Annotated in this window: 87 protein-coding genes, 2 tRNA genes and 1 other annotated feature (1 of these 90 running past the window's edge); of the genes, 29 read left to right on the top strand and 60 right to left on the bottom strand. The window is 47.8% G+C overall.

Annotation, left to right across the window (positions count from 1 at the left end; all coding sequences use genetic code 11):
* From Q365_RS25730 to Q365_RS0113350, 6 genes are all read left to right on the top strand, one after another.
* A partial coding sequence (locus Q365_RS25730) for a calcium-binding protein (RefSeq protein ID WP_035025009.1) occupies positions 1 to 2,785 on the top strand: 2,785 nt, incomplete at its 5' end.
* Between the two features lie 73 nt (positions 2,786 to 2,858).
* On the top strand, positions 2,859 to 5,039 hold the full coding sequence (locus Q365_RS0113330) for a type I secretion system permease/ATPase (protein WP_028023807.1): 2,181 nt from the start codon (positions 2,859 to 2,861) through the stop codon (positions 5,037 to 5,039).
* Positions 5,032 to 6,414, top strand: a complete 1,383-nt coding sequence (locus Q365_RS0113335) for an HlyD family type I secretion periplasmic adaptor subunit (RefSeq protein WP_028023808.1) — start codon at positions 5,032 to 5,034, stop codon at positions 6,412 to 6,414. The genes Q365_RS0113330 and Q365_RS0113335 overlap by 8 nt, the downstream gene beginning before the upstream one ends.
* Before the next feature lie 20 nt (positions 6,415 to 6,434).
* Positions 6,435 to 7,838 carry a TolC family outer membrane protein gene (locus Q365_RS0113340; protein ID WP_028023809.1) on the top strand — a complete coding sequence of 468 codons (1,404 nt, stop codon included), beginning with the start codon at positions 6,435 to 6,437 and terminating at the stop codon, positions 7,836 to 7,838.
* Positions 7,838 to 8,431, top strand: coding sequence for an OmpA family protein (locus Q365_RS0113345; RefSeq protein WP_028023810.1), 594 nt, complete (start codon positions 7,838 to 7,840; stop codon positions 8,429 to 8,431). Before Q365_RS0113340 ends, Q365_RS0113345 begins: the two co-directional genes overlap by 1 nt.
* Positions 8,432 to 8,555: 124 nt before the next feature.
* Positions 8,556 to 10,523 carry an EAL domain-containing protein gene (locus Q365_RS0113350; RefSeq protein WP_028023811.1) on the top strand — a complete coding sequence of 656 codons (1,968 nt, stop codon included), beginning with the start codon at positions 8,556 to 8,558 and terminating at the stop codon, positions 10,521 to 10,523.
* Between the two features lie 36 nt (positions 10,524 to 10,559).
* On the opposite strand, the gene rimI is transcribed toward Q365_RS0113350, so the two are convergent.
* From rimI to ubiT, 4 genes are all read right to left on the bottom strand, one after another.
* On the bottom strand, positions 10,560 to 11,006 hold the full coding sequence (rimI, locus tag Q365_RS0113355) for a ribosomal protein S18-alanine N-acetyltransferase (protein WP_028023812.1): 447 nt from the start codon (positions 11,004 to 11,006) through the stop codon (positions 10,560 to 10,562).
* Positions 10,996 to 11,391: a DNA polymerase III subunit psi gene (locus Q365_RS0113360; RefSeq protein WP_028023813.1), complete on the bottom strand. Its 396-nt coding sequence runs from the start codon at positions 11,389 to 11,391 to the stop codon at positions 10,996 to 10,998. Before Q365_RS0113360 ends, rimI begins: the two co-directional genes overlap by 11 nt.
* Positions 11,392 to 11,576: 185 nt before the next feature.
* Positions 11,577 to 12,080: a GNAT family N-acetyltransferase gene (locus tag Q365_RS0113365; protein ID WP_028023814.1), complete on the bottom strand. Its 504-nt coding sequence runs from the start codon at positions 12,078 to 12,080 to the stop codon at positions 11,577 to 11,579.
* Positions 12,064 to 12,591 (bottom strand): ubiquinone anaerobic biosynthesis accessory factor UbiT, encoded by a 528-nt coding sequence (gene ubiT, locus Q365_RS0113370; RefSeq protein WP_028023815.1) that lies wholly within the window; start codon positions 12,589 to 12,591, stop codon positions 12,064 to 12,066. Before ubiT ends, Q365_RS0113365 begins: the two co-directional genes overlap by 17 nt.
* A gap of 351 nt (positions 12,592 to 12,942) precedes the next feature.
* Here ubiT and Q365_RS0113375 point away from each other — a divergent pair, with 351 nt between their 5' ends.
* The 3 genes from Q365_RS0113375 (at position 12,943) to Q365_RS0113385 (ending at position 17,111) form a co-directional block, all read left to right on the top strand.
* Positions 12,943 to 14,991 carry a sensor domain-containing protein gene (locus tag Q365_RS0113375; RefSeq protein WP_028023816.1) on the top strand — a complete coding sequence of 683 codons (2,049 nt, stop codon included), beginning with the start codon at positions 12,943 to 12,945 and terminating at the stop codon, positions 14,989 to 14,991.
* Between the two features lie 243 nt (positions 14,992 to 15,234).
* Positions 15,235 to 16,230, top strand: coding sequence for a ubiquinone anaerobic biosynthesis protein UbiU (gene ubiU, locus Q365_RS0113380; RefSeq protein WP_028023817.1), 996 nt, complete (start codon positions 15,235 to 15,237; stop codon positions 16,228 to 16,230).
* 11 nt (positions 16,231 to 16,241) lie between these two features.
* A complete protein-coding gene (locus tag Q365_RS0113385; protein WP_028023818.1) occupies positions 16,242 to 17,111 on the top strand; it encodes a U32 family peptidase in 870 nt (289 codons plus the stop codon).
* A 99-nt stretch (positions 17,112 to 17,210) separates the two neighbouring features.
* Here the strand turns inward: Q365_RS0113385 and nlpI are convergent, their stop codons facing one another.
* From nlpI to rlmE, 15 genes are all read right to left on the bottom strand, one after another.
* On the bottom strand, positions 17,211 to 18,116 hold the full coding sequence (gene nlpI / locus Q365_RS0113390) for a lipoprotein NlpI (protein WP_028023819.1): 906 nt from the start codon (positions 18,114 to 18,116) through the stop codon (positions 17,211 to 17,213).
* 74 nt (positions 18,117 to 18,190) lie between these two features.
* Positions 18,191 to 20,320 (bottom strand): polyribonucleotide nucleotidyltransferase, encoded by a 2,130-nt coding sequence (gene pnp / locus Q365_RS0113395; RefSeq protein WP_028023820.1) that lies wholly within the window; start codon positions 20,318 to 20,320, stop codon positions 18,191 to 18,193.
* 421 nt (positions 20,321 to 20,741) lie between these two features.
* Entirely contained in the window at positions 20,742 to 21,011 is a 270-nt protein-coding gene (gene rpsO, locus Q365_RS0113405; RefSeq protein ID WP_017008791.1) for a 30S ribosomal protein S15, read from the bottom strand.
* 143 nt (positions 21,012 to 21,154) lie between these two features.
* A complete protein-coding gene (gene truB / locus Q365_RS0113410; protein WP_028023821.1) occupies positions 21,155 to 22,102 on the bottom strand; it encodes a tRNA pseudouridine(55) synthase TruB in 948 nt (315 codons plus the stop codon).
* Positions 22,102 to 22,500 carry a 30S ribosome-binding factor RbfA gene (rbfA, locus tag Q365_RS0113415; RefSeq protein WP_028023822.1) on the bottom strand — a complete coding sequence of 133 codons (399 nt, stop codon included), beginning with the start codon at positions 22,498 to 22,500 and terminating at the stop codon, positions 22,102 to 22,104. Before rbfA ends, truB begins: the two co-directional genes overlap by 1 nt.
* Positions 22,501 to 22,585: 85 nt before the next feature.
* Positions 22,586 to 25,282 (bottom strand): translation initiation factor IF-2, encoded by a 2,697-nt coding sequence (gene infB, locus Q365_RS0113420; protein WP_028023823.1) that lies wholly within the window; start codon positions 25,280 to 25,282, stop codon positions 22,586 to 22,588.
* A gap of 21 nt (positions 25,283 to 25,303) precedes the next feature.
* Positions 25,304 to 26,791 (bottom strand): transcription termination factor NusA, encoded by a 1,488-nt coding sequence (gene nusA / locus Q365_RS0113425; RefSeq protein ID WP_028023824.1) that lies wholly within the window; start codon positions 26,789 to 26,791, stop codon positions 25,304 to 25,306.
* A gap of 21 nt (positions 26,792 to 26,812) precedes the next feature.
* A complete protein-coding gene (rimP, locus tag Q365_RS0113430; RefSeq protein ID WP_028023825.1) occupies positions 26,813 to 27,268 on the bottom strand; it encodes a ribosome maturation factor RimP in 456 nt (151 codons plus the stop codon).
* A 169-nt stretch (positions 27,269 to 27,437) separates the two neighbouring features.
* Positions 27,438 to 27,514 (bottom strand) — tRNA-Met (locus tag Q365_RS0113435).
* Positions 27,515 to 27,589: 75 nt separating this feature from the next.
* Positions 27,590 to 27,676, bottom strand: a tRNA-Leu gene (locus Q365_RS0113440).
* A gap of 11 nt (positions 27,677 to 27,687) precedes the next feature.
* Positions 27,688 to 28,026: a preprotein translocase subunit SecG gene (gene secG / locus Q365_RS0113445; RefSeq protein WP_028023826.1), complete on the bottom strand. Its 339-nt coding sequence runs from the start codon at positions 28,024 to 28,026 to the stop codon at positions 27,688 to 27,690.
* Between the two features lie 210 nt (positions 28,027 to 28,236).
* On the bottom strand, positions 28,237 to 29,574 hold the full coding sequence (gene glmM, locus Q365_RS0113450; protein WP_028023827.1) for a phosphoglucosamine mutase: 1,338 nt from the start codon (positions 29,572 to 29,574) through the stop codon (positions 28,237 to 28,239).
* Positions 29,571 to 30,422 (bottom strand): dihydropteroate synthase, encoded by an 852-nt coding sequence (gene folP / locus Q365_RS0113455; protein WP_028023828.1) that lies wholly within the window; start codon positions 30,420 to 30,422, stop codon positions 29,571 to 29,573. The genes glmM and folP overlap by 4 nt, the downstream gene beginning before the upstream one ends.
* A gap of 86 nt (positions 30,423 to 30,508) precedes the next feature.
* Complete coding sequence (ftsH, locus tag Q365_RS0113460) at positions 30,509 to 32,455, bottom strand: ATP-dependent zinc metalloprotease FtsH (protein ID WP_211254260.1); 1,947 nt, start codon at positions 32,453 to 32,455, stop codon at positions 30,509 to 30,511.
* A gap of 41 nt (positions 32,456 to 32,496) precedes the next feature.
* Positions 32,497 to 33,126, bottom strand: a complete 630-nt coding sequence (rlmE, locus tag Q365_RS0113465) for a 23S rRNA (uridine(2552)-2'-O)-methyltransferase RlmE (protein ID WP_028023830.1) — start codon at positions 33,124 to 33,126, stop codon at positions 32,497 to 32,499.
* Between the two features lie 131 nt (positions 33,127 to 33,257).
* Between rlmE and yhbY the strand changes: the two genes are divergently transcribed.
* Positions 33,258 to 33,554: a ribosome assembly RNA-binding protein YhbY gene (yhbY, locus tag Q365_RS0113470; protein WP_028023831.1), complete on the top strand. Its 297-nt coding sequence runs from the start codon at positions 33,258 to 33,260 to the stop codon at positions 33,552 to 33,554.
* A gap of 64 nt (positions 33,555 to 33,618) precedes the next feature.
* On the opposite strand, the gene greA is transcribed toward yhbY, so the two are convergent.
* Positions 33,619 to 34,092, bottom strand: a complete 474-nt coding sequence (gene greA / locus Q365_RS0113475; protein ID WP_028023832.1) for a transcription elongation factor GreA — start codon at positions 34,090 to 34,092, stop codon at positions 33,619 to 33,621.
* A gap of 509 nt (positions 34,093 to 34,601) precedes the next feature.
* On the opposite strand from greA, the gene Q365_RS0113480 reads away from it, so the two are divergent.
* Both Q365_RS0113480 and dacB read left to right on the top strand, forming a co-directional pair.
* Complete coding sequence (locus Q365_RS0113480; RefSeq protein ID WP_028023833.1) at positions 34,602 to 35,588, top strand: porin; 987 nt, start codon at positions 34,602 to 34,604, stop codon at positions 35,586 to 35,588.
* Positions 35,589 to 35,689: 101 nt separating this feature from the next.
* Positions 35,690 to 37,105, top strand: a complete 1,416-nt coding sequence (dacB, locus tag Q365_RS0113485; RefSeq protein ID WP_028023834.1) for a serine-type D-Ala-D-Ala carboxypeptidase — start codon at positions 35,690 to 35,692, stop codon at positions 37,103 to 37,105.
* Here dacB and Q365_RS0113490 read toward each other — a convergent pair.
* The 10 genes from Q365_RS0113490 to murJ all read right to left on the bottom strand — a co-directional run bounded on the left by Q365_RS0113490 (position 37,080) and on the right by murJ (position 51,973).
* Positions 37,080 to 37,931: a magnesium transporter gene (locus tag Q365_RS0113490; protein WP_028023835.1), complete on the bottom strand. Its 852-nt coding sequence runs from the start codon at positions 37,929 to 37,931 to the stop codon at positions 37,080 to 37,082. The two genes, dacB and Q365_RS0113490, sit on opposite strands and share 26 nt — an antisense overlap.
* Positions 37,932 to 38,504: 573 nt before the next feature.
* A complete protein-coding gene (gene carB, locus Q365_RS0113495; RefSeq protein WP_028023836.1) occupies positions 38,505 to 41,741 on the bottom strand; it encodes a carbamoyl-phosphate synthase large subunit in 3,237 nt (1,078 codons plus the stop codon).
* Between the two features lie 16 nt (positions 41,742 to 41,757).
* Positions 41,758 to 42,897: a glutamine-hydrolyzing carbamoyl-phosphate synthase small subunit gene (gene carA / locus Q365_RS0113500; RefSeq protein ID WP_028023837.1), complete on the bottom strand. Its 1,140-nt coding sequence runs from the start codon at positions 42,895 to 42,897 to the stop codon at positions 41,758 to 41,760.
* Between the two features lie 491 nt (positions 42,898 to 43,388).
* Positions 43,389 to 44,198, bottom strand: coding sequence for a 4-hydroxy-tetrahydrodipicolinate reductase (gene dapB, locus Q365_RS0113505; protein WP_028023838.1), 810 nt, complete (start codon positions 44,196 to 44,198; stop codon positions 43,389 to 43,391).
* A gap of 222 nt (positions 44,199 to 44,420) precedes the next feature.
* Complete coding sequence (gene ispH / locus Q365_RS0113510; protein WP_028023839.1) at positions 44,421 to 45,365, bottom strand: 4-hydroxy-3-methylbut-2-enyl diphosphate reductase; 945 nt, start codon at positions 45,363 to 45,365, stop codon at positions 44,421 to 44,423.
* 26 nt (positions 45,366 to 45,391) lie between these two features.
* Positions 45,392 to 45,823 carry an FKBP-type peptidyl-prolyl cis-trans isomerase gene (gene fkpB / locus Q365_RS0113515; protein WP_028023840.1) on the bottom strand — a complete coding sequence of 144 codons (432 nt, stop codon included), beginning with the start codon at positions 45,821 to 45,823 and terminating at the stop codon, positions 45,392 to 45,394.
* Between the two features lie 156 nt (positions 45,824 to 45,979).
* Positions 45,980 to 46,492, bottom strand: a complete 513-nt coding sequence (gene lspA, locus Q365_RS0113520) for a signal peptidase II (RefSeq protein ID WP_028023841.1) — start codon at positions 46,490 to 46,492, stop codon at positions 45,980 to 45,982.
* A 64-nt stretch (positions 46,493 to 46,556) separates the two neighbouring features.
* Positions 46,557 to 49,385, bottom strand: coding sequence for an isoleucine--tRNA ligase (gene ileS / locus Q365_RS0113525; RefSeq protein WP_028023842.1), 2,829 nt, complete (start codon positions 49,383 to 49,385; stop codon positions 46,557 to 46,559).
* A 7-nt stretch (positions 49,386 to 49,392) separates the two neighbouring features.
* The gene (gene ribF, locus Q365_RS0113530; protein WP_028023843.1) at positions 49,393 to 50,352 is read right to left on the bottom strand and encodes a bifunctional riboflavin kinase/FAD synthetase; all 960 of its coding nucleotides are present in this window, start codon (positions 50,350 to 50,352) and stop codon (positions 49,393 to 49,395) included.
* 61 nt (positions 50,353 to 50,413) lie between these two features.
* A complete protein-coding gene (gene murJ / locus Q365_RS0113535; protein WP_028023844.1) occupies positions 50,414 to 51,973 on the bottom strand; it encodes a murein biosynthesis integral membrane protein MurJ in 1,560 nt (519 codons plus the stop codon).
* A 294-nt stretch (positions 51,974 to 52,267) separates the two neighbouring features.
* On the opposite strand from murJ, the gene rpsT reads away from it, so the two are divergent.
* Positions 52,268 to 52,528, top strand: a complete 261-nt coding sequence (rpsT, locus tag Q365_RS0113540) for a 30S ribosomal protein S20 (RefSeq protein ID WP_028023845.1) — start codon at positions 52,268 to 52,270, stop codon at positions 52,526 to 52,528.
* 99 nt (positions 52,529 to 52,627) lie between these two features.
* Here the strand turns inward: rpsT and Q365_RS0113545 are convergent, their stop codons facing one another.
* The 3 genes from Q365_RS0113545 to nhaA form a co-directional block, all read right to left on the bottom strand.
* Positions 52,628 to 52,930: an ArsR/SmtB family transcription factor gene (locus tag Q365_RS0113545; RefSeq protein WP_028023846.1), complete on the bottom strand. Its 303-nt coding sequence runs from the start codon at positions 52,928 to 52,930 to the stop codon at positions 52,628 to 52,630.
* 114 nt (positions 52,931 to 53,044) lie between these two features.
* Positions 53,045 to 53,932 (bottom strand): transcriptional activator NhaR, encoded by an 888-nt coding sequence (gene nhaR, locus Q365_RS0113550; RefSeq protein ID WP_028023847.1) that lies wholly within the window; start codon positions 53,930 to 53,932, stop codon positions 53,045 to 53,047.
* A 114-nt stretch (positions 53,933 to 54,046) separates the two neighbouring features.
* Positions 54,047 to 55,237 carry a Na+/H+ antiporter NhaA gene (gene nhaA / locus Q365_RS0113555; RefSeq protein WP_028023848.1) on the bottom strand — a complete coding sequence of 397 codons (1,191 nt, stop codon included), beginning with the start codon at positions 55,235 to 55,237 and terminating at the stop codon, positions 54,047 to 54,049.
* Between the two features lie 422 nt (positions 55,238 to 55,659).
* Between nhaA and Q365_RS0113560 the strand changes: the two genes are divergently transcribed.
* Positions 55,660 to 56,805, top strand: coding sequence for a Na/Pi symporter (locus tag Q365_RS0113560; RefSeq protein WP_028023849.1), 1,146 nt, complete (start codon positions 55,660 to 55,662; stop codon positions 56,803 to 56,805).
* Positions 56,806 to 57,276: 471 nt separating this feature from the next.
* Here Q365_RS0113560 and Q365_RS0113570 read toward each other — a convergent pair whose 3' ends face one another.
* The 5 genes from Q365_RS0113570 to rppH all read right to left on the bottom strand — a co-directional run bounded on the left by Q365_RS0113570 (position 57,277) and on the right by rppH (position 62,649).
* Positions 57,277 to 58,116, bottom strand: a complete 840-nt coding sequence (locus tag Q365_RS0113570) for a thymidylate synthase (RefSeq protein WP_028023850.1) — start codon at positions 58,114 to 58,116, stop codon at positions 57,277 to 57,279.
* A gap of 94 nt (positions 58,117 to 58,210) precedes the next feature.
* On the bottom strand, positions 58,211 to 59,011 hold the full coding sequence (gene lgt, locus Q365_RS0113575; protein ID WP_028023851.1) for a prolipoprotein diacylglyceryl transferase: 801 nt from the start codon (positions 59,009 to 59,011) through the stop codon (positions 58,211 to 58,213).
* A 13-nt stretch (positions 59,012 to 59,024) separates the two neighbouring features.
* On the bottom strand, positions 59,025 to 59,831 hold the full coding sequence (locus Q365_RS0113580; RefSeq protein ID WP_028023852.1) for a sulfite exporter TauE/SafE family protein: 807 nt from the start codon (positions 59,829 to 59,831) through the stop codon (positions 59,025 to 59,027).
* A 10-nt stretch (positions 59,832 to 59,841) separates the two neighbouring features.
* On the bottom strand, positions 59,842 to 62,100 hold the full coding sequence (gene ptsP, locus Q365_RS0113585; RefSeq protein WP_028023853.1) for a phosphoenolpyruvate--protein phosphotransferase: 2,259 nt from the start codon (positions 62,098 to 62,100) through the stop codon (positions 59,842 to 59,844).
* A gap of 21 nt (positions 62,101 to 62,121) precedes the next feature.
* Entirely contained in the window at positions 62,122 to 62,649 is a 528-nt protein-coding gene (gene rppH, locus Q365_RS0113590) for an RNA pyrophosphohydrolase (RefSeq protein WP_028023854.1), read from the bottom strand.
* Positions 62,650 to 63,279: 630 nt separating this feature from the next.
* On the opposite strand from rppH, the gene mutH reads away from it, so the two are divergent.
* Positions 63,280 to 63,960 carry a DNA mismatch repair endonuclease MutH gene (mutH, locus tag Q365_RS0113595; protein ID WP_028023855.1) on the top strand — a complete coding sequence of 227 codons (681 nt, stop codon included), beginning with the start codon at positions 63,280 to 63,282 and terminating at the stop codon, positions 63,958 to 63,960.
* A gap of 51 nt (positions 63,961 to 64,011) precedes the next feature.
* On the opposite strand, the gene Q365_RS0113600 is transcribed toward mutH, so the two are convergent.
* Entirely contained in the window at positions 64,012 to 64,311 is a 300-nt protein-coding gene (locus Q365_RS0113600) for a DUF6482 family protein (protein WP_028023856.1), read from the bottom strand.
* A gap of 264 nt (positions 64,312 to 64,575) precedes the next feature.
* On the opposite strand from Q365_RS0113600, the gene Q365_RS0113605 reads away from it, so the two are divergent.
* Positions 64,576 to 65,610 carry an NADP(H)-dependent aldo-keto reductase gene (locus Q365_RS0113605; RefSeq protein WP_028023857.1) on the top strand — a complete coding sequence of 345 codons (1,035 nt, stop codon included), beginning with the start codon at positions 64,576 to 64,578 and terminating at the stop codon, positions 65,608 to 65,610.
* A gap of 137 nt (positions 65,611 to 65,747) precedes the next feature.
* Here Q365_RS0113605 and Q365_RS0113610 read toward each other — a convergent pair whose 3' ends face one another.
* The gene (locus Q365_RS0113610) at positions 65,748 to 65,999 is read right to left on the bottom strand and encodes a hypothetical protein (protein ID WP_028023858.1); all 252 of its coding nucleotides are present in this window, start codon (positions 65,997 to 65,999) and stop codon (positions 65,748 to 65,750) included.
* Between the two features lie 582 nt (positions 66,000 to 66,581).
* On the opposite strand from Q365_RS0113610, the gene Q365_RS0113615 reads away from it, so the two are divergent.
* Positions 66,582 to 67,010, top strand: a complete 429-nt coding sequence (locus Q365_RS0113615; RefSeq protein ID WP_028023859.1) for a PACE efflux transporter — start codon at positions 66,582 to 66,584, stop codon at positions 67,008 to 67,010.
* A 90-nt stretch (positions 67,011 to 67,100) separates the two neighbouring features.
* On the opposite strand, the gene Q365_RS0113620 is transcribed toward Q365_RS0113615, so the two are convergent.
* From Q365_RS0113620 to xerD, 7 genes are all read right to left on the bottom strand, one after another.
* Positions 67,101 to 68,435, bottom strand: a complete 1,335-nt coding sequence (locus Q365_RS0113620; protein WP_028023860.1) for a sigma-54-dependent transcriptional regulator — start codon at positions 68,433 to 68,435, stop codon at positions 67,101 to 67,103.
* A 420-nt stretch (positions 68,436 to 68,855) separates the two neighbouring features.
* On the bottom strand, positions 68,856 to 70,262 hold the full coding sequence (locus Q365_RS0113625; protein WP_028023861.1) for an amidohydrolase: 1,407 nt from the start codon (positions 70,260 to 70,262) through the stop codon (positions 68,856 to 68,858).
* A 208-nt stretch (positions 70,263 to 70,470) separates the two neighbouring features.
* Positions 70,471 to 71,985, bottom strand: a complete 1,515-nt coding sequence (gene lysS / locus Q365_RS0113630) for a lysine--tRNA ligase (protein WP_028023862.1) — start codon at positions 71,983 to 71,985, stop codon at positions 70,471 to 70,473.
* Between the two features lie 28 nt (positions 71,986 to 72,013).
* A protein-coding gene (gene prfB / locus Q365_RS0113635; RefSeq protein WP_155859010.1) for a peptide chain release factor 2 occupies positions 72,014 to 73,112 on the bottom strand; the annotation gives its coding sequence in 2 pieces (ribosomal slippage) (positions 72,014 to 73,036 and positions 73,038 to 73,112; 1,098 coding nt in all).
* A gap of 184 nt (positions 73,113 to 73,296) precedes the next feature.
* Positions 73,297 to 75,024: a single-stranded-DNA-specific exonuclease RecJ gene (recJ, locus tag Q365_RS0113645; protein ID WP_028023864.1), complete on the bottom strand. Its 1,728-nt coding sequence runs from the start codon at positions 75,022 to 75,024 to the stop codon at positions 73,297 to 73,299.
* Positions 75,025 to 75,195: 171 nt separating this feature from the next.
* Positions 75,196 to 75,945 (bottom strand): bifunctional protein-disulfide isomerase/oxidoreductase DsbC, encoded by a 750-nt coding sequence (dsbC, locus tag Q365_RS0113650; protein ID WP_028023865.1) that lies wholly within the window; start codon positions 75,943 to 75,945, stop codon positions 75,196 to 75,198.
* A gap of 147 nt (positions 75,946 to 76,092) precedes the next feature.
* A complete protein-coding gene (gene xerD / locus Q365_RS0113655; protein ID WP_028023866.1) occupies positions 76,093 to 76,989 on the bottom strand; it encodes a site-specific tyrosine recombinase XerD in 897 nt (298 codons plus the stop codon).
* A 194-nt stretch (positions 76,990 to 77,183) separates the two neighbouring features.
* Between xerD and fldB the strand changes: the two genes are divergently transcribed.
* A complete protein-coding gene (gene fldB, locus Q365_RS0113660) occupies positions 77,184 to 77,702 on the top strand; it encodes a flavodoxin FldB (protein ID WP_028023867.1) in 519 nt (172 codons plus the stop codon).
* A gap of 122 nt (positions 77,703 to 77,824) precedes the next feature.
* Here the strand turns inward: fldB and brnQ are convergent, their stop codons facing one another.
* Positions 77,825 to 79,150, bottom strand: coding sequence for a branched-chain amino acid transport system II carrier protein (brnQ, locus tag Q365_RS0113665; protein ID WP_028023868.1), 1,326 nt, complete (start codon positions 79,148 to 79,150; stop codon positions 77,825 to 77,827).
* Positions 79,151 to 79,459: 309 nt separating this feature from the next.
* Here brnQ and Q365_RS0113670 point away from each other — a divergent pair, with 309 nt between their 5' ends.
* The 3 genes from Q365_RS0113670 (at position 79,460) to Q365_RS0113680 (ending at position 83,328) form a co-directional block, all read left to right on the top strand.
* Positions 79,460 to 80,164, top strand: a complete 705-nt coding sequence (locus tag Q365_RS0113670) for a tRNA1(Val) (adenine(37)-N6)-methyltransferase (protein WP_028023869.1) — start codon at positions 79,460 to 79,462, stop codon at positions 80,162 to 80,164.
* A 114-nt stretch (positions 80,165 to 80,278) separates the two neighbouring features.
* The gene (gene srmB, locus Q365_RS0113675; RefSeq protein WP_028023870.1) at positions 80,279 to 81,550 is read left to right on the top strand and encodes an ATP-dependent RNA helicase SrmB; all 1,272 of its coding nucleotides are present in this window, start codon (positions 80,279 to 80,281) and stop codon (positions 81,548 to 81,550) included.
* A 239-nt stretch (positions 81,551 to 81,789) separates the two neighbouring features.
* Complete coding sequence (locus Q365_RS0113680) at positions 81,790 to 83,328, top strand: alanine/glycine:cation symporter family protein (protein WP_028023871.1); 1,539 nt, start codon at positions 81,790 to 81,792, stop codon at positions 83,326 to 83,328.
* A gap of 75 nt (positions 83,329 to 83,403) precedes the next feature.
* Here the strand turns inward: Q365_RS0113680 and yaaA are convergent, their stop codons facing one another.
* Positions 83,404 to 84,177 carry a peroxide stress protein YaaA gene (gene yaaA, locus Q365_RS0113685; protein WP_028023872.1) on the bottom strand — a complete coding sequence of 258 codons (774 nt, stop codon included), beginning with the start codon at positions 84,175 to 84,177 and terminating at the stop codon, positions 83,404 to 83,406.
* 138 nt (positions 84,178 to 84,315) lie between these two features.
* Positions 84,316 to 85,764, bottom strand: coding sequence for an alanine/glycine:cation symporter family protein (locus Q365_RS0113690; RefSeq protein ID WP_028023873.1), 1,449 nt, complete (start codon positions 85,762 to 85,764; stop codon positions 84,316 to 84,318).
* 627 nt (positions 85,765 to 86,391) lie between these two features.
* On the opposite strand from Q365_RS0113690, the gene Q365_RS0113695 reads away from it, so the two are divergent.
* The gene (locus tag Q365_RS0113695) at positions 86,392 to 86,574 is read left to right on the top strand and encodes a DUF3545 family protein (RefSeq protein WP_028023874.1); all 183 of its coding nucleotides are present in this window, start codon (positions 86,392 to 86,394) and stop codon (positions 86,572 to 86,574) included.
* Between the two features lie 134 nt (positions 86,575 to 86,708).
* Here the strand turns inward: Q365_RS0113695 and Q365_RS0113700 are convergent, their stop codons facing one another.
* The 3 genes from Q365_RS0113700 to nfo form a co-directional block, all read right to left on the bottom strand.
* Positions 86,709 to 87,233 carry a hemerythrin domain-containing protein gene (locus Q365_RS0113700; RefSeq protein ID WP_028023875.1) on the bottom strand — a complete coding sequence of 175 codons (525 nt, stop codon included), beginning with the start codon at positions 87,231 to 87,233 and terminating at the stop codon, positions 86,709 to 86,711.
* Between the two features lie 223 nt (positions 87,234 to 87,456).
* On the bottom strand, positions 87,457 to 88,137 hold the full coding sequence (gene ung, locus Q365_RS0113705; RefSeq protein WP_028023876.1) for a uracil-DNA glycosylase: 681 nt from the start codon (positions 88,135 to 88,137) through the stop codon (positions 87,457 to 87,459).
* Between the two features lie 26 nt (positions 88,138 to 88,163).
* Positions 88,164 to 89,039, bottom strand: coding sequence for a deoxyribonuclease IV (gene nfo, locus Q365_RS0113710; protein ID WP_028023877.1), 876 nt, complete (start codon positions 89,037 to 89,039; stop codon positions 88,164 to 88,166).
* A gap of 402 nt (positions 89,040 to 89,441) precedes the next feature.
* Between nfo and grcA the strand changes: the two genes are divergently transcribed.
* The gene (gene grcA, locus Q365_RS0113715; RefSeq protein ID WP_028023878.1) at positions 89,442 to 89,819 is read left to right on the top strand and encodes an autonomous glycyl radical cofactor GrcA; all 378 of its coding nucleotides are present in this window, start codon (positions 89,442 to 89,444) and stop codon (positions 89,817 to 89,819) included.
* Positions 89,820 to 89,914: 95 nt separating this feature from the next.
* Here grcA and thrC read toward each other — a convergent pair whose 3' ends face one another.
* From thrC to thrA, 3 genes are read right to left on the bottom strand one after another with little or no spacing between them, the layout of a single operon-like run.
* Entirely contained in the window at positions 89,915 to 91,198 is a 1,284-nt protein-coding gene (gene thrC / locus Q365_RS0113720) for a threonine synthase (RefSeq protein WP_028023879.1), read from the bottom strand.
* Positions 91,195 to 92,154: a homoserine kinase gene (gene thrB, locus Q365_RS0113725; protein WP_028023880.1), complete on the bottom strand. Its 960-nt coding sequence runs from the start codon at positions 92,152 to 92,154 to the stop codon at positions 91,195 to 91,197. The genes thrC and thrB overlap by 4 nt, the downstream gene beginning before the upstream one ends.
* Before the next feature lie 2 nt (positions 92,155 to 92,156).
* Positions 92,157 to 94,616, bottom strand: a complete 2,460-nt coding sequence (thrA, locus tag Q365_RS0113730) for a bifunctional aspartate kinase/homoserine dehydrogenase I (RefSeq protein WP_028023881.1) — start codon at positions 94,614 to 94,616, stop codon at positions 92,157 to 92,159.
* 49 nt (positions 94,617 to 94,665) lie between these two features.
* Positions 94,666 to 94,784 (bottom strand) — a sequence feature (Thr leader region).
* 242 nt (positions 94,785 to 95,026) lie between these two features.
* On the opposite strand from thrA, the gene aceK reads away from it, so the two are divergent.
* Both aceK and Q365_RS0113740 read left to right on the top strand, forming a co-directional pair.
* Positions 95,027 to 96,742 carry a bifunctional isocitrate dehydrogenase kinase/phosphatase gene (gene aceK / locus Q365_RS0113735; protein WP_028023882.1) on the top strand — a complete coding sequence of 572 codons (1,716 nt, stop codon included), beginning with the start codon at positions 95,027 to 95,029 and terminating at the stop codon, positions 96,740 to 96,742.
* 222 nt (positions 96,743 to 96,964) lie between these two features.
* The gene (locus tag Q365_RS0113740) at positions 96,965 to 97,441 is read left to right on the top strand and encodes a hypothetical protein (RefSeq protein WP_028023883.1); all 477 of its coding nucleotides are present in this window, start codon (positions 96,965 to 96,967) and stop codon (positions 97,439 to 97,441) included.
* 31 nt (positions 97,442 to 97,472) lie between these two features.
* Here the strand turns inward: Q365_RS0113740 and Q365_RS0113745 are convergent, their stop codons facing one another.
* Positions 97,473 to 97,967: a putative 4-hydroxy-4-methyl-2-oxoglutarate aldolase gene (locus Q365_RS0113745; RefSeq protein WP_028023884.1), complete on the bottom strand. Its 495-nt coding sequence runs from the start codon at positions 97,965 to 97,967 to the stop codon at positions 97,473 to 97,475.
* Positions 97,968 to 98,702: 735 nt separating this feature from the next.
* On the opposite strand from Q365_RS0113745, the gene arcA reads away from it, so the two are divergent.
* On the top strand, positions 98,703 to 99,422 hold the full coding sequence (gene arcA, locus Q365_RS0113750; protein WP_028023885.1) for a two-component system response regulator ArcA: 720 nt from the start codon (positions 98,703 to 98,705) through the stop codon (positions 99,420 to 99,422).
* Positions 99,423 to 99,679: 257 nt separating this feature from the next.
* Here the strand turns inward: arcA and arcB are convergent, their stop codons facing one another.
* From arcB to Q365_RS0113765, 3 genes are all read right to left on the bottom strand, one after another.
* Positions 99,680 to 102,025 (bottom strand): aerobic respiration two-component sensor histidine kinase ArcB, encoded by a 2,346-nt coding sequence (gene arcB / locus Q365_RS0113755; protein ID WP_028023886.1) that lies wholly within the window; start codon positions 102,023 to 102,025, stop codon positions 99,680 to 99,682.
* Between the two features lie 113 nt (positions 102,026 to 102,138).
* Positions 102,139 to 103,887, bottom strand: a complete 1,749-nt coding sequence (locus tag Q365_RS0113760; protein ID WP_028023887.1) for a sensor domain-containing diguanylate cyclase — start codon at positions 103,885 to 103,887, stop codon at positions 102,139 to 102,141.
* A gap of 135 nt (positions 103,888 to 104,022) precedes the next feature.
* Positions 104,023 to 104,949, bottom strand: a complete 927-nt coding sequence (locus tag Q365_RS0113765; RefSeq protein ID WP_028023888.1) for a TIGR01212 family radical SAM protein — start codon at positions 104,947 to 104,949, stop codon at positions 104,023 to 104,025.
* A 586-nt stretch (positions 104,950 to 105,535) separates the two neighbouring features.
* Between Q365_RS0113765 and gltB (Q365_RS0113770) the strand changes: the two genes are divergently transcribed.
* The 3 genes from gltB (Q365_RS0113770) to gltB (Q365_RS0113780) form a co-directional block, all read left to right on the top strand.
* Positions 105,536 to 110,083: a glutamate synthase large subunit gene (gene gltB / locus Q365_RS0113770; protein WP_028023889.1), complete on the top strand. Its 4,548-nt coding sequence runs from the start codon at positions 105,536 to 105,538 to the stop codon at positions 110,081 to 110,083.
* Complete coding sequence (locus Q365_RS0113775; protein WP_028023890.1) at positions 110,076 to 111,545, top strand: glutamate synthase subunit beta; 1,470 nt, start codon at positions 110,076 to 110,078, stop codon at positions 111,543 to 111,545. The genes gltB (Q365_RS0113770) and Q365_RS0113775 overlap by 8 nt, the downstream gene beginning before the upstream one ends.
* A gap of 394 nt (positions 111,546 to 111,939) precedes the next feature.
* On the top strand, positions 111,940 to 115,343 hold the 5' portion of the coding sequence (gene gltB, locus Q365_RS0113780; RefSeq protein ID WP_028023891.1) for a glutamate synthase large subunit. Its footprint extends 1,063 nt past the window's final position; only the first 3,404 of its 4,467 coding nucleotides appear in the window; its start codon is at positions 111,940 to 111,942; the stop codon falls past the right edge of the window.

The raw sequence follows: 115,343 nt of genomic DNA on the forward strand, positions 1-115,343 counted from the left end.
CCCGGCAGCAGAAGATGTCCTCACCTCCCTGGCACTGGGCAGCAACACCGCCAACGAAGCCACCGCAGACAGTGACTACATCAACACCATCTGGGTACAGACCGGTAACGTCAACGCCCCCGGCAATGGCTGGGTGCAATACACTGGCAGCCTCACCCTGCCGAAGGACGGCTCGGCCATCAATGTCCGCGTGGAAGTCAAAGACGACATTGAAACTGAAAGCAATGAAGTGGTCACCCTGACCGCCACCACCACGAGCAACCAGGTCAACGGTAAGACCGACAGCGACACCGCCACCATCACCGACGACCAGGTCGGCGGCCCGCCAGGCGTGGATGAGGAGGCCCCGAACCTGTTGGTGCTAAATGGCAACACCGTGGAAGAAGCGGATGACGTCTACCTCACCTATCAGGTCAAACTCAGTGGCCCGGCAGCAGAAGATGTCCTGACCAAACTCTCACTCGGCAGCGATGCCGCCAATGAAGCCACCGCCGACAGCGACTACATCAACACCATCTGGGTGAAGCTGGGCAGCGACAGTGACGTAAACCAAGGCTGGGTCAAATACACTGATGCCGGTATCACCCTGCCGAAAGACGGCTCGGCCATCAATGTCCGCGTGGAAGTCAAAGACGACTTTGCTGTTGAGAATGACGAAATCGTAACGTTAAAAGCGACCACAACAAGCAAACAAATTAACAGCAAAACAGATTCTGATACGGCAACCATCCAAGATGAAACAGAGAAAGGTCCTGAAGACCAGGTTTATGCTGTTCTAGTGCCGGGGTCTACAGCAGAAGAAGGTAGTGGTAAAAAGCTAATCTTTACAGTCAAGCTGGTCGATCACTTGGGCAATGCTGTCATTGTTCCATCAGGCAAAGAAGTGACCGTTAACTTGAAGTGGGGAGCCGGTGAAGCAACAGATGATGATTTTGTTTCTACTCGCCCTGACACGATTAAAATCTCTGGTGGGGAATCGGAGTACCCAATTGAGCTCGAGATTAAGGATGACTTCTGGCATGAGAACGATGATGCAGTAGTTGTTGAAATTGAGAACATTTCACAAACAGAAGACACCTTTGAGTTACCAATCTTGGAAGCTCGTTTGGAAAATGATAAACCAAGAGCCGGAGACAGCACGACTACGGGTTACATAGCTGACGACAAAGACACCATCAACACTTCAATTAGCTTCGTCTCAAAAGATGATGAGGCTGGCGGTGACGACGAAAGTAACGGCTCAAATGGTCAAGGTCATGACAAAAACAACGGTCAAGGTCATGAGAATCATCAGGGTGAAGGCAAAGGCCATGATAAGAAACACGACCACGATGATGATTCTGCAGGTAGCTTCGTCATCAGCCTGACTTACCCTTCTTGGGATGATCCTGATGTCCAACTACCACTAACTCACATAGATAAGCGTTATGTGGAAGTATCCGTTACAGCTACAGATCTCACTGGCTCGTATGAAATATATGATGCTAAGTCTGAGACCTGGATTGCGCTTCCAACGACAAGCAAGATCTATGTCGCAATTGGCTCAGGCGAGCACACTGGAGAGCTTGAGGTTAGAAATGCTTCCGGTGAGGGAAGTTCAAGTGGCGTTTCAATAACCGCTACAGTAGTAAATGTTTGGGGTGTTAAGGAAACTGAAGCTGGCGAGGAACTGTTCAAACTTTATGAAGATATCAAACCTAGCTCTGCCGACGTAGATGTTTCAAGTGGGCCAACTTTCGAACCAATCAACTCAGGCGTGGATGCTCTATATGGCTTAGACCCTAGCGGCTATCCTGGCACTGTTGGCGACGGCCATTTAGCATCAGGAATTCTCATCGACGGGAAAATCTTTGGCCGAGGTTTTGTAACTGTAGAAGAACTAGTGCATAAATTATCAGAAGGTAATGTTATCAACTCAGGGGCAGGAAACGATCACATCGAGGCAGGTAAAGGCAATGATACTATTTATCTGGGTGAATCTGCTTATGCTGATAAAGACTCCGATGGTGTATTTGACCCATATAGATACGATTCAACGGATACTGGTCAAACCTCTGTTACACGTGAATTTGTATTCAGTGAAATAGGAACTATTCACAACGACAACTCCGGTACTTATCTTGAAGGTGACGGTTTCATGAATAACTATACGTCATACAGTTGGCTTGACGCAGGATCAGGCCAAGAAGGTAACGATACTATTCATGGACAAGCTGGCACAGATCTAATTTCAGGGGGCTCTGGCACCGACATCCTTTATGGTGGAACCGAAGATGACTTTATTCGAGGAGGTATTGGTGACGATAAAATCTTTGGCGGAACCGGTGACGATTATCTAAGAGGTGAAAAAGGTGATGATGATCTAACCGGTGGAGAAGGCAATGATGTATTTGTATTCAGCGTTTCAGATACTGAGGCTACATTCAACTTAAAGAATGAAATTGTTGACGAAAATTACAAAGATACAATCACCGATTTCAACACCTCTGAAGATAAAATTCATCTTTCTGATTTGGTGTCGAGTGAATCAAGTATTGAGTCAATGATCTCTGTTACGGAAGGTGATGACGGAACCCTTATTCTAAATCTAGATATCGATGGTGACGGTGATATAGAACAACACATTGTACTTAACAATATCGACTTTGAGGGCAGCAACACCTTAGTAATTAACACCTTGTACACCCAAGGTGGTAGCGATGTGTCTGGTACTTTGACCTTAACAAAATCTTCAGATATTGGTCCTGCTCCACAAATCACTGTTGATTTTGAAGAAACAAATTAAAGTGTCCTTTAGGCCTCTACCTATAGTTGAGGCCTGTTTTATTTTTGATTTTTACTTTTTAAGAGAGATCTAGGTGACAGAAGCAGCTATCGCTGAACGCAAACCGTCGCAGTGGCGCATTTCAGCGTCTACGCAGGCGGTTGACGACCCGTTGTTAGATTGCTTGGTCTTATTGACCGAGCACTATGGTTCACCGTGCTCTGGCGATGCCTTAACGGCAGGTTTACCCATGACAGATGCGTTGCTGACGGCGGATTTATTTCCGCAGGCGGCGGCGCGTGCGGGGTTAACCGCTAAGCTTTCGCGGCGCCAGTTAAAAGCGCTACCGAAACTTTTGTTACCCTGCATACTTCTTTTGACTGACAAAAGATCGTGTATCCTTCGAGAGATTAACGAAGATACAGGCATGGCTCTCATCCAAACCTCCGAGAACGGAGGCGAAGATGAAATCTCTTTAGCAGAGCTTGAGTCCATGTATGTGGGCTATGCCTTTTTGGTTAAGCGCCAATACCGCGGTGATTCCAGTGTCGATCTGCACCTGCACGACTCTAAAATCCATTGGTTCTGGCAAACCGTCAAAGACGCCTCGCCGATTTATCGGGATGCCATAATTGCTTCCGTTTTAGTCAATCTATTTGCTTTGGTGTCACCACTGTTTGTCATGAACGTTTATGACAAGGTTGTGCCTAATCTCGCCTTCGAATCACTGTGGGTGTTAGCGTCAGGTGCGCTTATCGCCTTCGCCTTTGACTTCCTCATGAAGAAAATGCGCTCTTACCTCATTGATATTGCTGGTAAGAAAATTGACATTATTGTGTCATCGCGCTTGTTCGCACGATTAATGGGTATCCCGTTAGAAAAGCGCGCCAAAAGTGTTGGCGGCATGGCGAAGCAATTGGGAGAGTTCGACGGTATCCGAGACATGCTAACGTCCGCGACCATTACTACCTTGGTCGATTTACCGTTTGCTGTGTTCTTCTTGTTTGTGATTTACCTGTTCGCAGGTGATTTAGCCGTCGTACCTGTTGTCGCAGGCATACTTATTTTGGGCTATGCCTTATTCGTACAACCTCGCCTTAAAGCCGCCATTGAAGAATCTAACAAGTACGCCAGCCAAAAACATGGCCATTTGATTGAAAGCCTCTCCGCCTTGGAAGGGATCAAAGCCAATGTCGCAGAAGGTATCGTACAAAAAAGCTGGCAACAGATGACGGCACATACCGCCAACTGGAACCTCAAGGTTAAACAAATCACCAACTCGGTGTCTTACTTTGCTTCCTTTGTAGTTCAAGTTACTTCCGTCGCAGTGGTCGTGCTGGGTGTTTACCGCGTTGCGGATGCCGCCATCAGTATGGGTGGCATCATCGCCGCCGTCATGCTGTCTAGTCGTGCTGTATCGCCGATGGCGCAGCTTGCAGGCTTAATGAGTCGCTGGAATCAAACCCAGTCGGGCATGCGTCAGCTGAATGCCATGATGGATCAAGAGGATGAATTTGCTGACAAAGGTCACCTGATAAGCCGCAAGCGCCTAAAAGGTGATATCTATGCCGACAACATTGGTTTCAGCTACCCAGAATCAGAGAAGCCGGCACTTCATCCCACCAACTTTACGATAAAAGCCGGTGAGAAAATTGCCATTTTGGGCAAGAACGGAACCGGAAAAAGCACACTGATCCGAATGCTCGCCGGGCTTTACCAGCCTAGCGCTGGCAGTCTGCGTTTTGACGGGATCGAGGCTAAACAAATACACCCAGCAGATCTACGCCGCAATGTGGGTTATTTGGCGCAAGATGTCACACTTTTCCACGGTACTATTCGTGAAAATATTATGTTTGGGACACGTCAAGTTACCGAGCATCAATTGATCCGCTCTACACAGCTTTCTGGTGTGGGGATTTTCACTTCTCAAGATAGCGAAGGTTTAGATAAGCAAGTCGGCGAACGAGGAGAGACACTGTCTCGTGGTCAACGACAATCGGTCGCTCTCGCACGCGCCTTATTGAATGATCCACCTTTGTTGATCATGGATGAGCCAACGGCCAGTTTAGATGCTCACGCAGAAAACCAATTTATTCATTCCATGAAGTTCGCTGCCAAAGATCGCACCTTGGTAATGATCACACACAAAATGGCACTACTCCAACTCGTTGACCGCGTCATTGTGATGGACAAAGGCCGTATCGTCATGGATGGACCAAGAGACAAAGTTCTAGAGCGTTTAAACAGTGGTAGCGCCGGAGGACAGAATGACTAACACGTTAAAGCGCCACGATCTTGAAATGACGGACGATGTGTATGGCGCCATGCTTACTGACGCCCCGCTGCGCTATCGCATCGTTATCTGGGGAGTGTTTGCATTTTTTTCTGTGATGCTGGTTTGGTCCAATTTCGCCTCGTTAGATCGCATGACCCGAGGGGAAGGAAAGGTTATTCCATCTTCTCAAGTTCAGCTCATCCAAAGCCTTGATGGCGGTATTCTTCAAGCCATGTACGTGCAAGAAGGCCAGCTTGTTCAGCAAGGTGAACCACTTGCGCGCATTGATGACACTCGCTTTCGCTCCGACTTGGCGCAACAAGAAGAGGAAGTGTCTAGTCTTCGCGCCAATATCATTCGTATGCAAGCAGAGCTTGGCAGCATCACGCTAAAACCGACCGCGCCTAACTGGAGGGAACAGATTCAGATCGTCATATCTCCTCTGGAATTTCCGGTCGCATTAGCAAGCGAAGAGCCCGACTTGATTGCAGGACAGCGTCAGGAGTATGAGGGTCGCTTACTCGACTTGAAAAACCGACTAGAAATACTGGCTCGTCAAATTCAGCAAAAACAGCAAGAACGACAAGAAATCGATTCAAAACTTCGAACGCTGTCAGACAGCTATGGACTGATCAGCCGCGAGTTGAAAATAACCGTCCCTCTGGCCAAAAAAGGCATCGTGTCAGCTATCGATTTGCTCAAGCTTGAGCGTCAAGTTAATGACCTAAAAGGCGAGCTCGAGTCATTGCGTTTGATGCAACCAAAAATTAAATCCACCGTCGATGAAGCGATTTTAAAACGTCGAGAGGCCGTGCTGTCTTTTAACAACGAGACTCGCTCAAAAATGGGTGAACTGGAATCACGCCTATCTCGATTAACGCAGGCGCAAGTAGGTTCACAAGACAAAGTCGACAAGGCGGTCATTACCGCCCCGGTGACTGGCACTATTAAAACGATTCATATCAATACATTAGGCGGCGTGGTTCAGCCTGGTATTGATTTGATCGAAATCGTTCCCGCGGAAGATAAATTGCTTATCGAGGCAAAGATTGCCCCCAAAGATATTGCCTTCCTGCATTCGGGACTTCCCGCTGTTGTCAAAGTCACAGCATATGATTTCACCCGATATGGCGGGCTGAACGGCACGCTTGAACATATCAGTGCTGATACGACTCAGGACGAAGAAGGAAACAGTTTCTATTTGGTTAGGATCCGAACAGAAAAATCCAGTTTAGAAAAAAAGGATGGCGGTGAATTGCCCATTATCCCAGGAATGTTGACATCCGTGGACATCATCACAGGGAAACGGACAGTTCTGGAGTACTTGCTCAATCCGATTTTAAGGGCAAAAGAATCGGCGCTAAGAGAGCGCTAATAATAATCAAGGAGAGAGACATGAAAAACAGTGTTAGCCGAACGCTTAAAAAAAGCGTGGCAGCATTGGCAGTGGCTGCCGTATTGCTACCAACGTCAGTTGCTGCTCAATCACTCGAACAGGCAGTGGCTACAGCATTGGACACCCATCCTCAAATTCGTCAAGCATTCAACCGCTTCAAGGTGCGTGAAGAGCAGGTGAACCAAGCTTTTGCTGGCTACTACCCAACGATTGATTTCGATGCAGGGATAGGACGTGAATGGACTGAAAGTCCCTCAACCCGTCGAGATGCACAGACCTACAATGTAGACGACACGAAAGAGCTGACACGTCGCGAGATTGGTGTTTCACTTCGCCAGGTTTTATTTAGTGGTTTTCAAACCACCAACGAAGTAGAACGCAGCGAATATGAAGCCAGTGCCGAACAGTGGGCGCTATTTGCTTCTGCAGAAAATGTAGCACTTGAAGTCTCGCGTGCCTACTTAGAGTTTTTGCGCGCAAAACAAATCGTAGTACTTGCCGAACGTAACCTAGAAAGCCATCAGATTATTTTTGATCAGGTAAAACAAAAGACCGACTCTGGTTTGGGTTCTACTGCGGATCTCTCTCAGGTAACAGGCCGTCTTGCTCGTGCCCATTCCAACCTGATTTCATCAAAAAATAACCTTTCTGATGCCACGATCACTTACAAAAAGCTGGTCAGCATTGCACCGTCAGATACTCGTCTTCCCGTTCCCGATGCAGTCATGTTGCCGACGAGCCTGGAGCAAGCAATTGATATGTCTACGGTCGAGCATCCAACGTTGAAATCAGCGGGTAGCGATATCAATGCTGCCAGCGCACAGCGCGAATCAGCCAAAGGTAATTACTACCCACAGGTAACGTTTGATTTGTCTGCCGGTTGGGACGACAACCTCGATGGCACTGACGGTACAAGCCCGATTGGCGCAGATGTCGGCGGCAACAGTGATGAAGTTTTAGCCATGGTTCGTGTCAGCTATAACTTGTTCTCAGGTGGCGCAGATAGGGCAAGAGAGCGTGAAGCCGCCTACAGCATTAACGAATCCAAAGCGATTCAGCAAGAAGCGTATCGTGATGTCGTAGAAGGCACGACACTGGCTTGGAATGCTCGCGATTTCCTTAGCCAACAAATGACCTATCTTCGCCAGCATGTGGAATCAGCCATTGAAACGCGCAACGCCTATGAAGATCAGTTCAAACTTGGTCAACGTACGTTGATCGACGTACTTGATTCTGAAAATGAGCTTTTCCAAGCCCGCCGTGAATACCTCACTGCAGAATATGATGACTTAATTGCTCAATACCGATTACTAAACGCAACAGGTCAACTGCTCGACTCACTACGTATAACAACGCCAGAGGTATGGCTAGGTGAAGACGCTTACAAAGGAGGCGTTCAATAATGAATAAGCTCATTCTCTTAATTCCAGCCCTATTCTTGGCCGGCTGTGCCAACCAAGAGATTGTCACAATGCAAGACGCTTCTCCACAAGTGAGTGATTTGCGTGATCTTGACTATGATGGCGTTATCAAAGCACGTGAACTGTGCGATGAAACCCTCAGCGGTGCATCAGTCAATAACGACGGCTGTCCAAAAGACAAAACCGTCAAGCAAAGCTTTCGCCTAGACGTGAAGTTTGCCAATGACTCATCAAAACTCTTGCCGAGTAACTATGCGAAGCTCGAGCAGCTCGCTGCGTTTTTGGAAGAGCAAGACGGTGCAGTTGTAACCATTGAAGGCCACGCTAGTAAGGTCGGTAACCCTGCGTATAACTTAGCATTATCACAACGCCGTGCTGATGCGGTTGCCAATGCCTTGGTTGAAGATTTCGACATTCCCGCGTCACGTGTTGAAGCCATTGGTTATGGCGATACCGTGCCACTCATCGATGAAGAGTCTGAACTTGCTCACGAGACGAACCGTCGAGTGATGGCATCGCTTTCTGGCGAATACAGCACCACAGACATGAGATGGACCATCTTTACGTCTGAATAACTTTATTTCGCATGACCTTATGCGGCATAACTTTAGGGCGACCTAACGTTATATACACATAAGAGAATGGGCCAGCGCACAAGCGTGCTGGCCCATTTAATTCTGCGCTATCACGAGTTTTACTATGATAACGAAACGCCTTTCTCTACTTCAGGTTTACGTGTCAGCTGCATTGTTACTCGCGCTATTTATAGCGGGTCAGTTGTTCACCAATACCCATGAACAGCAGGCTAAGCTAGCGCAGCGCGCCGATGATGCCACACATCAACTCGTGCAAACGCTGCCAAAATTTATTGCATACTACGACACCGATTCGATCAGGCTTATCGTGAAAGCGATGCTGTCTGCCGAGCTGACATCGATAACACTGACCGATCAGATCACCTCAGAAGCCGCCACGTGGTCGTATGAAACACTTTCTGCGAACACCCGATCTGCGGATGAGATATCTACCCCCTTTTACTGGTTCTCTGCTCTGACACAGGTAACACCAATAGAGCGAACGGTTGAGCTAAAAAATGACGATACTGTTGTCGCCTCTCTCGTATTGGCCTTGTCACCCGCTAAAGCGAATCAACATGTCGCCGAGCACGTTTCCTCTTTGATAGCGAGCGCGAGCCTACTGACATTGGGGTTGTTATTCGTATTCACTCTTGTCAGTGAAAAGCACCGTCGCGCGATCCGCAGAGCCACATCAACAATCCATCAGTTGGCAGTACAAGACTTTTCCTCTCAAGAATCCTCGGCACAACGATCGGGATTGCCTCTCCTAGATAGCGCCATTGATAGTCTAGCTAAACAAGTGCAACGCCTGATTCAGTCGCTGAACAACGAGCTCAAAACACTGCACAACAGTATGATGTACGACGCAGTGTCCAGTCTTCCTAACCGCAAGTACTTCTCACACCAACTCAACAGTTGGATGGGTGAAGGTCATGACTCTCAGGGAGCGGTGTTTATCGCTAACATGGCATGGATGGATACAATTTATCGTCGCTACGGTTTCGCTGCGCGCGATGAAACTTGGTGCTTGTTGTCAAACTCACTGCAATCGGCACTCGGTAATCAAACCAATATTTGTATCGCCCGTATTAGCGAAACGGAAGTGGCGCTGCTGTTACCTGAACACAGCGAAGAGCAAAGCAGGCATTGCCTTCATACGTTGATCAGCACACTGAACAATGAAGTGACAATGGCAGGCTTTGATGCCAACGAAGGGTTCCACATTGGTGTGGTTCATGGCCATGGCGTCCCGAGTTCTCAGTTGATGTCTCTGGCAGATAACGCGATGCAGCGAGCCATTCAAATCAACGATGTGTTTGTCTTCAACCGTGGTTCAGAAGAACAAGTCATTGACCGCGAAACTTGGCGATTATTACTTACTGACACCTTGCGCGAAAAAACGATTCGTCTGCAATGGCAGCCGGTAAATACGTTGGATAACGCCAGCAGCGAGCCGTTTCATTATGAAGTATTCACGCAGGCATTGATCGAAAAACAGTGGCAATCGGCCGGTCGCATCATGCCGTATATTCAACTGTTCGCTAAAGGTATCGAGTTTGACAAAATCGTCATAGAGTCACTTATCGCTTTGCACAAATCGCAGCCGCTTGATACGCATATTGCACTCAACCTAACCGATGAAAGCTTGTCCAGTGAAGCGTTTACTCAATGGTTGATGCAGAAACTCAAAACCGCGCTACCTAGCGATAAAATATTTTTTGAAATCAGTGAAGCAAGTGCACGTAATAACTTAAAAGCCTGCATCACGTTTAGTGACAAAGTGCGGCATGTGGGGGCATTTGTCGGTGTGGACCACTTCGGTCGCTACTTGCAGGGCGTGGAATATCTAGCAAAACTTAAGCCTAGCTACGTCAAACTCGATCAAGCACTTAGCCAAGAGCAAAGTAGTCAAAACCGTCTGTTTACTGAAACTTTAGCCAACATTGCGGATTCACTGGATATCACAGTGATTGCGACGGGGGTGAAAGACGAAGAAAGCAAACTGACGTTAAATCGAGAGTTTATCGACGCTTACCAAGGCTTTATTCACCCACCAACGGTGATTGCCTCACGAGAACAGGCTGTATAAATGGCATAAAAAAACCCGCTCAATGCGGGTTTTCTTTTACTCAAACCAGTAGCTCATGATCAGCGCGTCTTCCTTGCCACCATCTTTCGGGTAATACCCATAACGACGGTCGAACTCATTAAACTCCAGTGATTCATAAAGCTTAATTGCCGATTGGTTACTTTCTCGAACTTCTAACCACGCTTCTTGTGCATCAGCGCTACGCATACAAACAAGAAACTCATTTAACAACTGCTTACCGAAGCCTTTACCTTGATGCTGCGGCGCAACCGCAATGTTGAGCAGTGATGCCTCTCCCGCTACACATTGTGCAAAAAAGTACCCTACCACCTCATTATCCATAACCAGAACGCGGTTACATCCAAATTTGGTCGGTGGCTTCCTCAATAGGCTTTCAGCCCAAGGATGGCTATGAGCCGCTCGTTCAATGGCGACGACCGAGTCTAACCACGCATCATCCATCGAGAGAAATTCAGTTTTCATAACGTTTGATTTGTTTCCATAACGCCTTTTTGGCGTCTTGATCATCATTAAGTATCGAGAGTGCTGGCGAGGAAAGTGAATTAACGCCTGATAATGTCTGTACTGACACACCCGCAAACCAACACCAATTCAATGAATGCTCGCCGAGGTTGGCCACGGCTCTTGAGGGCAAACTCAGCGCCTGTTCAGGGGACAGCTTCATACTGGCTAGGATTTTCCCAAACAACCAAGCATCTTGCACACTCAACTCGGCATCACTCACAAACAAGAGTTTACACGACGAAGGTAACGCTATGGCCTTGTCCGCATTGTTTGGAAACAAGTCAGGACGCTTAACGTCCCATACCGTGATCCCCATTTCTTTGAGTCGCTGTAAATCGTTCATGGCACCACGAATATCAAAATATGAACCAAGAGAATATGCGATGCATCCTAACAAACTTCTGCGGGTATCGGAATGAACTCACTAACGTAACTCTACTCTTCCCCTAACGGTCCACTCTCGAAGCGAGTCTGGAAAACGAAAAGAGCAGCCTCTGGCTGCTCTTTATAACCACATAACGCTGAAAATTATAGCTCGTCGAACTCTGGGCAGTAATCCACTAGCCCTTGCAATGAATCAAATGCGCCATCAATCAATTCGATCGCCATAAATGCTTCGGCAGGCACATCCCACTTACAGTGGAAACCAAAGCTATCGGCCGCCATGAAGCCCAATCGAGAATAGTACGCTGAATCACCTAACACCACACACGCGGGGTAGCCAAACTCACAAAGTATTTCAAAACCTTCTTTGATGAGCGCCGCCGCGATTCCCTGCTTACGATAATCGGGGTGAACACAAACGGGGGCTAATCCTTGCACGCCAGTGTCTTGTCCACCAATGGTGACAGGGCTAAACATCGCATGAGCCACAACTTTGCCTTCGTCGGTGCAAGCCACCAATGACAAGGTGTTGTGCCCATTTTCGCGCAATGACATCACCAACTTCGCCTCTGCGGGGGTTGGGAACGCTTTTTTTACCAACCGGTCGATAGGAAGAAGATCGGCGGGTGCTTCAGATCTTATGAGCATAGTGCGCCTCATCAGCAGTGGCAGGTGTTTGCAGGCCTTTTTGAACGAACGCTGCTAACGAAAACAAACCTTGGCGAAGTAGAGCTGGCAATGAATCCAGATCCACACTGTCCATCAAGTTTTTGACTTCCAAACCAAGTTCAGTGTCACCTTCAATTAACAAACGACGCTGAAAAAATAACGTGTCTGGGTCTTCTTTACGCGCTGCGATTAAAATCATGTCATTGAGATCGCCGCTAAATCGCACATCAGGCGTTTCGATATCTTGCCTGACAACGAGTTTTTCATTATCAAAGCTGATGTAACTTTTAAACCCGATGTCACGAACATGCACTTCCAACCAGCGATTCTCAAGGAACTCAAATTCGCCATCATCCAATGCTTCACGAAACACGCGTTTTAGTGTCTCTAACATTAGCGCCTGCTGCGCTGCTGCTGGGACAAGTTTAACGGGCAGTCTAAAAAATGAAGGTGCCTGTTGCACCAAGGTTGTATGGAGTTTGTTGAGCAAGGTAGTGTTCCAACGCTAAGGGTGCCGAAAGTATGCGTCATTGTATGCCATTGTGCCCCCCATAGATCATGCCTTGAATCAAAAAACTCGAAGCGCAACACTACGCCTTCGCAATTCCCATTGTTAGCCGCAGTAAACACCCCACCCAAATCATTCATCATCGCCGGCGTTACACCCCAATACATAATTGGTTTGAATGCGCAAAAGGCGGCATGGGTTCAATTAAGAGGTAAGCATGAGTAATTTGGTGACATATGTGTTTATAACGAAACACTCGCGTTATATAGTATTGGCTCAAATTTGGAGTTGAAGTAGGAAATAGCTTCGCTAGCTTGGATGTATGGAGCCTAAATGCCAATTGAGCAACTAACCTATTGGTTTTCGCGCCTAACTCATAACAGCCCTTTCCTTTTTGCCGTGCTTGATAAAAATCATCATTATCTTTGGGTCAGCCAGCGGTATTGTGAAATTAGCGGATTAGATCAAAATGAATTGGTCGGCAAACAGGATTCAGACATTCTCGGTCTTGGCTTTTATGAGGCGCTGTCACCTCACTATCAACGTGCTTTCAGTGGAGAACACTCGGAAGGCGAAATAGTGCTCAACGACGGTATCCATGACTCCAGTTTTCACTTCAGTGTATCTCCTCTCGCCAGCAATGAGTGGCCGGAAGGCGCGATCATTTTCCATGCTGCAGATACCTCAGAAAGACAAGTTTTAACCAGTGCGTTGGAATCGTCAGAAGACCGCTTTAGCAACCTTTGCCAATTGGTCGGAGAAGGGTGCTGCGTCCTAGATGACGGTATCGTGCTCAGCGCCAACCATCATGCTGTCAGCATGCTAGGTTTTGACAACCCAAATGAAATTTTAGGTGAGGACATCGAAAACCTGCTGGCAAGCCCAGTTAAGGGCCAATCAGTGGTCGCCTCTCTCACCAATCTGGGGGCTGGACAGCAACTGGTGTGTCATGCCAGTAAAGCAAATGCCAACAACAAGCCCTTAAACGTCTCTTATGGGTCCGTCAATATATTGGGTGGCAGTGGTGCACTGATTACGCTATCGCACACGGTTGCCGTTTCTGACCATCAGCAAACCATTGAAAAATTGGCGCAGTTTGACGCATTAACAAGCCTGTATAATCGACATGGATTTTCACGCCGTCTCGAACAGCTCATCGCCAGTGATACACCTCTATTGATGTTGTATCTCGACGTCGATAACTTTAAAAACATTAACGATTCGCTCGGGCATCACATTGGTGATCGCGTGCTGCAAGAGATAGCCCAACGTCTTCGTCGCCATTTACCTTCAGAAACCATATTGGGTCATCTGGGTGGTGATGAGTTTGCGGTTCTCTTGCCAGAGCAAAATAGTGATGAAACAGCGACTGAGCTCGCCAATAAGATCGTTGAAGTCATCAGTCAGCCATTTGATCTCTACCATTTCAGTAAATACCTTGCCTGTTCAATCGGCTCCGTTAAATTCCCTGGAGACGGTAAGGACGCACGAAGTCTTTTGCAGAATGCGGATACGGCGATGTACGAAGCCAAAGAGCAAGGCCGTAACCGCGTTGTCACATACAATCAGCACATGAACAAAGAAGCGCGCATGCGCCTTTGGTTAGAAATAGAACTTCAGAAAGCGCTGCAAAATAATGGGCTAGAAGTTTGGTATCAACCCAAAGTCAACGCAAAGGACTACACCATTAATGGTGCGGAAGCCTTGGTGCGCTGGAAACACCCCGTCGAAGGTTATATCAGTCCTGCACGCTTCATTCCTGTTGCGGAGCGTTCAGGTATGATTGAACTACTTGGTCGAAACGTCATGCGTGAAGTCTTTCAAGCGGTACGTCGTTGGCAGGGTCTCAAAGTACTACCTGGGCGCGTAGCCATTAACTTGTCACCACAGCAATTTCGTAACCCGAACCTAACAGGACACATGAAAAAGCTTCAGGCTGCGACCCAAGCCGACCCTTCGCTTATCACTTTTGAGCTGACAGAAAGTGCCGTGATGAACGATGGCGACCATGCTATTCAAATGCTGAACGCCATTAAAGATCTTGGCTTTGCACTATCTATCGATGATTTTGGTACCGGCTACTCATCACTGTCATACCTCGCTAAGTTTCCGCTTGATGAATTGAAAATCGACCGGGCGTTTATCTGCGATATGGAAATCTTCCCTAAGCAGGTCACGTTAATTGAGAACATCATTAACCTGGGCCGCTCATTGAACATGTCTGTCGTGGCTGAAGGGGTTGAGACGGGAAAACAAGCCAGCGTTCTCGGTAACTTAAAATGCGACACCATTCAAGGCTTTCACTTCTACAAACCCATGCCGAGAGCTGAATTTGAAGCGCTGCTTGTTAACAACCGCAAGGCCATAAAAGCCGCGTCCTAATATCTATTGGCGCAGGTTATGCGCCAACTTATACCCAAGCAACCTGAAGATGCTCGATTTCAGAGGCCTTCAGGTTGTTTGGGTATATATCCCCTAGTAATACATCCTCAATTGCCTTTCGTTTCTTCATTTGTTTAACCAAACCTGCCCCACATCAATGCCACGGGGCATGACTGTGCCTAAAATCCCGACTCTACGCTCAAATTCATAGCCAGATGCTGACCACGCGATGTGGGGATATTTATGGAATTGCTTTGCCCTGCGGGAAATCTTCCTGCGCTGAAAACGGCCATTGATAATGGCGCCGATGCCGTATACATCGGGTTCAAAGATGGCACGAATGCTCGCCACTTTGCAGGTCTAAACTTTGATGGCAAAAAGCTCGAGAAGGCCGTCTCCTATGTTCATGACAGGAACAAACACCTTCATGTTGCGCTAAATACCTTTGCGCACCCTGATGGCTTTACTCGTTGGACGGATGCCGTTGATGCCGCCGTTGATCTCGGCGTCGATGCGCTGATCATTGCCGATCTTGCGGTACTTGATTATGCCGCGAAAAAACACCCTGACATGGAAATACACCTGTCAGTGCAAGCATCAGCCACCAACAGTGCCGCCATTGATTTCTATCGTGACCACTTCAACGTCAAACGCGTTGTCTTGCCTCGCGTATTGTCTATGCATCAAGTGAAGCAGCTTTCTCGCACCACAGATGTCGATCTCGAAGTGTTTGCTTTTGGTAGCCTTTGCATCATGTCCGAAGGTCGTTGTTACCTGTCGTCATATCTGACGGGTGAATCTCCAAACACGGTAGGCGCATGTTCTCCGGCCAAATATGTTCGCTGGCAGGAAACGCCACAAGGGCTTGAATCTCGTCTCAATGATATTTTGATCGACCGCTACAAAGCGGGGGAAAACGCAGGGTATCCAACCCTGTGCAAAGGCAGGTTCGTGACTGACGGCGAACCTTTCCACGCACTGGAAGAGCCTACTAGCTTGAACACGCTGTCAATTCTCCCTGAACTTTTCGCTGCCAATATCGCTTCGGTGAAAATCGAAGGTCGTCAACGCAGCCCTGCTTATGTTGAGCAAGTCACTCGCACATGGCGCCAAGCTATTGATAGCTATCAGCGTAATCCAGATGCCTATGACGTGCTTCCGCAATGGAACCAGTGCTTGGACAGTGTCTCTGAAGGCGCACAAACGACACTCGGTGCTTATCACCGTAAATGGCAGTAAGAGGAGCTTCCATGAAATACTCACTTGGCCCACTACTCTATTTCTGGCCAAAACAAGACGTTGAGAGCTTCTATCAACGCGCCGTCGACAGCGACGCAGACATTGTCTACTTGGGTGAAACCGTGTGCTCTAAACGCCGTGAAGTGCGTTTGGGCGATTGGATGGAACTTGGTCGCGAACTCGCAAAAAGCGGCAAGCAAGTGGTGCTTTCAACCATGGCATTGCTCGAAGCCCCGAGCGAAGTGAAGGTGATGCAAAACTACATCGACAATGGCGACTTCATCATTGAAGCCAACGATGTATCAGCCATTCAATTGGCGCATGAAAAACGACTTCCGTTTGTCGCTGGACCAGCACTTAACCTTTACAACGCACAGGCGCTTAACGTACTGCTGTCAAAAGGTATGACGCGCTGGTGCATGCCCGTAGAGCTTTCCCGCGAATGGCTACTCAAAGTGCTCGCTGAAGCGGAAGCGATGGGGATTCGTGATCGCTTCGAGGTTGAAGTGTTTTCATACGGTCACTTACCTCTAGCCTATTCAGCTCGCTGCTTCAGTGCGCGTGCTGAAAACCGCCCGAAAGACAAGTGTGAAACCTGCTGTATTAATTACCCGCAGGGTCTTGAGGTGAAAAGCCAAGAAGGCCAAGCCGTATTTACGCTAAATGGCATCCAGACTCAATCTGGTTACTGTTACGATCTCAGTGCCGATGTCACCTCAATGCAAGGTATTGTGGATGTCGCGCGTATTAGTCCGCAGGATATCAACTCTCTTGATGTCATTGCAGGGTTTAAGCGGGGCGAGCGCCAGGGCGCTGCGCAAACTCATCATTGCAATGGCTATTGGCACAGCATTGAAGGCATGGCGGTTCATTCGGCCTAACTGGCCTTAGCGCCAAACGCAAAAGAGCCGCAATCGCGGCTCTTCTTCTTCAACCGGTGAACTCAAAAGCAACGGTTGATCTCGACTCTTCAAGCAGAGTTAAGACACTGGCACCACGCGATTCAATTGCTGAGCAATGAGGCTTAACTCCAACATTGAGTAGCGATGCTCAACGAACTCATAGACGTTGCCAGCCATTGCGAGTTTATACAATGCAACCGCAGAGCCTAAGTCACCTTGGGATTGATAGCGTTTGGCCAGATAAAAGTACCCTTCACACAGTCGTTGCGCCAACTGGGCATTATCGGCACTCGATCTCATGATCTCTCTAAAGAACGCTTCTTCACTAATATCGTTGAGGTATAAGCGCGTAATCAGCCAACCCCAATCCTTTTTGTCAGACGCTTGGTAATGAGCCCGTAATGCTTGTGTCGCTGTTTCGGTACCCGACTTTTGCTGCTCAGCCAAGTACAGCCATATTGCGCGGTAAGGATCATTACCATCGTCTTTGTAATGCTTCAACAAATCTCGTACGGCAAGGTCATAACGACCGCCATAGTAAAGTGCAATGCCACGGTTTCGCTCAGCGTACTGATGGGTTTCATCCAACTCTAGCGTTGAATCAAAGGCTTCATAGGCTGCGTCATACATACCGCTTTGGGTAAAATACACACCCAGAATATTAAACACATCCGGTTGGGCTGGGTTGAAGGACAGTGAACGGTTGAAATCTAAACGAGCGAGATCACGCAGCCCGAGACTATCGTTGATTAAGCCGCGCTCGTAATAAATCTGTGCTCGGTCTTGCTCAGTAAGATCTTCTCTAAGCAGAATTTGATCTATTCGCGCCAACTGCACTTCCTGTTGCGTGGTTGACTGCAATGGCACAGCCATTGGCAAATAGTGCCAAGGTTGTGAGTTTTGCTTTGACGTTGAGGTCGCACAGCCAGAAAGCAGTAGCAACGAACTAACAATGGTCAACGGCAGCCATCTCATATTTCGCATGTGTGCGTATCTCCAGATAAAACAAAAGGGGGCATAGCCCCCTTTTTATACCGCGTTTAACGCGAGTGTGTCACTTATTCTGCGTCAGCTTCTGGCTGAGCGTCAGTTTCAACAGCAGGCGCTTGCTCTACTGCTTCTTTCATGCTTAGGCGGATACGGCCTTGACGGTCGATTTCCAGAACCTTAACTTGAACTTCCTGACCTTGCTCAACGTAGTCAGACACTTTCTCGATGCGCTTATCAGCCACTTGAGAAATGTGTACCAGACCTTCTTTGGTGCCGATAACAGACACAAAGCAACCGAAGTCAACGATGCGCGTTACTTTACCCGTGTAGATACGGCCTACTTCTACTTCAGCAGTCAGCGCTTCGATGCGTGCAATTGCTGCTTTCGCTTTCTCGCCGTCAGTTGCTGCGATCTTCACAGTACCGTCATCTTCGATTTCGATAGTTGTGTCAGTCTCGTCAGTCAACGCACGGATAACAGCGCCGCCTTTACCGATAACATCTTTGATCTTCTCTGGGTTGATCTTGATGGTGTGAATGCGTGGTGCGAATTCAGAGATATCGTCACGAGCTGCAGAGATTGCTTGGTCCATCACGCTAAGGATGTGCAGACGCGCGCCCTTCGCTTGGTTCAGTGCAATTTCCATGATCTCTTTAGTGATACCTTCGATTTTGATGTCCATCTGCAGCGCAGTAACACCATCATCAGTACCCGCTACTTTGAAGTCCATGTCGCCTAGGTGATCTTCGTCACCCAAGATGTCAGACAGAACAACGAAGTCGCTTTCTTCTTTCACAAGACCCATTGCGATACCCGCAACAGATTTCTTGATAGGAACACCCGCGTCCATTAGCGCAAGAGAAGTACCACATACAGACGCCATTGAAGACGAACCGTTAGATTCAGTGATTTCAGAAACCACACGAACGGTGTACGGGAATTCATCTTGTGAAGGCATTACTGCTGCAATACCACGCTTAGCCAGTTTACCGTGGCCGATTTCACGACGCTTAGGAGAACCAACGAAACCCGTTTCGCCTACACAGTATGGAGGGAAGTTGTAATGCAGTAGGAAGTTGTCAGTGCGCTCACCAGTGATTGAATCAATGATTTGTGCATCACGCTGCGTACCTAGGGTCGCAGTAACAAGAGCCTGAGTTTCACCACGAGTGAACAAAGAAGAACCGTGGGTACGTGGAAGTACACCAGTACGTACGTCTAGCGCACGAACCATGTCTTTTTCACGGCCATCGATACGTGGGTTACCCGCAATGATGCGGCCACGTACAACGTTCTTCTCAAGGCTGCCCAGCATGCCTTGGATTTCACGAACGTTCAGATCGTCATTCTCTTCGCTCATTTGAGCGATAACGCTTTGCTTGATTTCACCAACTTGTGCGTAACGCGCCATTTTCTCGGTGATTTGGTACGCTTCTACGAAACGTGCTTCAGCCAATTCTGCTACGCGAGCTTTACGCTCAGCATTAACAACTGGTGCAGCCCAATCCCAAGAAGGAGTGGCAACTTCAGCGGCGAACTCGTTGATTGCTTTGATAGCAACTTGTTGTTGGTCATGACCAAAAACAACCGCTTGTAGCATTTGTTCTTCGCTTAGACGGTCAGCTTCTGATTCAACCATCAGAACAGCGCCTTCAGTACCCGCGATAACCAGATCCAAACGGCTGCTTTCTAGTTCAGTGTTGCTTGGGTTCAATACCAACTGATCGTTGATGAAACCAACACGTGCAGCACCGATTGGGCCGTTAAATGGCAGACCTGAAATGGTCAGTGCCGCTGACGTTGCAAGCATTGCTACGATGTCAGGGTTAACGTCTGGGTTTACAGAAACCACAGTTGCGATAACTTGAACTTCGTTTTTGAAGCCGTCTGGGAATAGTGGACGGATTGGACGGTCGATCAGACGTGAAGTTAGTGTTTCGCCTTCTGAAGGACGACCTTCACGCTTGAAGAAACCACCAGGGATTTTACCCGCTGCGTAAGTACGCTCTTGGTAGTTAACCGTCAACGGGAAGAAGTCTTGACCTTCTACCGCGTCTTTTTTACCAACAACACTTACGAATACTGAAGTGTCGTCCATGCTAGCCATAACAGCTGCAGTTGCTTGACGAGCCATAACGCCAGTTTCCAGCGTTACGGTGTGGTTACCATACTGGAATGTTTTTACGATTGGATTCACGTGAAATTCCTTGTTTTATTTGCACTTACTTAGTGCGAGTCACTTTATTCTCAATGGCTTCACCAATCGCGACTAATGACAAAACTCAATAATTCTTCGTAAGAAGAAGACAGCAATAGAGTGTTCTCAATAGTCGCGACCTGATGGTCGACTTCGTAGACTGCGAAGCCAATGAAAGCGCCAATATTATATACCCAAACTGACGCAATATGCATGTTTCGGCAAGAATTACTGGGGTGATGCTCAAGGGTGAGTATTCATGCGGCTTTCAAGCAGAAGCGAAAACGTCGCAGCCAACACAAACCCGCAAACTCTCGAACAATAAGACTAGCCGACACACTGAAAAAGGCGGATACAAAAACGAGAAAAGGAGCCACTAGGGCTCCTTTTCGGTATGCGGTGCTTAAAAGCCAAAGGCTTATTAGCGACGCAGACCCAGACGCTTGATCAGCTCAAGGTAACGGTCAGCGTTTTTGCCTTTCAAGTAGTCAAGCAGTTTACGACGACGCGAAACCATGCGCAGTAGACCGCGACGGCTGTGGTGATCACCTTTGTGCTCAGCGAAGTGGCCTTGCAGGTGATTGATAGAAGCAGTCAAAAGCGCTACTTGAACTTCTGGAGAACCAGTGTCGTTAGTGCCTTGTGCGTATTCTGCAACGATTGCTGCTTTAGTTTCTGCATTCAGAGACATAGTCTATTCCTAAATGTAAAAGGTTATATTTGCGCCAGCCAATCTCTGATTCAGCCGACACCCGAGCGGCGGATTCTACAGCGCTTACCTCGAGAAGGCAATCGATATAGTCTCTACCAAATACTAATTTCCATTTGGGAAATTTATTGCTGACGGATCTTCACCAAACGTTTTGGTGCGATCAGGCCATCAGCGTCAATTTCACCCACACCAATGAAGGTGCGTTCTTCGCCCATCGTCATACGAACTTGGCCTTCAGTTGGCGCATTCGCCGCCTGAACAGCTTGTCCTTGCAAGACATAACTTGCAACGGTAGGCAAAATGTTCACTTCTTCCAAGTCCTGAACCGCAGAATCAAGAGGAAGTAGCAATGGATCAAGCAGTTCACGAGGCTGAACGCCTTGTTCACGTGCTTGTTCTAGCAATTCTTCGAGTTGCTCTAGCGTGACCATTTTCTCAACTGGGTAGCGAGATACACCGATACGGCGAAGTGCAGTAACATGCGCACCACAGCCTAGCATCTCGCCCAAATCGTCAACGATGGTGCGAATGTAAGTGCCTTTAGAACAATGCACTTCCATCTCAACTTCATCGCCTTCAAAGCGCAGTAGCGTGATTTCGAAAACGTTAATTTTACGCGCTTCACGCGGTACTTCGATACCAGCACGAGCGTATTCGTAAAGCGGTTTGCCTTCGAATTTCAACGCAGAGAACATAGATGGAACTTGCATGGTTTCGCCACGGAAACTTGCAATGAAACCTTCCAGTTGTTCTTGAGTCACGTTCACGTCACGCGTTTCAACCACTTCACCGTCTGAATCAGAGGTGTTGGTGCGCTCGCCCAACTTCGCGACAACCACGTAGCGCTTGTCTGAATCGAGCAAGAACTGAGAAAACTTAGTGGCTTCACCAAAACAAATTGGCAACATACCCGTCGCCAAAGGATCGAGTGCACCAGTGTGGCCCGCTTTTTCGGCAAAGAAAATGCGTTTCACTTGCTGCAATGCACCATTGGAAGTGATACCCGTTGGTTTGTCTAGTAGAACGATCCCATCAACTGGGCGTCCCTGACGACGAGGACGGCGACCCATTATTCTTTGTCTCCGTCATTGTCATCTTCTACATGGCGTTCTTCATCAGACTTCACAGCCTGGCTCACCAAGTTAGAAATGCGCATACCTTCAGTCAGTGATTGGTCAAACACAAAAATCACTTCAGGGGTAATACGTAGACGAATTGCTTTACCCAGCAATGTACGCACGTACCATGCTTGTTCATTCAATGCTTCCAGACCCGCTTCTGCTGTCTGATCGCCAGTCGTCAAAAAGGTCACGTGTACTTTTGCGTAAGCAAGGTCACGAGAAACATCAACGCCTGATACCGTTACCATGCTGATGCGCGGGTCTTTGATCTCGCGCTGCAGGATAAGTGCGACTTCTTTTTGCACTTGCTGCGATACACGCTGGGTACGGCTAAATTCTTTGGCCATAACTCTCTTCTCTCATAAAGAATGGGGGGAAAGCGCTAAGCACTTCCCCCCATGGTGTTTATAAACAACCTGTTACAGGTAGCTATTATTCGATGGTGCGTTTCACTTCAACGATTTCGAATACTTCGATTTGGTCGCCAGTGCGAACATCGTTGTAGTTCTTAACGCCGATACCACACTCGTAGCCTTTCGCTACTTCGTTGACATCGTCTTTAAAGCGACGCAGTGACTCTAGCTCACCTTCGTAGATAACAACGTTATCACGCAGTACGCGGATTGGGTTGTTACGCTTGATGGTACCTTCAGAAACGATACAGCCTGCAATTGCACCAATCTTAGGTGATTTGAAGACTTCACGTACTTCAGCCAGACCCATGATTTCTTGTTTGAACTCAGGCGCAAGCATACCGCTCATCGCTTGTTTCACTTCATCAATCAGGGCGTAGATCACTGAGTAGTAACGCAGATCTAGGCTTTCAGCATCAATCGTCTTACGCGCAGACGCATCAGCACGAACGTTGAAACCAACCAAGATAGCGTTTGAAGCAGCAGCTAGAACCGCGTCGGTTTCGGTGATAGCACCAACGCCCGAACCTACGATCTTCACTTTCACTTCGTCAGTAGACAATTTAACCAGTGAGTCAGCAATGGCTTCAACAGAACCTTGTACGTCAGCTTTCAGTACAATGTTCAGTTCAGACACTTCACCTTCAGCCATGTTAGAGAACATGTTTTCCAGTTTCGCTTTCTGCTGGCGAGCCAGTTTAACGTCACGGAATTTGCCTTGGCGGTAAAGAGCAACTTCACGCGCTTTACGCTCATCACGAACAACAGTCGCTTCATCACCCGCTGAAGGAACACCTGAAAGACCCAGGATTTCTACAGGGATAGACGGGCCAGCTTCTTCAACGTCTTTACCGTTCTCATCGCGCATTGCACGAACACGGCCATATTCAAGACCACAAAGAACGATATCGCCTTTCTTCAGCGTACCTTCTTGAACAAGAACAGTAGCAACTGGGCCACGGCCTTTGTCCAGACGTGATTCGATAACCACACCGCTCGCCATGCTGTCACGTACGGCTTCAAGCTCAAGAACTTCTGATTGCAGCAAGATAGCTTCAAGCAGTTCGTCGATGTTAAGACCTTGTTTAGCAGAAACATGAACGAACATGTTTTCGCCGCCCCAGTCTTCAGACATAACGTTGTGCTGAGACAGTTCATTCTTCACGCGATCTGGGTCAGCAGCTTCTTTATCGATCTTGTTCACAGCAACGATAAGTGGCACATCGGCCGCTTTTGCGTGCTGGATAGCTTCGATAGTTTGTGGCATTACGCCATCGTCCGCTGCAACTACTAGAACAACGATATCCGTTGCTTTAGCACCACGTGCACGCATTGAGGTAAACGCTGCGTGTCCTGGAGTATCCAAGAAGGTGATCATGCCGTTTTCAGTTTCAACGTGGTATGCACCAATGTGCTGGGTAATACCACCGGCTTCGCCTGAAGCAACGTGCGCTTTACGAATGTAATCAAGTAGCGATGTTTTACCGTGGTCAACGTGACCCATGATAGTAACAACAGGTGCACGTGGTTCACGTTTTGCACTGTCATCACGATCCAGCATGACCGCTTCTTCAAGTTCGTTCTCTTTACGAAGAACAACCTTGTGACCCATTTCTTCTGCAACCAGTGCTGCAGTTTCTTGGTCAATAACTTGGTTGATGGTTGCCATTGCACCCATCTTCATCATGGTCTTGATAACTTCAGTCGCTTTAACAGCCATCTTGTTAGCAAGTTCCGCAACTGTCACAGTTTCGCCGATCTCTACATCACGGTTAACTTTCTGTGCTGGCTTCTGGAAACCATGCTGCATAGACGTTGGCTTAGACATACGGCCTTTCAGCTTGCCGCCTTTACCACCACGTCCGCGATTTGCTGACGAGTCGTCTTTATCTTGTGCTGATTTTTTCTTCTTGCGACGACGAGGTGCTGCTTCTTGGCGGCGATCCGCTTCGTCTTCTGCTTCGCGTGCATGTTGGAAAGTTGTAACGTGATGATCGGTTGCTTCCATTACATCTGTTACCACTTCTTGCTTACTCCAACGCTCTTCGTTCAATTCTGCCATCTTGCGTGCCTCTTCTAGCTGGCGCTGACTTTCTTCTTCAGCTCTACGCTTGGCTTCCTCTTCCTGGCGACGCTTGAGTTCATCAGCTTCATTTTTTGCTTGCGCCTCAGAAGCTTCACGAGATGCTTTTTGCTCTGCAGTCTCGTTCAAAGCTTTTGATTTCTCAGCCGCAACACGTAATTTCTCTTCGGCGTCACGCTTCGCTTTCTCTTCAGCGTCACGTTTTGCTTTTTCTTCGGCTTCTCGCTTCGCTGCTTCTTCAGCTTCGCGACGGGCTTTTTCCTCAGCCTCACGCTGTGCTGCTTCTTCAGCTTCACGTTGTGCGGCTTCCTGCGCTACACGTTGTTCTTCGAGGTCGCTGCGCTTCACGTAGGTACGCTTTTTACGCACTTCTACCTGAACATCCTTACTCTTTCCGCCAGCACCAGAAACACTCAAGGTGCTGCGTTTTTTGCGCTGTAACGTCAGTCGAGTTGGAGCGCTACCATCGTCGCCGTGCTCACGTTTCAGATGCGAAAGCAATGTTTGCTTTTCATCTTGGCTTACGCTGTCTTCTGCAGACTTTTGAATGCCTGCATCTTGAAACTGCTTAAGCAAACGATCTACCGGCGTATCGATCTCGCTCGCCAGTGATTTAACTGTAACTTCTGACATTCTGCTCCTCCTTTGCTGCGCTTAAGCTTCGTCGCTGAACCAGCAAATATTGCGTGCTGCCATGATAAGCTCGCCCGCTTTAACTTCATCCATTCCCTCGATATCTAGAAGATCATCAGTGCCTTGGTCGGCCAGATCTTCCAATGTGCAGATACCTTTTGTCGCCAGGCGGAACGCCAAATCACGCTCCAAGCCTTCTAGACCCAATAGGTCTTCAGCAGGCTCTGCACCGTCAAGGATTTCTTCTTTCGCCAATGCGATAGTGGTCAGTGCTTCTTTCGCACGGCTACGCAGTTCTTCAACGGTATCTTCATCAAGACCGTCAACTTCCATAAGCTCTGCTGCTGGTACGTAAGCCACTTCTTCCAATGTGGTGAAACCTTCTTCAACCAACATTGCTGCGAAATCTTCGTCGATGTCTAGGTGCTTGCTAAACAGCTCAATAGACTGACCCGCTTCTTCCTGGTGCTTCTTCTTAAGATCTTCAACAGTCATCACGTTCAACACCCAACCAGTTAGTTGTGATGCTAGACGTACGTTTTGACCGTTACGACCAATCGCTTGCGCCAGGTTGTCTGCTTCAACTGCGATATCCATGGTGTGGGTATCTTCGTCTACGATGATAGACGCAACTTCAGCTGGTGCCATCGCATTGATAACCAATTGCGCAGGGTTGTCATCCCACAAAACAATATCGATACGCTCGCCACCAAGTTCACCCGAAACAGCTTGAACTCGCGCACCGCGCATACCAACACACGCACCAACTGGATCAATACGTTTATCATTTGTCTTCACGGCAATTTTTGCACGTGAGCCAGGATCGCGGGCTGCGCCCATGATTTCGATCATTTCTTCGCCAATTTCTGGCACTTCAATGCGGAACAGTTCGATCAGCATTTCAGGCTTAGAGCGAGTCATGAACAATTGGAAGCCACGCGCTTCTGGACGCACAGCATACAGCAAACCGCGCACGCGGTCGCCTGGACGGAAATTTTCACGTGGCAACTGATCGTCACGTTGGATTGCCGCTTCTGCGTTATTGCCAAGGTCAACGATGATTACGTCACGGTTAACTTTCTTCACAATACCTGTGATCAGCTCACCTTCATTGTCCATGAACTGCTCAACCACTTGCTCGCGCTCAGCTTCACGTACTTTTTGTACGATAACTTGCTTCGCAGTTTGCGTAGTAATGCGGTCAAACGTAACAGACTCAATATCGTCTTCTACGTAGCTACCCACTACCATTGTTTCATCTTCAAACTGCGCAGCTTCAAGCGTGATTTCGCGCGTTGGTTGAGTCACTTCTTCAACAACTTCCCAACGACGGAACGTTTCGAATTCGCCCGTTTTACGGTCGATTACAACGCGTACTTCGATTTCTGCTTCGTGTTTTTTCTTAGTGGCCGTTGCCAGCGCTGTTTCCAACGCTTCAAAAATGCGCTCGCGAGGAACTGCTTTTTCGTTGGATACCGCTTCTACGACAGCCAAGATTTCTTTGTTCATGAACTCATGCCTCATTTAAGCTTAAAATGAAGGAACCAGGTTGGCCTTGGCGATATTGCTCAGGGCGAACGCTTCTTCGTTGCCATCAACGTTGATGGTCACAGTCTCACCTTCCATAGAAAGAATAATTCCCTTCCATTTACGGCGGTTTTGCATAGCCATTTTCAGCACTATGTTGACTTCATGGCCAATAAAACGCTGGTAATGTGCAGCGACAAAAAGTGGTCTCTCCAAACCTGGAGATGAAACTTCAAGGTGGTAAGCCACAGTAATTGGATCTTCTACGTCCATGACTGCACTAACCTGACGGCTCACTTCAGCACAATCTTCAACTGTGATACCGTTCTCGTGATCGATAAAGACACGAAGGGTTGAGTGCTGCCCAGCGCGAACAAACTCAAGCCCAACAAGCTCATAGTCTAACGCTGCAACAGGTGCTTCAAGCATAGCGAAAAGCTGTTTTTCTAATCCTGTCATACAAACCCCAGAAATAAAAAAAGGGCTAAAAAGCCCAGTTATCCATCCGAATGGTCATCTTCAGATAACAAAAAACCCCGAATATCGGGGTTTAATGCAACTGGACCCTTGTGCCATGGTTTCCCATGACCAGCGACTGTTTTGGTCTCTCTAAACAATCACCGTAAAGTGGTTGCGGGGGCCGGATTTGAACCGACGACCTTCGGGTTATGAGCCCGACGAGCTACCAAACTGCTCCACCCCGCGTCCGATGGCGAACAGTATATCTTCGCCTCACACACTAATACAAGTACTGTGAACCTTATTTCAGGATTTTTAAATTGGTGCCGAGAGCGGGACTTGAACCCGCATGCCTATACAGGCACTACCCCCTCAAGATAGCGTGTCTACCAATTTCACCACCTCGGCAAATCTACTGCTTAGTTAGGGATGTCGCTGTTGCTACCTGTAGTAGCAGGAACATCACCTGCCTGTGTCTGCTCAGTCAATGGCACACTCAGGTCTTCATACTCACTACCCGATTGGATTTGGTGAGATGTTAAATTACCTAGCACTAAGCTAAGTACAAAGAATATTGTTGCGAAAATCGCAGTCATTCGGGTCAGAAAGTTTCCAGAGCCGCCAGAGCCAAATACACTATTTGATGCCCCAGCCCCGAAAGAGGCTCCCATATCTGCGCCTTTACCCTGTTGAACCAAAACCAGGCCAATAACACCGAGCGCGGCCAACAGATAAATCACAAGTAGAATTTCGTACATGGGTTCCACCTATGTTCCAAATTGTTGAGCCAGCTGACATTTAAGTTCACTAGCGCAACTCCCATCATTGGGAGCGGGAGAATACTAACGAATGCCAGACAGTGAAACAAGAGAAAAATGCAAAAAAACGGTAGTTTTCATCCCGTTTGCACATCTTGTAACCACCTTAACTCCCACTCCATGTAGTTTTGCTGTCGTGCTTTTACGGTGTTAGCAATTTGCTTTTACCGCTTCAGCAATCTCAAGCGCATAGGCTTGAACCTCATCAGCATTTTCGCCTTCCACCATAACGCGTATCAGTGGCTCAGTGCCGGATTTACGAAGCAAGACGCGACCTGTATCACCCAGTTTGGCTTCAACGCCGGCTTTAGCCGTTAGCACTGCGTCAGACTCTAGAGGATCGCTACTTCCGCTAAAGCGAACATTTTCCAACACTTGCGGGAACATGCTCATGCCATCGCACAATTCCTTTAAGCTCAACCCTGTACCAACAACACTTGCCAGCACTTGAAGAGCGGCAACAATGGCATCACCCGTCGTCACTTTATCAAGAAGGATTACGTGACCTGAATTTTCAGCGCCAATTTTCCAATCGTTCTGCAGCAGTTTTTCCATCACATAACGATCGCCCACTTTGGCGCGGGTGAACGGAATACCGAGCTTTTTCAGCGCCACTTCCATGCCCATATTGGTCATTAAAGTACCAACCACACCGCCTTTCAGTTCGCCACGACGCAGCGACTCACGCGCAATGATGTAAGCGATTTGGTCGCCGTCGACTTTGTTGCCTTCGTGGTCAACCATGATGATGCGGTCGCCGTCACCATCAAACGCGATACCCAATACAGCGTTTTCTTCAACAACACGCTTTTGAAGTGCACGAACATCTGTCGCACCCACTTCTGCATTGATGTTTGTGCCGTTTGGCTCAACGCCCATTGCAATAACATCCGCACCTAACTCAGAGAACACTGACGGTGCAATGTGGTACGTTGCGCCATGTGCACAATCGATAACGATTTTGAGGCCTTTCAAGCTCATCTCTGACGGGAATGTGCCTTTACAGAATTCAATGTAACGACCCGCTGCATCAACAATACGGCTCGCCTTACCCAATTCCGCAGAATCCACACAGGTCAGAGGCTTCTCTAGCTCTGCTTCAATAGCAAGCTCTACCTCATCAGGCAGTTTCGTGCCTTCAGATGAGAAGAATTTGATGCCATTGTCGTAGTAAGGATTGTGTGATGCAGAGATAACGATCCCCGCTTCAGCACGAAACGTTTGTGTTAAATACGCAATGGCTGGTGTTGGCATCGGGCCAGTAAAAGCAGCCTGAAGACCCGCAGCAGACAATCCAGCTTCTAATGCAGATTCAAGCATATAGCCAGAGATGCGCGTATCCTTACCAATCAGTACTTTCTTCGTGCCTTGTTGACTCAGCACGCGACCTGCTGCCCAGCCCAATTTCAACATGAAGTCAGGCGTGATCGGAAATTGGCCCACTTTACCGCGTACACCATCGGTGCCGAAGTACTTACGTTCTGTCATTGTGTATCTCCAAATAAATCTGCTGCTTCTTGCATCATGCTGACAACACGAACCACGTCGGCGGTTTCTTTTACGTCATGCACGCGAATGAGCTGTGCTCCTTTCGAAGCAGCAATGGTGGCGCAAGCTAAACTTCCCCCAAGCACATCGGCAGGGGATTTATCCAATAATTTAAAAATCATAGATTTCCGTGACATACCCGCAAGTATAGGCAACCCATGGCGATGAAACGATTCCAGCTTTGCTAGTAACTGATAGTTATGTATAAGCGTCTTACCAAACCCAAACCCTGGGTCTAAAATAAGTTTTTCTTTGGCAATATCCATTGCCGCACAAGCCGCTATTCTTTCGTCGAAGAAACGATGAATATCTTCAAAAATATCGTCGTAGGTTGGGTCAACCTGCATCGAACGAGGCTGTCCTTGCATGTGCATAATACACACTGGCACGTCAGCCTTAGCTGCCGCATCGAGCGCGTCGGGTTCTTGAAGTGCACGTACATCATTGATTAGATTAGCACCTGCATTTACCGCTGCCGTCATGACTGCCGCTTTACTGGTATCAATGGAGATCCAGCAATCAAACCTTTCTCGAATCGCTTCTATCGCAGGAATGACTCTTGAGAGCTCTTCATCCAACGATACATCTGCCGCCCCAGGCCTTGTTGATTCCCCGCCGATATCTAATACCGACGCGCCAGCACTAAGCATATTCTCTGCATGGTAAAGCGCAGTATCGAGGTGGTGGTATTTCCCACCATCGGAGAAGGAATCTGGCGTGACGTTGAGGATACCCATCACTTTTGGAGAAGATAGATCGAGAACGAATTCTTTGCTGGTCAGTATCATAGTTGGACTTTGTTTTAGGCGAGAATTTATCAATACAAAAAGAAAAACCCCGAGTAAGCTCGGGGTTTGTAATCATTACGAGGCGATTACGCTTCTGGTTGGTTATCTGGATCGACAGGCTTATTACTCTCATCTGAAGACGGCTTTTCAGCTTCCACATCAGCATCAGGTTTTTTCGGCGTGTTACCAGAGTTATCGATTTCAGCACCCCAGCCAGCAGGCTCACGGACTGGACGGCGTTCCATCAAATCATCGATTTGACCAGCGTCGATCGTTTCGTACTTCATCAATGCATCTTTCATTGCATGCATGATATCCATATTTTCTTCGATGAGCTTGCGCGCACGGATGTAATTACGGTCAATCAACAAACGAATTTCGCTATCGATAAGGCGCGCGGTTTCATCAGACATATGCTTAGACTTCGCGACTGAACGACCAAGGAAAACTTCACCTTCGTCTTCAGCATACAATAGAGGTCCCAACTTCTCTGAGAAGCCCCATTGCGTTACCATCTTACGCGCAATATCTGTAGCACGTTCGATATCATTCGACGCACCCGTTGAAACGTTCTCAACACCATAGATGATTTCTTCGGCGAGACGGCCACCGTACAAGCTCGAAATCATGGACTCTAGATGTAGACGAGACATACTCACTCGATCTTGTTCAGGCAAGTACATCGTCACACCCAGCGCACGTCCACGTGGGATAATAGAGACTTTGTAAACCGGATCGTGTTCTGGTACCAATCGACCAACAACAGCGTGACCCGCTTCGTGGTAGGCAGTTGATTCTTTGGTCTCTTCGGTCAGCACCATCGATTTGCGCTCAGCGCCCATCATGATTTTGTCTTTCGCTAACTCAAACTCAACCATAGATACAACGCGCTTGTTGCCACGAGCCGCGAACAGTGCCGCTTCGTTCACCAAGTTTGCAAGGTCTGCACCAGAGAAACCAGGTGTACCGCGTGCGATTAGAGATGCTTCAACGTCACCACCTAGTGGTACTTTACGCATGTGTACTTTAAGGATTTGCTCACGACCACGTACGTCAGGCAAGCCAACAACGACTTGACGGTCAAAACGACCAGGACGCAACAGTGCAGGGTCAAGAACATCTGGACGGTTCGTCGCAGCGATAACGATAATACCTTCGTTACCTTCGAAGCCATCCATTTCAACCAGCATTTGGTTCAACGTTTGTTCACGCTCGTCGTGACCACCACCAAGACCCGCACCACGTTGGCGACCTACGGCATCGATTTCATCAATAAAGATGATACATGGTGAAGCTTTCTTCGCTTGCTCGAACATGTCACGGACACGAGATGCACCCACACCCACGAACATTTCAACGAAGTCAGAACCCGAAATGGTAAAGAACGGTACTTTCGCTTCACCTGCAATAGCCTTAGCCAGCAAGGTTTTACCAGTACCAGGAGGGCCTACCATCAAGACGCCCGTTGGAATTTTACCACCGAGTTTCTGGAAGCGACTTGGGTCGCGCAGGTAATCAACCAGTTCTTTAACGTCTTCTTTCGCTTCGTCACAACCAGCGACATCCGCGAACGTTGTCTTGATTTGCTCTTCGCTCATCATGCGGGCTTTCGACTTACCGAAAGACATCGCACCTTTGCCACCGCCGCCTTGCATTTGACGCATGAAGAAAATCCACACACCGATAAGCAGAAGCATTGGGAACCAAGAGATGAAAATTGAAGCAAGAATGCTTGGTTCTTCAGGAGGCGTACCGCGAACCTGAACTTTAGAGTTAATAAGATCGTCTAGAAGCTTAGGATCTTGGAGAACAGGCATGTAGGTGACATAGCTCGTGCCATCACGACGTGTCACTTTCAGTTCGCGATTATCGAACTGTACATCCTGTAGTTTATCCTGTCCTATCTCTTGGACGAACGTTGTGTAGTCGACTTGACGGCCCGCGCTGTCGCCTGGTCCAAAACTCTGGAACACAGACATCAGAACAACAGCGATAACCAGCCATAAAATCAAGTTTTTTGCCATGTCACTCAAGGTGTTAGCCCCGCGGAAACTTTAGTAATAATAGTAGAGTACTACAGTTTATAACCTGTAGCCACAATGTACACCTCACGCGAGCGAGCTCGAGAGGAGTCTGGTTTACGGATTTTCACCGCTTTGAACATCTTACGCACTTCAGCCAAATACTGATCAAACCCTTCCCCTTGGAAAACTTTGACAATAAACGCGCCGTTAGGAGCAAGAACTTCTCGACACATTTCCATAGCAAGTTCAACTAAGTACATTGCTTTGGGTTGATCGGATGCCAAATTACCGCTCATATTTGGCGCCATGTCTGACATCACCACATCAACCATGTCTGGTTGAATGCGATCCAACAATGCGTTCAACACTGCTTCTTCGCGAAAATCACCTTGCAAGAAACTTACACCCGGCAAGGAATCCATTGGAAGAATGTCACACGCAATAACCTGACCGTTGTCGCCAACTTGCTCTACAGCGTATTGAGACCAACCACCAGGGGCTGCTCCCAAATCGACCACAGTCATGCCAGGTTTAAGTAGCTTGTCCTTACCTTGAATTTCATCCAATTTGAAAATTGCACGTGAACGAAATCCTTTTTTCTGGGCTTCTTGAACATATTTATCATCAAAATGCTCTTTCAACCAGCGGCCAGAACTCGCTGAGTGTTTCTTTTTACTCATGTTTTACCTAGCCCACATTTCCGGCCGTTAAATGTTAACGGACTACTTAGGGGGATATTTGTTCAGTTTGAAAGGATATGGCGGTAGAATGTCACGTTTTCAACCCCGATAAAACAACAAATCGAGTCAACATGAATCTAAGCACAAAACAAAAGCAGCATCTAAAAGGTCTGGCACACTCACTTAAACCTGTCGTTCTGATGGGTGCCAATGGCCTAACAGAAGCCGTGCTTGCTGAGATTGAAATCGCTCTCGATCACCACGAACTGATTAAAGTGAAAGTGGCCTCTGAAGACCGCGACACTAAGAACCTGATTGTAGACGCAATTGTTCGTGAAACTAAGGCAGAAAAAGTTCAAGTCATCGGTAAGGTGCTTGTTCTGTACCGCCCAAGCAAAGAGCGTAAAATCGAACTACCACGCAAATAAAAAAAGGCCGCTAAGCGGCCTTTTTTGTTTCTGCGAACGTAATAACCGCTAACATTTTTTTCGATTACACGTATTTCACGCTGTCGATTTCAAATTCTTTCACGCCACCTGGGGTGGTGATAGATACTTCGTCGCCAGCTTCTTTACCGATAAGGCCACGAGCAATAGGAGAATTGATAGAAATCAGGTGTTGTTTAATATCAGACTCGTCATCACCAACAATCTGATAAGAAAGTTCTTCGTCTGTGTTGATATCAATCAAGCCTACAGTTGAACCAAAGATAACTTTGCCATTGTTTGGCATCTTTGCAATATCGATGATTTGAGCAACAGAAAGCTTGTATTCGATATCACGAATCTGCGCTTCACAAATGCCTTGTTCTTCACGCGCTGCATGGTATTCAGCATTCTCTTTAAGATCGCCCAACTCACGAGCTTCACCGATAGCTTGAGTAATAATTGGACGACGTTTCAGCAAGCGCTCTAATTCTACACGAAGCTGCTGTTCGCCACGAACAGTCATGGGTACCTTATCCATAAACGACATTACCTCTATGTCCAAAACCTACGTTTTGGCAATAACAAAGCCACGCCCAAGCGATGGTATGAGCGCAGCAAACAAATATATATGTCCTCAGTGTAAACAAGTTATTTGTTCTGGTCACCTACCATTTATCTCGGAACAATGTCTAACGCTCTCAACACTAGATCCTTACAACAAATAACCCTCAACTAAATCGTTTTGATACACATCCCACACAACAATTCCTCGACGAATATCACACAAATAAACTGAAGATCCAGCATTTGGAAAAATGAAAAAAATAAAAAATAGTAAAAAATACAGATTGAATTGAACCTTTCATCATTGGCACAAGCAACTGTTTTAAATGGATTTAAAAACAGATGTGCACATAAAAAACGATGTTTTCTATTTGTTTTTTTATCGTTTTACTAACAGTTGCATTTCGTGAGCGGTTACAAACATGACATCGGGATGTTTGGAGATTACATCTCGAAAATCAAAATCTTATAAAGGACAATGTAATGAACAAAACGTTTATCGCACTTGCTGTAGCTGCTCTAGCTTCTACCTCTGTTTCTGCTGCTGAAGTTTTCAACGACGGTACTTCTTCTATGGCTATTGGTGGCCGCGCTGAAGCACGTGCATCTATCCAAGATGGCGACATGGCTGACAACAGCCGCGTACGTATCAACGTTCTTGGTACTACTCAGATTGCTGAAGGTACATACGGTGTTGGTTTCTTCGAACGCGAGTTCACTACTTCAAGCAAGTCTTCAGATGTATTCAACACTGATGGTGTGAAAATCGGTACTGTCTCTGGCGAGAAGAATGAAACTCGTTACGTATACGCAGGTATCGGCACTGAGTTCGGTCTAGTTACTTACGGCTTAAACGACGGTTCTCTAGGCATGATCACTGACTTCACTGATATCATGTCTTACCACGGTGCTGCAGCTAGCTCGAAAATCGACGTTGCTGACCGTACTAGCAACAACATCGCATACAAAGGCGAGTTCGGCGGTCTTACCGTTAAAGCTAACTACGTTGGTAAGAATGACGACGTTGAAAAAGGTTACTCTCTAGGTGCGGTTTACGCGATGGAGAACGGTCTTGCAATGGCTCTAGGTTACGCTGACCAAGACACCACCAACAAGTTGGCTGAAAGCCAAATCGAAGCGGCTGTTTCTTACACCATGGGCGACATCTACTTTGCTGCGCTTTACAAAGACGGCGAAAACAAAACTTCAGGTGTTAAAGAAGACCTAACTGGTTACGAATTCGCAGCGGCTTACACCATGGGCCAAACCAAATTCACCACCACTTACGGTAAAGCGGAAACTGAATCAACTGACACTGCTGATTCTATCGCAATTGACGCGACGCATTACTTCAACAGCAACTTCCGTACTTACGTGTCTTACAACTTCAATCTTCTAGATGAAACTAAAGAGATCACGAAAGCACAAACAGAAGACGAGCTAGTATTCGGTCTACGCTACGATTTCTAATCTGACTTAAGTGCTTCACTTAATTTAGAAACAAAAACGCCTACCTCCGAGTAGGCGTTTTTTGTACCATACTGAATCTTCCTACATTGCGGGAACTTCCTATGGCACGCCTCATTTCTATTCTTTTTTGTTCTCTCTTCTCCGCTACCGCCTTTTCAGTGCCACTCAATACACTTGAAGCCATGCTTCCAGCGGGAAGTCAGCTTGCCCTATCGGTTTATAACGTAAACAGTGGCCAGCAGCTTGTTGAGCGCGATGACGACATATTGCTCCCACCAGCCAGCACTCAGAAAGTGGTGACGGCGCTAGCCGCTTCTCTATATCTTCCTTCTGACTTCAGTTTCGAGACAAAAGTACTTCAATCAGGCAAAGACATAGTGTTTAAGTTTGGGGGGGATCCGACATTAAAGCGTAAGGACTTACAACTTCTTGTTAGCGCATTGAAAGCAAAAGGCATCAACCAGATACGTGGTGATGTCTGGCTCGATGGAGAGATATTTACCGGATATGAACGAGCGGTCGGTTGGCCTTGGGATATATTGGGGGTCTGCTACAGCGCACCATCATCAGCGATTTCCCTAGAGCGTAACTGCGTACAAGGCTCGATATATAGCAACAAGGGGCAACGCCAAACGCGAGTGTTTGTTCCTGAGCATCAACCGATAGAAATATCGACAAATGCGCGAGCAGTGACCAAAGCACAGCAACAAACCCAGCATTGTGATTTAGAACTCAACTACAACGACAGCAACCACTATCAGCTGAGTGGTTGTTTAGTGCATCGCTCCAATCCACTCCCTCTTAAGTTCGCAGTTCAAAACCCTCAAAAGTACGTGAGTGATGTTCTCACCAGCGAACTTAGAAAAGCGGCAATCACCTTCAAAGGCAAGGTCCGAATTGGCTCGCCAAAAGGACAAGACCGGGTTATCGCTTTGCACAAATCGGCACAGCGAGACGCTTTACTAAACACTATGCTTAAGCGCTCTGATAACTTGATTGCAGACAACATCCTCAAAACGCTTGGCCATCGCTACTTCGACCAACCCGGTTCATTTAGCAACGGCGCGGCAGCGATAAAAGCAATATTGAAGCAACAAACGAACATTGACCTCAACACCGCGGTGATTGTTGATGGCTCTGGGTTGTCTCGTAACAACCGAATGACCGCCACACAGTTAATGTCAGTGATCCAATATGTTTATTCGCAGCCTCAGTTGGGCGTCTTGGCGATGCTGCCTGTATCGGGCGTGGATGGGACATTGAAGTATCGCAGTAGTGTCCGTCATGCTCCGCTCAAAAATAAGCTGACAGCGAAAACAGGCTCTCTCTATGGGAGTTACAACCTTGCTGGGATTTTGAAAAACAACCAAGGACAAGACGTACTCGTTGTGCAATTGGTTACCAACTACCACATTCCCAAATCGGATGATCGTCCTAGCAACGTGGCCAGTCCAATCACCCAATTTGAACGAGAGCTCTACCAGGCATTACTTACATCAAGTCTAACCACGCATTAACTGTTATGAAGTAAATCGCCATCCCGCTAATATCAACTACGGATGCCAACACTGGGCTAACAAGTACAGCGGGATCAAGGCGAAACTTCGTCGCAATTAAAGGGAGCACGCCTCCAATCGTCGTCGACAAAATCACTTGAATGATCAGTGCGATCCCAATAGCCACGGCAATGTCGTCCAGCAAAAAACCGGACGGCAGCGCAGAGCTGTCACTAAAGAGCATGACCCTCGCCATGATGACGGCCGCAAGCGCAAATGCGATGACAAATGCCACGCGCACTTCTTTCCACATCACGCGAAGCCAGTGAGACGGACACACTTCGTTCATCGCCATGGCTCGCACGACCAAAGTGGCGGCTTGTGACCCCGCATTACCCCCTGCTGCTGCGACCACGGGCATATAAATCGCCAACAAGATCAGCTGACTGATCGAATCTTCGTAGTGCGAAATGATCAACCCAGAAACAACCCCGAGCAAAGCGAGTCCAATAATCCAACCGATTCGCTGTCGAACATGTGACATAACAGAGTTTGTTAAATAGTTCCCATCAGGTTCCACTTCAGAATTGATGAGCCCTAACCCAGTCGCGATTTGTCGCACTCGGATCGCGTCTCCTTTTTCAGCGAGATCATCCAATAGCTTTCTGACAATCGCCAACGGACAGCAATTCAGCACACCGATAGCTTCCGCAACAGGCATGACGGACAGCAACCGAATACGATCTTCATCGCTGTAAATCAGAAACGCGTTTTTTGCTGCTTCAATTTCATGTGCAGCGACATGATTTTGCTGGTTTTCCAGCATAGTGGCATTCATTACCGCCATAGCGAACCTCCCGATTGGCTAGTGCCAGATATGGGTTATCTGGTGAGGGTAACGACCATAGAAATACGTATTTTTTCGCATTCTGTTTCTATCAACAGAACAGCCAATAGCTCTATCGCGCTGTGATTGGTCACAATGCGTAATGAAGACCATAGGCCTCTGACGTATTTTCACTCTGAATGTAGGGGAGACGCTGGGAATAGAACAGTAGATGTCATTCCGACCGGGCGGTCGAAATGTGAAGACTCACTAACGAAATCGCCGGACTTACAGGCCTCCCAGACAACTCGGAGGATGGTCGATAACGTTCATGGTTTTCTCCAAAAGTGCCGCAGTATTGCGACGGAGCAATATTACTCTCATTTTTGCACCAATCAAGCACTCAACGATAAGTGAAAGATGAAGATTTTATGACAATACGCAGAGAGATTTGGCCTTGGAATAACACACTGTACTTGCATTCATTCAGCCAATTTCAAGCACAAAAAAGCCCGCCAATTTGGCGGGCAAGGAGGTTATCTAGGCCAGCTTCCTGCTGGCTCATTGGTTATATCTTTATTTACAAGAAAGGAATTAAGCTTTCCCGTATTTTTCTGCCACACGAGCATGCAACTCTTGTACAGAGTTCACTTTCGACAGGTCTGCCGCTGCGTGTGCCATACACGTTGCAAACGCTGCGTTTAGCGTTGTCGTGTAGTTCACTTTCTCAGCGAGTGCACCGCGACGAAGTACTTTCGAATCTTCAATCGCCTGACGGCCTTCAGTAGTGTTGATGATGTAGCTGTACTCACCATTCTTAATACGGTCAAGAATGTGAGGACGACCTTCGTGTACTTTGTTCACTAGACGTGGGTTAATACCCGCTTCACCCAGAACAACAGCAGTACCGTGCGTTGCATCCAGCTCAAAGCCAAGCTTGATAAGCTTCGCGGCAAGGTCAACAACACGTTGCTTGTCGTTATTACGAACAGACAACAGTGCGCGGCCTTTCTCGCTGTATTGCTTGCCACAGCCAAGATCTGCTTTCGCGAATGCTTCAGCAAATGTATCACCCACACCCATCACTTCGCCCGTAGAGCGCATTTCTGGGCCCAACAGTGGGTCAACGCCCGGGAACTTGTTGAACGGTAATACCACTTCTTTCACAGAGTAATACGGAGGAATGATTTCTTGCGTGAAACCTTGTGACTCAAGCGATTGGCCAGCCATGACTCGGGCTGCAATTTTCGCAAGCGGTGCACCAGTTGCTTTCGACACAAATGGAACCGTACGAGCTGCACGCGGGTTTACCTCAATCAGGTAAACTTCGCCGTCTTTAACTGCAAACTGCGTGTTCATCAAACCGCGAACACCTAGCTCAAACGCCAGTTTTTCAACTTGGCGACGCATCTCGTCCTGAATGTCTTGGCTCAAGGTGTAAGCTGGCAATGAACATGCTGAGTCACCTGAGTGAACACCCGCTTGCTCGATGTGCTCCATGATGCCGCCAATCACAACGCGCTCGCCGTCACAGATAGCATCCACGTCTACTTCGGTCGCATCGTCTAGGAAACGGTCAAGAAGAACCGGAGATTCGTTCGAAACGCTCACTGCTTCGGTGAAGTAACGACGCAGGTCGCTTTCGTCATAAACGATTTCCATTGCACGACCACCCAATACATACGATGGGCGAACAACCAGAGGGAAGCCAATCTCTTTTGACTTCTCAATCGCTTGTTCCATGGTGGTCACAGTCGCGTTTTCTGGCGTTTTCAAACCTAAACGGTCAACCGCTGACTGGAAACGCTCACGGTCTTCTGCACGGTCAATCGCGTCAGGGCTAGTACCAATGATTGGTACACCAGCCGCTTCCAATGCACGAGCCAATTTCAGTGGCGTTTGACCACCGTATTGAACGATAACGCCTTTTGGCTTCTCAACGCGTGCAATAGCAAGCACGTCTTCCAGTGTTACTGGCTCGAAGTACAAACGGTCTGAGGTATCGTAATCGGTAGAAACCGTTTCAGGGTTACAGTTAACCATGATGGTTTCATAGCCGTCTTCACGCAGTGCTAGCGACGCGTGTACACAGCAATAGTCAAATTCAATGCCTTGACCTATACGGTTTGGACCGCCGCCAAGAACCATGATCTTGTCTTTGTCTGTTGGGTTTGACTCACACTCATCGTCGTAAGAGCTGTACATGTAAGCAGTGTCAGAAGAGAACTCGGCTGCACAGGTATCAACGCGCTTGTAAACCGGGTGGATGTCGTATTGGTCGCGAAGCTTACGAATTTCACTTTCGCTCACGCCCAGTAGCTTGCTCAGACGCGCGTCCGCGAAACCTTTTCGCTTCAGTTTGCGCAGTACGTCTTTGTTCAAACCCGCGAAGCCGTTTTCTTTCACTTCAGCTTCGATTTTGACGATGTCTTCAATCTGTACCAAGAACCAACGGTCAACATTGGTCAGCTTAAATACGCCATCAACAGACATACCAGCGCGGAAGGCATCAGCGATATACCAAATACGCTCAGCACCGGCATCTTTCAATTCGTGACGAATCTTGGTCATTGCATCTGGCTCATCCAGATCGACCATCTCATCAAAGCCTGTCGCGCCCACTTCTAGGCCACGCAGTGCTTTATGAAGCGACTCTTGCTGGTTACGACCAATCGCCATCACTTCACCTACAGATTTCATCTGCGTGGTTAAGCGGTCGTTAGCACCAACAAATTTCTCGAAGTTAAAACGAGGGATCTTAGTCACAACGTAATCGATGGTTGGTTCGAATGAGGCTGGTGTTGCACCGCCAGTAATGTCATTCATCAACTCATCAAGCGTAAAACCAACCGCAAGCTTGGCTGCTACTTTTGCAATCGGGAAGCCTGTTGCTTTTGATGCAAGCGCAGAAGAGCGAGATACGCGTGGGTTCATCTCGATGATAACCATGCGGCCATCTTTTGGGTTAATACCAAACTGTACGTTTGAGCCACCCGTTTCAACGCCGATTTCGCGCAGAACGGCTAGCGATGCATTACGCATCAGTTGGTATTCTTTGTCTGTCAGCGTTTGCGCTGGCGCAACAGTGATCGAGTCACCCGTGTGGATGCCCATTGCGTCGAAGTTTTCAATCGCACATACGATGATGCAGTTATCCGCTTTGTCGCGAACCACTTCCATCTCGTATTCTTTCCAACCAATCAGAGATTCATCAATGAGTAGCTCGTTAGTTGGAGAAAGATCCAAACCACGGCGACAGATTTCTTCAAATTCTTCTTTGTTGTAAGCGATGCCGCCACCCGTGCCACCCATGGTGAACGAAGGACGAATGATACAAGGGAAACCAACCATATCGAGAACGCCGTAAGCTTCTTCCATGGTTTTCGCCGTGTCTGCACGAGGACAGTCAAGGCCAATCGATTTCATCGCTTTGTCGAAACGTGAACGGTCTTCTGCTTTATCAATCGCATCTGCCGTTGCACCAATCATTTCTACGCCGAATTCAGCCAGAACGCCGTGCTTCTCTAGATCAAGTGCACAGTTCAATGCTGTCTGACCGCCCATCGTAGGCAGAACCGCATCAGGGCGTTCTTTTTCAATGATGTTACGAACTACGTCCCACTGGATAGGCTCGATGTAGGTCGCATCTGCCATCTCTGGGTCAGTCATGATGGTGGCTGGGTTAGAGTTCACCAAAATAACGCGGTAACCCTCTTCACGCAGCGCTTTACAAGCTTGCGCACCTGAATAGTCAAACTCACACGCCTGACCAATTACAATTGGGCCTGCGCCTAGAATAAGAATACTTTTTATGTCTGTACGTTTTGGCATTCTCTGCTACTCCGGATTACGCGCTGTGTTGCTTAATAAGTTCAATGAAGTGATCAAAAAGTGGTGCCGCATCGTGCGGACCAGGGCTCGCTTCAGGGTGCCCTTGGAAACTAAATGCTGGCTTGTCTGTGCGGTGAATACCTTGCAGAGAGCCATCAAATAGCGATACGTGAGTAGCACGTAGGTTTTCAGGAAGCGTTGTTTCGTCAGCGGCAAAGCCGTGGTTTTGCGACGTAATCATTACTACGTTGCGATCTAAATCTTTTACTGGGTGGTTAGCACCGTGGTGGCCAAACTTCATTTTTACAGTTTGAGCGCCCGATGCTAGGGCCAGAATCTGGTGACCAAGACAGATGCCGAAAACTGGCAAGCCTTTATCTAGGAACACTTTTGTTGCTTCAATCGCGTAAGTACATGGCTCAGGGTCACCAGGGCCATTCGACAGGAATACGCCGTCTGGGTTAAGCGCCAATACGTCTTCTGCAGAGGTTTGCGCAGGAACCACAGTCAAACGACAGCCGCGATCCACCAGCATGCGCAGGATGTTGCGCTTCGCACCAAAGTCATACGCGACAACATGGTATGGCAATTCGCTGTTGTCTTTTGCTTCTGGCAAGCCACCTTCAAGCGTCCAAGAACCTTGCTTCCACTCGTAAGCTTCTGCGGTGGTTACTTCTTTCGCCAAATCCATGCCTTTCAGACCAGGGAATGCTTTCGCTTGGGCAAGCGCCAACGCTTCATCAAGGTTGTCACCCGCAACGATACAGCCGTTTTGTGCGCCTTTTTCACGCAAAACACGTGTCAGCTTACGGGTGTCAATGTCAGCGATACCAACGATGTTTTGAGATTTAAGGTAATCAGAAAGTGTTTGTTGACTGCGGAAGTTTGAAGCAATGAGGGGAAGGTCGCGAATGACCAGGCCTTGCGCGTGGATCTTTGAGGATTCTTCGTCTTCGGTATTAGTACCGGTGTTGCCAATGTGAGGATAAGTGAGAGTAACAATTTGCTGAGAGTAGGAAGGGTCAGTGAGAATTTCTTGGTACCCCGTCATCGAGGTATTAAAAACAACTTCACCAACAGCGGAACCATCAGCACCAATGGACACACCGTGGAATACAGTCCCATCTTCTAGGACTAAGAGCGCAGACTTGCTCAAGACAACCTCCAAATCAATAAAAATGCAAAATAAATAGATAAATTCGCATTAAGTCATTCCATACAATTGCCAGTTCGACGTCAAGCCGAAATTTGACAAATTGCGCGCATTCTAGTGACAGGCGCGGAATGTGTCAACAGGACAGCAAAAAAAGAACATAACTTTCAGCCAACCTATATGAGTTTTAGCCTCAAGCCCATAAAAACCCCACTAACCTTAGGCTAAAGTCATAAATTCAGGTTCAAGAGGCGTCTTTTAGACAACCAAAATGAAGTCAGCCAGGGAAAACCAGCCATCGCAATACGCAACCGTTTCCCAGCGGGACTTATGTGCTTATTTAGAGGCAATATAGGGACAATCTCTCACTAACCCCCGAAAACACGGGTTAACTAGAGCTCAACATGGATGGGAATGTAGAAATGTGATGGAGGTAAAAAAGTGCAAAAACCATGCAGATGGCACGCACCAACTGCATAGTTAATCGTTTTTGATTAGAGCGCGTCTAGGTCTAACACGTCTTGCATGGTGAAGAACCCTGCATTTTTTGCATTCAGCCAGATCGCAGCACGTACTGCACCATTGGCAAATGTCATTCTGTTTGTCGCTTTGTGTGTGATTTCTACACGCTCGCCAATGTCAGCAAACATGGCGGTATGCTCACCGACGATATCGCCAGCACGAATGGTCGCAAAACCAATTTCGTCACGGGTTCGCTCGCCAGTGATGCCTTCACGCGCATAAACCGCAACATCACTCAGGTTGTTGCCCATGGCACCTGCAATGGCCTCTCCCATGCCAATCGCAGTACCTGAAGGCGCATCAACCTTGTGACGGTGATGCGCTTCAACGATCTCAATGTCGCAGTAGTCACCCATCACTTTCGCGGCCTTCTCAAGCAACTTAAAGACAAGGTTCACGCCAACGCTGTAGTTTGGTGCCATAACGATGCCGATATTCTCAGCCGCAGCGTCAATCTGCGCGCGCTGCTCATCGGTAAAGCCTGTTGTACCAATGATCAGTTTCTTTCCATGCGCTTGGCAAAGTGCCAGATTAGCTAATGTGACGACTGGCGCAGTGAAATCAATGATGACATCAAACTCATCGGCCACTTTCGCCAAATCATCGACGATAGTGACATCGCGTTTACCAATACCCGCGAGTTCACCCGCATCAGCACCGATTAGGCTCGACTCTGGACGTTCACTTGCAGCAGCCAGTATTGCGCCTTCCATTCCATCCGTGGCTTGAATTAGCTGTCGACCCATGCGGCCAGCAGCGCCCGCAATTGCAATGCGAACCATGTAAATCCCCTTTCTACTCTCGGTCAACGCCGCGTCTGCGCAGCGCCATGAAATCATTCGTTTATCACTCTACCTTTTTCAAACAGTGATGTATATCCGAGCTATGCCCCATCTGTTCTGTTCTTCTTTGGTTAAATTCACCGCGCCATAGAACGCAAAAAGGAGCCAAAGGCTCCTTTTTCGGATCACACAACCGTCGTACTCGTATTAGTGGATCTGCCGTTAGTCGATCGTTTTCACTTGAAGTTCTTTGGGTACTTCAAAGAACATGTTTTCTTCACGCCCTTTTAGCTCTTCGACCGCGGTACCGCCGTAAGCTTCAATTTGAGCAATAATTAGGTTCACCAATTCTTCTGGTGCAGATGCGCCCGCTGTAACCCCTACCTTCACCTTACTTTCAAACCATTCCGCTTTCACGTCTTCTGCGCAATCGATTAAGTAGGCTGGTGTTCCCAGTTTTTCACTCAATTCACGCAGGCGATTGGAGTTAGAACTGTTTTTCGAACCAACCACCACCATAACATCGCATTGTATTGCCAATTCACGCACCGCATCTTGGCGGTTTTGGGTGGCGTAGCAAATATCGTCTTTGCGCGGGCCTTGAATCTCTGGAAATACCTGACGCAGTCTGTCGATCACATCTGCGGTTTCATCCACTGACAAGGTCGTTTGGCTAACGTAGTGCAAGTTAGACGGATCTTTCACGTCGAGCGTGTGCACGTCATCTGGTGTCTCTACCAGGTACATGCCGCCCGTGTCGCTGGCATATTGTCCCATGGTGCCTTCCACCTCTGGGTGACCCGCGTGACCGATCAGAACCACTTCCATATTCCTGCGACTAGCGCGTGCAACTTCCATATGAACTTTTGTCACCAAAGGACAGGTAGCATCAAACACAGTCAAACTGCGCGACTTCGCTTCAGTACGAACCGCTTGTGATACGCCGTGGGCAGAGAAAATAACAATGCTGTCATCGGGCACTTCACTGAGCTCTTCAACGAATACAGCACCGCGAGACTTCAGCCCTTCCACAACAAAACGATTGTGAACCACTTCATGACGCACATAGATAGGAGGCTGATACAGTTCTAGTGCACGCTCGACAATGCTGATAGCACGGTCAACACCGGCGCAAAACCCTCTTGGGTTAGCAAGCATGATTTTCATTGGGTTGCCTTTATAACCAATTTTCTTTAATTGACGCTGACAATTTCAACGTCGAAGATAACGCGGTGTCCCGCCAATGGATGATTGAAATCTACCGTCACAGATTCACCAGCCACTTCGGTGATCACACCCGGGATTTCTTGTCCGCCCGGTCCTGCAAACGCAATAATAGTGCCTTCTTCAGCAGGCGCATCGCCCACAAACAAGGTGCGATCCATGTGCTGAACGTTGTCTGGGTTTGGCATGCCAAACGCATCATCGGGCTCTAATGTAAAACTCGCTGCTTCACCTTCATTCAAACCGATCAGACACTTTTCAAAATTCTCAGTCAAGCTGCCATCGCCCATCACCAACTTGGCAGGCTTACCTGATGTTTTCGTGCTGTCAGCGACGGAACCGTCTTCCATCTTGATCGTAAAGTGCATGATCACTTCACTGTTGGCAATAATCTGTGTCATTCAATCACATCCTTGAATTAAACGGTTGGTTCTGCCTACAAGGTCAGCACCTAAAACCCTAAAGAATAATGGGTTTTAAAACCCTAAATATAAGAAAGCGCCGTTCGCAATTGCGACCAGCGCCATCAATGTATTTTTACTCAGTAAGCACAGTGCTTACTCAGTTTCAGCGTGCGGCTTTTTTGATGCTTTGACACTGTCCAAAACAATCAACCCTGCGCCAACACAAATGGCGGCATCTGCGAGATTGAACGCTGGCCAATGGCTGTTGCCGATATAGAAATCAAGAAAGTCGACAACATAACCATGCACCAGACGATCGAACAGATTGCCAATGGCACCGCCGATCACTAATGCATACGCCACATTCAGGATTTTATTGGTGGCTGGAGTGCAGCGCATCCAATAGATAAGCATTCCCGACACGCCTAGCGCAATCGTGGCAAAGAACCATCGCTGCCAACCGCCAGCATCACTCAGAAAACTGAATGCTGCCCCGTAGTTATGAACATACAAAAGGTTAAAGAAAGGCAAAACTTCTATACGATTTGCCCAACCATACCCCATGGTATCCATCACCAGCAGTTTCGTACCAATGTCGAAAACAAATACCAGTAACGCTAACCAGAGCCAACGGATACCTGACTGTTTCGCTGCCAGATCTTTCATCCAACGTTCCTATTATCGTTCTGAAAATGCTGAACACCTTGGTTCAGCATTTTCATATTAGCGATTAAGCGAACTGACGCTCTTCGCCTTCACCGTCAATGTTGCTCACGCAACGACCACACAAGGCTTCATGCCCAGCAATCGTGCCAACATCCGGTACATGGTGCCAGCAACGCTCACATTTTTCAGCGGCAGACTTAGCAACAATCACTGACAAACCTTCAATGTCTGTCGCAACAGCAGCTTCAGGCGCTGCATCGGTCGCAACAACATCAGCTTTAGACGTCAACAACACGAAGCGCAGTTCATTGCCCATTGCTTCAAGCTTGGCAGCAAAATCAGCTTTCGCATACAGCGTCACTTCGGCTTCCAAAGAACCACCTAGTGTTTTCTCGCTACGCGCTTGCTCCAAGACTTTGTTCACGGCGCCGCGCACTTTTAGAAGCTCAGCCCAGAACGCATTGTTCAATTGCTCGTTATCGCTCAAGCCAAACAAGCCGTCGTACCACACTTCAGTGAACACGTACTTGTTGCGCTCGCCCGGCATTTCGTTCCAGATTTCATCTGCAGTGAACGACATGATAGGCGCCATCCAACGAACCAATGCTTCCACGATGTGGAACAATGCTGTTTGACAGCTGCGGTGCGCGTGACCACCTGCTTTCGCGGTGTATTGACGGTCTTTGATGATGTCTAAGTAGAATGAACCCATCTCTACTGAACAGAATTGCATCAAACGTTGTGTGACGGCGTGGAAGTTACACTCTTCGAATGCTTTCAGAATTTCTTCCTGAGCTTCAAGCGCTTTACCCACAGCCCAACGGTCTGCAACCACCATGTCTTCTGCCGCAACCATGTCAGTTTCTGGGTTGAAACCGTTCAAGTTAGCCAGCAAGAAACGCGCGGTGTTACGGATACGACGGTACGCATCAGCACTGCGGTTCAATATTTGGTCGGACACTGTCATCTCGCCAGTGTAATCCGTTGAAGCCACCCACAAACGCAGGATGTCGCCACCCAACTTGTTCATCACTTCTTGCGGAGAAACGACGTTACCGATCGACTTAGACATCTTACGGCCTTGACCATCAACGGTGAAACCGTGGGTCAACACTTGCTTGTAAGGCGCTTTGTTCTTGATGGCAACCGACGTCATTAGCGATGATTGGAACCAGCCACGGTGTTGATCCGAGCCTTCCAAGTACATATCAGCTTCGTGGCCATTAAATTCTTCGCGTTGGTTTACAACTGCATAGTGCGTTGCACCCGAGTCGAACCAAACGTCTAGGGTATCCAGCACTTTTTCGTAGCTTTCAGCGTCGTCACCAAGCAACTCAGCCGTGTCGAGATCCCACCAAGCTTGAATGCCTGATTGCTCAACTTTCTGCGCCACTTGCTCGATCAATTCAACCGTGTTCGGGTGAAGATCTGAGGTTTCTTTGTGAACGAACAGCGCAATTGGCACGCCCCAAGTACGTTGACGAGAGATACACCAATCAGGGCGACCTTCTACCATCGACTCGATACGGTTTTGACCCCACTCAGGGATCCACTGTACGTTTTTGATCTCTTCCAGTGCTTTCGCACGCAGACCCGCTTTCTCCATAGAGATAAACCACTGCGGTGTTGCACGGAAAATGATCGGTGTTTTGTGGCGCCAGCAATGCGGGTAGCTATGCTCGTACGCGTGATGATGCAACAAAGAACCGTGTTCTTTCAGCACGTCAATCACATTGTCATTTGCTTTCAACACGTGTTGACCGGCAAACAGTTCAGTATCAGGCAAGTATACGCCGTTGCTACCCACTGGGTTTGCCACTTCTAGGCCGTACTTTTGACCAACCACGAAGTCTTCTTGACCGTGGCCAGGGGCAGTGTGAACCACACCAGTACCTGATTCAGTCGTTACGTGCTCGCCACAAATAACAGGCACATCAAAGCTGTAGAACGGGTGGTTGAAGCGCAATAGCTCCAGAGCTTCACCTTGGCAGAAACCAAGATTATGGAAATGCTCGATACCTGCGCGATCCATCACTTGCTTCGCAAGCTCAGATGCCACGATCAAACGGCGAGGTGTCTCACCTTCCACTTGAACAAGCACATATTCCAGCGCATCAGAAACGGCGACTGCACGGTTTGCAGGTAGCGTCCAAGGTGTTGTGGTCCAGATAACGATAGATACGTCACCGTGACCTTCATGACCTTCCGCCAAGCCAAATTTTGCCAGTACAGCGGCTTCGTCAGTCGCACGGAACATCACATCAATAGAAGGAGAGACTTTGTTCTCGTATTCTACTTCTGCTTCAGCCAGTGCTGAACCACAATCAGTACACCAGTGAACAGGCTTAAAGCCTTTGTGAAGGTGACCGTTACCAGCGATTTTACCCAACGCACGAATGATGTTCGCTTCAGTGTTGAAATCCATCGTCAGGTATGGCTTGTCCCACTCGCCCAACACGCCAAGACGTTTAAAGTCCGCCTTTTGGCCTTCAACTTGCTTTGCTGCGTACTCACGACACTTCTGGCGGAATTCAGCCGCAGACACTTTTTTGCCCGGCTTGCCGACTTTCTTCTCAACCATCAGTTCGATCGGCAGACCATGACAGTCCCAACCAGGTACATAAGGTGCGTCAAAGTCCGACAGTGTTTTGGACTTAATAATAATGTCTTTAAGAATCTTGTTTACTGAGTGACCAATATGGATGTTGCCATTTGCATACGGAGGGCCGTCATGCAGGATGAAAGATTTCTTGCCTTTTTTCGCTTTACGGATCTCGCCGTAAAGATCTTCATCGTACCAACGCTTGAGCATTTGCGGCTCACGTTGCGCAAGATTACCTCGCATCGGAAACGCGGTTTCCGGCAGGTTTAAGGTATCTTTAAAGTCACTCATTGATTGTTCATTCCGTATGGACGTTTTCGACATTATCTTGACCAGCCAGCCACGCACGTGCTGTCTGGGCATCAAGTTCAATTTGGGCTTTTAGCTCGTCTAGCGAACCAAATTTTTTTTCATCTCGCAGCTTATGAAGAAGCTGCACTTCAACATGTCGACCATAAAGATCGCCAGCGAAGTCAAAAAGGTGCACTTCCAATTGTTGGCGTACACCGTTAACAGTCGGTCGCGTGCCTACATTGGCAACACCACCTAACAATGTGTTCTCATCAATACCGCCAACCTTAACAACATAAACACCTGACACAGGCGTAACACGTCGTTTTAAAGGAACGTTTGCGGTAGGGAATCCAATGGTACGACCCAGCTTCTTTCCGTGGGAAACTCGCCCACTAATGCTATAAGGTCGTCCTAACATCTGCTCCACGGCGTCTTGTTCGCCTCGCGCCAATTCATCACGAATCGCGGTGCTACTGACGCGCTGCTCAGAGACACAAAAGCTTTGTGTGCTCACCACATCAAAATGTGCAGATTTTGCTTCTTGTTGCAGATAAACAAAATCGCCCTGACGCTTAGCGCCAAAGCGGAAGTCGTCACCGACAACCAGAAACTTAACACCCAATTGTTCAGCCAACAAGCGATGAACAAAGTCATAGGGCGTCATGGCAGCGAATTTCGCATTAAAATTCACCACAAGCAGCCGTTCAACACCTAATTGCGCCAACTGCGTGTACTTGTCACGCAAGCGAGTCAATCTTGCCGGCGCATTCTCGGCTGCAAACAATTCTCTAGGTTGAGGTTCAAACAGCATGACGGTAGGAGGAACACCTAACTCACGCGCCTTCTTTACCACCTGAACAAGCACTTGTTGATGGCCTAAATGCACACCATCAAAGTTACCGATCGTCAGAACGCACCCTCGGTGTCTGTCTCGGATGTTATGAATGCCTCGGATCAATTCCATAATGGTAAAACTGCTTTCCCCTAAAAAAACCGACGGATTATATACTAGTTATGCGCAGCAATCAGCTTTCCGCTCGAAGTTGACGCGGCCTCACACCAGAAACAGCCAATGACACTAGGTAAGTCGCTGCACCCAAAGCAATTAAGCCGAAAAGTACATAGGTACGCTCCCAAAGTCCCATAGCAAGCCAATCCGTATTTTCTGGCATCAGCCAAAACACCACGCCGCCCATCAACGCTGCACCAACCACCAGACGCAGCGTAAAGAACAGTGTTTCACGACTCACGCGGTACACACCCTGCTTATGAAGACCTCGGTAAAGCAAGCCCGCATTCACCAACGCTGACAATGCCGTTGCCATGGCAAGACCAACATAGCCATAAAACGAGGCAAAAATAAGGTTGAATACCATATTGCTAACCATAGCAATGATGCCATAGCGAACAGGGGTTTTCGTGTCCTGCCGAGCGTAATACCCCGGAGCAAGTACTTTGATGAGCATGAAATTAAGCAAACCTGACGCATAAGCCATCAACGATAATGAGGCTGCATCCACGTCAGATGGGCTAAATTCACCACGCATGAAGAGCACCATTAGCATGGGTTTCGCCAATACCATCATGCCCACCATGGCAGGTAGGCCAAGTAAAAGCACCATCCGAATTCCCCAATCCATCGTACTGGCGAACTGACCGGAAGACTGCTCTACGTGTTTTTTCGACAAAGCTGGCAAGATGACAGTCGCAATTGCAATGCCAAACAACCCCAGAGGGAACTCTAAAAGACGGTCTGAGTAATACAACCAACTGATTGAGCCTGTCGCGAGGAAACTCGCAATAAACGTATCAAGCAGCAAGTTAATTTGGCTGACTGAGACACCAAACAGCGCAGGTATCATCAAGGTGCGGATCTTTACGACACCAGGATGGGACCAACCCCATTTAGGTTTAACCAGCATCCCTTCGCGATAAAGAAAAGGCAATTGGAACGCAAATTGGATTAAGCCACCTAAGAAAACACCAATACCTAACCCGATTTCTGGCTGCTCTAAATTTGGTGCAATCCAAATGGCGGCCGAAATCATCGCAATATTGAGAAATACCGGCGTAAAAGATGACACTGCAAACCGACCAAGCGTGTTGAGAACGGAGCCAGCCAACGCCACAAAGGAAATAAACCAAAGGTACGGGAAGGTGATCTTCAAGATCAGCGAGGCAAGTTCAAACTTATGCGCCGACGGGCCATCATTAACCCAATCGACAAACCACCCCATACCAAACATGGCGGTGATCACGGGTGATGCCACTACACCAATCACGGTAACGATCGTCACCAACACGCCCAATGTCCCTGATACGTAAGCGATTAGTTCTCGCGTCTTCGTTTTGTCGTCACTGGCCTGATATTCCGCCAGCACAGGAACAAAGGCTTGAGAAAATGCACCTTCTGCAAATAGTCGACGTAGAAAATTCGGGATTTTGTTGGCAAAGAAGAAAACATCTGCCGCTGCACCTGCGCCCATGAGGTTTGCGATAATCACATCACGCACCAAACCCATAACGCGTGACACCATCGTCATAAAACTGACAATCATCCCCGAGCGAAGCAATCGCTTTGACACCTATAACCCCTTAAAACCAAAAATAAAGTAAGATGCATCCGTCCGTTCATGCTATCACGTCTCTTTTGATTGAATTCTGGACGGTACAACAAGTTCGAAAAGACAGATAAAAGGCTTACTTCATACTAAGAATGCTGGTAGAATCTGCCGCCATATTAACCGCGATGTTCGTCACATGCCATTGCTATGGTGATGCGGCGCATTATTGCACAAATGAATTGACAACTAGGGTAAAACGGGGCATATTCCTCGGCCTTAAATTGTCACCGAATATAAGATTTGGGAGTTAGACCCTTGGCGAATATCAAATCTGCTAAGAAGCGTGCAATCCAATCTGAGAAGCGCCGTCAGCACAATGCAAGCCGTCGCTCAATGATGCGCACTTATCTGAAGAAAACCATCGCAGCTATCGCAGCTGGCGATAAAGAAGCAGCTACTAAAGCATTTGCTGAAGCACAACCTATTCTTGACCGTATGGCTACTAAAGGCCTTATTCACAAGAACAAGGCTGCTCGTCATAAAGCTAGCCTAGTTGCTCAAATCAAAGCTCTTTAATTAGCGCTTAGATTTGAACTAAAAAAACCGGCTTAGGCCGGTTTTTTTATATCTGTTTTTTCTCTTTTTCTTTTCTCTTTCTTTATGTGTTCTTTTGCCTTATTGCGCATCCTTGCAATAAAGCTGATGCAGCGTCATCATGATGGTCTGCACCTCAACACTCTTTAACGAGTAATACACGGTTTGTGCTTCTTTACGCGTTGCGACCAACCCATCTCGCCTTAGCCATGCCAAGTGTTGCGACAAAGCCGATTGACTCAATTCTAGCTTCTCACTGAGCGTTCCAACTGACATTTCACCTTCAAGTAAATAGCAAAGTATGAACAATCTGCGCTCATTCGCCATTGCTTTAAGCAATTGCACTGCTTTGGGCCCAGTTTCCTGCATTTGTTTTAATTCCATACGTACTGCCTATTTACCATACTCTAAAAGGTTGTCTATGTTGGCGTTAGCTTATCACCTTACAACAACTCAAAAATGCCTTGCGTTTAAGAATACTAATTGCATAACCAAACGCTAATGAAATAGCTTGCTAAAGTCAGCCTCACAGATACGCTTTACTGCGGGGTGTTGGATCATTCTTTCCGCAAATATTGCGTAATACTCTTCTTTAAGTTCCTCAACTTGCGCGATTTCTTGAATATCAGGCAAATCCAACACATCTGCAGAGTAAAACGTTGGGGCGACAAACATTGCCTTGTGATTGGCACCAAATGCTTTCATCAGGGCCGCATCATCAAACTCACCCAGAATGTTAGGCGTAATACCTTGGCTATCAAACCAATGCATCAACTTCCTTCCCATCGCCGTTCGACTTCCAGGAATGAGCAACTTATGCTCTTCAATTATGGCAGGAAATCTCTTTTTTGAGACGGCGCCTGAGCAAAAAAAACTCATCATGCATTCGCCAATCTTCACACTGAACAACCCAGGGCTTTGACTAGAGTCCACGGGACAATCAGACAAAATCATGTCTAATTTGTGTTGGCTTAGCTGCTCAAGTAAGAGTTCGTGTGTCGATTCAAAGCAACGCAGATGAATGCCATCATCACCTGGTACGGCCTTCAATAGGACACGACTCACGACGCTTTTTGACAAGGCATCCGCGACACCCACATCAAAGAGTTCATTGTCTCGTTGGCTGTAATTGATGATATCGAGCATTTCATAGCTAAGGCCAAACATCTTGTCAGCGTACTTGTAAACGAGCTGACCGAGTTCAGTCGGCTCAACGTTCCTGCCAGAGCGCTTCGTCAGTTTGCCTTTAAGGCGGTCTTCTAGGGCTCGAATTTGGCCCGTTACCGTCTGTGGTGTTAGAAACAACGCTTCTGCTGCTTTAGATACAGAGCCTTGCTTGCAGACCATCCAAAAATAATAAAGGTGGTTGTAATTTAAATGTGACATACGCTCTCAACAAAAAAAGGCGCCAAAACCACGGATTACGCAGTTCTGACGCCCTTTTATCAGGTTTTAATCTAGCCTTTCACTTTGTGGCATTCGACGATCCGTAAAGAACGACTAATAATCAATGCTCACTTTCTTACTATCACTCTCATCCTCAACCGCAGGTGTCTTAGGCAAGCACAGATTCAGCAAGGCATAACCTGCAAAGGCTGAAACGGTTGAGCCAATCAAAATCCCCAATCGAGAGAACGTGATGTAGCTTTGATCCACACCCACAAATGCCAGCGAAGAGATGAATATCGACATAGTGAAGCCGATACCACATAGCAGTGATACAGCGAACACTTGTTTAAAATCGACATTCTCAGGCAGCTTGGCAACGCCCGTTTTCACTGCAATCCAGCTAAACGTGAAGATACCCAGTGGTTTACCTATCAATAGGCCCAACGCGATACCTAGAGGCAACATATTGGTCAAGCTGGCCAGCGATACGCCTTCCAATGAAACGCCCGCATTCGCAAATGCAAAGAGTGGAAGGATAAGGAACGCCGCATAAGGGTGAATGGCGTGTTCCAAGGTTTTTAACGGGGATTTACCGTCTTTACCGCCACTCAATGGAATAGCAAAGCCAAGCACAACGCCTGCAAGCGTGGCGTGGACACCAGACTTCAAGACACTGAACCAAAGAATAGCTCCGACAATCAAATACCATTTTACGCCGGTAACATTCTTACTGTTCATAATGAACAGCACCGCCGTTGAAATGAAGGCAACAGTCAGTGCCGTCACAGACAGATCACTGCTGTAGAACAATGCAATGATAACAATAACGCCTAAGTCATCGATAATTGCTAGTGCGAGCAGGAAGACTTTCAATGAAAGAGGTACACGCTTACCCAATAACGCCATGACACCAAGAGCGAAAGCAATGTCTGTCGCGGCAGGAATAGCCCAACCGTTCACAGTAACTGGATCTGAATAGTTAAACGCCAAATACACCAGAGCAGGAGCTAACATACCACCCACAGCTGCGATAGCTGGGAAGATTGCTTTCTCTTTGGTGTTTAAAGCGCCTTCAATAAGTTCTCGTTTTACTTCAAGTCCAATCAGTAAGAAAAAGATAGCCATCAGACCATCGTTAATCCAATGTGCAACTGACAAACCAGCAATATAGCTATGAAGAGCGCCATCATATAATGGCTGTAATGGCGAATTCGCGATAACAATCGCCAATATAGCCGCAACGATCAGCACCAAACCACCGGCTGATTCCATCTTCATAAACTGACGAATCGCATCAGTCATTTAAAGCACTCCGTTAAATTAATTAATCCCTTATAGTCTAGTCACCAATCCTCAGTTAAGAAAAATCGGTTCTTCGGAGATTAAACATCGGAATATCCGAACTTTCCACTTAAAAATGATGCTTTTTTCGCAATATGAAAGAATCTTTTGTCACAAAACTTGTCCATGGTACCAAATATTTACGCGTAAGAAGTGCGTTTGATTGCTTTTTGAGCACTTTTTACGCATTAAAAATAATAATTTAAATCATTGTTTTATAGGTAAATAAAACCGAAAGGACACTTACCTTTACACCTCCCCTCATGCATGACGCACACAGTGACTCAAAACTGTAATATTAGTGAAATATTTCCTACCTACTATTCCGCCCAGATTAATTCATTGACACAAATCTGACATATAACTGTCTCGGAGATTTCCTTATGACATCCCAAGCTTCTACTGCTGCTCCAATTAACAGCTCTAAGAATTGGGTACGTTGGGCCAACCTGGCACTAATGCTTTATGTACTGCTTCTTGCAGTGTCCATGGTTGGTAGTGGTTTTAAATGGGCTGCCGGAGATGAAGCGAAAACCCTGTTCGAGTTCGCCTCTCATCCTGTAGCTGGTTTGATGATCGGTATCGTTGCAACTGCACTGATCCAGTCTTCAAGCACGGTTACTTCGATTATTGTTGGTTTGGTGGCTGGCGGCTTGCCAGTTGAAACTGCGATTCCTATGGTAATGGGTGCAAACATCGGCACTACCGTTACCAATACACTAGTTAGCCTTGGCCACGCTCGTTGCAAAGAAGAGTTCCGTCGCGCATTTACTTGTGCAACTGTTCACGACTTCTTCAACTTAATGGCGGTCTCTATTTTCCTACCATTGGAAATGATGTTCGGCCTACTAGACAAAATCTCTAGCTGGTTGGTTGCACCTTTGATGTTCGAAGGCAGCCTAAGCATGAAAGGCATGGATTTCATGGGCCCACTGACCAAACCTTTGGTTAACGGTTCAAAAGACCTGCTTTCTTCACTACCAGGTGACTGGGGTGGCGTTGCACTGATTGTTCTGGGTATTGCACTGATTTTTGCTTCTATCACTATGATGGGCAAACTGATGCGTAAACTGATGGTTGGTCGTGCAAAAGAGCTACTTCACAATGCTATCGGTCGTGGTCCAATCCACGGTATCGCATCAGGTACCTTGGTAACGATTCTGGTTCAGTCTTCTTCTACGACGACAAGCCTGATGGTTCCACTGGTAGGTACAAACGTATTGAAAGTACGTGATGTTTACCCGTTCACACTTGGCGCAAACATCGGTACATGTATCACTGCACTACTTGCAGCGACAGCGGTAACCGGTCCAAACGCAGTATTTGCTCTGCAAATTGCACTGGTACACCTAACGTTCAACGTCCTAGCGACACTGCTTATCTTTGGTACGCCGTTCCTACGCGAAATCCCATTGAAGTGTGCTGAGATGCTGGGTGACGCTGCAGCGAAGAACAAGCTGGCTGTTGTGGCTTACCTTGGTCTTGTATTCGTTGTGGTTCCATCTATTGTGATGCTAGCAACGCAGTAATTGCCTCGAAGATACAAAAGAACGCCCGCTTAATGCGGGCGTTTTTGTTTTTGAAGTACACCAAATACCTCAAGATGCAGGATTCAAAACCTCTCATTGCATTCAACCTGAGGAAAAAATCCGAAGTGATGGTGGGTCACTTAGAGATTGCTTTGGTATACAACCCATTCAATCAACGTAATACAAGCTTTGTGTGCCTCATTTATTGCTCCTTTCCCCAAGTACTTTCTCCTCTTTGCGTTTAAGCCCTCTATTCTTGCACTCAGCAGCCTAAAGTCATTCATTAAGGTATTTACTCACCTTGCGGTTTGTCGCTTGGATTTGGTGCTTATAGGGCTCGTTATTTGGAGGGAAGAAGAAACCCAAGCCGACTCAAGATGAAAAGTTCAAATCGATGGGTATGACAGGCGTAAAAAAACCGGGGCATGCCCGGCTTCTTATATGCTGCTTTCATTAAGTGCGATTCACACTTTAAATCGCAATTGGCGCCTTAATGCTAGGCTGCGCTTCGTAGCCTTCAATCACAAAGTCTTCCAACGTGTAATCAAAGATAGAGGCAGGCTTACGAGCAATGCTCAATGTCGGTTTGTTGCCAGGCGTACGCTTCATCTGCTCATAAACAATGTCGTCAGTGAGGTGGTTATGATAAAGATGAACATCACCAAAGGTATGCACAAAATCGCCCACCTCTAAATCACACTGCTGCGCGATCATGTGCGTGAGCAAAGCATAGCTGGCAATGTTAAACGGTACGCCAAGGAAGTAATCCGCACTGCGCTGATAAAGCTGGCAAGAGAGCTTGCCGTCAGCGACATAGAACTGGAACAAGCAATGGCATGGAGCCAGCGCCATTTTGCCTTGCTCGACATTCGCCTGAGGGCTTATGGTTTCGTCAGGCAAATCCGACGGGTTCCATGCCGTGATAATGTGGCGGCGTGAATTCGGCTTCGCTTTAATTTGCTCGATAAGGTCGGCAATTTGATCCACAGTTGAGCCATCAGGGCATGCCCAAGAGCGCCACTGTGCGCCATATACAGGGCCGAGGTCACCGTTTTCGGTTGCCCATTCATCCCAAATGCTGACGTTATTGTCTTGCAAGTATTTGATGTTGGTATCGCCGTTAAGGAACCACAGCAACTCTTGAATGATGGCACGCGTATAAAGCTTCTTGGTTGTCAGCATTGGGAAGCCTTCGCTGAGATCAAATCTTAGTTGTCTCCCAAATACAGAGCGTGTACCCACGCCCGTTCTATCACCACGATCGCTGCCGTTGTCGATGATATCCTGCATCAAATCAAGATATTGCTTCATGATTTATCCTTACTTCATCCACCCCATCAGTTAACGGGGTAGTTAATTGAAAACAACGAAAGCCGCAGAGAACACTGCGGCTTTGAATACAAAATTATGCTGAGTGGGTTGCGCTTTGTCCACGACGATAAGCCCAAACCATCATCAAGACACCGCCAATAATCATTGGGCTAGACAGAATCTGCCCCATGCTGATCCAGTCGCCAAATAACCCAAGATGCGCATCGGGTTCGCGGAAGAACTCAACGATGAAGCGGAACGTACCGTATCCAGCCAAAAACAGACCTGATATTGCACCAGCAGGGCGAGGCTGACGTGCAAACCAATTCAATATGAAGAACAACACCACGCCTTCAAGGGCAAATTCATACAACTGCGAAGGGTGACGAGCTATCGGACCGCCCGTTGGGAACACCATGCCCCAAGGCGCATCGGTCGCCCTTCCCCAAAGTTCACCATTCATGAAATTACCAAGACGTCCTGCGCCTAAACCAAATGGCACCAGCGGCGCAATGAAATCAGACACGGTAAAGAAGGTACGTTTGGTTTTACGCGCAAACCAAAACATTGCGGTGATCACACCTAGCAGACCACCGTGGAAAGACATCCCGCCCGTCCAGACTTTGAAAAGAAACAACGGGTCAGCCAAGAATGCATCAAATTGATAGAAAAGCACGTAGCCAATGCGCCCGCCGAGCACTACCCCTAAGAATCCAGCAAACAATAAGTCACTAACTTCGTCTCGCGTCCAACCGCTACCCGGTTTGTCAGCACGACGATTGGCTAACCAAAGTGCAAATGCAAAACCAGCTAAATACATTAAGCCGTACCAGCGCACTGCAAGCGGACCAATTTCAATCAAAATGGGATCTATTTGGGGAAATGTCAGAGACATAGGGTTGTCATCCTTAGCTTATAAACATACTTGCCCCAACCAAGAGCAAGAAAACAGCAAAAACACGCTTTATTGTTGGCGTCGGTAAACGAGAGGCAAGTCTCGCACCATATCGCGTTGTAAACACAGAGGTGCCTACAATACCAATCAATGCAGGTAAGTAAACATAGCCGACACTAAACCTTGGTAAGGTTTCAGTTTGCGTCAGCCCAAAAAAAATAAACCCCGTCATGCCAGATAGCGCGAGAAACACTCCACACAACGAGGCACTGCCAATCGCTCGACGCATTTCAACGCCATAGTAATTGAGGTACGGAACAGTCAGCGAGCCCCCACCAATACCAGCAAGGCTTGCTACCATACCTATTAGACCACCGCTCACGACGTTTCTTGCAGGGCCAGGCAAAGGTTTCGCAGGCTTAACACGCAAAGACAGCGCCATTTGAAGTGCCAAGCACAGCACGATGACACCAAATACTTTAGGGAGATATTCCGTGGGTAACCGGTCAGCAATCGCGCTTCCCATTAGACCACCGAGCAATACGCCCGGTAGCAGCGTTTTTACTACGGCTGGCTGCACATTACCCAAGCGATAATGCGTATAAGCAGAAGAAGCGGAAGTCATGACAATACTGGCAAGAGAAGTCGCCAACGCCATAGGCATCACTAACGATGCGGAAATACCCGCCCACGGCAACAAAACCGATAAAGCCGGTACCACCAATAAGCCACCGCCAATGCCAAGCAAACCTGCCAGCAACCCCACACAGCTTCCCAGTACAAGACATGCACCGAATAGCCACAAGGTGGCTTCAATCATGAACGTGTTCCTATTTTCCCACTCGGATGAGGCCACCCAAGTGATAGCATTCTAAAAAGTCTTCAGAGGCTTTACGAATTTCACCGGTTAAACAAAGCTTTTGCATCGCCGCCACGTGTTTTTTCAATGCCTTTGACGGAATATGACGCAAAACATATTTTATTTTAGCAACGCTACGCGTGTTCATACTTAGTTGACGGTAACCCATGCCAACCAATAACGCTGCGCCGATGGGGTCACCCGCAAATTCACCGCAAACACTCACTGGGAGCTTTAACCGCTGACTGTTCAGCAATATCTGATGCAGCACGGCAAGCACCGAGGGATGGAATGTATCATACACGTCCGCCACACGAGCATTGTTTCGATCCACCGCCAGCAGGTACTGCGTTAAATCATTCGTTCCGACAGACAAAAAGTCGATATGAGGTGCAATGGCATCAAATTGATAGAGCACAGAAGGGACTTCAACCATGATACCCAAACGCGGCTTATTAAGCGTTTTACCGTCTAACAGAGCTAACTCAGCAACTTCCGTGAAAGCGCGATCGACCAGCGTCTTCGCCTCTAACAACTCAGAAAGGCCAGATATCATGGGTAGCAGAATGGCCAAGTTATCGCGTCCAATACTGGCACGAAGCATCGCACGCACTTGGATCAGAAAAATATCGGGATGATCGAGCGTAAAGCGAATGCCACGCCAACCTAAAAATGGATTGTCTTCTTCAATCTTCAGATACGGTAATGGCTTATCACCGCCAATATCAAGCGTACGCATCACGACAGACTGTGTCGGATAGCTATCAAGAATAGAGCGGTATTGCTTCACCTGATCATCTTCGGAAGGAAAGCTTCTCTGCATCAAAAATGGCACTTCGGTACGATACAAGCCCACGCCATCGACACCGCGGTTGATGGCAATGCTAGTATCCGCGCTCAGTCCCGCATTAAGGTAGATTTCGACTCGAACCCCATCGGCCGTTTCAGTTTGCCGAGTAAATGCGCTGTCAACTTCCTGCTGTAATTCGAGTTCTTCATCACGAAGGCGCTTGTACTCTTCGAGAATAGGCTCGGACGGCTCCACCAGCACACGGCCTTTGAAGCCATCTAGAACCACGTTCTTTTGATGAATCAATTGCGGATTGAATTCAACGCCCATGACGGCAGGAATACCCAAGGCACGCGCTAAAATAGCGGCATGCGCATTCACAGCGCCTTCTTCCGCAACGACACCTGCCAAACTGTCTCTTGGAATAGCAGCAAGCATCGCCGCCGTTAATTCACGGGCAAAAAGGACGACAGGCTCGTCAAAATTCCATTGCTTGCTTTGCTGGTTTTCGAGGAAGTACAGCAATCGCTGACCCAGTTCTTTTACATCATTCGCACGCTCACGAAGATAAGGGTCTGACATGTTTTCAAAACGAATCGCGAATGCATCTATCGTCTGTTTGACCGCCCATTCAGCAAGATCGCCTTGCTGAATACACTCGTTCATCGCTTTGCGAAGGACGGGATCGTTTAACAAGTGGATAAATAGATCGAAGATCGCCAGCGTATCTTGATTGAGTTCGTTATCCAGTCGCTTTCTCAAGCGACGAAAATCAGCAACCGCCGCACCGATGGCAGTATCGAGACGATCACGTTCTAGTTGGTTATCTAAACAAGAGGCGGGTAATACCAAATCCAGCCGTGGTTGCGAGACATCACACCACGCCTTTGCAATCGCGACACCAGGAGAAGCTGCCGCGCCTTGTAACAACAATGTGCCTTTGACATTGGACGGCCACAAGCCTTGTGCTTTTGCATGAGCAAAAACAACCGCTAATTGTGCAGAAAGGGTGACGAGGAAAGATTCTTCACTTTCGTCAAATTGGCGAGAATCCCGTTGCTGGACCACCAAAATGCCAAGAACTTCCCTACGATAGATAATTGGCGTGCCGAGAAAAGCGTTGAAGAGGTCTTCACCAATGTCAGGGAAGTGTTTGAAATCACTGTGCTCGCTAGCATTGGCGAGGTTGATGGGCTCTGCACGACGGCCAACAAGACCAACAAGACCTTCGCTAAATGACAATGTCACGGGGCGAGATTGCGCATTGAGGCCTTGGGTGGCCATCAATTCATAGACTTTACGATCGTGATCAGCAATGTAGACAGAGCAACACTCCGTAGTCATCGCCGAGCAGGTTTCACTCACGAGAGTATTGAGCGCTTGCTTAACGTCACTGGATGACGCCACGTTATTTACGATATCTCGCAGTTTCGTCAGCATCGGCGCCCTCGAAGTCTTCCTTTAGTACTTAGCTGATCCTCGCTTGCTTTTATTACGTTTTACTTTTCGCTCACGAAAAGGCATCGCAATAGCGGCAAACTCTTTCATTGCGCGTCGGTAAACATCACGCTTAAACGACACCACTTGTCTTACCGGATACCAGTAGCTTACCCAACGCCAGCCATCGAACTCTGGCGTACCACTTCGCTGCATGTTCACCTTTGACTCGTCGCATTCCAGCTTCAGCAAAAACCACTTTTGCTTCTGCCCAATACACACCGGCTTTGAATCCCAACGAACCAGACGTTTTGGCAACTTATAACGCAACCAGTGGCGACTTGTCGCCAGTATCTTAACGTCTTTTTTAGAGAGTCCTACTTCCTCGTATAACTCTCTATACATGGCTTGCTCCGGTGTTTCACCGTCATCAATACCACCTTGTGGAAATTGCCAGGAATGTTGTCCATATCGACGAGCCCAGAGAACCTGACCGTGGCTGTTACATATTACAATCCCTACATTGGGACGGTAACCATCGCCATCTATCACTGGACGACCCCAAATATAAATCTCTATTAACAGTGATTTTTTCACACTATGTGCACAGTGGTAAACAAACATTGTGAATGAAACGCATTTTTTGGGGAGTTCAACCGCCTTTAGGGATAAAACAAAGGCCACCACCAAGTTATAAACAAGCCGATGAGACTAAGCGCACATTTATTCACGCTTTCTGTGGATAGATTTGTGAAGAACACCATTTAAACTGATATCAGTCATGTTGCGTGGCTTATCCCCACTCAAAATGACATTCACAAAAAACCATTTTAGATAAATAAAATCAATGAATTAAAATAAAAACAAAGAAAAAATGAGAAACCAAACCTCTGAAAAAACAGTAAAGATCTTAAAGTGTTCAAAGATCCACCAAAGTAACAGTTACTCACACCATCCGTACAATTCAACACCAATTATGGCATAAGTTCGCGTAATCAATGCATTAAAAGCACTGTATAAGCATCCATGTACTTTAAATCCAACGTATATACAACTTTGCTTGTGGATAACCTTAAAAAAGGGTGTGACTTACCTAGATCCTTAACCTAGTAAAGACAAAGACTGGTGTTTTCATCGCTGGGCTGATAGTTTTTCGCCGATTAATACTGATAGGAATACTCAATGATCCTTCCTCCCACCTCTGAGCAAGAGCTGCTTGAACGTGCTTATGCACTCGCAGGCTTTACGCTCGGCGAACTCGCGTCACAACAGGGTATTGAATGCCCCGCGGATCTTCGTCGTGAAAAAGGATGGGTGGGAATGCTGCTGGAGAGTTGCCTTGGAGCAACAGCCGGAAGTAAACCGGAACAAGACTTTCAGGATCTTGGCATCGAATTAAAATCGATCCCTATCAATCACACGGGTAAGCCATTGGAAACGACGTTTGTCTGTGTGGCGCCGTTAACAGGCGTCCATGGCTTAACATGGGAAAACAGCCATATCCGCAACAAATTATCCAAAGTGCTGTGGGTTCCTGTGGAAGGAGAGCGAGAAATACCGCTAGCTGAACGCCATGTCGGCATGCCACTGATTTGGCAACCTTCAGAAGAAGAAGAGCATCAGCTTAAATCCGATTGGGAAGAGTTGATGGAATTTATTGTGCTAGGGAAAGTGCACGAGATCTCAGCAAGGCATGGAGAATATCTGCAGCTTCGACCAAAGGCGGCAAACAGCAAAGTTAAAACCGAAGCATATGGCGCAAATGGCCAGCCGATAAAGACGCTACCAAGAGGGTTTTACCTGCGAACCCAATTCACAGGTAGGATACTCGCGCGACATTTCATGCTGTCAGACAACGAGTAGCCAAACATACGATAATATGACCACGGCATAGTAAAACTGACATGGACTACATTAAAGCGAAATTTCCATGTCTTCCTTGCAAGAGGGATCAGCAGGACCAAACTCATCATAAGGGTCAAGCAAACGCATCGTCGCCTTCTTAATGCCTAATTTCTTCAGTTTTGCACTGATCTGCTCAACATTGTCGAAGTGCATCACCTCATCCGTTTTATCGTCTCGTAGTGGCTCTAATTGATGTCGAACTTCTATCTCAACAATATATTGCGCACCACCCGCGTGAGCGACCACATAGCAATGCGGCACATTATCAGGATGAGCCTGTATCCAGTTTTTCAATTGCTTTAATTTCATCGTGCCTTCCGCATTGTTAATCAGATGTTAATACTAGTATAGATGCGTCAGCGTATGACACCCCATCTTGATGAAATTTTGGTTTATGGGTCACGGGTTTAACACAGTCGCGCATCAGCAACACACTCCATGGCATCGGGTAGGAAGATGGCTGCCTATTAAGCACTTGACGCAAAACCTTCTAATGTGGAGGATAAACTGGCTTCTCTCGACAATGAGATCACGTCATTTCATTATGCGACACGCGCTATTCAAGGAGAATGGATGCAATATCATACCCTTCCTCATACCAGCCTAGATGTGAGTAAAATATGTCTCGGCACCATGACATTTGGCCAGCAGAACTCTGAAGCCGACGCCCACGAACAGCTGTCATTGGCATTAGACCTTGGTGTGAATTTTATTGATACCGCTGAGATGTATGCCGTTCCGCCGACACCTGAAACACAAGGGCTCACTGAAAAGTACATCGGTACTTGGTTGGCAAAATCAGGCCAACGCGACAAAGTCATCATTGCGACCAAAGTCGCCGGCCCTCGCGGTGTGCCTTATATTCGTGAAGACATGTCGCTAAATCGACGCAATATTCGTCAAGCGGTAGATGACAGCCTCGCCCGCCTGCAAACAGACTATATTGACCTTTACCAAGTTCACTGGCCGCAGCGACACGTGAATAGTTTTGGGCAACTTAACTACACGCATCAAGATGAAAACTCCGGTGTTTCGATTCTTGATACCCTAGATGCCCTGTCAGAACTCGTGCGAGAAGGAAAGATCCGCTATATCGGCGTCTCCAATGAAACACCGTGGGGCGTGATGAATTATTTGCGATTGGCTGAAAAGCACAGCTTAAGCCGCATCGTCTCCATTCAAAATCCGTACAACCTGCTTAACCGAAGTTTTGAAGTCGGCCTATCCGAGATCAGTCATCACGAAGGGGTTGAGTTACTCGCCTACTCACCGATGGCGTTTGGTGTGTTAACAGGGAAATACCTCAATGGTGCTCGACCAGAAGGTGCGCGTTGCACTCGCTGGGAACGTTTTGCTCGTTACTTTACCGAGCAAGGGCAAGCTGCCACCAAAGCGTATGTTGATTTAGCCAATGAATTTTCAATCGACCCCGCACAAATGGCGCTCGCGTTTGTTAACAGTCGCTCGTTTGTCGCAAGTAACATTATTGGCGCAACAACACGCGAACAGCTTGAAACCAATATTCATTCCATTGACCTGACATTGTCCGAAGAATTACTCCAGCGTATCGACGCCATTGGCGCTAAGTATTCCAACCCCTGCCCTTAAGCTTCATGCAGTGATCATCGATAAGCATTGAGATGATGTATTGATGATCGTTAGCTAATAGGATCAAAAAAGCGCCATTACTGGCGCTTATCTTGATGAGATATCACTTCGGGCAACCCTTAGGGTTGCCCTTTGCGTTATGTCGTGGCGTTCAGCCTTAATCTTCTTCTCATCCGCACAACTTCGCGTTGCGCTTTATATTGAGGGGCAACGGTGTGACCGATAGAAAAACCGTCTTTTTCAAATCCAATGTCACGCATTAAATGATCGGATAAAGGCTGACCAACATAACGCACGCGTCGATGGTTTTTTCGCCACTGGTTTTCTTCACGCTTAAGGTCTAGGCGAACAAACATAATGGCTAGGCGTAAATACAGTGATTGGTTCATTGTGGACTCCATATGGTTTATTGGAGGCCTTGGATAATCTGCGGAGAAAACGAGGGTAGTGCTTTTTCATTCAAGCCGCAGAAATATCCGCGGCCCATTTTGCTAGGGTACGGAAATTACTGTACAGGTTTTCGCATGGTTGCGCACGAATCGGAAGCGCAAGTAACTACTGATGTAAATTTATGATTTGTCATGTTTATTGCCTCCTTAAATCCGTAACCTTGAGTAAATATCTCATTTGTAAATTCACTGTTAATTTTAATGATATGGATCAATATATCAATATGTTATTAGATATACCGATGAATTCGAAGTCATTCTCTAGTCACTCCTAACTGTTCAAACATTCATCACGTCACAACAATCAAAATGCCCAATAGTTAGTACATACCTCTGTATATGCATATTCACATCCCCATTTGGCATGTCCGACACCTTTCCCTCTCCTCGCGCAGTGAAACGTCAATGAACTTGGTGCTGGGGCGACAACTCTCGCCAATCAATCCGAAATTCGGATAGATAGTAACTTTTACCAATCCATTTATTGAGTAATATGGCGTCATCTTTTCGGAGGAATGAACAATGAGAACAACACTAGACCGTATTCGACACGCCATCGCGTTCGAAATTATTGGCCTATTATCCATCGTCAGTATCTTGTCTATGTTTGGCTTTGATGCAGCCCATACTGGCATACTAGGCATCGCGTTTTCAGTGATCGCGACAGGTTGGAACTACGTGTATAACCTGTGGTTTGACAAGGCAATGGTGAAGTGGACAGGCACTACCACGAAAACACAAAAACACCGCATATTGCATGCCGTGATATTTGAACTTGGTTTGTTATGGGTAACCTTACCTGCAATCGCATGGTGGCTGAACATTAGTTTGTACCAAGCATTCCTAATGGATATTGGTCTTGTGGCTTTCTATTTGGTTTACGCCTACGTGTATAACCTCGCTTACGACAAAGTCTTTCCTGTGAAGCCTGACATGCAGCTGGCTCAATAAGCGCGTCATTACCCAGAAAACAAAAAAACCGCCACAGAGATGGCGGTTTTTTTATTGGTGTTCATTCGCTTATTTGATGCGAACTACCCGCTAGCGAAAGCTGCGCGGTGCAGGGATCAGGCTGTGCTTGTTCAGCAAGCGATACATGGTCGCACGAGAAACACCCAGCTCCTTCGCCGCTGCAGATACTTGGCCGTTGTTGCTTTCAAGTACGGCCAGCAATGCATCACGCTCAGACTCTTCACGGATCTTACGCAGGCTCTGCTTGTAATCGCCTTGACGCGGCAGATCGAGGTGCTCAGCTTCAATCACCAAGTTATCAGCAAGCAGCACAGCACGTTTCACCTGATTGATAAGTTCACGAACGTTACCCGGCCAGCTGTAGTTAGTCAGGATCTTATTCGCTTCTTCAGAGAATGTTCTCGCCTGCGTGTTGTACTGACGAGCAAACTTCAGCAAGAAGTGCTCTGCCAAGTCAGGGATATCTGCCGCACGCTCTTTAAGCGAAGGCACAGAAATACGCAGTACGTTGAGACGATAGAAGAGATCTTCACGGAACAGACCTTCCGCAACCGCCTTCTCAAGATCCATGTGTGTCGCGGCAATGACGCGCACATCAATCTCTTTGGCATACTTGTCATCATGTGATTCAACCGTGCCATCTTGCAATAAATGCAGAAGGTTCGCTTGAAGGTTCAGCGGCAAGTCACCAATTTCATCGAGAAACAAGGTGCCTTGATGCGCTTGCTGCACTTTGCCTTCCGTGGTGCCATCACCAAACAACTCAGAAGAAATCAGTTTTTCTGGCAAGGCACTACATTTCACGGAAACAAATGGGCCTTTAGCGCGAGTAGAGGCATTATGAATTGCCATACCCACGAGTTCTTTACCTGTGCCACTTTCGCCGTGGATCAACACAGAGACATCGGTTGGCGCGACACGTCGAACTTGGTCACGCAGTTTTTTCATGATGGACGTTTTGCCCAGCAGCCCCATGTCACTATGGTCGCCCAATTGTGGCCAAACATGACGCTCTAGCTTCAACATACCCAATTGGTGACCAATAGTGCTCATCAACTGGCTATCTGGAATAGGTGAGGTAAAGTAGTCAATACAGAAGCTCACAATGAACTGGCAAATTGCATCATTGTTGAGTTGGTCTTCGCGGATAAGTGCCAACCAGCGCACTTGTTTGTTACGGTTAACGAGAGAAGCCACGCCATTGAGGCTGAAATCATCGTGGCTGATGTCCACAATACCGATACAAGGACCGATATCTTGGAGAAGAGATTGGGCAGCCCTAAGGTCGTAACAACGGTGGCAACGCCATCCCGCTTGTTCCAACGTTGCTAACCATGGTTCATAAGTTCCGCCTACTACGACGAGTGAACTTGGAACCGCCTCAGATCTGAATTGCATACCCATAACGCCTGCCTTTAGTCATCCATTAACGACATGTGTTCAAAATGTTGTGAGTCTCATTATATTTTGTAAGAAAAACTATTCTGTCTCATTGTAGATACAACATGACTCTCAAATCAGCACACATACCAAAAGAGACACTTCTGTTGTTTCAAGTTCCGACAAGCGAACAGACAAATTCAAAGGATAACTGCCTACAATTCAGCAAATTAGCCGAGAAAATCAGACAATTTTGACATCACAACATAAACGGAGATCTCTAAGAGTCTCAATTTAGAGAAAAAAGGGCTTCTCTCTAAGTTTTCTTAAATCATAGACTATGCTCCGCTTTCGTGAGGGGATCTATTGATAGAGAAAACAAAACCGTATCTCTATGAGACACGGTCTTTTAGTTAAGGCAGGGTATTCAAAAAACGAGTGGAATTAGCGAACTTCTTCCCCACTAGCAATCACGGTTTCACGAACTTTGTCTGCAAACTGCAACGCTTCTTCACGAATCGCATTTTCGTTCACAGTTAATACGTCTCGATCCTGCATCAAAACCTTACCATCCACGATGGCGTGTTTAACATTTGACGCATAGGCGGAGTACACCAATGCCGAGTAAGGGTTGTACATTGGAACCATATTTGGAGCTTGGGTATCAATCACGATGATATCTGCAAGCTTGCCCACTTCTAATGAACCAATCGTGTCTTCCATATGCAGTGCACGTGCCGCGCCAATGGTGGCCATTTCAACCACCTTAACAGGCGGCATCGCAGCGCGATCTTGATTCACCAGCTTGTGAACCTTCGCTACTTGGTTGAATTCATCAAGGGTACTCAAGGTATTGCCAGACATTGGTCCGTCCGTTCCTAACCCGATACGCAGACCGTCATCAAACATTTTCAGTGCAGGAGACACACCCTTCGCCGATTTAATATTGGCACTCATGTTATGCGCCACACCAACATCGTGCTTTTTCAACAACGCGATATCTGCGTCATCAACGTTGATCACATGCGCGCCCACTAAGTTCGGTGTCAGAGCACCAATCTCAGCCATGTATGCCACTGGTGACTTGCCACCACTACGTTCCGCGATCACTTCATTCTCACGATCAGACTCAGCCAAGTGAATCATCACTGGCACATCAAGTTCTAGCGATAGTTTGGTAATTTTCTGCAGCACTTCGGTGGTGTTGGTATACGGTGCGTGTGGCGCAAAAGCTGGGGTGATTCTAGGGTGATCTTTATATTCATTGATAAAGTTCACCGCATATTGGATCCCCGCTTCGGCATTGGCCGCATCGGCAACCGGATACTTAATCACGGTCTCGCCCAAAATGGCGCGCATGCCGATTTGGTCAACAGTTTTTGCCACTTCATCTTCGAAGTAGTACATGTCGGCATAGGTCGTTACGCCGCCTTTTAGCATTTCAACGTTACCCAACTGTGCGCCGATACGCACCATGTCGCGACTAACCAGCTTCTTCTCTAGTGGGAAGATATAGCGGTGCAGACGATCCGGCACATCGTCTCCTAACGAGCGAAACACTGTCATTGATGCGTGAGTATGCGTATTAATCAAACCCGGCATAACAATGTCACCATCGACGTCTAAGACTGTTTTTGCTTTGTAGTCTTTCGCCAATGAATCGTCGCCTACCGCAATGATCTTATTCCCATCAATGGCCACAACACCATTTTGGTAAACGGTCTTGTCTGCATTCATGGTGAGCACGGTTGCATCCGTAATAAGCAGATCGATATTTTCAACAGCGAACGCCGCAGACGACGCCAAGGTAGCAAGCGCCACACTGGCAGATAGGAGTGATTTTTTCAGCATGATTGTCTTCAATAATGGCTCAGGAATGTCGCGAGTATCATCCTCGGTGACGACGTAAACCCAAACAAAAATGTTAATTGCGTCGCAAAAAGTGTGATATTGAGCAAACGTTTGCACATTAACTTATGGGCATAAAAAAACACCGGCCGAAGCCAGTGTTTTTGGTGTCTCAGAGTTGTCTTAACGACGTCTCACAAGTCAGTCAGAATTAATCATTCTTTGGGTTTTGTGGACGCATCGCTGGGAACAAAATCACGTCACGAATCGTGTGCGTATTAGTAAACAGCATCGCCAAACGGTCGATACCGATACCTTGACCCGCCGTTGGTGGCAAGCCGTGCTCCAAGGCAGTGATGTAGTCAGCGTCGTAGAACATCGCTTCGTCATCACCCGATTCTTTCGCATCAACTTGCGCTTTAAAGCGGTTGTCTTGGTCTTCTGCGTCATTCAACTCAGAGAAACCATTCGCCACTTCACGGCCACCGATGAAGAATTCAAAACGATCGGTAAAGAATGGGTTGCTGTCGCTGCGACGTGCCAACGGAGAAATGTCTGCTGGGTAGCCGGTGATGAACGTTGGCTGAATCAATTGTGGCTCAGCGGTTTCACCAAAGATTTCTTCCAGTAGCTGACCACAGGTCCAGAACTTCTCAACGTAGATCTCCAACGATTGCGCAATAGAAACCATCAAATCACGGTTCTGAACGCCTTCGTCATCCAACGCTTGGATATCAGCATGCTCAGGATTGTAGTGCTTGATCGCTTCGAGCATTGTCATACGTGCGTACTTACCGCCGAATTCGACAGTGTGGTCGCCGTATGGCATTGCTGAGTTACCCAACACTTCGATAGCCACGGTACGCAGCATGTCTTCGGTTAGGTCGATCAGGTCATTGTAATCCGCGTACGCCATGTAGAATTCAATCATGGTGAATTCAGGGTTATGGCGTGGAGACAAACCTTCGTTACGGAAGTTACGGTTGATTTCGAATACACGCTCGAAACCACCAACAACCAAACGCTTCAGGTAAAGCTCAGGGGCGATACGCAGGTACATTTCTTGATCAAGCGCGTTGTGATGAGTGATGAATGGGCGTGCAGACGCACCACCAGGGATCACTTGCATCATCGGCGTTTCCACTTCCATGAAGTCTTTTGACTCCATATAACGGCGGATCGCTGAAATCAGCTTCGAACGCACTTTGAACGCAGTGCGAGAATCTTCGTTTACGATCAGGTCAACGTAACGCTGACGGTAACGTGTCTCTTGGTCAGTCAGACCATGGAATTTCTCTGGCAGAGGACGCAGTGCTTTGGTCAGCAATGTGTACTCTTCCATGTTCACGTAAAGGTCGCCTTTGCCTGATTTGTGCAGGGCACCTTTCACACCGATGATGTCACCGATATCAAGACCGTGGAATTTTTCTTTCAACTCGTTCTGAACGTCTTTCGCAGCATAAGCTTGAATACGGCCAGATACGTCTTGAAGCGCAAGGAATGGGCCACGCTTTGCCATAATACGGCCAGCAACGGTCACTTTGTGATCCAATGCTTCTAGCTCTTCCTTGCTCTGTTCGCCAAATTCAGCCTGAAGGTCTGCCGCTTTGTGCTCACGACGAAAATCATTCGGGTGGCCATTCGCATTGCAGGTTTGACGAATGTGGTTCAGTTTTGCACGACGCTCCGCAATTAGCTTGTTTTCGTCTTGTAACTGGTCAGTCATAGTGAACCTTTGAAATTAACGTAAAAAATTACAAACCAGATTTCAGGCTGGCTTCAATAAACTTGTCGAGATCACCGTCAAGTACCGCTTGGGTATTACGGTTTTCAATGCCAGTACGCAGGTCTTTAATACGCGAGTCATCCAGCACGTACGAGCGGATCTGGCTACCCCAACCGATGTCAGACTTCGAATCTTCATTCGCTTGCTTCTCGGCATTTTGCTTGTGCATTTCTAGCTCAAACAGTTTTGCGCGAAGCTGCTTCATCGCCTGATCTTTGTTTTTGTGCTGACTACGGTCGTTCTGGCACTGCACCACTGTGTTAGTCGGAACGTGCGTAATACGTACCGCTGATTCGGTGGTGTTTACGTGCTGACCACCCGCGCCCGAAGCACGGTAAACGTCAATACGCAGATCAGAAGGGTTAATATCGATTTCAATGTTGTCGTCAACTTCTGGGTAAATAAACGCAGAAGCAAACGAGGTGTGACGACGACCGCCTGAATCGAACGGTGATTTACGTACCAAGCGGTGAACACCGGTTTCAGTACGCAGCCAACCATAGGCATATTCGCCGCTGATTCGCACCGTCGCTGATTTCAATCCTGCCACATCACCTTCTGACACTTCGATGACTTCTGTTTTGAAGCCTTTCGAGTCAGCCCAGCGCAGGTACATACGCAACAACATAGATGTCCAGTCTTGCGCTTCAGTACCACCAGAACCAGCCTGCAGATCGATATAGCAGTCAGAACCATCGTGGTCGCCAGAGAACATACGGCGGAACTCAAGCTTAACTAGCTTGCCTTCCAGCTCTGACAGTTCTGGCTCGATTTCGTCGAACGTATCTTGGTCGCTTTCTTCAACGGCCAGTTCCAACAAATCAGTGATGTACTCGCCACCTTGGCCTAGCTGGTCAATCGTTTCGACGACCGCTTCCAATGACGCACGCTCTCGCCCAAGTGCTTGTGCACGCTCAGGTTCGTTCCATACATCAGGTTGTTCGAGTTCGGCATTAACTTCTTCTAGACGCTCTTTCTTGGCGTCATAGTCAAAGATACCCCCTAAGGACATTTGCACGTTCGGCAATGTCCGCTAGGCGGTTTTTGATAGGATTGATTTCAAACATGGTCACTTATCTAAGTTCAGAATGAGTTTTAACCGCAGAATTCTACAGAATTGCGGGCAGAATAAACAGAGTGTGATGGGGATCAAAGAAGAAAATTTAGTGAAAAAGAGTGAAAAACAAGACAACTATGAGCGGGTAGACACTTGGACGAATATGCCAATGCCTACCCGATTCGAACCGAACGTTACACTGCGATGATGTGCTCAATCATCAATTGCACGGTACGGTTACCGCGAAATTCATTAACATCAAGGCGATACGCCAACTCTACCATCTGCACCGAAGGATCAGGCCATCGACGCAAGTCGACATTAAACGCAATTCCATCCACCATTTGACCGCCAAGAACAGGCTCCAACATCATTTTGAGATGCTTGCCGCCCACCAGCTTCTGGTGCAGCAATTTAAACTTCCCGTCAAACAAAGGCTCAGGAAAACCTTGTCCCCAAGGGCCGCCTGAGCGCAGTGTTTCAGCCACATCCATACTGATCTCTGTAGGCATCAGTTCGCCATCTGATAGCAACACACCTTTGAGTTGGTCTTCACTGATAATGTTTTGCACTGCGTCATCAAACAAACGCGAAAAACGCGAATAATCCGCCTCAGCAATCGTCAGGCCTGCTGCCATCGCATGTCCGCCGAACTTCTTAATCAATCCTGGGTTTTGGGTATCAATTAAATCTAGGGTATCGCGCATGTGAAGCCCTTGAATGGAGCGCGCTGAACCTTTGATTTCGCCTTCTTCTCCCGCCGCAAACGCAATCACAGGGCGATGGAATTTGTCTTTGATGCGTGACGCAACAATACCGATCACACCCTGATGCCACTCACGCTGAAAAAGCGCAAGGCCGCTTGGTAAGCGCGTGTCTTCGCCAAACTGCAAACGCTCACAAATCGCCATGGCTTCGTCTTTCATGCCCTGCTCGATGTCTTTACGGCTTTGGTTTAGCGCATCAAGTTCGCTCGCCATTTGTCTTGCCGCAGGCAAGCTGTCAGTCAGCAGTAACTCGATGCCAAAAGACATGTCATCCAAGCGTCCCGCCGCATTAATTCGCGGGCCAAGCGCGAAGCCAAAGTCACTGGCCACAAGCGTTGCCATGTTGCGGTTTGCGACTTCAATCAACGCTTGGATGCCTGGTCGACATTTCCCGGCACGAATACGCATCAAGCCTTGATGTACCAGTATCCGGTTATTGGTATCTAGCGCGACCACATCCGCCACCGTGCCCAATGCCACCAAATCAAGCAAATCCGCCAAGTTAGGCTCTGGAATATTACGCTCCGAAAACCAATTTGTTGTGCGAAGGTGTGCGCGTAACGCGAGCATCAAATAAAACGCCACGCCGACACCAGCCAATGATTTGGACGGGAAACCGCACTCATCAAGGTTCGGGTTCACCATGGCATCCGCATCTGGCAACACGCTGCCCGGCAAGTGATGGTCAGTCACCACGACTTGAACACCTAACGCTTTAGCAGCCGCTACGCCTTCAACTGACGACACGCCGTTGTCGACGGTCATGATAACTTCAGCCCCTTTGGCGGCGGCTTGTGCAGCAACATCAGGGCTCAGGCCATAACCATCATCAAAGCGATTTGGCACCAGATAATCTACGTTGTGGCAGCCCATCATACGAAAAGCAGTCACCGACAAGGCTGAGCTGGTTGCTCCGTCGGCATCGAAATCCCCCACCACAATAATACGTCGGCCATCCGCCATGGCATTCGCAAGCAACTGAACAGCTTTTTCAATGCCATGGAGTTCGCTGAAGCTGTGCAGCCCTTTCGCACTGCGCTCTAATTCACCTTCATTGATCACGCCTCGGTTAGCATAGATACGCTGAAGCAATGGCGGGATCGAAGCCGGAAACACGGCATCGGGCGTGGCTTGACGACGTTTAATTTCAATCATGGGGACAAATACCTGTCTGTGACGGCGCATGACACCGACGGTCAATAGAATGCGGATTGAGGCAATCATTGTAGCGAGCCAAACACAAAGGGGAAGCCCTTCGTCTGGTGAGTAAGGAGAGAAAACGAAAAAAGCGCCGGCATGCCGACGCTTTTTAAAATAACGAGAGACTTAACCTTTCGCTTTTAGGGTTTCAAGCAGGCGATCAGCGGGCAAATAGCCACCTAACATGGTGCCATCTTGCAGCATAATCGCAGGCGTCCCCGTTACACCCATCGCCGAGCCAAGGGCCATGTGACGGCGAACAAGTGGTGTACATACCGCAGTCTCTTCATCAAAGTTACCGGCTTTCGCGGCATTCATTGCGCCGACTTTATCCTCTGCACACCAAATCGCACTCATTTCTTCCATGTTCGGTGAACGCTCACCTGAACGTGGGAATGCCAAATAACGAACGGTAATACCTAGATCGTTGTATTGCTGCATTTCACGGTGCAGCTTCATGCAATAGCCACAGGTGGTATCCGTGAATACGTTCACCACATACTTTTCATCTTTTGCTGGGTAAACAATGAGCTCTTTCTCAACATCCGCACCAGCAAACAGTTTTTTGTTGCGCTTAGCTTGAGCAAGCTCAGTCAGGTTAATCGATGCCGTTTCTGTGGTGTGAAACAATTGCCCATAGATAAAGTAAGAGCCATCTTTGTTGGCATACACCACGCCGCCATTGGTCACGACTTCATAGAGCCCTTCAACGGGAGAGACTTCGATGCTGTCGATATTAAGGCGGTATTGCGCCAATACATCCGCAATTGCAGCTTGATCCGCACCTTCTGCCGCGCTTGCGCCAAAAGACAACATTGCTGAAGAAAGCACCGCTGAAGAAAGCGTCACACCCGCAAGCAGTCGTTTGAAATTCATCGTATATATTTCCTACTTAATCTATGAAGACCCGTAAACACAGGCATACCAACTTTTAATACAGACCGGAAAGACAGAGAAAAAGTCCCTGAGTGTTCGAAAAAAATTCCAGTCATGCTGTTTTCAGCCAATTCGAGACGTGTGCCATTATGCCCGAGGATGGTGCTCTTGATGCAATTGTTTTAGCCTCTCGGTTGCTACAAAGGTATAGATTTGTGTGGTCGAAAGATCACTATGGCCCAGCAGCATCTGTACCACACGCAAATCTGCGCCATGGTTAAGTAGATGCGTCGCAAAAGCATGGCGCAGTACGTGCGGCGACAGCAATTCGCTGTCTATGCCAGCTAACGCAGCATAAAACTTAATACGGTGCCAAAAAGTTTGTCGCGTCATCATGCGGCCTCGGCGGCTTGGGAAAAATACATCTGACGTTTTCTCGCCTAGCAAACCTTGTCGCCCATGCGCTAAGTAACGTTCCAGCCAATCAATGGCGGACTCTCCCATCGGGACTAAACGTTCTTTCCCCCCTTTACCTATCACCCGGACGACTCCCTGTCGTAAACTGACATTTTCAGTGGTGAGGCTAATCAGCTCCGTCACACGCAGACCGGTTGCGTAGAGCAACTCCATCATGGCTTTATCACGCAGCTCCAGCATGTCTTCGACATCTGGTGCTTCTAACAAGGCATCGACTTGCTCTTCAGACAAATCTTTCGGCAAGCGTTTCGGTAGCTTAGGGCTGATCAACGTCGCGCTTGGGTCGTCTTCGCGTTGCTTTTCTCGGTAGAGGTATTGGAATAATCGACGCATTGCCGACAGCATGCGAGCGCGGCTAGTCTGCTTGAAATCTTGATCAAACAGCCAGTGCTGATAATCCTGCAACGTCGGGGTTGAGACGGTGGTCAAGGATACATTGTCTTGCTCTAACCAATGGCACAGCTTCATTAAATCATTGCGATAAGACACCAAGGTGTTTTCTGACAACCCTCGCTCCATCCACATCGCATCTAAAAACTGCTCAACCAAACTGGTATTTTGTTCCACGTTTCACTCACTTAACGACGCATTTTTTCTTTCTTCAAACTACCTCAGTTTGCTGCGAATGCAAGTACAGCGCATGTTTTGGGGACTTTCCCGCACATTTGTTCAGCAAACTAAGAACAGTAAGCCAACTCTGGGGTAGAGAAGCAGACCGCTGACAGGTAAAATCGCGCCAAGCGCAACAGCAGGAATAAGGCATGAAGATAGGATTGTTCTACGGTTCAACCACGTGTTACACCGAAATGGCAGCTGAGAAAATTCGCGACATCTTGGGCGATGACTTGGTCGATGTGCATAACATCAAAGACGTCTCTGTGAGTGACATGAATCAGTACGATCTCCTGTTACTCGGCATCTCAACGTGGGATTTCGGTGAACTGCAAGAAGACTGGGAAGCCGTATGGGAACAACTGGATGGCCTTCAACTTCAAGGCAAAGTGGCCGCATTGTTTGGGCTCGGCGATCAAGAAGGCTACGCAGAATGGTACCTCGATGCGATGGGCATGCTACGCGACCAATTGCTTCCGACCGGGCTTAACTTCGTCGGCTACTGGCCTGTTGAAGGGTATACTTTTGAAGCATCAAAAGCGCTCACTGAAGACGGCAAATACTTTGTTGGCCTCGCTTTAGATGAAGACAGCCAATACGATCTCAGTGACGAGCGCATTGCAACGTGGTGCGAGCAAGTGCTGACGGAATACCAAGCGCTCTTGTAATGAGTTGTGATGGCGGGCAATGAGCAGCGATACGCCGTGCTTTGTAGTGACACACCGCCGCCAACGTTTAGGCAGAAAAAAACCACCGCAAGCGGTGGTTTTTTATCAACAGTACCGAGCTATTAGTTCAGCTTGCCGTTCAATGGCGCTTTAGATGACTCGCTTTTTGGTGCAGGCACAAAACGCACCGCCACCATCGCAATCACTGTTGGTAATAGCCATGCCATACCGAAGTTAAACAGTGGCAGAACATTCAGTGCTGATACATCCAAACCTGCAATCTTCGCCGCATCAAACAATGCAAAGACCAAAGACACGCTCAATACCACACGGTACGCGATGGCAGGGTTAGGCATAAAGCGACGCAGGAAGGTCAACGCAATCAGCGCAATCGCAACAGGGTACAAACCAAACAGCACAGGAACAGACACTGCAATCAGTTGGTTCAATCCAACGTTCGCAACAACCGCACACGCAACAGACAAAATCACTACCCACTGACGGTAAGAGACTTTGACCAAGCTGCTGAAGTAATCCGCACACGCCGACACCAAACCGATAACGGTCGTCAAACACGCCAACACAATGATGGTCGACAGAATGATCTGACCCGCAGGGCCAAATAGCGCCATGACATAAGCAGACAAAATCGCTCCGCCGTTTGCAGCACCTGCCGCTACGCCTGTTGCTGTCGCGCCCAAGTAAAACAGAGACACGTAAACAAACGCCAAGCCAGTTGCCGCAATCACACCTGCATAAATCAGGTACTGACACGTTTTCGCTTCAGATGTAATGCCCTTCTTACGGATCACATCGACAATCAGCATGCCAAACATCAGTGCCGCGAAGGTGTCCATGGTGTTGTAGCCTTCAAGGAATCCTGTCGCAAACGCTTGGTCTACATACGCACCTTGTGCCGCAGCAACGTCACCTTGCGGGTTCACCACAACGGCAATCGCAAGTACTACCAACGCAGCAAATAGCGCAGGCGTCAGCAACTTACCAATGGTGTCTATCAATTTGCCTTGTGACAAAGAGAAGAACATCGCAATCGCAAAGAAAACCACAGAAAATAGCGACAGCTCCAATTGGCCAGCGTCGGTTAAGAAAGGCTTAAAGCCCATCTCGTATGCCACCAAGCCAGCACGAGGTGCAGCAAATGCAGGGCCAATGATGATGAAAATCAGCACCGCCATCAGTGTTGCCACCGATGTTGGAAGATCACGCGTTAAGCCTTTCCAACCGCCACCAGCGATTGCAACAGCCACGATACCAATAAGAGGCAAGCCCACAGCCGTCGTCAAAAAGCCCAACATGGCAGGGAAAGTGTTGTCACCAGCAAGAAAGCCTGCTTGCGGTGGAAAAATAATGTTGCCTGCTCCGAGGAAAAACGCAAAGGTCATAAAACCTAGCGCGAGTATGTCGCTAACCTTTAAACTCTCTTTCACTATTTACTACCTATGTGTGTTTGCAGATGTGTGTTTGCACTTACGTGTAATCAATCGGTTAGCCTTTTGGTTATTTTTACTGAGCTTTGCCGAATACACAGGATAATGACGAAGTTTCACCACACAAACAATAGGGTGGCTTAAATTGAAATATAAAACCAATAAATGACTAAATATAAGAATATAAATCCAATATAGACATAAAAAGCAAAACTATCAAAAGATATTGCCAACAAAAAACAATAACAATAAAGCAACATTATCACCTGTTTTTTAACCAATTATCGATAAATACCAGACGGAGTGAATGTGAGTAAAGGTTTCCAATTCAAGCAGTTCTCAATTGTCGACAAGGGATGCGGCATGCCTGTCAGCACCGATGGCGTCCTACTTGGGGCGTGGGCGAACGCGGGAGAACACGACACTGTGCTCGACATTGGAACGGGGACTGGGCTGTTGTCTTTGATGATGGCGCAACGATTCCCCCAATCACACATCACAGCCATCGATATTGATGAACATGCAGTAAACAGCGCTAAAGAGAATTCAGAACAATCTGCTTGGAAGCATCGCATTAATATCGTCCTTCAGGACATAATTTGTTGGCATGACGGGCCTCAATTCGACACCATCATTTGCAACCCTCCCTATTTCAATTCTGGCGAGCAAGCCTCCGATCAGCGTCGGGCAACTGCACGTCACACTGATACGCTTTCTCATGACAGCTTATTAAAAGTGATAAAAGCACACCTTTTCCCTCACGGGCAGGCACATTTGATCTTACCCTCAGTAGAAGCAGACCAATTGATCGCGAAAGCGCGTGATTATGATCTTCACTGCCAAAGACTGACATCCGTTAAGCCCACAGCGGTGAAACCTGTCAGCCGAAAATTGGTCACGCTAACCGTGGCCCAACCCGATGAGCGCCAAGAAAATATGTTAGTAATACAAGAAGATGGGGCTTACACAGCGGACTTTGTGGCGCTAACTAGAGACTTTTACCTCAAGATGTGATGATCCCACTTGAAATATTATTTTATTCCTAAGCGAGTTATTCACACTGAACGATGCATCTTGAAGATGTTTGAGTATATAATCCGCCCCTAACTTTGAGTGGAGAAAAAACGCGTGCGAACTTTTGCAGAACTAGAACTGGATCCTCAACTGCTATTAGCGCTAGATGACATTGGCTTCGAGCGACCAACAGCAATCCAGGCTGACGTGATCCCTCATGGAATGGATGGCCGTGATGTATTGGCTTCAGCGCCTACCGGGACAGGTAAAACAGCTGCATTCGTGCTGCCATTACTACAGCACCTGTTGGACTTCCCGCGCCAAGCTCCTGGTCCTGCTCGCGCATTGATCCTGACACCAACACGTGAGTTGGCGATTCAAGTTGCCGACCAAGCACGTGCATTGGCCAAACATACCGATTTGAAAATTATCACTATCACCGGTGGTATTTCGTATCAAGAACACGCAGAAATTCTGGGTAAAACACAAGACATCGTGGTGGCAACACCAGGTCGCTTGATGGAATACGTGGAAGGCGAGCGCTTTGACTGTCGCGCCATCGAAAGCTTGGTGCTGGATGAAGCAGACCGCATGCTAGACATGGGCTTTGGTCCTGCCGTTGATCGTTTATCTAATGAGTGTCGCTGGCGTAAGCAAAGTATGCTGTTCTCTGCCACGCTCGAAGGCAAAGGCATCACCGGCTTTAAAGAAACACTGCTGACTGACCCAGTCGAAGTGGAAGCTGAGCCACCTCGTCGTGAACGCAAGAAAATCACCCAGTGGTACTACCGCTGTGACGACATGAAGCACAAGTACACTTTGCTACGAGCCATTCTGGCGGACCAAGCAAACCGTGCCATCATCTTCGTCAAAACTCGTGATCGCCTTGCCGCGCTTCGTGAAGAGCTGACACGTCAAAAGATCAATTGTGCATGGATCCAAGGTGAAATGGCGCAAGCCAAACGTACCAATGCCATTGAGCGCTTCTCAAAAGGTGAAGTGAACTTCTTGCTCGCCACTGACGTTGCGGCCCGTGGTATCGACGTGCCTAACATCAGCCACGTGATTAACTTTGATTTACCACGTAAAGCTGACGTGTATTTGCACCGCATTGGTCGTACGGCTCGTGCAGGTAAAAAAGGCAGCGCGATCTCTTTGGTTGAAGCACATGACCAACCAATGATGGACCGTATCTGTCGTTACATGAACGAAGACGTTAAAGAGCGCTATGTTGAGGGCATGAAGCCTTCACATAAGAAGCCTGCATTTAAGAAGAAAAAGGTCAAAGCACCTAAGAAGGTCTTGAAGGCAAAAGCGAAGAAAGTCGCCAAAAAAGCGGCGAAAAAAACCGAAAAGAAAGCCGAAAAGAAAACCACTGAATCTTAAACGTCTGGATTTCATGTCCAAACTGCATATAAAAAGGAGGCGAAAGCCTCCTTTTTTGTATCTCCGCGTTAACTCACAGATAAATAAACCATTCTGCCAAGGAACCACAGGCTAAAGATCGGGCTCACAATCTGCAATATAAATAATACAAAATATTAACAACCAGTATCAGATTGAGATTATCCTGCCAGTTGGTGAGGAATAACCAATCCATTATATTTTTAAAGAGGGATCTTATAATGCAATATGTTGTTGATTTTTTAAACAGCATTATCTGGAGTCCAGTCCTTATTTACCTATGTTTAGGTGCAGGGCTGTTTTACTCCGTCGCGACGCGCTTCGTGCAAGTACGTCAGTTCAAAGAAATGACGCGCTTACTGTTTTCAGGAAAGAGCTCAGACAAAGGCATTTCATCATTTCAAGCGCTGGCCGTTTCTTTGTCCGGACGCGTTGGTACAGGTAACATTGCCGGTGTTGCCGCTGCCATTGGTTTTGGTGGTCCGGGTGCCGTATTCTGGATGTGGGTCGTCGCGTTCCTAGGTGCTGCAACAGCGTACACAGAATCAACATTGGCTCAGATTTATAAAGAAGATGACAACGGCGAGTTCCGTGGTGGTCCCGCTTACTATATTGAAAAAGCCATGGGTCAGAAGTGGTATGCATGGATCTTTGCCATCGCCACCATCTTCGCATGTGGTGTGCTGCTACCAGGGGTTCAATCAAACAGTATCGGCAACGCCATGGAAGCAGCGTTCGGTTCGGGCGACATGATCGAAACGGCTCTTGGCACATTTAGTGTGACCAAAATCGTGACCGGTGCGCTGATCTCTATCTTGCTGGGCTTCATCATTTTTGGCGGCGTAAAGCGCATCGCAAGCTTTACCCAAGTCGTAGTGCCTTTCATGGCGTTGGCTTACATCATCGTCGCGTTCGTTATCATCCTTCTGAACATCACTGAAATCCCAGGTATTATTGCTATGATCGTCGGTGATGCATTCACACCAATGGCAGGTTTCGGTGCCGCAATTGGTTGGGGTGTTAAGCGTGGCGTTTACTCCAATGAAGCCGGTCAAGGCACAGGCCCGCATGCTGCCGCAGCCGCAAACGTGCAGCACCCAGCGCAACAAGGCTTGGTTCAGTCGTTCTCGATTTACATCGATACCCTACTGGTTTGTTCTGCCACCGCATTTATGATTTTAATCACGGGCGCTTACAACGTTCACGGTGCGGGTGAAGCCTTCATCATTCAGAACGTGGCCGCTGAGATCGCAGCCAATGGCCCGGTATTTACGCAAATGGCCATTGAAAGTACGATGCCAGGCTGGGGCAAGCCGTTCATTGCTATTGCCTTGTTCTTCTTCGCCTTCACGACCATTCTGGCGTATTACTACATTGCAGAAACCAACATTGCATATATCCGTCGAACCATGAGCGTACCGGGTATGATGTTTGTGTTGAAACTGGTCCTGATGTCGGCAGTTTTCTATGGCACAGTGAAAACCGCCAACCTTGCGTGGGCAATGGGTGATGTGGGTGTGGGTTTGATGGCTTGGCTCAACATTGTTGGCCTTCTCATCATCTTCTTCCTTGGCAGGCCTGCGCTCAAAGCATTGAAAGACTACGAGCGTCAACAGAAAGAAGGCGTGGAAGAATACACCTTCGATCCCGTGAAGCTCGGTATCAAAAATGCGGACTACTGGGAGCAGCGCTTGGCTCGCAAAATACAAGAAGACAGCGCTAAAGACGTGTCAGGTAAACCTGTATCACCATCCGCTTAGCCCTAAAAATTGACATAAAAAAAGGTTAGCCTTGGCTAACCTTTTTCGTATCTGTTCACACGCAATGGTTACGCATTACTGCTCTTCGCGTTTGAACACCAATTCTTTGTCATTAGATTCTTCAGCACTGAACCAGTAACCCGCCGTATCAAAAGCCTTTAAGGCGTCGATGGAATCAATGCGGTTGTCGATGATATAGCGCGCCATCATGCCTCGCGCTTTTTTGGCAAAGAAACTAATCACTTTGTACTGACCGTTTTTACAGTCTTTAAATACTGGCGTGATGATCTGCCCATCTAGCGTCTTCGGCTTCACCGATTTGAAGTATTCATTGGAGGCGAGGTTCACCAACACCTTATCACCTTGAGCCTGAAGCGCTTGGTTCAGTGTATCGGTGATAATGTCTCCCCAGAACTGGTACAAGTTCGTACCACGCGGGTTCGCAAGGCGTGTACCCATTTCCAAACGATACGGCTGCATCAGATCCAAAGGACGCAGCAAACCATAAAGACCTGACAGCATACGCAAGTGATCTTGCGCCCAGCTAAAGTCGTCATCACTCAAGGTGTCTGCATCTAAGCCCGTGTACACATCGCCTTTAAACGCCAGGACTGCAGGGCGTGCATTGTCTTGGGTGAAGGTTGGCGACCACTCAGAGAAGCGCGCAGCGTTCAGGCCAGCAATTTTATCGCTCACCTTCATTAGGCTGGAGATATCTGCTGGCGTCAGCTTACGACATACCTCAATCAATTGTTGCGAGTGCTCGGTCAACGTCGGCTGGGTAAAGCGTTCCGTCGCCAGCGGAGATTGGTAGTCCAGTGTTTTGGCTGGAGAAACCACAATCAGCATAATGTTTTTCCCTTCAATCTTTTATTAGGGAAAGAGTACCATCCGATAAGCAAAAAGCCACGCTGTACAGCGTGGCTTTTTCCGATATCAGCGATAGATGAAACCGAAGAGATCACATCCTTTCACATCACTTATCTATTAACGGCTCTCTTCCTTCACTGTCGCAGAAGGTTTTCCCCAAATACCAGGTTCAATCTGAGTCAACATATCAGGGTGATGACGGCTATCAAACGCAGGCACTTTGCCGCGAGCGAGTTGTTGATTGTAGTCCTTGGCCAACTTCACCACGGTGCCTGAGAGCAGCAAGATGGCAATCATGTTGACGATGGCCATCAATCCCATCGACGTATCAGCCATGATCCACACCACAGGCAACTCTGCCATCGCACCAAACATCACCATGCCCAGCACGATGCAGCGGAAAATATTCAGACCCGCTTTATGGTTATGTTCCAAGAAGATCAGGTTGGTTTCAGCGTACGAGTAATTGGCAATAATCGAGGTAAATGCAAAGAAGAAAATAGCAACGGCAACAAAGGAACTGCCCCAACTGCCCACTTCGCTCGCTAACGCACGCTGCGTCAATTCAATGCCAGTGATTTCACTGCCCGGCATGTATTCGCCCGACATCAAGATAATCGCCACCGTTGCGGTACAGATGACAATGGTATCGACAAACACACCAAGCATCTGAACATAACCTTGTGATGCTGGATGAGGAGGATATGGCGTCGCACTGGCAGCCGCATTCGGCGCAGAACCCATACCGGCTTCATTAGAGAACAAGCCTCGTTTGATGCCCTGCACCATGCCTTGAGCAATCGTGTAACCCAATGCGCCCGAAGCGGCTTCTTCTAGGCCAAACGCACTGCGGAAAATCAATGCGAACACTTCAGGCACTTTTTCTAGATTGGTGAGCATGATGTAGAACGCCAACACCAGATAAAGCAACGCCATAATCGGCACAATCAATTCAGCAGTGCGCGCTATCTTGCGGATCCCACCGAAGATGACGAACGCAGACATCAACACCAAAGCAAAACCAACGTAAAGGGGGTCGAAACCAAAGGCAACGTATGCAGCTTGTGTAATGGAATTTGCTTGAACTGAGTTAAACACCAGACCAAACGCAATAATGAGCAAGATGGAAAAAACGATACCCATCCATCTCATGTCTAGCCCTTTCTCCATGTAGTAGGCTGGGCCACCACGGAAGTTCCCATCTTCATCACGGGTCTTGTAAAGCTGTGCCAATGTACTTTCAGCAAATGCAGTGGCCATACCCAAAATGGCAATCAACCACATCCAGAAAATCGCGCCAGGGCCACCCAGTGTCAGCGCGACCGCAATGCCCGCCATATTCCCCGTACCGACGCGAGCCGCTAGGCTAGTACACAATGCTTGAAAAGAAGATATCCCTTCGCTATCGGACTTTCGGCTGTTCTTCATTACTTTGAACATATGACCAAAATGACGGATCTGAATGAACCCCAAACGCAAAGTAAAAAAGATCCCACCACCGATCAGAAGATAGATCAGTACCGATCCCCAAATCAGATCGTTCAAAAAGTTAACCAGACCTACCACGCAGACCTCTCTTTACGCATAAACATTCTCGCAGTGATTAAATCTCCGTTTCGGAGCGTGCGATTTGAAACGACCAACTCACTAGAACGTGCTTGCATTGGTCTAAATTGATGAGGAGATCTTGAGTGAGAAAATCACACAAAACTCCAAGAAACGTGTCGTTTTTGTATTGATGTTGCGGATTACAATCGCAAATTGAGGCGAGATGATGAGGGTTGCCTTAACAAAAATCAATATGCATAAAGTTTTATATTCATCAGTTATCCATGATTTCACAAGCCATTGAGCAGCAAATAAATATGCATTCTATCAACATGAGCGAAACATCTGCACACCGCTGTCATCTCGGATTTTCCACTTCGCGCTCCACTGTGACTATTTTATGCGCAGTGCAAGTATATTGCTGTAATTGGGCTTTTCCTATCATCCGACTCGACGCGCACATCATGCTTTACAAGGTTTCCTGATTGTTCAACGAGGGTACGTTTTTCGACCATTACACAGCTAATAGTGATGACCATCTCATAAAAAATTCACTCATGTGTAACAAATGAGAAACACTTCAATTTTATTTTATTGAAGGTTTGATACTTAATTAGCAACCGCTAGGTAAAACGAGGTGAATTTATGGATAGCTTTGCCTTTGACAACATCTTTGAACAAGAGCGCCCACAACGCGGTGGACGAACCAAACAAGCAAAACGTAAATGGAGAGAGATTGAAGCGCTGAAAGATCGTCAGCGTCTGCGTAAAGAGCTTCAAGATATCGATATGCTAAGCGACTTTAACAGCAGTGAGTTTGAACTGTAATTGAAGATCGCCCATTTGGTTTAACCCTCCCACGCACTAAATTGTGCGCTAGACGGATGATTAAAAGGCACCCCACACGGTGCCTTTTTTGTTTTCTCACCACAGTCCAAATAACGTGCATCTAGCGATCTTACTTACATCGCCGATGCTAACGCTTTAAAGCGCACAGCAACCTGTTCACCAAACAAGGGGTCTTCCTCTTCTTCCCATTGCGATTGCAGGTAACGCCAATCCTCAGCGGTCAGCGTTTTCTCAATCGCGGGTAATACTGACCTTTCTTCTAGTTCGAGGTGGCGTCTCTGCTGTTCAACAAATTCGGTCAGTTTGTCCGCAAAGACATCTAGCGGGATAACGGCATCCATGAGGATCATCTCAACCGAGGCCGAAAATTCGGCGGTCAGAGCGGCTAAGGCTTCATGCTCTGCATCTAACTTAGCCACGCCTTCTGTATCTGCGTAGTTGGCGAGGTAATAGTGATAAATGAGGTCTTCTTTGGGGTGGTGGCATCGTTCCGCATGATCTTGTAGATACAACAAGGTATCTCGGATAAGGCCATAGTTGACGGTCTGCTCGTCCCTAATGGCTGCCAACTTGTCGGTCAGCAACCTTAACAGGCGGGTGATGTTACGGTGATCTCTATGAATGCTGGCAACTAACACAGTGACTCCCTTCTTTCATTCACGGTTGAAATTCAGTCTAACCAACCCTCGCGAACAAAAATTGAGCACAATCATGATTTGTTTGAATAATACGTATACCCAAGCAACATGAAGATGCAGGATTCAGGTTACTTGGGTATAAGCAAAGCACGATGAAAAAAGCCCGCGATCCGGTTCACGAATGCGGGCTCTTTTGCAGCTATCAGCTATCAGCTATCAGCTATCAGCTATCAAGAGAAGGTTGCCAATCAATCGGCGGTTGTCCCATCTCTTGTAGCAAGATATTGGTGGTCGAGAAGTGCTTACAGCCTAAAAACCCGCGATGCGCAGACAGCGGAGAAGGATGCGGAGCTTCAAGTACATGATGACGAGAACGATCTATGGCTCGGCCTTTCTTGCGCGCATGTGCTCCCCACAAAAGAAACACAACCCCCTCACCGTGTTGGTTAACAGCACTAATAATGCGATCAGTAAACGTTTCCCAGCCCAAATGTGAATGAGAGTGTGCATTGCCCTGCTCAACCGTCAGCACAGTATTCAGAAGCAGCACGCCTTGATCCGCCCAGCTTTTCAAATAGCCGTGATCTGGCACGCTGAAGCCTTCAATATCTTGAGCCAGCTCTTTATACATATTCACTAACGATGGCGGCGTCTTGATGCCCGGCAGCACCGAAAAACACAAGCCATGAGCTTGATTAGGACCGTGGTAGGGGTCTTGCCCTAAAATTACCACACGGACATCAGACAGCTCAGTAAACGTAAAGGCATTGAACACGTCTTCTTCGGGAGGGTAAACCACCTTTCCCAGCGCACGCGCTTCTGCCACGGCCTGCAATGTTTGTTTAAGGTAATCTTGTTCTTGTTCCTGACCGATCACGTCATCCCAAGTTACTGGCTGTGTCATGGTGTCCTCGCTATTTGTAAATGAACCTAGGCTAACTTCGCGCTGATAGGCGCGCTGGCAGCAGCCTCAAACTGGCGCAGAAGACGGATCTCATCAGCCCATCGTTCAGGTTTGATGGTTTCTAATATAAGGGGAATACCATCGAATCGAGCGTCTTGCATGATAACTTCAAAGCAAGGTAGACCAATTTCGCCCTCACCCAGCGCCTGATGACGATCCACGCGTCCACCAAGCGGCGTTTTTGAGTCATTTAAGTGCATCGCCCGTAAATAGTTAAAACCGACAATGCGCTCAAACTCTGCGAATGATTGTTCTGCTGCCGTGTGAGTACGTAAATCGTAGCCCGCAGCAAAGGCATGGCAGGTATCAATACAGACACCCACACGCGCTTTATCTTCAACCTGTTCGATAATTGACGCTAACTGCTCAAACGACCAACCCATGTTCGTTCCCTGCCCTGCGGTGTTCTCTATGACAGCAACCACGTTAGGCACGGCTTGGTGAGCTAGGTTAATCGACTCCGCAATCAACGACAAACATGCAGCTTCACTGATCTTTTTCAGATGGCTGCCAGGGTGGAAGTTAAGCAATGGTAAGCCCAACGTCTGACAACGTTCCATTTCGTCGATGAAAGCCGCTCTGGACTTCTCCAACTTATCTGCTTCTGGTGCACCTAAATTGATCAAGTAAGAGTCGTGCGGCAATACGGATTCGGGTAAGAAACCATGTTTTTGGCAATTGACTTTAAATGCCGTAACGTTTTTTGCTTCTAGCGGTTTCGCCTGCCACTGTCGTTGATTCTTAGTAAAGAGCGCAAACGCATTGGCACCGATCGCTGCTGCGTTAACAGGCGCGTTTTCAACACCGCCAGACGCAGAAACATGTGCTCCGATGTACTTCATATTTTCTCCATTCGCGAAAACCGTAACCGACAACATTTTAAGTTACTTCGAACAAGAATGTCCTCGACTGTTTTTCATGCCTGAAACGTCAACTATGTCGGTCATGGCAGTGCTTTAGACTTTATTCAGTCTTTATGTACTGCATAGCAAGCCGTGAAAAGTGTAGTAATTAAATTACAAATGTAATTTTGTGATAAATTGCCACATGTTAATTAAATGTTTAAATACATATAGTTGAGATTTTATTGATTCAGGACAAGAAATCAAAGTGTCTATTTGTGCATATTTTGATTGTATTTTGACTAAAATCAAAATAACCTTACAGATAGTAAGGTATACAAGTACCCAGCTCATCAAATGATGGAATATTAAAACCACCAAAGCCTATCAAGGGGAAAGAATATGATCACTGGTATTCAAATCACGAAAGCCGCTAACGACAACCTGCTGAATTCTATCTGGCTGCTAGACAGCGAAACTAACGAAGCACGTTGCGTTGCTGCAAAAGCAGGCTTTGACGCAGACCAAGTTATCCCAGCAGCAGATCTGGGTGAGTACGAAAGCCGCGATATCGCGATTGAAGTACCAGCGAAAATTGAAGGTGGTCAGCACCTAAACGTGAACGTACTAAAACGTGAAACGTTGGAAGATGCAGCAGCACACCCAGAGAAGTACCCACAGCTAACGATCCGCGTATCTGGTTACGCAGTGCGTTTCAACTCACTGACTGTTGAACAACAGCGTGACGTTATCGCTCGTACTTTCACTAGCTCTCTGTAATAGACTCTTCTATACAAACCGCTAGAATGAAAAAAACCGACCCAAGGGTCGGTTTTTTTTGTTGGTGCGTTTCCAGTTTTTATAGGGGGCGGCGCTTAACCTGCCACATCCATTAGGTACGCACGGATCTGAGCAAAATCTGCATCGCGTTCAACCGACAACATTTCCATGACAGCATGTTTCGCCAATGGTGCTGGTAACGGAATATCTTGCGACAAAATCTCATCAACAGACTCTTTGAACTTCGCTGGGTGCGCAGTACAAAGGAACAAGCCGTGTTCGCCGTCTTGCAGTTGCTCCTCCAACAAACGGTAAGCAATTGCGCCGTGCGGCTCACACAAGTAGCCCCCATCAAACATGGCTTTTAACGTTTCAGCGGTTTCTTCATCAGTCACAGCGCCAGATGCCAACTCGTTCAAGCCCCACCCCTTACGTTGGCAAAGCTCTTCGATACGCGGCCAGTTGTTTGGCTGACTCACGTCCATGGCATTCGACAATGTCGGAATAGTCGGTGTTGGTGTCCACTCACCTGTTTTCAGATAGCGAGGCACAGTGTCATTCACGTTGGTCGCGGCGATAAAACGCTTAATTGGCAAGCCAATCGCTTTAGCCAGCAGACCTGCCGTTAAGTTACCGAAGTTGCCGCTTGGCACAGAAATAACAAGATTTTCGCGCTGCGCTGGTGTCAGCTGAGACGCCGCTTCGAAGTAATAACAAATCTGCGCCATCAAACGGCTAATGTTGATTGAGTTAGCCGAGTTAAGGCCAATGGCTTGGCGAAGCTCTGCATCATCAAAGGCTTGTTTAACCATGGTTTGGCAATCATCAAAAGTGCCATTCACTGCAACAGTGTGAATGTTGCCACCCAAGGTACAAAAAAGCTTTTCCTGTAGTGGGCTGATTTTGCCTTTCGGGTAAAGGATAACAACGTTGATGTTTTCCATGCCGTAAAACGCATGAGCAACCGCTGCACCAGTATCACCCGATGTCGCAGTCAAAATGGTCACTTTACCGCCGTCAGACACAGCAGCCAGCGATTGCGCCATAAAGCGACCGCCAAAGTCTTTGAACGCCAGTGTTGGACCGTGGAACAGCTCCAATGCACTCACGTCGTCAGTGACTTTTTCAACTTTCGCTGGGAATTGGAATGCATTTTCGACCATAGAACGAACGGTTTCTTGCGGCAGTTCGTCACCGATAAATGCAGATAGAATGTCGGTGCTGCGAGAAACAAAATCTTTCTCTAGCAAAGCATCAACATCATCAAAAGCGGGTAATTCACTTGGGAAGAACAAACCTTGGTTACGACCAAGTCCTTGTTTTACTGCTTGACCAAACGAGACCTGCTCGTCGTTTTCCTTGATATTATAAAGCTTCATAGTTCACTTCCTGTCACTGTCGAACCGGTCACATCCAATCGACAGACGTGGACAAATCCTTCTTCATTTTGAACGTAGTTATCCTGTAGCCACTTCGCGACGCGCTCAGCAATCTCTTTATCATCTGTGATGCTGAACAACGTTGGGCCTGAGCCTGAAATGCCAGTCGCAAGCGCACCAGCATCGGTGGCATAGCGTCGGGCGTCCGCAAAACCTGGCAATAGCTTCTCTCGATACGGTTCTGCAACCACATCTTTGATCATGCTGGCAGCCAATTGCGGCTGACCAGAGTAACAGCCATGAATAAAGCCTGCCAGATGGCGGCCATGATTAATCACGTCCTGACGACGATATTGCGCGGGCAAAATCGCACGTGCTTCAGCTGTTGGGACTTTGATACCTGGGTACGCCATGACCCAGTACCACTCATCAAAGCAAGGGACTTGCTGACTGATGATGCCCATTTGCTCCACCATCAACTGCAAACCACCAAGGTAACAAGGCGCCACGTTATCGTAATGCAAGCTACCAGAAATCGCCGCTTCCATTTCACCCATCAGGGCTAGCAGCGTGGTTTCATCAAGGGCGTTATCATGAAAGCGATTCAATGCATCTAAAGCAGCAACAATAGAACACGCACTCGAACCTAAACCAGAACCAATCGGCATGTTCTTTTCTAGTGTCATGGCGATATTGCGCACAGGTTCGCCACGTTTTTCCATTTCACGGCAAAACACGATATAGCTTTGGTAGACGATATTTTCTTCTTGAACGTCTGGCAGCTTATCAACAAAGCTACCGACGCAGTTGAGGCTAAATGGCACATCGCCACCGTCAGCCACTTGCACGCGATCCCCCAGCAGTGTTCCATCAATCGGAGACACTGCTGCGCCCAAAACATCAAAGCCGACACTTACGTTACCGATTGACGCCGGCGCATAAACAACAACACTCATCATTACACCCCTAATTTCCAGCCAAGTGTACGCATCAAATCCGCGAACACACCGGCAGCGGTAACTTGAGTTCCCGCTCCATAGCCACGTAAGACAAGAGGAATTGGCTGATAGTAGCGGCTGTAGAATGCTAAGGCGTTCTCACCTTCTTTGATTTTGAACATCGGGTCATCAGCGTCTACGGCTTGTATTTTTACCGAGCATTGACCGTTGTCGATGCTACCGATGTAGCGCAGTACTTTTCCTTCCTCGCGCGCTTCTGACGCGATCTTATTGAAGTAAACGTCGGCTTCTGGCAGTTTCGCCATGAAGGCATCAACATCACCAGACTGATCAAAGCCCGGCGGCAGTGCAGGCTCTACGTCAACGTCTTCCAGTTCAAGGTTCATTCCCGCTTCACGAGCAAGAATCAATAGTTTACGAGCAACGTCCATACCGGATAGGTCATCACGAGGATCAGGTTCGGTGAAGCCACTTTCGCGCGCAACGGTTGTCGCTTCGCTAAAGCTTTGACCTTCGTCCAACTTACCGAAGATGTGAGACAGTGAGCCCGATAGGATGCCAGTGAACTTCTCAAGTTCATCACCCGCAGAGATCAAATTCTGCAAGTTCTCGATGACAGGCAAACCTGCACCTACCGTGGTGTCGTACATGAATTTACGACGTGTTCCACGCGCAGCGGTGCGAAGTTGCTGGTAGTAGGCCATGCTTGCTGTGTTGGCTTTCTTGTTCGGTGTGATCACATGGAAGCCAGCAGATAAGAAATCGGCATACTGATCAGCGATCAATTGATCCGACGTACAATCGATAAAGACAGGGTTGATGATGTGATTTTGCTCAACCAGCTTCACCATGCGTGGCAGGCTAAAGCCTTCTTCCGCTGTCGCCAGTGCATCACGCCAGTTGTTAAGATCGATGCCTTTGCTATCGAGCTTCATTTGACGGCTGTTCGCAAGACCACAAACACGAATAACAATGCCCTGTCCTGCCAGTTTGGTTTGCTGGCGCTTGACCTGCTCAACCAACTCGCCGCCTACACCACCCACACCGACAATAAACACATCAAGGTAGTGATTACTGTTGAAGAGGTTTTCGTGACAGGCTTTCACCGCTTCCGAGACGCGGTTATCAGGGATCACTGCAGAGATTGAACGCTCAGAAGACCCCTGTGCAATCGCAACGATATTGACGTTCATTTCAGCCAATGACGTAAAGAACTGAGACGCCACACCTTTCGCCGTGCGCATTGCATCACCAACCAGTGACACAATCGACACGTTGTCGACGAAATCAACAGGCTCTAGCAAGCCGTCTTTAAGCTCAAGCTCAAAGCTGTCGTGCAACGCACGCTCGGCCAATGCTTTATCGTCAGCTTCAATACAGAAGCTAATGCTGTATTCAGAAGAAGACTGGGTGATCAATACCACAGATACGCCAGCGGTAGACATTGCGCCGAATACACGGGCAGCCATACCCACCATGCCTTTCATGCCTGGCCCAGACACGTTCACCATGCTGAGGTTGCTAAGCGTGGTGATGCCTTTGATTGCCAGCTTGTCTTCACCATTATCAATACCGATCAAAGTGCCTGCCCCTTGAGGGTTTGCGGTGTTTTTGATCAAGCATGGAATGTGGAAGCGTGCGATAGGAAGAATGGTTTTCGGGTGGAGGACTTTGGCACCAAAGTAAGACAATTCCATTGCTTCTTGGTAGCTAAGCGATTTAAGCAATTTCGCGTCTGGCACTAAGCGTGGGTCACAGCTATAAACGCCATCAACGTCCGTCCAGATCTCACAACACTCAGCGCGCGCACAGGCCGCAAGAACAGCTGCAGAGTAATCAGAACCATTTCGGCCCAATGTTACTAGCTCACCTTTTTCGTTAGACGCGGTAAATCCGGGCATCAAACCAATATGCTTGGCCGGAATTGGCTCTCGCTTGAAGTTGTCTGAAGACACTTCAATATCAACCATTGCTTCTAGGTAATCGCCTTTGGCTTGCAGATAGTGCACAGGGTCAATCACGAAAGTGTTGTGGCCGCGAGCTTGCAGTAAGGCTGACATTGTCGCTATGGAGAGGCGCTCACCTTTACTGATGATGCGTGCATAGATGTTGTCCGGACACAGCCCCAAAAGCGCGATACCGTGGATGTATTGCTTGAGCTGATTCATTGAACGTTCTAGTTCAACGTATAAACCGGCTTTGTCGAAGTCTGCTTCCATCTCAGCAAGACCATCAAACAGTGCAGAGAAAATGGACTCAATAAGTGCAACTTGCTTGTCCGCTTCACCATGTTTAACGGTGTTATCAATGACATCTACCAATGCATTGGTGATTTTTGCGGGAGCGGACAGTACCGCTGACACGTCACTTTGACAGGTATTGCTTGTGATGATCTCTGCTGCGCGGCTAAATCGTTCCGCATTGGCTAGCGATGTGCCACCAAACTTTAAAACTCGCATCCTTACCTCCAACTCCTTCCTGAATCCGAAGATTCAATAACAAATAAGCGAAAAAAAAGCCCGCACATCTTTTTAGTGCGGGCTTCTTTTAAAAATTCTGTGCATGTCAGCCCGCACCTTCACCTGTGGTGATGGTAATAATGGTAATCATGTTTGTGGTGCCGACTGTATGAAGCATCGCTTCGGACCTTCCTTGCTGCTTTTTTATAACCTTTACTCAAGGGAGGGTATCAGGTCAACAAAAATTTAAGTTATCTGTCAAAAAAACGCATCAATTCGCAAGATTAAATTAACATTATTAAAAGATGAGAGAGCGCAGCATTCCGCCCCTTGACGCTTGCGATTGTTCATTGAGCACGACATAGTGAATTGAATTGAACAGAAAACCACCAATGGCAAAGGAGGGAACCATGGCAGTTGAAATGGAGGAACTGGTTGCACAAACCATATTACAAGGCTCTGACGCCATGTATGGGCGCTTTTTAGACGTCACCGCTGGCGCACAAGAAAGGTTTGAACAGCGAGACTGGAAAAGCGTGCAAAGCGCACTAAAAACCCGCATTAATTTTTACGACCATCACGTCGCACTGGTGAGTCAGCAACTAAAAACCATGCTGGATAAACAACATGCCACCCGCTCGTTCTTGATGGCCGTTAAAGAGTCGTACAGCCACCTTCTGGACGATTACCCTCGCTACGATATTGCAGAGAGCTTTTTCAACTCCGTGTACTGTCGAATGTTCGATCATCGAAATATTCGCCGCGACAAACTGTTCGTCAACAGTTCACAAGGTGGTCGAATACCCAAGTACCCGACACCACTGCTAAAACGTTACCCTTCACAACAAAGCCTTATTCAAACCGTTGAGCGCATCCTTGATGACACCCCTTTTACGCTCCCTTGGGTGAATAAGGCGCGAGATGTTCATCGTATTGTTGAGTCCCTGCAACATGGACTAGGGCCTCAGCTAACCAACGAAATTACGATAGACATGGTGCGCGAACCATTTTTCCGAAATAAAGCGGCATACTTGATCGGTCGTATTGATATGGCTAATCAAACCCGTCCTTTAGTGCTTCCGCTTTTGGTCAATTCTCATGGTGAACTGTATGTCGATGCCTGCATTACAGACTCCGATGAGGTGAGTGTGATCTTCGGTTTCGCCCGTTCGTATTTTATGGTGTACGCCCCCGCGCCCGCAGCACTTGTGGATTTTCTCAATCAACTCATGCCACACAAAACGCCGGCGCAGCTCTATACCGCTATCGGTTGTCAGAAACACGGCAAAACCGAGCTTTATCGTGAGTTCTTGCAACACATGGACAATTCCGATGATCAGTTCGTTGTCGCGCCCGGTATCAAAGGCATGGTGATGTCCGTGTTCACACTGCCCTCTTATGGCTTTGTGTTCAAAATCATCAAAGACAAGTTCGCCCCTCAAAAAGACGTGACCCATGCAGTGGTCAAAGAAAAATACCAACTGGTTAAAGAACACGATCGCGTCGGCCGAATGGCTGACACACTGGATTACCGCCACTTTATATTCCCAAGACATCGATTCAGTGATGCTTTGATTGAAGAGCTTTTAGAGGTTGCACCATCGAACATCAAACTGACCAATAAAGAGGTGCACATTCGTCATCTGTACATGGAACGACGAATGATCCCACTCAATATTTATCTGGAACAAGCTGATGACGATGAATTGCGTGAAGCAGTGCAAGAGTATGGTGATGCGATAAAACAACTCGCTGCGGCCAACATTTTCGCCGGAGATATGCTGTTCAAAAACTTCGGGGTGTCACGCCACAGCCGCGTCATTTTCTATGATTATGATGAGATTTCTTACCTCACCGAGGTGAATTTCCGCTACATTCCAGCACCTCGCTTTCCGGAAGACGAAATGGCGGCAGAACCTTGGTACAGCGTGGGCGAGTACGATGTTTTCCCTGAGGAATTTCGTACCTTCTTGTTAATTAATCCTAAGATCCGCGCCTTGTTCGACGAACTGCACTCGGATCTGTTCGATGCTGGCTATTGGCAGAGCCTACAAAACAACATTCAACAGGGTCAGTTCAACGATGTGTTCCCATACAGTGAGGTCTCTCGTTTCTCCAATCTCTAAAAATGAGAACCCAAACAAGCACTGACAGAAAAATGCCGCAATATCGGGCGCGAAAATTGCTTTATTTTTAACCACCTCGTCATGGCGGCAACCCGTTGCCATAGCGATGACAGAGGTGAGTTAGAAGTGGCGCAAATTTTATGACAGTCCAGTAACAAATGTGAGACATATGGGCTAGACTAAATTTCGCAATCAAATAAAAACGAATCAGGGAGGGTATCAATGAAACACATCTTGCTTGCCATCACCCTGCAATCAGTGGCTTTTTTTACATTCGCGCAGGGTTCGTTACCGCTGTATGAATACATAGAAGACAATAACCAAACACCATGGTTTTCGCACTCCGTGTCAACGGGTGGCCAGCATTTTGACAGTTGGACCATGAGCTCTGGTTATCATTATCCCGTCATGAAAAATATCAACGTGTACTTGGCGACGGAAATGACCACAGAGTCAAATTACAACGCCAGTGCCAAAGGTGTTCTCAGCGGGCTAGAGTTCAACTTTAGTGATGCTCTCAGCTTTGGTAGTAACGTCCAAGCCGAACGAATCAACGAAGAAACGGTGGGTAGCGTAGGGATGAGCAGCCAGTTTAGGCTCACTGATAAATTAAACCTTGAAGCCAAATTTGATTACAGCTTGAATCAGGAACCTTCAGCAACCGCTAACTATCAACTGGGTGTCGGATACCGCTTCTAATCGCAAAATCCAACACCTTGTTCATTGCTGACTACTCATGCTCACCAAATTCAATGGGGTGTTGACTCACCATCACCCCGTTCAAATCTGCGAACACATAGTCTCCTGGAGAAATAAGGACATCATGGATGCGCAGAGGAACATTCTCGTCACCAGCTCCTCGCTTCTCGGTTTTTATCGGGCACACACCCAAAGCCTTCACACCTAACGACATCTTGCTCAATGCACCCGCATCACGCACAGCCCCAAACACGACAACCCCTTCCCAACCATTTTTAACAGCCAGCTCGGCAAGTTGATCGCCCAATAGTGCTTTGTTCAAATTTCCGTGACCATCAACCACCAGCACGCACCCGTGTCCGGGCTTGCCCAATATATCTCTCACCTTGGTATTGTCTTCAAAGCACCTCAAGGTTTCTACACGCCCTGAAAATGCGGCATTTCCGCCAAAGTTTTGCCATTGAATTGGGATCCAGTGAACATCGTCTCCGTGCGCATCGCTAATGTCGGGCAATAAATCGTCCATGTCATTTTCCTCTTGTTTCGTCGATTACCCCATAAAAGTAGCAACGGTGCCATGTTGTGCCCAGTTCCCCCTTTCAAAATGAGAACCTCTTACGCGATGGCACACAAAAAAGGGAGATACAACCCACGAAAACCGTGGGAAAATAAAAATTAAAATGTTTTAAATCAATTAGTAATAGACAAAATTATTCTCTTTTCCATTATTCGAGAAAACACTCAAACCTTGCACACTTAACCGACAAAAGCCAATTACTCTCTCAGTGAAACTGTTGACCGTTTCAACGCAAAATGGTGTGATACCACCATGTTGTTACACAATTTTCACAGCTGTTGTAATATTACGAAATAGATTAAACTTACTGGTAAACTCTAGAGCGCTTTTTGACACAATATTCCATCATTTGTGACCACAGCGGCTGAGATTGACGTATATCAATAAAGATTAAAAAAAGTTGCGTTGATTTATTACTAAATATTGTTAGCACGCTGTTAAATGAATACAATCAGCCCTATCCAATGGATTTGCTAGTCAGATTGAATTGACTGGTAGCATGCAGTGCGATTAACCGTATCTGCAATCACCTTCTCTAAGGATGGCGTTTGTATCAGGAAAGTATGCTTGTTAAGCAACTTGAACACGTTTGATATACTTGTCCTGTTTGTAAATTTTCTTCATAGAGTCTGAGTACTCTGTGATTGTTAATACCAGATTCCTTAAAGAAATTAGGTAACGCCAATGCAAACCCCTCATATTCTGATTGTTGAAGACGAACACGTAACCCGTAATACGCTAAAAAGCATCTTTGAAGCAGAAGGTTACACAGTACTAGAAGCCAATGATGGCGAAGAAATGCATCAAGTTCTGTCTCACAGTCAGGTTCACTTGGTCATTATGGATATCAATCTGCCAGGCAAAAATGGTCTACTTCTTGCGCGTGAATTGCGTGAGCAAGGCGACATGGCGCTGATGTTCCTGACAGGCCGCGACAACGAAGTCGATAAAATTTTGGGTCTAGAGATCGGTGCGGATGATTACATCACCAAGCCATTTAACCCACGTGAACTGACTATCCGTGCACGTAACTTGCTAACTCGCGCAATGAGCCAAGGCGCTCTGCCAGAAGACAAGCGTTCAGTAGAAAGCTATGTATTCAATGGTTGGACACTTGATATCAACAGCCGTTCACTGGTTAGCCCAGACCAAGAGCAGTTTAAACTGCCTCGTTCTGAGTTCCGTGCCCTGCTGCATTTCTGTGAAAACCCAGGCAAAATTCAAACACGTGCTGATCTTCTTAAGAAGATGACTGGCCGTGAGCTTAAGCCGCATGACCGTACGGTTGACGTGACTATCCGTCGTATCCGTAAGCACTTTGAGTCATTTGGTGATACGCCAGAAATCATCGCTACGATTCACGGCGAAGGTTACCGTTTCTGCGGCGAGCTAGAAGATATCTAATCTTCGCTGACGCAACCGACTAATACTGAAAAGGCCTGCATTGCAGGCCTTTTTGTTGTCTGTGATTAAACGCATTGAGATTAGCGAATCAAGCTAAAAGAAAAGGGACAAAAGCGTCAGCTTTCATCCCTTCTTCATAGCTTTATAGCTTTATAGCTTTATAGCTTTATAGCTTTATAGCTTTATAGCTTTATAGCTTTATAGCTTTGTAGCTTTATAGCTTTGTAGCTTTGTAGCTTTATAGCGAAACTACAGGACTACTTGCTGTACTCGTCCAGCCACTCCTTCAATACACTCAAATCGTGCTTGTAGCCTTCTTTGATTTCATCCACCCAGTCATCAATGTTTTCCCACCATGCAGGTAGTTCGGGCGATTGCGCTTTCTGGGCGATCTTCTGAATGTGTTTCAGACCAATTGAGCCAGCCGCACCTTTTATCTTATGTGCCTCACTGGCAATGCCATCTTGGTCTTTTGCCATCATGTTACTGTCTAGTATTTTCAAGTAATCAGGCATCACCTCTTCAAACATGGCGATACTTTGATACACAGGCTCTGCGCCCACGATATCCACGTAAGAGGTCAACATATCGAGGTCAAGCAAGGTCTCAAACATGTCTGTCGCTGGCTGATGGAGACGAGGCTCAACCACCACATCGTTATCAACCTCGCTTTGCAGCGCTAAGCGCTCAATCACATCAGTAACAGCAGCAACGCTGATAGGCTTGCTAATCGCATCGTCCATGCCTTTGCGGATGTATTCCGTTTTGTCTTTGATGACATTGGCCGTCAAAGCCACTAACGGCGGCAGCGATTTACCACTCACCCTCAACACCTTTGCAATATCGAAACCTGTCATGTCTGGCAGTTGAATGTCCAACAGCAACAAATCGAATGACGCAGTAGGGAAAGTGTCTAATGCTTCTTGTCCGCTACGAGCCACTGTCACCGTGTGGCCCAAGCTCTCGAGCAAATTCAAGGCCACGGTGATGTTCAGTTCAATGTCTTCAACCAGCAAAATATGAAGCGGGCTTTGCTCTACACTCACCACTTCAGTATTCACCGCAGATTCGCAAATCGGCACAGCCAACGACACCGTAAACGTACTGCCTTCTCCCTCTTCGGTATCAACCGTGATATCACCGCCCATCAAACGGGCTAGCTTACGCGATACCGCGAGACCAATACCTGTGCCTACCGCGTGCAGATTGTCTTCGCCTTGTCGCACTTGATAATACATGGCGAAGATTTTAGAGACTTCCTCTTGAGGAATACCAATCCCACTATCTTCTATATCAAATTGCAGGAAGGCCATGTCATCTTCCACGTCACAGCTTACGGTGACATTCACGGCACCTTGCTTGGTGAATTTCACGGCATTACCGACCAAATTCCATAGAATTTGACGGAGGCGAGTGGCATCCACTTTGACCGACGCTGGCAGCGAGGTCAGCCTATCAAGGCTAAAACGTAGTCCTTTTTGTTCAGCCATCAGCGCACTGATGTTATCGATCTCAGAGACAAAATCGGGTAAATCAACCGGCTCCGGCATCAATGCCAAACGACTGCGATCCGATTTATCCAAGTCGATAATGTCGTTAAAGATATTGCCTAAGGTGATCGCGCTTACGTGAATGGTTCGCAGGTAACCCAATTGTTCGTCAGAGAGCTTGGTGTCTAACAACATTCGACTTAGGCCAACGATGCCGTTCAACGGAGTACGCAGCTCATGGCTGATGGTGGAGATAAATGCAGTCTTGTCCTGACTGGCTTTCTCTAGGGCATCTTGATAACGCTTACGCTCGGTAATTTCTCGGCCAAAACCGACGAGACCAAGGCGGCGTCCATCACGTGCGTAAAACGGGAGTTTACGCAACTCAAAGTAGGCTTTGCGGCCATCCTTGTACTCAAGCCATTGCTCATAAGTCAGTGAAACGCGGTTATCAAACACTTGCTGATCGGTTTCAACGACCTTACTGGCAACATCTTCGCTGTAAACATCCCAAGGAGTTAGTCCCACCAAATCCGTTTCTTTCTTACCTGTCAGTTCTTCCATGGCTTTGTTGCAGCCGGAGAACTGACCTTTTTCATTGCGGTAATAAATCAAGTCAGGAGAGGCATCAATGAAGGATCGAAGAAGTGCGGATTGTTCTGCCAGTTCAACCTGCGCTTTTTCGCGCTGGTACACTTCGTTTTCAAGATCGAGCATCGCTTCTTCACGCGCTTCTTCAGCACGTTTTCGCTCTTCAATTTCGAGGTTTAGCTGGGTGATGTTATCCGTTAGTTGGCGATTGAGTTCCATGTCGCGAGCGCGCATTTCTTCAAGCTTGGCCACCAGCTTGGTGAGACGTTGGCGAGACTCTTCTAACTGGTCAACAACAACGGAGAGAAAGTACACCGCCCAAGGGGTAATGAGTAGGCCAAAGAACACAGAGCGAACTATATCGCTGTCATGAACGGTGCCGCTAAGAAATAAGGTGATACCCACTTGCACCACGACAGCCAGTGCCACCAATGCGAGTGCCAACAACATGCTGAAGCGAACAATGCCGAGTTTGACAAGTAAATCGACATAATATTGCGCTAAGAGCTTTATCTGCTTCATTGAACTTCCTGATCAACGTGAATTGCAGCCATGATAGCCTTGAGCGTTGGGAAGAAAAAGAAAAAGACGCGCAGAGCGACCAAGGACGTTAGCTGCACACGATTGGGAGAATACTACGATATTTCTGCGTTGGTCTCGGCATTCGACGCTATCTGATCACGTCCAGCATTTTTGGCTTGATACAGCGCCCGGTCAGCCATTGAAACCAAATCACCATAATCTTGCCCTGCGGCAGGATGCAAAGTCGCGATACCTTGACTCAACGTGATGTGCTTGGACACTTGGGAGAATTCATGTGGGATGCTCGCAAGAGAAAGCTCGTAAGCAATGTTGTCTGCCACTACACGGGCCCCCTCTTCCGACGTGCTCGGGAGCAAAATCGCAAATTCTTCGCCACCATAACGTGCAACCGCATCTAACGGACGACGAATCACGTGTTGAAACACCTCAGCAACGCGTCGCAATGCGGTGTCACCTTGTTGGTGACCATAGTTATCATTGTAGGGTTTGAAGTAGTCAATATCACAGAGGATCAAAGACAGCGGCTCTTGTTCACGAATATGAGAATGCCACATCTTCACTAGCTGCTCGTCAAAACTGCGTCGGTTGGCCACCTTGGTCAATCCGTCCATGAAACTCAGTTCTTCAAGTTCCATGATCGCATCAGCCAGTTCTTGCTGAGTGGCTTTACGCTCAGTCACATCTCGTGCAATAACCAATACACCGATGGTGTCGTCAGTCGGGTCGCAGAATTGGGTTTTGGTCAGCTCATACCAAACCTGAGAACCATCACGCTTCATCACCAAATCTTCGTACTTAACGGTATTACCTTGCTCAATCACTGGTACGTCAATACGTTGATGCTGAGTGAGAACTTCTGGGTCCATCACATCGACTGCATGCTCTCCTTCGAGATTATCATGCGTCGCGCCCATGGCTTCGGCAAACGCGGCATTGCCCCCTAGGAACTCATAGTCTTTGTTGTAAATACCAATAGGATCGACACTGGCTTTGAAGATAGAAGCCAAGACGTTAGAGTGCTTTTTGAGCTGCTGCTCCACTTCCTGCCTCGCTTCAATTTCTTGCTCCATGACTTGTCGCATCATGTGCCAGTTCGTCACGTCATGGCTGATACTCAAGGTGCCATAGATACGATGATAGTCGTCTCGCAAGACAGTCTGGCTGGTTTCAAGCAAACAACTGTCGCCATTAGGGTTAGTCGTCCAACTTTGTTGCGTTCGGCGGCCTTCGACTTCGCGGTGTGAATGAAGGAGTACACCTTCTTTTTCTCTTCCTTCCCAGAACTGATCAAATGCCACATTGGAGCCAACAATTTTGCCGTCCCTGTCCTGAAAACAGACCAACTCAGCAAGCGAGTTAATAACACTGCGGAAAATTTGATTATCGTTCTCAACAAACGGCTCGCTATAAATAGAGTCAGACTCTGGCTCCAACGAAACAATCCATGACCTTTGTCCATTGCACCAAACAGGAAGCGCGGAAAAACGCGCATAGCGCCGAACTCGAGTGTCCGACGACGAACGAAAATCGGGAGTAATCTCAATAAATGGGTTTGGCCAGCGTCGGTTAGCAAGTAAGGCATCGATTGACTGGCGTTCGCGTTCACCTCGAATGCGATAGTTACTGTTCTCATGCGCAATATTGAACAGGCGAACGAAACTCCGGTTAGCGTAGAGAATGCTACCGTCTTTTTCGCTCACCATTGCTTTCGGAGAATGAAGATTAGCGAGATAGGCCTGCCAGGTCTTCATCGACATCACACGTCGGCGGGAAATCAAGAAAGACCCCACGAAGAAAACCACAGATAGAATCAATACCGCAAAGGGCACCCACTCACTCATTAATTCGTCCTTTGCTCAACATCCTTGAAGCAGCATTATATTTTTGAATAAACATCACGCTTTATCTTGCCACACTGATATGAAAGAACACGAACAGGGCTTACTTATTTTTCTGACAATTAAACACTTGTCACACTATTGTGCGACATTAAACGGATTGCCAATCAAACTTCCTTGCGCACCTTTCACTGTCAACAAACGCGCGATGTCGGTCATGGCTAACCAGCGATTTTCGCACCATTCAGGGGCCAACAACGTAGGCCTTCTCGCACTTGCGGAGACACGGTGATAAACGATATCTGACGGCGTTCTCAAAATCATTTCAGAGGCGCTGTCGGCATAGTCTTGAAGTGTAATCGCCTGCAAACGCCCAGCTCGCCACGATTTGGCCATGATACTTCCTTCAACAATATGTAAAGGATGCAATTTGATGCCATCCGCGCCCGTATCGACGACGCGCTCGATGGTGCCAATATGATCATCTTTCGTATCACCTGGCAAACCCACGATCAAATGCGTACAAACATTCAAACCTAATGCACGTGCACGTCGAGTCACCTTGTCATAGCAGGCAAAGTCGTGGCCCCGATTAATACGCTGAAGCGTTCGGTCATTGGCCGTTTGCAGCCCCAACTCCAACCAAATTTCAAAGCCCTGATCTTTATAGCTAGCCAAAAGATCCAACACCGCATCTGGCACACAATCAGGTCGGGTGCCAACACATAGCCCAACAATGTCCGCATGTTTCAAAGCTTCTTCATACATCGCCTTAAGCTTCTCTACTTCCGCATAGGTGCTGGTATAAGCCTGAAAATAGGCCAAGTAGCGCTTGGCTCTGTTTACCTCAATAGCACGACGAGAAAGCTGGTCTGATACCGATAACTGCTGCGCGGTTTCATCCGCAAATGAGGCGACATTACAAAACGTACATCCTCCACGACCGATCGTTCCATCACGGTTAGGACAGCTAAATCCGCCATGCAGCGTTAGCTTATGAACTTTTTCGCCATACCTGCGTTGTAAGTCCTGACCAAAGGTATTCACCAAGTGATGAAGCTCCATTGTCGTCTGCCTATATTGTTAGATTGAGGGGGAGAATAAAAAAGCGCGGGATCCTATCACCGATGCCTCCCTGAAAACCTCGACCAAATCAATGTAGGTTCAAATTTTCATCACATCAGGTGAAAGTTAATTACATTTCAAATTCTTCCATGTAGGCATACTTCTTCACCAAAAATATCAATATTCACACAATGCAGCTTATGATGATTTTTTATTCATAAATACCGACAAACCAGTCGTACGGAAACGATTGCAAGGCAATTGATTGGCAATTTTTGATGGTAATTAAATTTCGAAATATGTAGGATAGCTACAGCTGCGTCTAAATTGTGAGCAATAAAATTCGCTAAATTTGGCACTCAACCAGTGACTTATTTGGCTAATCAAATGAAACGCAGCACTACTGCATAGGATTGCAGAACGGAGAAGGTGACTACTTTCGAAGTAATCACCGGGCTTGGGTACCTCGAATAGACAAAATTTGTCTATTCAATATTGGAACCCGCTCAGCTTGTACCCGCAACAGGTACAGCAAGGGAAGACAAATGCGCCCGCTGCATTTGTGTCAACTGGAAGGACGTAAAAAATGACTGATTCAGTGCTACGCACAGAGGGGCTTTATGTGCCCGAAATGGAACACGACGCCTGTGGTATTGGGTTCGTAGCCCACTTAAAAAACAGAAAGTCTCACGCGATTGTCACTCAGGCACTTGATATGCTGGCCCGCATGGAACACCGCGGTGGCCAAGGCTGTGACCCATGTAGTGGTGACGGTGCAGGTATTCTTTTACAAAAACCTCACGAATTCTTACTCGAAGAAACCCGTAAGCAAGGCTTCCAATTGCCTTCTACTGACAAATACGGTGTTGGTGTTATGTTGTTCCCGAAAGACGAGAACAAACGCCAGCAATGCCGTGACATCTTCGAGCGCAACGCTGCACGTCTTGAGTTAGAAGTGATCGGTTACCGCGTATTGCCAACCGACAACTCAATGATTGGTGCCGACCCACTAAGCACTGAACCTCAGTTCGAACACGCCTTTGTTACGGGCGGCGACCACCTTTCTATTGATGAACTTGAGCGCAAACTGTTTGTTCTTCGTAACTATACAGTCCGAGTTTGCTTAGAAAGCATCTCGAACATTGGCGACGATTTCTACATCAACTCTTTCTCCGCCAAGACACTGGTTTACAAAGGTCAGCTAACGACTGAGCAAGTACCTCAGTACTTTTTAGACTTGCAAAACCCTTCGATGGTCACGGCATTGGCGTTGGTTCACTCACGCTTCTCTACCAACACCTTCCCTCGTTGGCGCTTGGCTCAGCCTTTCCGTAATATCGCGCACAACGGCGAAATCAATACCGTTCGCGGTAACCTGAACTGGATGAAGGCACGCGAAGCATTGCTGGAATCTAAACTGTTCAGCGATCAAGAACTCAAAATGCTGCTGCCTATCTGTCAAGAAGGCGCATCTGACTCTGCTAACTTCGACATGGCGCTAGAACTGCTAACGCTATCTGGTCGTAGCATGCCGCACGTCCTAATGATGATGGTGCCGGAAGCTTGGCAAGAGAAGAAAGACATGGATCCGAAACTCCGTGCTTTCTACCAATTCCACGCCAACATCATGGAACCATGGGATGGCCCAGCCTCTCTATGTTTCACTGATGGCGTAAAAGTCGGCGCGACGCTTGACCGTAACGGTCTTCGCCCAAGCCGCTATACCGTGACAAAAGACGACTACCTCATCATGGCATCCGAGTCTGGTGTTGTAGATATCGCGCCTGAAAACGTTCACTTCCGTGGCCGTTTGCAGCCGGGCCGTATTTTCGTTGCCGACCTAGAACAAGGCCGCATCATTTCTGATGAAGAAGTGAAAAACGAAATCGCCTCTGCACAGCCATACCAAGAGTGGGTTGAGAAGAACTTGTTGCAACTCGACAAACTTCCAGAAGCCGGCACTAAGAACCACCAGCCATCTCCTGAGCGTCTGTTGCATCATCAACAAGCGTTTGGCGTAACCACAGAAGAAGTGAATGAAATTCTTCTTCCTATGGCCAAAGATGGTAAAGAGCCACTGGGTGCTATGGGTGCGGATTGGCCATTGGCTATTCTTTCTCACCAGTCTCAGCACTTATCTAACTACTTTAAGCAGCTGTTCGCACAGGTCACCAACCCACCGATCGACCCGATCCGTGAGCGTATGGTCATGTCTTTGAAAACCTACTTAGGTCAAGACCAGAACCTGCTGATTGAAACACCTGAGCATTGCCGCAAAGTGGAATTGGAAACCCCAGTTCTGAGCAATGCGGAGCTAGAAAAGCTGCGTGCCATTGATAACGATCACCTCCAAGCGAAAACGCTAGATATCGTATTCCGTGCAAGCGGCGAAAACGGCAAGCTAGAGCGCGCACTAAAACGTATTTGTCAGTATGCAGAAGATGCGGTTAACGATGGTTACTCCATCATCCTTCTGACTGACCGTGCCGTGAACTCTAACCATGCAGCTATCCCAGCGATGCTTGCAGTAGGTGCGGTTCACCACCACCTGATCCGCAAAGGCCTTCGTGCAAAAGCGGACATCGTTATCGAAACGGGCGACGCTCGTGAAACCCATCACTTCGCCACGCTCGTTGGCTACGGTGCGAATGCTGTTAACCCGTACCTGGTCTACGAAACTTTGGTCGATTTACAGCGCACCAAGAAGCTTGATCCAGAAGCGGATGTGGATGTGTTGTTCGAGAACTACCGTAAGTCTATCAACGCTGGCTTGCTGAAAATCTTCTCGAAAATGGGCATTTCAACCCTTCAGTCTTACCACGGTGCGCAAATCTTTGAAGCATTGGGTATCAGCAAAGCGGTTGTCGACAAATACTTCACCGGTACTGTTTCGCGTATTCAAGGCCTAAGCATTGATGACATCGCGAAAGAAGTGCTGATCCGTCACCGTTTGGGTTACCCGACGCGTGAAATCCCAGTTCAAATGCTGGATGTCGGTGGTGTTTATCAGTGGAAACAACGTGGTGAGAAGCACCTGTTCAACCCTGAAACCATCCACTTGCTGCAAAACTCAACGCGTAACAAAGACGTTAAGCAGTTCAAAGAGTATTGCCACGCTGTAGACAGCCAAGGTGATGATGCTGCGACGCTTCGTAGCCAGTTTGATTTTGTGAAGAATCCAGCAGGTAGCATTCCTCTTGAAGAGGTTGAGCCAATTGAAAGCATCCTGAAGCGTTTCGCTACCGGTGCAATGAGCTTTGGTTCTATCTCTCATGAAGCACACTCGACCCTTGCAGTCGCAATGAACCGCATCGGCGCGAAATCAAACTCAGGTGAAGGTGGCGAAGACCCAGCCCGTTTTGAGAAGAAAGACAACGGTGATTGGGAACGCTCAGCAATCAAACAGGTTGCATCAGGTCGTTTCGGTGTAACGTCTTACTACCTCACCAATGCCGCTGAGATCCAAATCAAAATGGCGCAAGGCGCGAAGCCAGGTGAAGGTGGTCAACTTCCAGGTCACAAAGTTGATGACTGGATTGGTCGCACACGTCACTCCACCCCAGGGGTCGGCCTAATTTCACCACCGCCACACCACGACATCTACTCTATCGAGGATTTGGCGCAGCTGATTTATGACCTGAAAAACGCAAACCGTGAAGCGCGAGTCAACGTCAAACTGGTATCAGAAGCAGGTGTTGGCACCATCGCGTCAGGCGTAGCAAAAGCCAAAGCTGACGTGGTACTGATTGCAGGTTTTGATGGCGGTACCGGTGCATCACCACTGTCGTCAATCAAGCATGCGGGTCTGCCATGGGAACTAGGTTTGGCGGAAACTCACCAAACTCTGCTGAAAAACGGCCTGCGTAACCGTATCGTCGTTCAATCAGATGGTCAGATGAAAACCCCTCGTGACCTAGCAGTAGCAACACTACTGGGCGCAGAAGAATGGGGCGTGGCAACAGCAGCACTGGTTGTTGAAGGTTGTATCATGATGCGTAAGTGTCACCTCAACACCTGTCCTGTCGGTATCGCAACACAAGATAAAACCCTGCGTGAGCGTTTTGACGGCCGCGTAGAAGACATCGTGACCTTCTTCACTTACATGGCTGAAGGCCTGCGTGAAGTGATGGCAGAGCTTGGCTACCGTTCTATTAACGAAATGGTCGGTCAGTCTCAGCACCTAAAAGTACGTAGCGATGTGGGTCACTGGAAGTATAAGAACCTTGACCTCAACGTTGTTCTTCACAAAGAAGAGCCACGCGAAGGCGACGGCATGTACTGCCAGCGCGAGCAAAACCACGGTCTTGAAACCATCTTGGATCGTCGCTTGATTGAAGCAGCGTCGAGTGCGCTTTATGAAGGCCGCAAGGTGGATGCCGAGTTCGCTATCGTCAACACAGACCGCAGTGCGGGTACTATGTTGTCGAATGAGATTTCGAAAATCTACAAAGACCAAGGCTTACCAGAGCAAATGAATGTGAAATTCAAAGGCTCTGCAGGTCAAAGCTTCGGTGCATTCCTTGCGAAAGGTGTGAAGTTCGAAGTCGAAGGCGACGCGAACGACTACTGGGGTAAAGGTTTATCTGGCGGTACCTTGGTGCTGTATCCAGATGCGAAGAGCGACATCATTGCAGAAGACAACATCGTTGTTGGTAACGTCTGTTTCTACGGCGCAACCTCTGGTGAGTCATTCATTCGCGGTGTTGCAGGCGAGCGTTTCTGTGTTCGTAACTCCGGCGCGAAAGTGGTTGTTGAAGGTATTGGCGATCACGGCTGTGAGTACATGACCGGTGGTGTTGCCATTGTTCTTGGTCAAACAGGCCGTAACTTTGCAGCAGGTATGAGCGGCGGTGTTGCTTATATCTGGGACCAGTTCGAAAACTTTGAATCTAAGCTGAACCCAGAGTTGGTTGACTTGGATCCATTGGATGCGGAAGACATTGAACTGCTGAAAGAGATGATTGGTAAACACCAAGCATTGACGGGCAGTGCCGTAGCGAAGACCTTCTTGTCAAACGTTGATGAGAACCTCAAGCGCATCGTGAAAGTGATGCCGCGTGATTACAAAGCTGTGCTGGAACAACGCAAAGCAGAAGCCGCAAACAAGGAAGAAGTGGAGGCTGTAAATGGGTAAGCCAACTGGATTTTTAGAATTTGGCCGTGAACTCCCGGGCAAAAAAGACCCTGCGGTTCGTATTCAAGACAACAAGGAATTTGTCCTGAACGAAGAGTTTGGTGAAAAGATTAACGAGCAATCGTCACGTTGTATGGATTGCGGCGTACCGTTTTGTCATAACGGTTGCCCAATCGGTAACATCATTCCTGAATTCAATGACGCGGTATATCGCGACAGCTGGGAAGAGGCGTGGAACATCTTGAGTTCTACCAACAACTTCCCTGAATTCACAGGTCGTGTGTGCCCTGCACCGTGTGAAACATCGTGCGTTCTTGGTATTAACCAAGACCCAATCACGATTTGTAATATCGAGAAAACCATCGTTGAGACGGCGTACCGTGAAGGCTATGCCAAACCAAAAATCCCAACATCTCGCACCGGTAAGAAAGTCGCGATCATCGGTTCAGGCCCTGCGGGCCTGTCTGCTGCTGAGCAACTTAACAGTGCAGGCCATTCCGTCACCGTCTTTGAACGTGATGAGAAAGTCGGTGGTTTGCTGCGTTTCGGTATTCCTGATTTCAAACTGGGCATGGACATTATCGATCGTAAGATCAACCTAATGGCCGAAGCTGGTGTGCAATTTGAAGTGAATGCGCACGTAGGCATCAACGTTAACGCTCAGCAAATCCGTCAAGACTTCGATGTGGTGTTGCTCACGGGTGGCTCGACTGTGCCACGCGATTTGCCAATTCCAGGTCGCGATCTGAAAGGCGTGCATTTTGCGATGGAATTCCTCGGTCAAAACAACCGCCGTGCAAACGGCATGGATTTGAAAACCGAAGAAATCCACGTCAAAGACAAGCATGTTGTTGTGATTGGTGGCGGTGACACAGGTTCTGACTGTGTAGGTACCTCCAACCGTCATGGCGCGAAAAGCATTACTCAAGTGGAAATCATGCCGATCCCACCGGAGAAACGCCCAGCCAACATGCCTTGGCCGCAATACCCAATGATCATGCGCACTTCAACGTCTCACGAAGAAGGCTGTGACCGTCATTGGAATATCCTGACCAAAGAATTCATCGGTGATGATGCAGGCAATGTTAAAGCACTGCGTATCGCGGATATTGTTTGGAAAGATGCAGCGCCAGGCGAACGCCCCGGTTTTGAAGAAGTGGCAGGCACCGAGCGTGTTATCCCATGTGATAACGCATTCTTGGCGATGGGCTTCCTTCATCCAGAACCTCAAGGTGTGCTAGCACAGCTAGATGTTGCCTTGGATGACCGCGGTAACGTGGCGGCAACCAATTATCAAACAAGTCAAAAAGGCGTATTTGCTGCAGGTGATATGCGTACTGGCCAGTCTCTGGTTGTACGTTGTATCAACGAAGGCCGCGAATGTGCCCGTGCAATTGATACTTATCTAATGGGTGATACGCATCTTGAGGCTAAAGCAGACTCTTTGATGCTCTCCGCATAACTATAAGTAAGTGTTATCTTCCAGTTTTGCCAGCCCCCGCGGCTGGCTTTTTTCTTTTTGACGCCCTGAAACTGCGTCACTTCCTCCCCGACTTCCCGTACACATCGCAAAAAGCCAGCAACATGCTTGGACGAATCTCAGCGTGCGAATAAGTGAATCTCTGCGACAGAGTTAAAAAAACCACCACAAAATGCTACATCACCCCCTACAATTCGACATATATATCTGTTTAAAAACGAGGTTAATGTGATGTGACGAAATTTGACCTAGTCATCATTAACCGATAAGTTGTTCTGCCCAAAATAAATACCGTTGAGCACGATGACTCAACCTAAATGCCAGGAAGGCATAGAACTGCAGTCACTGCCTGGAGCAGTCGCAAGGGAGAATTGCAATGTCGCTGTATGATCCAATGCTGGAGAAAGACAACTGCGGCTTTGGCCTCATTGCCCATACCGAGGGCGAGGCGAGCCACAAACTTGTCCGAACCGCTATTTCCGCACTAGACCGAATGACCCACCGCGGCGCAATTAACGCCGATGGGAAAACGGGTGATGGTTGCGGCTTATTACTTCAAAAGCCCGATAACTTTTTCCGCATGATTGCCGAAGAGAACAACTGGACACTCAGTAAACTCTACGGCGTCGGCATGATTTTCCTCAGCCAAGATCCCGAGAAAGCCAAAAAAGCCAAAGCGATCTTTGAGCGTGAAATTGAAGCCGAAACCCTGTCTATTGTCGGCTGGCGCGAAGTGCCAACCAACTCAGACGTACTGGGTGAAATTGCCCTGAGCTCAGTCCCTACTATTGAGCAAGTCTTCATCAACGGCCCAGCTGGTTGGCGCGCCCGTGACCTCGAGCGCCGTCTGTATATCGCCCGTCGCCGCGCAGAAAAAGCCCTTCAAGAAGACTCAGATTTCTACATCACTAGCCTGTCGACACGTACCATTGTCTACAAAGGCTTGTGCATGCCGGCCGATCTGCCAAGGTTCTACCTTGATCTTGCCGATCTTCGTCTTGAGTCTTCGATCTGTTTGTTCCACCAGCGCTTTTCAACCAACACCACTCCCCGTTGGCCATTGGCTCAGCCATTTCGCTATTTGGCGCACAATGGTGAAATCAACACCATTGAAGGTAACCGCCAATGGGCGCGCGCACGTGCTTACAAATTCAAGTCACCGCTTTTGCCTGACCTAGAGCAAGCCGCGCCGTTTGTGAATGAAACAGGTTCCGACAGTTCTAGCCTTGATAACATGCTGGAAGTCTTCTTGGCTGGCGGCATGGATTTGTTCCGTGCAATGCGCATGCTTGTGCCACCCGCGTGGCAGAATCACCCAGACATGGACGAAGACTTACGCGCATTTTACGACTTTAACTCCATGCACATGGAGCCTTGGGATGGCCCCGCTGGCATCGTAATGTCAGACGGTCGATACGCCGCATGTAACCTCGACCGAAATGGCCTGCGCCCCGCACGATATGTTGTCACCAAAGACAAACTGATCACCCTCGCTTCCGAAGTGGGCATCTGGGATTACGCACCGGACGAAGTGGCCGAAAAAGGCCGTGTTGGCCCCGGTGAGTTGCTGGTTATTGATACCTTTGACGGTGAAGTGTGGCACTCCGCCGACATCGATAACGATCTGAAAGGTCGTCACCCGTATAAAGCATGGCTCGACAAAAACGTTCGACGCCTCACGCCTTTTGAAGACATGGATCCAAGCGCTCGCACTGCCCAACGCAACATGAGCGATGATGAGCTTCAGACTTACCAAAAACTCTATGGCGTCTCCGGCGAAGAGCTCGATCAGGTTCTGCGTGTTCTTGGCGATATCGGCCAAGAAGCAACGGGCTCGATGGGTGATGACACGCCAATGGCGGTACTCTCTTCCAAAGCACGAAACGTCGCGGATTACTTCCGACAAAAGTTCGCGCAGGTGACTAACCCACCGATCGATCCCTTACGTGAAAACCACGTTATGTCACTGGCAACGTCGATTGGTCGTGAGAAAAATGTCTTCTCAGAAACCGATGGCCACGCACACCGCGTCTCGTTCAAAAGCCCCGTTCTGCTCTATTCAGACATGGTGCAGTTGCTTGAGTTGGACGATGAGTATTATCAAAACAGCATCATCGACATCAACTTCAACCCTGAAGAGAAAGATCTCGAACAAGCCATTATTGATGTTTGCGACCAAGCAGAGCGCGTCGTTCGTGGCGGCACAGTATTGGTGGTCTTGTCAGACCGCGGCATCGCAAAAGACAAACTCCCGATCCCGGCAGCCATGGCGGTCGGTGCCGTTCAACAACGTTTGGTAAACGCCAATCTGCGTTGTGATGCCAACATTGTTATCGAAACCGCGTCTGCACGCGATCCACATCAATTCGCCGTTTTACTTGGCTTTGGTGCAACAGCGGTTTACCCATACCTCGCGTATGAGTCCATCGGTAAGATGGTCGACAACAAAGTGATTGTCAAAACCATGTCGGAAGCGGCGCTTAACTTCCGAAATGGTATCCATAAAGGCCTGTTTAAAATCATGTCTAAGATGGGTATTTCGACCATTGCCTCTTACCGCTGTTCTCAGTTGTTTGAAGCTGTCGGACTCAATGACAACGTGGTTAACCTTTGCTTTAAAGGTGTAGCAAGCCGTATTCAAGGCGCGGATTTTGATGACTTCCAGCAAGATCTCGTCAACCTGTCGCGTCGCGCTTGGCTCAAGCGTAAACCACTCGAACACGGTGGCTTGCTAAAGTACGTCCACAATGGCGAATACCACGCGTATAACCCAGATGTCGTGAACTCGCTGCAATCTGCAGTGAAATCCGGCGAAAGTGTTGATTACAAGACTTACGCAAAAACGGTTAACAGCCGCCCAGTTTCATCAATTCGCGATTTGATGCGCCTCAAGCCCGCTGAAAAACCATCGGTTCTTGAGCACGTTGAACCGTCAAGCGAACTGTTTAAGCGTTTCGACTCCGCGGCCATGTCTATTGGTGCCTTGAGCCCAGAAGCGCATGAAGCTCTCGCGATTGCGATGAACCGCCTTGGCGGCAATTCCAACTCAGGCGAAGGTGGCGAAGATCCACGCCGCTTTAACTCCGAGCGTAACTCGCGCATCAAGCAGATTGCTTCAGGCCGATTTGGCGTGACGCCTCATTACCTAACTAATGCCGACGTGCTGCAAATCAAAGTGGCGCAAGGAGCTAAGCCGGGGGAAGGTGGACAACTTCCAGGCCACAAAGTCACCGCAGAAATTGCGCGTCTTCGTCACTCTGTACAAGGCGTCACACTGATTTCACCACCGCCGCACCACGACATTTACTCGATTGAAGATTTGGCACAGCTAATTTTCGATCTCAAGCAAGTGAACCCTGATGCGCTGGTGTCGGTGAAGCTGGTATCTGAACCTGGCGTGGGCACGATCGCGGTGGGTGTGGCGAAAGCCTATGCCGATCTCATCACCATTTCCGGTTACGACGGCGGCACAGGCGCAAGCCCACTCACCTCGGTGAAATACGCCGGTAGCCCGTGGGAACTTGGTCTTGCAGAAACACAACAAGCACTCGTCGCGAACGGCCTTCGCCACAAAATTCGCCTCCAAGTGGATGGTGGGTTGAAAACAGGCTTAGACATCATCAAGGCCACCATTTTGGGTGCTGAAAGCTTCGGCTTTGGCACTGCGCCAATGGTCGCTCTGGGTTGTAAATACCTGCGTATTTGTCACTTGAACAACTGCGCGACCGGTGTTGCAACGCAAGATGACACGCTACGTCGCGACTACTTCAAAGGCTTGCC

Source organism: Enterovibrio calviensis DSM 14347 (assembly GCF_000621165.1).
Classification (GTDB): Bacteria; Pseudomonadota; Gammaproteobacteria; order Enterobacterales; family Vibrionaceae; genus Enterovibrio; species Enterovibrio calviensis.

Coding starts and splice junctions, on each gene's coding strand:
- Q365_RS0113625 (WP_028023861.1), bottom strand. CDS start 70,262: ATGCTGAAAAAATCACTCCTATCTGCCAGTGTGGCGCTTGCTACCTTG.
- dapB (WP_028023838.1), bottom strand. CDS start 44,198: ATGGTTCGCATTGCAATTGCGGGCGCTGCTGGCCGCATGGGTCGACAG.
- Q365_RS0113615 (WP_028023859.1), top strand. CDS start 66,582: ATGAGAACAACACTAGACCGTATTCGACACGCCATCGCGTTCGAAATT.
- Q365_RS0113605 (WP_028023857.1), top strand. CDS start 64,576: ATGCAATATCATACCCTTCCTCATACCAGCCTAGATGTGAGTAAAATA.
- ispH (WP_028023839.1), bottom strand. CDS start 45,365: ATGAAAATCATGCTTGCTAACCCAAGAGGGTTTTGCGCCGGTGTTGAC.
- rbfA (WP_028023822.1), bottom strand. CDS start 22,500: ATGGCCAAAGAATTTAGCCGTACCCAGCGTGTATCGCAGCAAGTGCAA.
- arcB (WP_028023886.1), bottom strand. CDS start 102,025: ATGAAGCAGATAAAGCTCTTAGCGCAATATTATGTCGATTTACTTGTC.
- Q365_RS0113775 (WP_028023890.1), top strand. CDS start 110,076: ATGGGTAAGCCAACTGGATTTTTAGAATTTGGCCGTGAACTCCCGGGC.
- dsbC (WP_028023865.1), bottom strand. CDS start 75,945: ATGAATTTCAAACGACTGCTTGCGGGTGTGACGCTTTCTTCAGCGGTG.
- Q365_RS0113365 (WP_028023814.1), bottom strand. CDS start 12,080: ATGCTCATAAGATCTGAAGCACCCGCCGATCTTCTTCCTATCGACCGG.
- glmM (WP_028023827.1), bottom strand. CDS start 29,574: ATGACAGAACGTAAGTACTTCGGCACCGATGGTGTACGCGGTAAAGTG.
- Q365_RS0113620 (WP_028023860.1), bottom strand. CDS start 68,435: ATGGGTATGCAATTCAGATCTGAGGCGGTTCCAAGTTCACTCGTCGTA.
- aceK (WP_028023882.1), top strand. CDS start 95,027: ATGGCAGTTGAAATGGAGGAACTGGTTGCACAAACCATATTACAAGGC.
- Q365_RS0113760 (WP_028023887.1), bottom strand. CDS start 103,887: ATGAGTGAGTGGGTGCCCTTTGCGGTATTGATTCTATCTGTGGTTTTC.
- Q365_RS0113360 (WP_028023813.1), bottom strand. CDS start 11,391: ATGAACGATTTACAGCGACTCAAAGAAATGGGGATCACGGTATGGGAC.
- Q365_RS0113560 (WP_028023849.1), top strand. CDS start 55,660: ATGACATCCCAAGCTTCTACTGCTGCTCCAATTAACAGCTCTAAGAAT.
- carB (WP_028023836.1), bottom strand. CDS start 41,741: ATGCCAAAACGTACAGACATAAAAAGTATTCTTATTCTAGGCGCAGGC.
- yhbY (WP_028023831.1), top strand. CDS start 33,258: ATGAATCTAAGCACAAAACAAAAGCAGCATCTAAAAGGTCTGGCACAC.
- ung (WP_028023876.1), bottom strand. CDS start 88,137: ATGACACAGCCAGTAACTTGGGATGACGTGATCGGTCAGGAACAAGAA.
- Q365_RS0113350 (WP_028023811.1), top strand. CDS start 8,556: ATGATAACGAAACGCCTTTCTCTACTTCAGGTTTACGTGTCAGCTGCA.
- Q365_RS0113335 (WP_028023808.1), top strand. CDS start 5,032: ATGACTAACACGTTAAAGCGCCACGATCTTGAAATGACGGACGATGTG.
- ptsP (WP_028023853.1), bottom strand. CDS start 62,100: ATGCTGACGAAACTGCGAGATATCGTAAATAACGTGGCGTCATCCAGT.
- rimI (WP_028023812.1), bottom strand. CDS start 11,006: ATGAAAACTGAATTTCTCTCGATGGATGATGCGTGGTTAGACTCGGTC.
- Q365_RS0113375 (WP_028023816.1), top strand. CDS start 12,943: ATGCCAATTGAGCAACTAACCTATTGGTTTTCGCGCCTAACTCATAAC.
- nlpI (WP_028023819.1), bottom strand. CDS start 18,116: ATGCGAAATATGAGATGGCTGCCGTTGACCATTGTTAGTTCGTTGCTA.
- dacB (WP_028023834.1), top strand. CDS start 35,690: ATGGCACGCCTCATTTCTATTCTTTTTTGTTCTCTCTTCTCCGCTACC.
- Q365_RS0113765 (WP_028023888.1), bottom strand. CDS start 104,949: ATGGAGCTTCATCACTTGGTGAATACCTTTGGTCAGGACTTACAACGC.
- nhaR (WP_028023847.1), bottom strand. CDS start 53,932: ATGTCACATTTAAATTACAACCACCTTTATTATTTTTGGATGGTCTGC.
- Q365_RS0113480 (WP_028023833.1), top strand. CDS start 34,602: ATGAACAAAACGTTTATCGCACTTGCTGTAGCTGCTCTAGCTTCTACC.
- ileS (WP_028023842.1), bottom strand. CDS start 49,385: ATGAGTGACTTTAAAGATACCTTAAACCTGCCGGAAACCGCGTTTCCG.
- Q365_RS0113680 (WP_028023871.1), top strand. CDS start 81,790: ATGCAATATGTTGTTGATTTTTTAAACAGCATTATCTGGAGTCCAGTC.
- greA (WP_028023832.1), bottom strand. CDS start 34,092: ATGGATAAGGTACCCATGACTGTTCGTGGCGAACAGCAGCTTCGTGTA.
- fldB (WP_028023867.1), top strand. CDS start 77,184: ATGAAGATAGGATTGTTCTACGGTTCAACCACGTGTTACACCGAAATG.
- lgt (WP_028023851.1), bottom strand. CDS start 59,011: ATGTCTCTGACATTTCCCCAAATAGATCCCATTTTGATTGAAATTGGT.
- Q365_RS0113570 (WP_028023850.1), bottom strand. CDS start 58,116: ATGAAGCAATATCTTGATTTGATGCAGGATATCATCGACAACGGCAGC.
- nfo (WP_028023877.1), bottom strand. CDS start 89,039: ATGAAGTACATCGGAGCACATGTTTCTGCGTCTGGCGGTGTTGAAAAC.
- secG (WP_028023826.1), bottom strand. CDS start 28,026: ATGTACGAAATTCTACTTGTGATTTATCTGTTGGCCGCGCTCGGTGTT.
- Q365_RS0113490 (WP_028023835.1), bottom strand. CDS start 37,931: ATGGCGGTAATGAATGCCACTATGCTGGAAAACCAGCAAAATCATGTC.
- Q365_RS0113610 (WP_028023858.1), bottom strand. CDS start 65,999: ATGAACCAATCACTGTATTTACGCCTAGCCATTATGTTTGTTCGCCTA.
- Q365_RS0113740 (WP_028023883.1), top strand. CDS start 96,965: ATGAAACACATCTTGCTTGCCATCACCCTGCAATCAGTGGCTTTTTTT.
- nusA (WP_028023824.1), bottom strand. CDS start 26,791: ATGAACAAAGAAATCTTGGCTGTCGTAGAAGCGGTATCCAACGAAAAA.
- lysS (WP_028023862.1), bottom strand. CDS start 71,985: ATGACTGACCAGTTACAAGACGAAAACAAGCTAATTGCGGAGCGTCGT.
- folP (WP_028023828.1), bottom strand. CDS start 30,422: ATGATACTGACCAGCAAAGAATTCGTTCTCGATCTATCTTCTCCAAAA.
- yaaA (WP_028023872.1), bottom strand. CDS start 84,177: ATGCTGATTGTGGTTTCTCCAGCCAAAACACTGGACTACCAATCTCCG.
- Q365_RS0113695 (WP_028023874.1), top strand. CDS start 86,392: ATGGATAGCTTTGCCTTTGACAACATCTTTGAACAAGAGCGCCCACAA.
- grcA (WP_028023878.1), top strand. CDS start 89,442: ATGATCACTGGTATTCAAATCACGAAAGCCGCTAACGACAACCTGCTG.
- thrC (WP_028023879.1), bottom strand. CDS start 91,198: ATGAAGCTTTATAATATCAAGGAAAACGACGAGCAGGTCTCGTTTGGT.
- infB (WP_028023823.1), bottom strand. CDS start 25,282: ATGTCAGAAGTTACAGTTAAATCACTGGCGAGCGAGATCGATACGCCG.
- ribF (WP_028023843.1), bottom strand. CDS start 50,352: ATGGAATTGATCCGAGGCATTCATAACATCCGAGACAGACACCGAGGG.
- nhaA (WP_028023848.1), bottom strand. CDS start 55,237: ATGACTGATGCGATTCGTCAGTTTATGAAGATGGAATCAGCCGGTGGT.
- fkpB (WP_028023840.1), bottom strand. CDS start 45,823: ATGACACAGATTATTGCCAACAGTGAAGTGATCATGCACTTTACGATC.
- rlmE (WP_028023830.1), bottom strand. CDS start 33,126: ATGAGTAAAAAGAAACACTCAGCGAGTTCTGGCCGCTGGTTGAAAGAG.
- ubiU (WP_028023817.1), top strand. CDS start 15,235: ATGGAATTGCTTTGCCCTGCGGGAAATCTTCCTGCGCTGAAAACGGCC.
- Q365_RS0113340 (WP_028023809.1), top strand. CDS start 6,435: ATGAAAAACAGTGTTAGCCGAACGCTTAAAAAAAGCGTGGCAGCATTG.
- Q365_RS0113545 (WP_028023846.1), bottom strand. CDS start 52,930: ATGGAATTAAAACAAATGCAGGAAACTGGGCCCAAAGCAGTGCAATTG.
- Q365_RS0113580 (WP_028023852.1), bottom strand. CDS start 59,831: ATGATTGAAGCCACCTTGTGGCTATTCGGTGCATGTCTTGTACTGGGA.
- rimP (WP_028023825.1), bottom strand. CDS start 27,268: ATGACAGGATTAGAAAAACAGCTTTTCGCTATGCTTGAAGCACCTGTT.
- thrB (WP_028023880.1), bottom strand. CDS start 92,154: ATGAGTGTTGTTGTTTATGCGCCGGCGTCAATCGGTAACGTAAGTGTC.
- gltB (WP_028023889.1), top strand. CDS start 105,536: ATGACTGATTCAGTGCTACGCACAGAGGGGCTTTATGTGCCCGAAATG.
- mutH (WP_028023855.1), top strand. CDS start 63,280: ATGATCCTTCCTCCCACCTCTGAGCAAGAGCTGCTTGAACGTGCTTAT.
- lspA (WP_028023841.1), bottom strand. CDS start 46,492: ATGAAAGATCTGGCAGCGAAACAGTCAGGTATCCGTTGGCTCTGGTTA.
- Q365_RS0113345 (WP_028023810.1), top strand. CDS start 7,838: ATGAATAAGCTCATTCTCTTAATTCCAGCCCTATTCTTGGCCGGCTGT.
- Q365_RS0113600 (WP_028023856.1), bottom strand. CDS start 64,311: ATGAAATTAAAGCAATTGAAAAACTGGATACAGGCTCATCCTGATAAT.
- rpsO (WP_017008791.1), bottom strand. CDS start 21,011: ATGTCTCTGAATGCAGAAACTAAAGCAGCAATCGTTGCAGAATACGCA.
- truB (WP_028023821.1), bottom strand. CDS start 22,102: ATGGGTCGCCGTCCTCGTCGTCAGGGACGCCCAGTTGATGGGATCGTT.
- arcA (WP_028023885.1), top strand. CDS start 98,703: ATGCAAACCCCTCATATTCTGATTGTTGAAGACGAACACGTAACCCGT.
- Q365_RS0113385 (WP_028023818.1), top strand. CDS start 16,242: ATGAAATACTCACTTGGCCCACTACTCTATTTCTGGCCAAAACAAGAC.
- Q365_RS0113745 (WP_028023884.1), bottom strand. CDS start 97,967: ATGGACGATTTATTGCCCGACATTAGCGATGCGCACGGAGACGATGTT.
- recJ (WP_028023864.1), bottom strand. CDS start 75,024: ATGATTGAAATTAAACGTCGTCAAGCCACGCCCGATGCCGTGTTTCCG.
- thrA (WP_028023881.1), bottom strand. CDS start 94,616: ATGCGAGTTTTAAAGTTTGGTGGCACATCGCTAGCCAATGCGGAACGA.